Origin of the sequence: Paenibacillus sp. NPDC093718, assembly GCF_050279985.1 — a bacterium.
GTDB lineage: Bacteria > Bacillota > Bacilli > Paenibacillales > Paenibacillaceae > Paenibacillus_AQ.
Genome location: NZ_JBNNUS010000002.1, coordinates 675314 through 790656 on the forward strand (window position 1 = coordinate 675314; position 115343 = coordinate 790656).

Below are 115343 nucleotides of genomic sequence, written 5' to 3' on the forward strand. Positions count from 1 at the left end.
TCTGAATTGGATCGAATCTTCCGCCGTGCAAGAGCTGCATGACCTGCTTCTGCCGCACTTGCCGTCCCTCTCGCTGGATGAAACATCTAGAATTCGAGAAAACTACACACCGTTGATGAAGTTGTGGCATGAGCACTACTTCTCGGAAGTGGAGCCTGACCTGTATCAGCTCTTGGAAGAAGATGCCGAAGAGAAGCGAATGCTCCTTCCGAAAATGGACGACGAAAATTTAATCGAATACGCTTCTAGCGGCGTTATACTCGACGACGTGCCTCAGGAGAACGTAATCCTATTCCCGGGCACACATTTCCGGCCGATCAATACCTATTGCTTCTATGAGAACGTACTCCTGCTGCAGTATCCGATCGATATCCCGGAAGAAGAGGAAGATGAGCCGCCCGTCGTTCTCCTCCGCATGACCGAGGCTCTAGCGGACCCGGAACGCCTGCGTCTCCTGCGATATATTGCCGATGAGCCGAAGGCGGTGTCCGAAATGGCGTCCGATTTGGGTCAGCCTTATGAGGAATTGATGCACCATTTGATGATTTTAAGGGCAGCCGGCTTGCTGCGCTCCCATCTGAAATCCGAGAATAACGAAAGATTCAGCCTGCGGCCGGATGGGGCTGCCGAACTTCAGATGTTCCTGGAGTCATACATTCGACTTTCATAGTAAGAAGGAGTGAACCATGAGTAAAACATCGCAGCATATTATCTTCGACATGGATGACACATTAATACATTGCAACAAATATTTCGATCTGATCCTTGGCGATTACTTCGAGTGGATGACCGAATGGTTTCAACATGTTGGCTTGACTACCGAAGAAGTCCGAGCCAAGCAGATGGAGATCGACGTAGCCGGCATAGATAAGCTGGGATTTGCAAGTGCGAACTTCCCGCAGTCCCTTATCGATACGTATCATTATTTCGGCCGCGTTCATGGAAGAGAAGGCTCGCTCAAGGAAGAAGAGCTTCTCTACGAATTAGGACTCAGTGTATATGAGCAGGAAATCGAAGCCTACCCCGGCATGGTTGAGACGCTCGAGAAGCTTCAGGAGGATGGTCATTGCCTCCACCTCTACACAGGAGGCGAGACCCGGATTCAGAAGCGGAAAATCGAACAGATGAAGCTGGCCAATTACTTCAAAGACCGAATCTACATTCGCCAGCATAAAAATATTGCGGCGTTGGAAGAAATCCTCACGATGGGGACATTCTCCCGCTCCGATACGTGGATGATCGGCAACTCGCTTCGCACCGATGTCGTTCCGGCGCTGACGGCCGGCATCAACAGCATTTATATCAAACAACAACGCGAATGGCAATATAACCTGGTCGAACTGAAGCAAGAGCCGCATAACGTGTTATATACCGTATCGGCGCTGACCGAAGTGCCCGAGGTCATTGAAGAGCATTTGGATTAAATAAAATAAACCGAACCGATCAAGGATGGTATCCCTGATGGGCTCGGTTTTTTTATTTAACTGTGCCGTTTCACGATTTCACGGCTTCACTCGAGTCCTCTGCCTGAACAGCAAGCTTTCCGGTCCCTTCAGCAGCTAGGACTATTCTGCCTTTAAACGTGCTGCCGTCCTGGTTTTTAAAGGATAATACCTGGGTCTTGCCTTGCAGCAGCAAGGATTTCAGCATCGCATGCGAAACCTGTTTACCGGCAAATTCCTTCCAGATGACATAACTGCAGCCGGTTTTGAAATTGGCACAACCATAGCCTTTTCGCCCTTCAATAATATGCCCTTCACATCCGGGTCTAGGGCATCGGCCTAATGAAGAACGTACGGACGATGTTTCGTTTGAAGTAGAGGCATCTGATTTCGGAGTCCGCTTAACCGCTCGTTCTTCCTTGTCGCGCGAGGTTGCGGCAGCTTTTCCCGTGCTTCGCTTCCCTCTGCCTTTGGACTTGTCCTCATCTCCGCCGAAAAGCGACGAAGGCGCGGGACGCTGCGAGGATACCTTATTGATGATCGAAATGGTAAACTTCTGCACGTTTTGCATGAACACGTCGGCGGAAGCCTCGCCCTTGGATATTTGGTGAAGACGCCGTTCCCATTGACCCGTCATCTCAGGCGAAGCAAGTAATTCTACGCCTGCATGACGGATCAGCTCCACCGCCGTCCTTCCTTTTTGGGTAACCGTGATTCTTTTGCCCTGCATCGTAATGTATCCGACCTTCTTCAAGCGTTCAATGGTCGCTGCACGGGTAGCCGGCGTTCCCAGCCCGCTGTCTTTCATCGCATCCCGAAGCGCTTCATCCTCGATGGATTTCCCGGCACTTTCCATCGCCTTCAGCAGCGTTCCTTCCGTATAACTCTTAGGCGGCTGCGTTGCCTTTTCTTTCACTTCGGATTTCTTGCAGTGCACCGGCTTATCGGGGGACAGATCAAAGGAACGATCGTTCCATTCCTGGGTCTCCTCTTCCTCGTCCTCTTTTCCCTTCTTGGAAGACTTGGCTTTCTTCTGCTCTTTATCCTGGGCAATTAGCACCTTCCAGCCAAGTGACAGCAGTTCCTTAATTCCCGTCTTGAACGTTTCGCCCTCAACCTCGGTAAGCACTGTATGCTGCTTGTACATGGCCGGCGGGTAAAAATGCGAGAGAAACCGGATGATAACCAGATCGTAAATATGCTGTTCTTCCTTGCTGAGCGTACCCGGACGCTTTAACGTCGGCAAGATGGCATGGTGATCCTCAACCCGCTGCGGATTGCATACCGCTTTATTATTAATGTGCACCCGGCTAGGATCCGCTCCTTCCGCCATCGATGCATAAGAGGTCGATTTCAGCATGTGAAGTGCCTTGTGCATGCCTTCGATGTTCTGTTCATTCACGTAATTGGAGTTGGTACGCGGATATGAAATCACCTTGTGACGCTCATACAACGCTTGCGCAAGATCCAGCGTTTTTTTTGCAGAGTATCCGTATTTGGCATTGGCTTCACGCTGAAGCAGGGTCAAATCATACAATTTAAACGGATATTCTTTCGTTTCTTTGACTTCATATTTGGTGATGAGGCCATTCTTCCCCTGAACCTTGGCTGCGATCGTCTCTGCTTTCTCTTGCGAGGTCAGCCGCTCTCCCTGCCATGTTCCGGTATACTCCAGCTGCTCTTGCTTGAACAAGGCCTTCACGTCGTAGAACGTTTGCGATTCAAAAGCTTCAATTTCCTTTTGGCGGTCATAGATCAGAGCCAGAACCGGCGTCTGGACCCGCCCAACCGACAGTAAAGTCTGATGACGGGTCGTAAAGGCACGCGAAGCATTCATACCGATCAACCAATCGGCTTCACTGCGTGCGCGCGCAGCTTGCGTTAAATTCTCGAATTCAACGCCGTCCTTGAGCTCCGCAAACCCCCGGGCGATGCTTTCCGCCGTTAAATCCGAAATCCATAGTCTTTTTACAGGCTGTTTCAATTTTAATTGTTGTTGGATAAGAGCGAAAATATATTGTCCTTCTCGTCCCGCATCACATGCGTTTACGATATGGCTGCAGCGCTTGGCGACCTCTCCAATGACCTTCAGCTGATCCTTGGTTTTCGGATTCGGGATGATTTTGAATTGCTCCGGAATGATGGGCAGGTCCCGTAAATTCCAGCGTTTGTACTTCGGATCATATGCATCCGGCTCCGCCAGCCCAACCAGATGTCCGATAGCCCAAGTTATGATGTATTGCTCACCTTCAAGATATGTACGGTTATTCTTGGCTCGCGGCTCGATGACCGCAGCGATGTTCCGCCCCATATCCGGCTTTTCGGCAATGACCAACGTTTTCAAATGACATTCTCCTCCCCGATGAGTAACCATGGCGGTGGCTAACTCCAAAAAGGACTTCGCTCTCGCGAAGTCCTTTTAACTACTATTCATATGATAGCATATTTAGGAGAAGGATTAAACCAGTACGGTCGCACCCATCAAATATTTGTCTACCTCGCGCGCCACCTCGCGGCCTTCGTTGATGGCCCATACCACGAGGCTTTGTCCGCGACGCATGTCTCCGGCGGCAAATACTTTATCCACATTGGTCGTATATTTGCCATACGGTGCTTTCACATTGGAACGGCGATCCGTTTCAAGTCCAAGCTGCTCGACCAGCGTATGCTCCGGTCCGTCAAAACCGATGGCAATGAACGCCATTTGAGCAGGAAATACTTTCTCCGTGCCCGGAATCGGTTGATACACTTTACGGCCGGTTTCGTCTACAATACGCTCGATTTGAACGGTATGAAGCTCCTTCAGATTACCCTCTTCATCCCCGACAAATTTCGTCGTCATAATGGAGAATTCGCGTGGATCGCTGCCAAACAGCGCTTTGGCTTCCTCGTGTGCATAATCGAGCGTGTACACGTTCGGGAACTGCGGCCAAGGGTTCGCAATCGGATCACGCTGCAGCGGAGCCTGTTTATGTGTGCCGAACTGGGTAACGCTGCTGCAGCCGTGACGAAGCGCTGTTGCGACGCAGTCAGAGCCGGTGTCGCCGCCGCCGATGACAATAACGTCCTTGTCTTTTGCCGATAAGTAGTTGCCGTCCTCGAGACCCGAATCCAGCAGGCTCTTGATGGTTCCGTTCAGATAGTCCATCGCATAATGAATGCCCTTGAGGTCACTTCCCTCAATATTGAATTCACGCGGTTTCGTTGCACCGCCGCACAGTACGACGGCATCGTAGTCTTCCATTAGCTGCTTGGCGGGAATGTCTTTGCCGATCTCGGTGTTGACAACGAATTCGACGCCTTCAGCTGCGAGCAGATCTACACGGCGCTGAACAACACCCTTGTCCAGCTTCATGGATGGGATCCCGTAAGTCAACAATCCGCCGATACGGTCGGCACGTTCATAGACGGTTACGGAATGGCCTGCTTTGTTCAGTTGAGCAGCCGCAGCCAGCCCTGCCGGACCAGAACCGACAACGGCTACGCGCCGTCCCGTACGCTTCGTCGGCGGCTCGGGAACGACCCAGCCTTCTTCAAAGCCCTTGTCGATGATCGCTTGCTCGATGGATTTAATCGTAACCGGCTCCCCAATCAAACCGACGGTGCAGGAACCCTCACAAGGAGCAGGACATACGCGTCCGGTAAACTCAGGGAAGTTGTTTGTTTTGTGGAGACGCTCCAAGGCTTCTCTCCACAAGCCCCGGTATACAAGATTGTTCCATTCCGGAATCAGATTATGAATCGGGCAGCCCGAAGTGCCGCCGAGCATATCGATTCCTGTATGACAGTATGGCGTACCGCAGTCCATGCAGCGTGCTCCCTGGGTCTGGAGCTCTTCTTCTTCTAAATGTTTATGAAACTCTTCCCAGTCTTTAACTCGTTCGGCCGGGCTCCGATCTGCCGGAAGCTGGCGCTGATATTCCATAAATCCTGTTGGTGTAGACATACTGCTTTACCCCCATCCGTTCTATCCATGCTGGTTACCATGTACAATTTATCATATCATAAATCATCCGACATCGATCTTCAGATGACCCAAGAAACAGGTTTCAGTCTGATTTATTTTTTCTATTTATGCTAAAAAATTTTTTATCAGAACATGAATCCCCATGATTAGCGGCTATTTAAGCAGCGATGTGTATAAACATTAAAAATATAGTAGCATTTCGCTTTTCTCCTGTTAAATGGACTATATGCATGATCATTTGTATTATCCTACTAACAAAACGTTGTCAACATGGATGGATTGGAGTATGTCTATCCCTTCAAAGCTCGTCATCAAGCTCTTTTATTTTCGTTCAAATGTAACAAACCGGTAGGCATACGGATTCTTTTCATCCGTTATGCCGGGAACTTCTTCGATAATTTTCCATTCGTCCCAGTTCACTTCGGGGAAGAATGTATCCCCTTCAAAAGTTTCATCAATAAACGTGCAGTACAGCCGATCCGCTTTCGGAAGCATCAATTCATAGATCTGGGATCCGCCGATCACCATCAGCTCTGCGTTCTCCGCGTAGGGAAGAGCTTCTTCTATATCATGGATCACGATGCCCTGATCGTCCGTCAGCGTGAAATTCTCGTCTCTCGTCAGCACGATGTTCTTTCGGTGAGGCAGCGGTTTACTGCCAAAGGACTCCCAGGTCTTGCGCCCCATCAGAATCGTTTTGTGCAGGGTCGTCTCCTTGAAGAAGGCCATATCCCGTGGCAATCGCCACGGCATGGTGCCGTTCAGCCCGATTACCTGGTCCTCGCCCATTGCCCATATCATCGATATCATTACAACGTCACTCCTTCCTTGTACGAATGGATTTCACCGAATATCTGCCACCACTTTTTCATTTACACAGCTACGGTCGCTTTGATGGTTGGATGATACTGGTAACCCTCGAATTCAAAATCTTCGAATGTGTAATCAAAGATGCTCTCCGGCTTGCGCTTGATGACCAGCTTCGGCAGCGCATAAGGCTCGCGTTCAAGCTGCGTTCTGACCTGTTCCATATGATTGGAATAGATATGGACATCGCCACCCGACCAGATGAATTCACCCGGCTCCAGGTCGCACTGCTGGGCAACCATATGGGTTAACAGCGCATAACTCGCGATGTTGAACGGCAGTCCGAGGAAACTGTCCACAGAACGCATGGTAAGCATACAGGAGAGCTTCCCGCCCGCCACGTAGAATTGGAATACAAAATGGCATGGAGGCAGTTTCATGTTATCGATCTCTGCCACGTTCCAGGCACTGACAATATGACGCCGGGAGTCGGGATTATTTTTAATCGAATTGATGACGTTGGCAATCTGGTCGATATGGCGTCCATCCGGCGTTTCCCACGCTCGCCACTGCGAGCCGTAGACCGGTCCCAAATCGCCGTTCTCATCCGCCCATTCGTCCCATATCCGCACGCCGTTTTCTTTAAGATACCGGATGTTCGTTTCCCCGCTTAAGAACCACAGAAGCTCATGTATCACCGATTTTAAGTGAATCCGCTTGGTTGTCATCAGAGGGAAGCCTTTAGAAAGGTCGAAACGCAGCTGCCTTCCAAATACGGATAACGTTCCCGTCCCCGTGCGATCCCCTTTCTCTACTCCATGATCAAGAATGTCTTGCAGCAGCTCCAAGTATTGTTTCATGTATAGTCACCTCACTAGAATCTCATATCAACAGTCTACCATGTTCGTCGAATGATTGGGATGCTTAAAATAACCCTGCCGAAAGAGGCCGGATATCACTTGGCGTATCCACATAAAAAAACAGGAGGCAGAAACCGCCTGCGCGTTCTCTGCCTCCTGGCCGAATATATAATGACTCGAAAAACGAACGTCGTTTGGATTAACGGGCAATGATGTGGATCGGATGACCCATAACCAATTCCGCAGCTTCCATTACGATTTCGCCAAGCGTCGGATGCGCATGGATGGTCAAGGCTACATCTTCAAGCGTAGCGCCCATCTCAATAGCAAGACCGAGCTCTGCAATCAGGTTGGAAGCTTCCAGACCTACGATTTGCGCTCCGAGAATAAGTCCTGTTCCTTCTTCAGCCACGATCTTCACGAAGCCTTCCGGATGGTTCAAGGATACGGAACGTCCGTTACCTGCGTAAGGGAATTTGCCTGCTTTCACTTTATGGCCTTTTTCCTTCGCTTGTGCTTCGGTATAACCTACGCTGGAGCATTCTGGATCCGTAAACACAACGGCTGGAATACATTTGTAATCCACGACGGACGGCATTCCGGAAATGGCCTCAGCAGCCACTTTACCTTCATAGGAAGCTTTGTGTGCAAGCGCCAGACCGGACACGATATCCCCGATCGCGAAGATATGAGGAATGCTTGTGCGTCCTTGATGGTCGACTTTCACGAATCCGCGCTCATCCATATCGAGGCCGATCAGATCAAGGCCAAGCTCTCCGTCCGTGTTCGGACGACGGCCAACTGTAACCAGCAGGTAATCTGCTGTTACTTCTTTAGTTTCGCCATTCACGGAGTATTTCACGGTAACTTCTTTATCATTTTGCTCAGCACTTTCAGCTTTAGCGCCTGTGATAATTTCGATACCGGTTTTCTTCATGTTTTTCGTAACGAGGCTTGTCATGTCTTTGTCGAAGCCAGCCAAAACGCTGTCCAGACCTTCGATGATCGTTACTTTCGAACCGAATTTGGAGTACATTTGACCAAGCTCGGCACCGATGTAGCCGCCACCGATGACGATCATGCTCTTCGGTACTTCAGGCAGGTTCAATGCTTCGGTAGAAGACAGGATGCGTCCGCCAAACGGGAATGGCTTCAGTTCGATTGGACGGGAACCTGTTGCAATGATGCAGTTCTTGAAGCGGTAACGCGGAGATTCATGATCATTGAATACACGCGCTTCGTTTTCGTTGATGAACATGCACTCGCCGTTGAAAACTTCCACTTTGTTGCCTTTCAGCAAACCGGCAACACCGCCAGTCATTTTTTTGACAACGCCGTTTTTGAATTCCTGTGTTTTCGCGAAATCAACCGTTACGTTCTCCACGGAAATACCGAATGCATCGGCATGCTTAGCGGATTCGAACTGATGAGCTGCAGCGATCAGAGCCTTGGAAGGAATACAACCACGGTTCAAGCAAACACCGCCGAGTTCCGATTTATCAACGATCAGAACCTTTTGACCCAGTTGGGCGGCACGAATCGCCGCCACATAACCACCAGGACCAGCACCAATGACTAGAGTATCAATATCTAAAGAAGCATCTCCAACTACCATTAGTTACACCTCCATAACAAGCAGCTCAGGGTTAGCGAGCAGTTGTTTAATATAGTTCATAAAGTTTTGAGCCGTTGCGCCGTCGATGATACGGTGGTCAAAGCTCAAGGACAATGCCATAACAGGTGCTGCTACAATCTCGCCGTTCTTCACAACCGCTTTTTCGCTGATGCGGCCGGTACCGAGAATAGCAACCTCTGGGAAGTTAATGATTGGCGTAAAGAACATACCGCCTGCGGATCCGATGTTCGTGATGGAAATCGTGCTGCCCTTCATTTCGTTAGGAGACAGTTTGCCTTCACGGCCGCGAGCAGCCAGATCACGGATGCTGTCAGCGATCATCCAGATGCTCTTACGATCCGCATCTTTGATAACCGGTACGATCAGACCGTTGTCTGTATCCGTAGCGATACCGATGTTGTAGTATTTTTTGTACACAATTTCGTTCGCTTCTTCGTCGATCATCGCATTCAAAGCCGGGAATTGACGGCTAGCCGCAACGAGTGCTTTAACGATGAATGGCAGATACGTAACTTTCGTGCCTTTTTTCTCCGCGATCGGTTTCATGCGGGTACGGAACGCTACCAGCTCGGTTACGTCCACTTCGTCCATGATCGTAACGTGGGGAGCTGTGTAAGCCGATTTAACCATGGCGTTCGAGATCGCTTTACGGATACCTTTGAATGGTACGCGCTCTTCTTCTGCACGAGTGTCCACCGCTGCGGATGCTGCTGCAGGAGCTGCTTTCGCTTCGGAAGCTGCTTCTTGCGCCGGAGCTGCGGCTTGGCCTCCACCGTTTTTGAAGGCTTCAACATCGTCGCGAGTCACTTTACCGTTGTTGCCGGAGCCCTGCACCTGTGCAATGTCTACGCCTTGCTCGCGAGCGAATTTACGCACGCTTGGCGTAGCCAGAACTTCACGGTTAGGCGCTGCTGGTGCAGCTGCTCCACCGTTTCCGCCTTGTTTAGCATCAGCCGGTGCATCTTGAGCCGGGGAAGAAGTTGTATCCGCGCTGCCTTTAGCTGCATCAGCTTCTTGCGCAGACTGCTCTTCAGCAGGAGCTTCTTGCTCAGGAATGTCGCCTTCAGCATCGATGACAGCTACCACTTCACCGACACGGCATACTTGACCATCCTTGGCAAAAACTTCTTGAACCGTACCGTTCACGGGACAAGGAACTTCTACGACCGCCTTGTCGTTCTGTACTTCCATGATGATGTCGTCGTCTGTTACTTTGTCGCCCGGCTTGATATGCATTTTGATGATTTCACCTTCATGCAGACCTTCACCCAGCTCTGGAAAACGATATTCAAATTTTGCCAACTGAAAAACCTCCCTAGAAATTGCTGCTATTAGAAATTCAATACTTTATTTACGGCATCCACGATACGTGCCGGAGTAGGCAACCAAGTGTCCTCGATTTGCGCGAATGGATACACGGTATCCGGCGGAGTCACGCGAAGCACTGGAGCTTCCAGGTGCAGAATCGCTTTCTCGTTGATTTGAGCGATAACTTCTGCGGCTACGCCTGCAGATTTTTGCGCTTCTTGAACCACGATGGCACGGTTGGTTTTCTTAACCGAAGCAAGCACGGTATCGATGTCGATTGGAGAGATCGTGCGCAAGTCGATGATTTCCGCTTTGATTCCGTTCTTCTCAAGTTCGTCCGCCGCTTTCGTTGCGGTATGAACCATCAAACCGTAAGCGATAATCGTAACGTCGGTGCCTTCGCGAACCACGTTAGCTTTACCAAGCTCAACGGTGTAATCACCTTCAGGAACTTCAGCGCGGAACGCATGATACAGGTTCAAGTGCTCCATGAAGAACACAGGGTCATTGTCGCGAATCGCTGCGATCATGAGTCCTTTTGCATCATAAGGATTGGAAGGTACTACAACTTTAATACCCGGGGTTTGCGTGATCAAACCTTCGAGTGCATCGGTGTGCAGCTCAGCCGCTTTAACACCACCGCCGAATGGCGTACGGAATACGATCGGGGAGTTGTAACGTCCACCGGAACGGTAACGCATACGCGCTGCTTGAACGACGATTTGGTCGAGCGCCTCAAAGATAAATCCAACGAATTGAATTTCAGCGATCGGACGGAAGCCTTGAATACCGAGACCCACTGCCAAACCGCCGATAGCGGACTCAGCCAGCGGCGTATCGAATACGCGCTCTTCCCCGAATTCTTTTTGAAGGCCTTCCGTTACCCGGAAAACACCGCCGACATTACCTACGTCTTCACCGAAGATGACAACGTTAGGGTCACGGCTCAATTCAACGCGCATGGCGTCGCGAATCGCTTCTTTCATGTTCATTTGTGCCATTGCTTCATTTCCTCCTTAAGAAATACAGTTCACTAAAAATTCCAGTGTATATATCGATGTCAAAACGTTCAAAAACCGACCTGATGCAGCCATGACAAAACCAGATGATTATCCAGGATCAACCTTTGACAATCATCGGCCCGTCATTTTATTGGAAATCAGCTTTCTGCTCTTCCAGATGCTTCGGCGTTTGCTCGAACATGCTGTCGATCAAACCAGGTACCGTCATTTTTTCCGTTTGTTCTGCTTTTTTAATTTGCTCGTTGACTTTCGCTTTCGCTTCTTCTTTCACGCGAGCTGTATCTTCCTCTGTCCAGAGGCCTTTTGCTTCCAGGTACTTCGCAAGACGTGCGATCGGATCCTTCTCGTTCCACTCGCCCTCTTCTTCCTTCGTACGATATTTCGAAGCATCGTCAGACAGGGAATGCGGACGGAAACGGTATGTCACAGCTTCGATAAGCGTTGCGCCTTCGCCATTGCGGCCGCGTTCTGCAGCATCACGAACAGCCTTGATCACAGCGAGGACGTCCATGCCGTCAACCTTAACACCCTTGATACCAGCCGCTACAGCTTTATGTGCGATAGACAATGCTGCAGTCTGCTTGGAGAATGGAGTTGTGATGGCATAGCCGTTGTTTTGCACGAAGAAGATAACTGGCAGTTTGTACACGCCTGCATAGTTCAAGCCTTCGTAGAAGTCGCCTTCGGAAGAGCCGCCGTCACCGGTATACGTAATAACCACTTGTTTTTGCTTCTTCAATTTGTAACCCATAGCGATACCCATAGCATGCAAGATTTGCGCGCCAATGATGATCTGAGGCATCAATACGTTAACACCCTCCGGAATTTGTCCGCCATGCTGATGTCCGCGGGAATAGAGGAATGCTTGATAAAGCGGAAGTCCATGCCATACGATTTGCGGCATATCACGGTAGCCCGGGCAGACAAAGTCGTCTTTCTCAAGCGCGAATTCGCTACCTACCATCGTTGCTTCTTGACCGGATACAGGAGCATAGAAACCGAGACGTCCTTGGCGGCCGAGATTTACGGCACGGTCGTCCCAAGTACGGGTAAATACCATACGGTACATAATTTCTTTCAGTTGATCGTCTGACAATTCAGGCAGAAGATCTTTGTTTACGATTTTGCCATCCGGGGAAAGTACAGATAGAGTATCGACTTCCTCGGTATATACTTCATAAGGAACCTTGGTCATTTTTTTCACCTCAATAAATATTTGAATATCAAGTTCCGCTGTTATAGAATTATTATACACCTGTTTTACTCCATTCGTCAAAGAAATACGGGATATAATTTCACATTTCTTAACGTTTGTATGTATAACAGTTTATGAATAATACTATAACAGTATGACAAACATCATAGAACAGCAGCCAACTTCAACATGTCAGGGTAATTTTAACTTATTGTTTACCGCATTTCAAAAACTAACCCGAAAAAGGTGACGAATGATGACGAATGAACGTTTATTGAAGCGAACCATCGTAAAAGAAGTGATTGAAAGCCAGTTTCTGCAGGAGAATCGAACGCTGCGCATCTACCTTCCCCCCGGATACAATGAAATTCTCAGCTATCCCGTCGTTTACTGTCAGGATGGAGAGGAATTCTTCAATTTTGGTCGCATCGCGACTTGGGCCAACCAGCTCATTCTCGAAGAAGGCGTGGAGCCGTTCATTATTGTAGGCGTGGAAGTGAACACCAAGGTTCGCACCGAGGAGTACGCGCCATTTGGCAACCGGTTCGACGCTTATCTATCCTGCTTCGCCGAAGAGATTATTCCCTTCGTCGAACAAAAATATCCTGTGCGCAAAGAGCCTGCCGAAAGAGTACTCGCCGGCGACTCCCTTGGCGGAAGCGTCTCCGTACATCTGGCCCTGCGTTACCCGCATCTCTTCACCCGAATCATCAGCTTGTCCGGCGCCTTCTATGAGAAGTCCCAGAATATGATCAGAGAAGAAAAGGATTTGTCCTGGCTCGACATCTATATGATTGTAGGCTTGCAAGAAGACAACTATGCAACCGATACAGGTGTCTATAACTTCGTTGAATTAAATCGTTCAACAAAGGCGTTGCTGGAAGAACGGGGTGCCACAATATCCTATCTTGAAAAAGACGGCCGTCACCTTTGGGGCTTCTGGCAAAAAGAGCTCCCTGCTGCTCTTATGTACTTCCTGGATTAATCGATTGATTGGCAAAATCCGTTGGCTAATATAAATGACCTGTTACAGCAAAATTCATTGCCTGTCCCACTGGGGACTTCACGTGTTACGCTTTAAAGCAGTTGGCAAAAAAGAATACCTTTGAAGCAACAGTAAGCGCAAGCTATGCGCTCTTTGTTGCTTCACTTTAAAAAAAGATGAACAACCGCGCATTTTTTATGGAATGTGCATTGTTCATCTTTTATGTTCAGCAGCCCGTTCTTCTTGGTATCGCTTTCAATTATTCTCGTCAAAAAAGCGGTTGACTCACCGCTTGTTCGAATCGATTATAGCTTTTCTTTCATGATTTTGTCCAGTAAGATGTCACACCCCGCATCAATAAGCCGGTACACTTCATCAAAATTTCCAGTGAAGTACGGGTCCGGCACCTCACGCAGCTTTTCATCAGGCAGCAAATCCATAAACTTTAGAATCGCGGCCTGATCGCCTCCCGCTAGCTTGCGCAAATTCGCCACATTCGAATCATCCATGCCGATGACGTAATCGAACTTGACGAGGTCCTGGCTTACCACTTTGCGAGCGACCATTCCTTCGTAGCTGATTTGCCAGCTGTCCAGCAGCTTTCGGGTTCCTTCATGGGGAACGCTTCCGATATGCCAATCTCCTGTGCCCGCAGAATCCACGCTAATCTTTTCCTGCAGTCCACGCTGTTCAATTTTATGTCGCAGCACCGCTTCCGCCATCGGCGAGCGGCAGATATTGCCCAAACATACAAACAAGACGGATACCATAATCCTCTCTCCTTCACGCTATAATTCATCGTCATTTCACGAGAAATTTCTAATTCATGAATGACGTTACCTATCATCCATTAACCTGAACTGACTTTTTTTCCATTGGCTGCTGCAGGATGGCCCTCGTGCAGCGACCTTCTGGGCAGCCTCCATTTATAAAGCACGGACAGCATCCGGAATACGATCACCACAACAAACAGGGTAAGCAGTTCCCATGTCTTGGTGGCCACGCCAAAGCCGATGGCGACCCCAGCTATCATGGCCCACACCGCATAGATCTCATCACGGAGCACCAGCGGTTTCCGGCCTGCCAATAAATCGCGGACCATTCCTCCGCCGCTTCCGGTAAGCACAGCAGCTACAATCACCGCGCTCATGGGGTGATTCATTTGCGTAGCGTATAGAGCCCCTTGAATCGCAAAGGCAGATAGTCCGATCGCATCAAACAGCGCCTCCGTTTTCTTCCAGTGCTGAATCAAACCAAGCGGCAGCACAAATGCCACAAATACTGAAATCATCGCAAGCATGATTAAATCGCCCTGTCCCCACAAGGTGGTAACCGGCACGCCGATCAGTACGTTTCTTATAATCCCCCCGCCGAAGGCCGTGACTAAACCTAATACCACAACCCCCAGAATATCGTATTCCTCTTCCATAGCTACAAAAGCTCCGGACATGGCAAACGCAATGGTGCCAATGATACTGAATACGTCAAACACATGCATGTCCAAAATTCAGTTCCCCCGCTCCCCCGTCAATTTACATACTACATTGTAGCCATGCCTATTAAAATTGTGCAAGCATGAAAACTGCTCTATACTAGAATACAATGACAATTCTCTCGAAAAAGGAGGAATTATAATGAAACATACTCGCGTCCTGATCTTTACAGGTGGGGAGTTGTCACCACGATTCCTGGATGAGGTTCAAAACGGGGACTTCATTATAGGGGCTGATCGCGGAGCCCTCTACCTGATTGAACATGGGATCAAACCGGACCTGTCCGTTGGAGATTTCGACTCCATTCCGCCAGAACAGATGGATCGAGTACGCTCCATGAGCGGCAAGGTGATTGACTGTGATCCGATCGATAAAAATTTAACCGACACCGAGCTTGCCTTTGAGCTGGCACTGGAGCATTCCCCCGAATCCATCATGATTCTCGGAGCAACAGGGACGCGCCTTGATCACACGCTGGCTAATATCCATATGCTGATTCGCGGACTCCAACATCATATTCCGTGTTCTATATTAGATGAGAACAACTTTATTACCCTGACAGGCTCCAGCTGCATTGTCGAGAACAAAGGGTTTACATATGTCTCCCTGCTGCCGCTGACTACGGAAGTTACCGGGATTAATCTCGAAGGATTCGAGTACCCGCTCCAAGATGCCACATTGCGATTGGGGCAGTCTCTCGGAGTCAGCAATAAGCTGGCTGAGGACAAAGGGACGGTCCGGATCGAAGGCGGTCTGCTCCTTATTATTCAGAGTAAGGACCGCTAATCATTACTATTTTGTCATCTTTGATACAGTAATGTTAACAATCAAATCCATCGTTAAAAACCCTTGTGTATCAAGGGTTTTTTCTCGTTTCCGACTCATCGTTTGCACCCATTTCTTAATATTTTGTAACTTTTAATCATATTTTAATAATCCGCTTTCATTTCATGCGGCCCAAGGGTTTGCGCCGATTAACCAAAATATAGTCGGTTTCAAATCTGATATACTCGGTTCATCGCAAAAAACAAAACTGCTTGGAGGTAATAACAACATGAATCGACAGCATTGGATTAAGAAGGCCGTAGTAATCAGCTTGAGCGCAACTTTGGGTGTAGGAGCAGTTCTTACTGTTGCACCACCGGCTCCTGTAGAAGCCGCATCGGTAAGCACAGGAACTCGAGTCGTTAACTTCGGTAAACAATATATGGGAACACCTTATAAATTCGGAGCATCTACATCCACTACAAGAGTATTTGATTGCTCTTCCTTTATGAAGCATATCTTCAAAAAATACGGCGTGAATCTGCCTCGTACATCTGCTGCCCAATCCAAAGTGGGTAAAGCGGTATCGAAATCGAACCTGAGAGCCGGCGATTTGGTATTCTTCTCGAGCGGAAGCCGTGCAAATGGCCGAAACGTGACTCACGTTGCCGTTTATATGGGTAACAACAAAATTTTGCACACTTACGGCAAGCCTGGCGTAACAATCTCCAGCCTGTCTGGCAACTGGAGCAAAACTTACCTGAAAGCTCGTCGCGTACTGTAGTTTAATTACTCCATTGTTACTATGGAATTATATCAAAGACCGTCTTCCTCTCACGGAAGGCGGTCTTTTTTGCTTGCAGTATTGATTTCTTCCTGCGATAGCAGTTTATATCCGGTTCCCCGAATCGTTCGCAGCAGCTTTTGTTTGCGCCCTCGATCGATTTTCTCTCTCAGATGAAGAATATAAACATCTACCACATTGGTGCCTGTATGAAAATCGTAATCCCACACCTGTTTTAATATATCCTCACGCGTGCATACCTGCCCCTGCCTTCTAGCCAAAAACAACAGCAGATCATATTCGCGATGAGTCAGCTCGATCGCTTCTTCTGCTCGGGATACATTCCGGCTCAGGGGATCGATCACCAGATCTCCGATTCGGATGACTTCCTCCTGTTCCATGCGACCAGTCTGAAATAGTTTCAGTAAATTGGCAATCCGCGCCAACAGCTCCCTTGTATCTCTGTCATTAGGAATGTAGTCATGGGCACCTGCCTCCAATGCCTGAATGGCTTCATCAGAACCGTCATTTCCGATGACGATGATCGGGATCTGTTCACTTTTGCCCGTCAATCGCTCCACGAGATTGAATTCGCTCATACCCGGCAATCTGCTGTCGATAAGCAGCAGGGCTGCGCCTGAGCGCTGCAAAACGGCGACCACTTCTGAATAATTCATGGCATGTTTAACCCTATAGCCCGCTTGTTCCAAAATCTCCATAACGGTCTGGACCCGATCTTGATTGTCTGCCGCGATCAGTATTACTTTCTCCACGGGTTCCCCCCCGCTTTCAACACTTAATAATGTAAGTATGGCTGTTTCATCCTGCTTTCACTCCAAAAGATGCTGCGGATCACATACGTTTTCCGTAGAATTACATCTTATCTCCGAAGCGGCGCTATTTTTATAATGGGATAAAGGATTAGGAAAGGGGGATATCTTCACCGATTCGCATGTTCAATCGGAAAGGAAAGTATGGTGTGAACACACTTTGGAGGAGGAAAATAACATGCGCAACAAACTCGTGGTATGGCCTCTTGTCATGGCTATGCTGATTTCTATCGTATGCACGGCTGCAGGGCCGCCCGCACCGGTTTCAGCCGCAGGCGAAATCAACCTCTCGCTTGGCAAAGCTGTAACAGCAAGTGGTCAATCCCAAACCTATGGACCGGCTAACGTTAACGATGGCAATTCGGGTTCGTACTGGGAAAGCACCAACCATGCGTTCCCGCAGTGGATTCAAGTCGATCTCGGTGCTGACACCAGCATCAACCGGATCGTCCTAAAACTTCCTGCCACCTGGGAGTCACGGACACAAACGCTAACCGTGCAGGGCAGCTCGAACGGTTCGACATTCTCCAATTTGGTGGACTCGGCCGACTATGAATTTAACCCCTCTACAACAGGAAACTCGGTGACCATCAGTTTTGACGAAACAAGCACGCGATATGTTCGCCTGACCGTAACCAGCAATACGACGTGGCCGGCTGCGCAGCTGTCTGAGTTCGAGATCTATGGACCGTCAGTCTCCCCGCCAACGCCTCCGACGGGTAACAACATTGCGAGCGGCAAACCGATTACCGCCTCCTCGAGCACGTTCACGTATGCAGCAACCCATGCTAACGACAACGACATCCAAACCTACTGGGAAGGCGGAAGCAATCCAAGCACCCTGACGCTCGACTTGGGAACTGACCACGATATCACCACCATCGTACTGAAGCTGAATCCGTCTCCGGCGTGGAGTTCGCGCACCCAAACCTTACAAGTGCTCGGGCATGACCAGAGCACAATGAATTTCAGTAATTTGGTATCGGCGCATTCTTATGCGTTCAATCCCGCGTCCGGCAACTTTGTGACGATTCCCGTAACGGCAACCGTTAAACGTCTACAATTGAACATAACGTCCAATTCCGGCGCACCGGCCGGGCAGATTGCGGAATTCGAAGTGTACGGCAGAGCCGCCCAGAATCCGGACCTGACCATTACGGATATGTCTTGGACTCCTTCTTCTCCGATAGAAAACGATGACTTTACAATGAGCGCTACAGTCAAAAACATTGGGGACTTGGAAGCTGGGGCTACGACGGTCAATTTTTACCTGAATGGCGCTAAAGCAGGCTCCTCCCCGGTAGGTCCGCTTGCAGCAGGAGCATCCACCTCGGTAACAGTACAAGCCGGAACCAAAGCCGCTGGATCCTATTCCGTCAGTGCGAAGGTCGATGAGGATAATGAAATCGTGGAACAGAATAACGAAAACAACAGCTATTCGCATACATCCCCTCTGGTTATTGGTAGCGTTGCAAGCTCTGATTTGATAGGAACCGTACAATGGTCACCAGCCACTCCTGTCGCAGGGAATGCGGTAGCCTTTACCGTTAATCTTAAAAACCAGGGCAACAAAGCCACGGCAAGCGGATCCCACGCAATTTCCGTCGCTCTGAAAAATCCGGCCGGTTCAACGATTCAGTCCTTCACCGGAAGTTATGATGGCGCGCTTGCTGCAGGTTCCTCCGCCGCCGTCCATATTCCGGGCACATGGACAGCAGCCAACGGCAGCTACACATTAACAACAACCGTGGCACCCGACTCAAACGAAGTCCCCCTCAAACGGGAGAACAACGTCAGCCAGGCCAATCTCACGGTATATTCCGCACGCGGCGCCAGCATGCCATATACCCGATACGATACGGATGATGCAATACGCGGCGGCGGGGCTCAACTGAAGACGGCACCGACATTCGATCAAGCGCTCACAGCATCTGAAGCATCCGGCCAACGTTATGTCGCGCTTCCTTCCAACGGGTCCAATCTGGAGTGGACGGTTCGACCAGGTGAGGGCGGTGCAGGCGTAACTATGCGCTATACGATGCCGGACTCATCAAACGGCATGGGATTAACCGGCTCGCTCGACGTTTATGTGAATGGTGCGAAGAAAAAAACCGTTCCATTAACTTCCTACTACAGCTGGCAATATTTCTCCAGCGATCATCCTGCAGATGAGCCTGGGGGAGGACGCCCTCTCTTCCGGTTCGATGAAGTACACTGGAAGATGGATACGCCGCTCCAGCCGGGAGACAAAATCCGGATTCAAAAGTCTAATGCCGATAACCTGGAATATGGCGTGGATTTTATCGAAATCGAACCGGTACCCGCGGCTATCGCCCGTCCGGCTAACTCGGTATCCGTAACGGATTTCGGTGCAGCGCCGAACGATGGCCAAGATGACCTATCAGCGTTTGAAGCTGCTGTGCAGGCTGCCGCTTCAAACGGCAAAACCTTATACATTCCTGAAGGGACATTCCATCTGGGGAGCATGTGGAAGATCGGTTCGGTTGGGAATATGATTGATGACATCAAGATCATGGGCGCTGGCATCTGGCATACAAATATTCAATTTACTAACCCGAATGCCGCTTCTGGCGGGATTTCGCTTCGGATCACAGGCCAGCTTGATTTCAGTCATATCTACCTCAACTCAAATCTGCGGTCTCGTTATAATCAAAACGCAGTCTACAAGGGATTTATGGATAACTTCGGCACCAACTCCAAAATCCACAATGTGTGGGTTGAACATTTTGAGTGTGGATTTTGGGTAGGCGATTATGCGCACACCCCAGCCATTATCGCGGAGGGGCTGATCATTGAAAACAGCCGGATCCGCAATAATCTTGCGGACGGTGTTAATTTTGCTCAAGGAACCAGCCATTCAACCGTACGTAACAGCAGCATTCGAAATAACGGAGACGATGGCCTCGCCGTATGGACGAGTAACGTGAATGGCGCACCTGCGGGCGTGAACAACAACTTCTCCTATAACACTATCGAAAATAATTGGCGTGCGGCAGCTATCGCATTCTTTGGGGGAAGCGGTCATAAGGCTACTCACAACCTGATTGTTGACACCGTAGGCGGTTCCGGTATTCGAATGAATACCGTGTTCCCGGGTTACCATTTCCAGAACAATACCGGCATTCTGTTCTCCGATACAACGATCATTGGGAGTGGAACCAGTAAAGACCTGTACGATGGGGAGCGCGGCGCCATCGATCTGGAAGCATCAAATGATGCGATCCGCAATGTCACGTTTACCAACATCGATATCCTGAACACACAACGCAGTGCCGTTCAGCTTGGTTATGGCGGCGGTTTTCAGAACATCGTTTTTAACAACATCCATATTGACGGTACGGGGCTTGACGGGATTACATCCTCAAGATTCTCGAATCCTCATCCAGGTGCGGCGATTTACACGTATACGGGCAATGGGTCGGCAACATTTAACAATCTGACAACGCAAAATATCGCTCATCCTGATCTGTTTTTCATTCAGAACGGTTTTCAATTGATTGTGCAATAATCCGGCTTAAACATCAAAAGGAGGGGTCTTGTGCGACTCCTCCTTTTGATGTTGACGGATCTATGGATAAGTAATTGTTGCAGATTAACCGCCAACGTATTGATTATACAGCGACCTGGCCTTGGCAATATCCGATGTGCCATGCACCAGGGTTCTGCCGTCCCGGAATATTACCAAACGATGTGGATTCACCTGATAGATGATCATATACGGCGTTACGGTTGCCTTTCCTTGATGAAGCCTGTTCAATCGCTCGGCCATTTCGTCCAATTGAAGCTGCAGGGGTCTGGCTGGCCTGATCTGTACCGTATCTCTACCGCACAACACTTCGCTTTTATCCGCGTGTTCAGCCGTCAAGTAAGGATATTTTGGATGCTCCCCGCATGTGGGGCAGTCCGATTTTTTCGCTCGGTCTACGCCAAACTCCACCCGTTCATTACGCCATAAGTCGAAGGACAGCATCTTTTTTCTTAGAACATGTCGATGCCCCGATAAAAGCTTCATCGCTTCCATCGTTTGATGGGCTGCGACCATCTGTACCGCTTGCGGAAGAATTCCGTTAATGTCGCAGGTGTCACCGCCCAAGGGAATCGTCCCCAGCAGACAGTTCAAGCATGGCGTCTCTCCCGGCAAGAATGTGTAACTCATGCCTGAGCTTCCGACGCAGCCTCCGTAAATCCACGGGATTCCATGCTTAAATCCGATGTCGTTCAGGATCAGCCGGGTTCCGAAATTATCGGTAGCATCCATCATCAAGTCAACACCTTGACAGAGTACCGCCAGTTCCGGCGCACGTACATCCATAACGATACCATCCACGATACCGTCTGAATTAATTGCAGATAAGCGCTTAGCCGCTGCTACGGCCTTCGGCAATCGATCGATCGCGTCCTGTTCGGTAAACAGCTGCTGACGCTGCAGATTGCTCCATTCCACGTAATCCCGATCCACGATGGTTACATGCCCGACACCTGCGCGAACCAAAGTTTCCGCTACGGCGCTTCCCAGCGCCCCGGCACCAAGAACGAGCACATGGCTCTCCCGGAGGCGAAGCTGACCTTCTTTTCCAAATGGGGTAAACCGCTCTTGCCTAGAATATCGATCCTCTCGTTCCATATGAACTGTTACACCGCTGTCCGGGGACTCCGAAGCTGCCATGAAGAGAGGCTGCGTACGATTTACTTCCTCCCTGTTATCGTTTAAACGAGACATGAATTTTCCTCCGATCAATATCTGCAAATCTTCTAAATAAGAGAAGACTTCACGAAGTTTTAAGATGACGACCCATGATTAGAAATACCCATCCCCCGAAGAGGATGGGCTGTTTACTTTTTTCAGCCTAAAACAACCTTGTATTCAGCGCCTTCCCCAGTACATCGCGATGACGCAAAATCCAGGCCGCACTCCGCGCCCTCCAGGCCAATCCCCATAGTGGGCCTTCCGTTTCCGGCGTGACCTGCAACTCGATCGCTTCCTCTGCCGTTTCCCGAACGACCACCTCAACGATGATATCAAACAGGTCCGTTCGAAAGGACGGATCGACGCCATAGGCGTCAACCATTAAACGGAGCTGCCTTGCACGGGCATTTGCATCCGGCAAACCGACTCTTTCCGCAACATCATCATCGTGCAGCTGCGGAAAGAGCCAGCACACACGGGCTAATTCGACGAGCGGATGTACAGGTCCGGCGTATTCCCAGTCAATTAATGCAATTGGCATCCCGTCTCGGGTAACCATATTCCAAGGTGCAATATCACCATGGCTGTATACAAGTCCGCTGTCACCCATCTCACGCAGGAACCACGGCTTCCAGACACTCCCGGGCTCTGGTTTAAATGTAGCCGAAGCGTCATGAAGCTGACGCAATAATTGTCCTACTTCGATGATGCCTTCGTCGCTCCAAGGACCGGGATGAACAAATTCGCCTTCAATATAACTTAACATCTCTTGGCCTTTCTCATTACATCCTGAACCTATAATATCCGGAATTGACGTAAACCCTGTCTGCTTCAGATGCCTCAGCAAAGAGTGAATAGCCGGCGTCCAAGGTCCGGATGGGCGGTACACAATCTGGCCCTGCCGTACAACCAACTTCTCAGGAGAGAGCAAGACTTCTTCTCCCCGACTTGAGTTATTATCCGAATTCATTAAGAAACGACTCCCCTTCAGAAGGGAATTACACGGGTTCATGGGGCTATGGATGCGAATCCCCTTCGTATAATAATGCCCCGATGGATAAGTCCATGTCTTCCATCAACATCTCCTCCGTTCATTTCAGGTTGTTTCTAGCATATCACAAATAAACCATAAACCGTACAGTCCACCGTGCCGGATAAACCAAAGGAGGACAGGCAGCAATCTGCCCATCCTCCTTATGGAATACTAATGCATTCATTCTAATCAAGGTTTTCATATATCCTGGCTGAGGGCAGGATTGGCATTCTGATATGAAATCAGGAATTCTGGTTGGACCAATCTTCGACGTTCCAGATCTTGGTCACCCAATCCTCGTAAAACTCAGGTTCGTGGGAAACCAGCAGAATTGTGCCTTTATATTCTTTCAAAGCACGTCTTAGTTCCTCCTTAGCCACAACGTCAAGGTGGTTCGTCGGTTCGTCAAACAGAATCCAGTTGCTTTCGCGCATCAGAAGTTTACACAGACGGACCTTGGCTTGCTCTCCGCCGCTAAGTGCCTTCATTGGACGGGTAATATGCTCGTTTTTGAGCCCGCAGCGAGCAAGGGCTGCACGAACCTCGTGCTGGTTCAAATGGGAAAATTCGTTCCAAACATCATCAATCGGCGTAATATTCCCTGGACGTACTTCCTGCTCAAAATAAGCAGGCACCAGGAAATCCCCTTGATAGGTCTTCCCCGAGAGCGCTGGAATTTTGCCAAGTATAGTCTTCAGCAGCGTTGATTTACCTACGCCATTACAGCCTACAATGGCAATTTTCTCTCCTCGCTCGATCAGGATATTCATTTTGGGGAGCAATGGCCGATCGTATCCGATCTCAAAGTCGATTCCCTCGAATACCGTTTTACCGCTGGCACGGGATTCCTTGAAGTTAAACACAGGTTTGGCCGCTTCCTCCGGGCGGTCAATCCGCTCCATACGATCCAGCTGTTTCTCCCGGCTCTTCGCTCGCCCAGAGGTGGAATAACGGGCCTTGTTCCGCTGAATGAAGTCTTCCTGTTTCTTGATGAACTCCTGCTGCTTCTCGTAAGCATCAATATGCTGGTTTTTATTGATATCAGCCATTTCCAGGAACTTCTCGTAGTTCGCTGTATAGCGAGTTAATTTCGCAAACTCCAGATGATAGATCACATCCACCACCTGGTTCATAAATTCCGTATCATGGGATATCAAAATGAAAGCATATGGGTACTGCTTCAAATATTGAGTGAGCCAATCAATATGCTCAACATCCAGATAGTTGGTAGGCTCGTCCAGCAACAGTACATTCGGCTTCTCCAGAAGAAGCTTCGCAAGCAATACTTTGGTACGCTGTCCCCCGCTTAACGTCGCAACATCACGATCCAGGCCAATGACGGATAACCCAAGACCATTCGCCATCTCCTCAACCTTTACGTCCAGCATGTAGAAATCCCCGATATCCAGCTGCTCCTGAATTTCACCCATTTGTTCGAGCAACAGCTCCAACTCTTCAGGAGAAGCATCACTCATCTTATTGGTGATCTCCATCATTTCTTTTTCCAGCTCGAGTAGAGGCAGGAAGGCATCCTTTAACACATCGCGAACCGTTTTGCCAGGTGTCAGCTTGGTGTGCTGGTCCAGGTATCCGTACCGGATCTTCGGTGTCCACTCCACCTTGCCGCTGTCTTTTAACAGCTGCCCGGTCAAAATATTCATTAGTGTTGATTTGCCTACGCCGTTTGCTCCAACCAAACCAACATGTTCGCCTGCCAACAAACGAAAGGATACATTCTTAAATAGAGTACGTTCCCCGAAATTATGTGATACGTTCTCTACAGTCAATAAACTCATGGCTATAGTAACTCCTGTCTGTATAAAATGAACTTATTTCATGTTAATTTAGCGAAATATACACAGTCAAGAGTTTATTGTATCACATCATGGAGCCCGGCAGAAACCATAACTTTCAGGGATTAGAGGACACCGGGATTCGAACAGCTTTTCTCTTGATATCCCGCTGCCGCTGCATCCTTGGCACTCGGGAACACTTCTTCCACGCGATAGTTGAATTGACAGACATCACGGTAATAATATTTGAGTCCCCTGCTATCCACCCCTCCGAAATAAACAGGAGCTTTAACAAGTCTGCCGCCTCCAAGGGCATAGTTATTATAATACTGATCGCCCATGGGAATGCCTTGAATAAACGCCATCATACCGATGTCATCCATGGTATTCACCCACTCTTCCTGGGATATCAACGGAAGCGCGAACGTATAGGATACTCCGTTTCGGAGTGCCACTTGGTTGTGCCGCTGTATGTAATAAGCAAGTTGATCTTGAACGCTATTTACAATCGTGATCCGTCTGACTTGTTCAAACCTATCCTTATCTTTCAGCAAAGCTATACCCGTCCTGCCACTCAGATCATCCCGATAGCCGGAGTGCCAGCTGGAGGAGCCTCCACCTGATTCATATACCTGAACGAAGGAATCCAATGTAAACTGGATGCTATTTCCGCTGCCATCATTCCAGGAATAAGGGATTTTTGGGGTCCATCTGTGCTCCATGAGCTCCTCCCCATGCGCGTTGGTGAAGGTTTGTGAAACATACATATAAAACCCGTCATAATCCAGAACAACGATAGCAGGAATATACCACCACAGAGCAGACTGCGCAGCCGGATCATCCGCGATACCCATGTTAATGTACAGCGTCCGGGAAAAGGACTCCAGCGCTCGTTCTTTGTCCGCACGCATAAATTTTATAGAATCATATGCCGACTCTTTGTCCTGGGTCTCATTATCATTCAGCATCATCCCGCCGTCTTGTACGGCTGTACGCAGAGCAGCCGAGTATTTCATTTCTACGTACCGGACATCCTCTAAACTCTCGGCACGCATGCCCAGGATAATAAACATGGGGAAAAACACGGCGGTAAATACGATGGCAAGATCAGTAATCTTCATTCAGTACCAAGCCTCCGTATGGGAATGCGATTGCTGTTTTTCCACCAGAATTTGATCCGGTCAACGCATCGAACATGATCAATCCGGGGGTTCGATTCAGAGTACTGACACTTACCTGAAAGTGATCTCCGGCCGTTAGACGGTATCGGCGTCTGTCATCCTGTTTATCGACATCCGATTCCGGGAATAGATAGCCCATAACATCTTCCTGATAATAAGCATCATATATGACGGAATAGCGGTTCAAGAATGTTCCAGGATCTGAAGGATCGGCATACTCCGGGTGGTACTTCTTGTGATGATGTTCCATTTCTACATTGTAAATGTTCCCGGTGGCTGCCAGCTCTTGCAGGAAGTCATTGTACATGATCGGAGTAATATACCCCTTCGTACGAACACTGTCCACGAATTTGGTAACGGATTGATAAACAACGAGTCGTGACAGATCATCCTGTCTTCTGGCCATCTCGCCTGCGGGAACCAAGTACAGCAGAAGAAGGGCCAGAAAGGCAGCAAACCATTTCGAAACCGAGTTTGACATTGTTGTTACCTCACTTTTACAAACTGGATGCTCTCCACATCTCCATCGATCCTCCGAACGTACTCCGCATCATAACGTGCTTCCATATCTATGATCGAAAGATCCAGTTCCTCCGGATTACTGCCTGATCGGAACAGCACGCCATCCACATACATATTAAAGCCGCCAGCTTGAACCTCTCGCAGTGTGAATAATACTTCGCTTCCCTTATAAATGAGCTTCCTGTTCTCGTTCGTCATCTCTACGGTGATCACACCCGCATGCTGCTCCTGAGTCATTCTGCCTACGGCTGATATACCGCCATCCACCATCGACTGAATATGGAAGGCATACAGGGCTGCGCCAAGAAATAATGCCACCGCAGCTGCCAATTCAAGTGCGCTTATCGTTTGTCCCCGCAAGGCAAGTCACCTTTCCATTCATAACTATTGATCGAATTTAATGCCTCTGATTACGTTGGAATCATCCTTAACGATGGTCGCCTTAAATTTCCCGCTTGGATTGACGTACTCTGGGCTTTTCTCATCCATGACGAGTTCGATATTCCCTTGCCTTGAATCCGGATTGAGAATCGAACCGTCCTTCTCCAACACATTGCCGTACCATTGCCCTGCTTTATTTTTCCCTGTTGCTATGAAAACTCCAAATTGATCCTTGTCCTTGTATTTGCGCAGTGCGTTTGTCACCTGAGAGCCGCTGATGGTTGTTCCGTCATACACGGTAAATGCTGCCTGGGACAACTCTGTCTGAATATCTGAAAAATTGTTTTGAGCGGTTTTGGTTGCCTCCTGCGCCGAAATAAACAAAATAACAACAATGGTAATCAGCGCAATGGTCAGAAATATGCCGGCTGCAACCTTTAAAGCGGATGATGCATTATTCATTGAAATCTCCCTCATTCTTTCAATTATTTTTTGATCCTGTTGATCATGATTCCAGTTAACCAATCCTCGTATCGTTATAATCGTTGAATTTGCTCATAATACGTTTCCATCTGGGAGAAACTCATGCCGATTAGCGGGATGACAAGATACATAAAGATCAGCGCATACATCGGAGTAAAACCGATCATTCGCCCCCATGCGGCCTTCGTATCGATCATCGCTTCGTACTCCTGCTTGCGACGCTCGAAACTGAATATCATTTCTCCATCGAGGTCATCAAAAACATCCTTGATCGGTACTTTATCTACCGCAAGCAGCAGCTTGTCCACCAGCCGCTGAAATTCAGGAAACCAGACGTCTTCCTTCAGCTCCAGCAATGCCAACTGTGCGCCATGTTCGTAATGAAGCAAGCTTTTTTGAATGGGAATCTTAAAAATAACTGCAAACCGATTTAGCCATTCTAAGATGGCCTCAACCGAGATACGCTCCATTCCCCGCAGGATGGATATGACCGTCTGAAACTGATAAATTTCATGCCGCATTTCCATATTGCGTACTTTCCGGTGAAAATGCAGCAGCCATAATGGCGCCGCATAAGCAGCCACACCTGCCAGAAAGGATAGCAGCAGCTCCCACCATTTCAAATACTCGCTATCATAGCGCTGCAGTTTGGTCATAATTCGATCGGTTGTGATCTCAACTTGTTCCTTGGTCAATGGAGTAGGATCTGTCGCACTAATCATCTGCTTGACCTGATCATCGGTTACATCCGGCGACATATGCAATTGTTCCATTAGCAGCCGATCGCGTTCAACCGTTTCCTCTGCCTGCCGACGCTCGATCTCATTCATCTGGCCGAACAGGGATTGGTTCAGAAAAACGGGGGCATACAGCAGTTGATGTTTAGCCTGCACATGTAGACCTATAGCTAGCGATAGCGACAGGAAGAAAGCCAGGAAGAAGAACGTCACCCTTCTGATATAGAGCCATTCGAACTTGATTCTTGCGTTGCTTTCCTTTAGTAACCGTACCTGCCTGTCATATTTCACCGTACCGGGTGTCGGAGCCATCACCTTCACAAGCCAGCGCATAAGAGGTAATCGGTACATTCTTTCTTCCAAGGTCATCTTCTGAACCTCTGCGCGGTAATCTGTTTCCCGATTTTGCTGGAGCTTCTGAAGCAAGATGTAAGAGATTAGAATGATGACATATATCGATACCTTGGTCATAAACCCGAGCTTGCTCATATAAAACTCATCCATCGACGGAAAACTGCTTCTGGCCCAGCGTTCAATTGGTTTGGTAAAAAAGACCGGAGCCAACGCAATCACATTCAAACCCTTCATTAAATAATCCAGCTTATCTCTGCGCAATATTTCCAATTGGATCTCCTTGGTCAACCCGCTTAGGCCATGCAGATAGATAGAGCCTTGTTTTCTCGCATGATCACCAAACTCCATGACGAGATGTGAAATACCCGCAAACGCTTTAAGATATCGGTTCGGCGCTACCTCATAATACCTCTCCAGCTCGTCATCAGGATCGTTGGATACCAAGGCATTATAGATCCGATGAGCATGCATAGAGATTTCATGCCCTGAAGTCTCCGCCCCCTCGTACAAAGCTTCCTCTACCATTCCATGCTGCTGATAGTGATGGCGGACGGAGGAGAACAATTCAACCGATTGAATAAGTATTTTTCGTTCCAGTCGGTTAATGAACATCTCAACAAGCATATTGTTAATAACCGCTGCTGCAAGAATAACAATCACAATAAACCCCAGGTCCGGATGACTCCATATAAGGAGCATGGCGGTTAACCCGATCGTACCGGTAATCGCGAAGGCTAGTCTCACTGTTTCAAACCGGAGTGATATTTCGTCATAGGGATGCATGATCGCGATCCGCTGTCTGATCCGTTTAAGATAGGCTTTGATTACAGGAAGCTTCATTCCATACCTATAGGCCAATTGAAACCATTGCCGGAACATCCCGCGCAATGATCTTATCTCGCCCGCATCCACCTTTACGACAGCTACCTCACGATACCCTCGTCTTCTGTTTATCCACGACACGATACCGAATGTGATGGAAAACAGCGCCAAAGATATAATTAAAATCAGTATTAATACATCTTTAGAGGACACTTTGTTCCCCCCAACCCGAAGCCAGAAACACTCTGAATTCTTCGGCATCTTCCGGATGCATATGCTCCGTCATTTCGCGAACACTGTTTTCGGATAACCTGGCGGCAGCGATATAGCTACCGTCCCGGTATTCAATCACATTACGAGATACGAAATAACTTACTTCGTTCAATCTCCGCATATGTTCTGCACTTAACTGAAAATATTCCTCCATACTGTTCTGCCAGCGCTTTTCTGAAGTTCCCTCGAATGGTGGCAGGGATCCCTTCTCAACCGGGATGCACTCTGTAATACGCTCTATGTAACGGTTACCGTAAGCGTCTCTTCTTAGATGAATGTCAAAGTTGATCACACTGACCACCTGCTGCTCCGCAATATGCTCTTGCCTGAAAACGCCGCTCTTGAGCAAGGAGTTGCGCAAGGATTGTACAAGGTCTTTGAATGTCTTGGCATGATGGGTAAACACGGTAAACAAACTTGCCACTTGGGACATCTGTATCATCCATGACGCTACCTCGTCACTGGCAACCTCACCAAGAATATTAACGGTACCGTCCGTCTTCTTCTGCAGATCCAGACCGGCCTGCCCACTAATATGCTCGGTTTCCCTGAAGCTGAGAATATTCCTGCGGCTATAGATTTTCCTTAAATGCAGCTCAAAGGCCATCTCTTGAACCCGAAGGGTATAAGACGCATAAATATGACCAACCATCGCCATGAGCAGCGTTGTTTTTCCGGAACCCTGCGCACCGGTGATTGCCGTAATCCGGCTGCCTTTCATTAAATACCTCAACAAACCGATCACCAATTCCGAGCCGTTTCCCGTAATTAACTGATCAAGCGAAGCCTTGGGCAGATCAAACTTGCGGACAAAGAACGCCCAGGACTCGGCAAATGGGGGCCGGACCACAACAACCCTGGAGCCATCTTTCATCTCATTCACTTTATAACCGCTGGCTTCTGAAAGCTGCCCGGGATGATTGTATTTGTATATGTTTTGACATACCCTCTTCAATTCCAGCATCGAACCAAACGATAAAAAAGCTAGATGCAGCGACACCCCTCGATAAAAAATCCAGACACTCTCACAGCCTGTTGCTGGCGATTCGGTATTTGAAAAGCCAGCCCCCAAAAACTCATCCTGGGAGTGAAAGATATCCTGTCCGCTGTCACGGTTGACAGGAATGCCGCTAACCCCGCCACTGATCCCGTCGATCCGTTGATCCCTGATTTCATCCACGACGGAAAAGCCTTTGTACTGCTGATAAATGCGCTGAACGACGATATCAAGCTTCTCCGGAAACAGGAGCGGTCGCTGCTCTGACTCATAAATATAAGCAATATCCTCTGCGGTTACCGCATACACACTGCCCTCTCCATAACCGGGAATCACGCGCGGCCCTGCAAGATCATACGTCTCAAGAAGTACGGATAAAGCATTCTCCCCATGCCTCTGCTTATACAGGTATAATAGGATCTCGAATTGATCCTGGGCTGTTAACTCGGTCAGGTTTTCGAACGGAATGGCCGCATGAATGTTGGACTCGTTCAAACCCAGATCTCTGACCAGCAGCTGCTTTAAAAAATCCTTTACATATGCTTTATCCAGCACGTCTCCGGATACGCAGCCCTTGAGGGCACTTCTCAATTCACTTCGCTTGTTCAGCCTTCGGCGATACTCCTCTTCGTGCAGCCCTAAATCAGACAACTGGCTGTGCGTCAGCTGATGGAGGCTTTCTTTAACAAAAGAAGTCATAGCTTCAAGAGAATAGGGGTCCGATCCCCGCGAAATAGCAGCCGCCGGTTTTCGGGTATCCAAATAACGCAGATATACAAACAGTAGAACAAACAAAATAATGACGATGATCCATATCGTATTGAAGGAATTACCCAAGAGCATGCTGGCCTCCCGCTTTCGAGACGCCGGAAGGAAGACCAAGATGTTCAGCCGCGGCATCCGCCAAATTACGAACTGCATCATACAGTGAGCTCATGCGTTTCAGGTCAGCGCCTCCCCGACTTCGCTGCATATAGGGCATAACGGAGCGCATATTCCATGCATCCGTCATGCCTGAACAATATGGAACACCAAGCACCGTCGTCTTGATGCCAAAGCGGCGTTTGATATTTTGCAGTGTACAATGGCTCTCCCGGTCATATTTACCGACGATATACAAGCTTGCCTTGTCCTTCAGTTCAGGGAGCAGCCCCTGCTGTTCAAGCTTATTCTCCAGTACATGCAAATTTTGATTCAAACCAACCACGATCAAGTCGGCAGCTTGAAGTATCGCGCGATCTACCGCTCCCGGAATTCCATTACCTGCATCGGCCACCGTGACGTCGTAACTTCGCTTGGAGGACCCCATAACTCCGATCATAAGTTCCGCCTGTTTCCTGTCCTCCACACTGCTTGCGGTCCGTATATCATCGGCGGACATCGGTTTCGGTCCACATAAAAGATCTAGCCGATCAGACAGGAGCGGCAAAGTATAATTGCGTACATTCTCCGGGTTCAGCCTCCCGCTTGTACGAAGTCTTTCCATGGCATCCATTCCGGTATCTTGAAATGCCGTCATATAATCAAACAATTCCTGCTTAAAGGAAAAAGCCTGTTCCACTCGCTCCCCTGCATGTCCACCATGGGTGAGCAGCACTTTGACCTGATATTCCAACGCCAATACGATAGGTAAACTCGAGGCCAACATCGTACTGCCGCTACCGCTCTTCAAGGGACTCCATACAGCAATCAGACTCATGCATGCCTCCTTCCTGCTTGCCGAAGTGCCCGGCGAATATGCCGCTGCTCCATTTCCGTTAGCAGGCGGAGAAGTTCGGTAAGCGATCGCTTATACTGTCTGGATAATGGCTTGATACCCAGTCTTCCTGCATGTTCATTTTTTATTTTCAAGGCGAAGAACAATTCATCCCATGGCATTTTCACGGGAGGCCCCAGCCACTGAATCCGGCTGTCTTCCAGATAGCCCTCTATGTAGGACTCATCCATCAAATCTTCAATGACCTGAACATATACCCGATGGAAAGGAGGGAGCGGATCATCTGTTCTTGCGGCTCTTAATTCATCAAGCAAAGCCGTACTCTTGCGCAGTCCGGTTACCTCAAACCCGCTAACCCAAACATGGGCATCTGCTGTATCCCACTGCATCTTGTCCAGGAATTCCGACTTCTCCACGTCCATGACGATATAGTCGTACTTCTTCTCGTCTGTTTCTTCCAGATAGTCCATGAGCGACGTATAGTTCTCAAATCCGGTTGCTACGTCGAATCCGGCAAACTCCATAACCGGCAACTTCGGGTGCATCACGCCTATGCAATGTTTGTACTTCGCATCCATCGCACCATCCACGAGCAGTACCCTGTTGTCTCCATTGGCTAATATTTTGCACATATATAGGAGCATGTCGCTCTTATCACAGATGCCTGTAAATATCCACGTCTTCACTTTGATTACACTCCTTCAAATGCTCATCTGTTCTTCGGGCTTAGCTTTGTCTTTATTAAGGACTCGAGAATATCAACTCCGCTTCTTGTGATTCCTTATCACTGCCCGCCTCGGCTTCTGGCGGACCGGATGACCCCAATATCTGCTCCGCTTCTGAATCCCGCTCTTCACGGAGCGGAGTCTCTGTATTTGCCTCGTCGTCAGGACGGATGTCAGCAGTATTCTGTTTCGTATCCGTTGAGGATTTCGCTTGGGAGCTTAAATTGGACGCAGGACTCCAGGAGTCTGGACTTCTAGCCCCACTAGCGAAGATGGAGTTGTGGTGCATGTCGGATACCTGAGCCTGCTGATTCGGCTGAAGCTTGCTTAAATCCTCTTCCAGCGTGTTTCGCAGCGTAACCTCGAAGTGCTTCTCGGCTTTCTTCACAATATTCGGGTTGCTTGCAATCAGCTTCGTTACTTCAGCATTCGGAGGATAATTAGGTATTGCTCTCTCTTGCAGCTCCGGCTCTACATAGGTGAGTGCATAGAGCGTGGCATTATGCAGATAAGCATCCACCAAAGCGCTGGAAAGCAATAAAATCTCCTGTTCGCTTAACGTTGTCCAGAACGCCGGATGTTGAAGCCTGTCGATCTTCTTCTTGGATAAAATGATGTAATCCTGTCCGCTTGGAAACTGGACCCTTACATCGATCACGTCCCCTTGGCGTAAATTGCTTGGCAGATATACGGACTTCATCTCCCGATGACGAAGATCGGACGGTGTCGGCTCTTCTTCAAAGAGCATCGAGCGGGTAATCGGTGTTCCCTGCAGCAGCTCGATCTTGGCCCCCTTCCCGGCAATCTCTTCCTTGACCGAGAACAGATTGCCGGAAGAACCGTCATCAGGCAAACGCACTTCCTTAATATCCTTCGCATCGATGAAATGACCAGGCGGAATATCTTTTAACGGGACCCATGCAACCTTCATTGAATTGAGCTGCTGAAGCTGCGTCTCTTCTAGCTCCGTGATTCGCTGCTCGTATTTAGTACGCTCTATACTCTGCTGCTCTTTATAGCCGTGCACATAATACATCATTGCGCCGGCACATACGGCACCCGTTACGGCTGCGCCGGCTAGGCCAGCAAATATCAGTTTGCGGCTACGCCTCCTGATAATCGGCATTGCTTCATCTCCTTCAGTTCATATGCAGTTAATTCTTTAGAAACCTGAATCTTCGCTTTCTTTCTGCCGGCGGCAGGTAGTCCTGAAATAACTGTGCAAATGCCTCCCGGCTGCTGTCCGGTAATTCAAACGGGTCCAATTGCAGGGGCAAAGAATGAACTCTATTCGTTCCTAGCGTTCTTCTCATCGCTTGAATCGTTTCTTCTCCAGCAAGAGGCAGCGCGTAGATCCTGGCCGGCTGAGGATGTCTTGACAGCATCCGGGCCAGCGTCACCACATCATGCTGTCGCCACTCCGCTCCTGATCCGATAACGATAGGGAGATCGGCCCGAAGAAACTCCTCAAGCCGTTCGCTGTCCCGGTATGCTCCCAAATCCAACACCACCGCATCGTAACTGCCCCCGAGCAGAGAAATAACTTCCGTTCTGGCTGTTTGCCGCCAAAAGTGAATCCCGTTGATTTCGAACTTTCGGATAGACCCCAGCTTCCCGCCCTCGGCAATTTCCTGAATCCGGGTAAAGGCGGTGGATTTTGCGCTCATTTCTACGATCGCTACCTTCCCGTACCTTGAAGCCAAGTAATGCCCGAATGCGATACAGCTATGTGTTGTTCCTACACCGGATGATGCTCCCAATACGGCTGCCACAAGCGTCCCGGCTAGCGTGTTGGACTGAGCACTTGATATATTCGCAGTGATCGACTGATGCCGACTGAGCGCTGAACGAACTTCTGACGCGGATTGATATCGATGCTCCGGAGCATATTGCAGCAGCTTTCGAATAACGGGCACAAGCTCTCTTGGTAAATCGCCACGGATATGTCGCTCCACGCCCGTTATCCATTCACTGAATTTACCGCCCGTTGAGAGATAAAGCAGAAGCGCTCCAAGCCCATACAGGTCCGATCTCGCATCGCTTTGCCTTCCTCCGTACTGCTCCGGCGCTGCAAATCCAACCGTGCCTAGCTTGACGGTATCCTCGCCACTCTCCTGTTTATAGCTTCTGGCGATTCCAAAATCGATGAGTCGAACCTCCAGCTGATCGGTCAGCATAATGTTCGATGGCTTTAAATCCCGGAATATAACCTGAGGTTCGTGATTATGGAGATACTCCAGAACATCCAGCAGTTGCTCCGTCAGCTCCATGATGAAGTCCGGATTCACATTCCCCCGATATCCCCGGAAGTACTTCTCCAATGTCATGCCCTGAATATAATCCATAACTACATAGGTGTAGCCGGTAGCCTGAGCATGAAAAAAATCGACAATGCGCGGCAGCCGCGGGTGACTGAGTTTTATCAGAAGCTGTGCCTCGTCCTGAACGGTGCGCTGCATACCGGGTTCAGACAAACTCTCCTTCACTGCCCATCTCTTCCCGGGCAGCTTCAGATCCTCGGCCAGATATACACAGCTCATGCCCCCTTCACCGATCACGCGGTCAATCACGTAACGCTCCCCCAACACTTCCCCATGTACCAATCTGCAAGGCTGATTCATGTCAACGCCCTCTCCCCTGACTTACAAGCACAACAAAAAAAGGAAAGCACTCCGCCACATCACTGAATCGTGATGAATAGCGGGATGCTTTCCCTTTTGTTCTCGTTGGTTAATTTTGGAATCATTATAGAACAAGTTACATTGACTTGTAAAGACTTTTTTAATACTTAATCATATATAGCGTAATCTCGTCCCGATTGTGGAACAGCTGCTTCGCTCCCTGAATCTGCATTCTGGACTCTTCAAACACCGACATGATCTCTTTCACCAGCGCCATCGGTTTCTTAGTCAGCAGCTTAACCGTAATGACAGCAGTGCCGCCCGTCTGAAGACTGTGCAGCAGCCCGGTCACCATTCTGGCCATTTGTTTAGGACTCCAGCTCATGTCACACACCAACAGGTCAAACTCAGAATCTCTAAACGATACGTCCGCTGCATTCTTGTGAATCACGCGGAGGTTTTTGTGACCATCGAGTGATGGATGCATTTTCGCCGGATCAATGGCCGTAACTTGCAGGCCGCGCTCCAATAAAAAGGAAGTCCAACCGCCAGGCGCTGCTCCGATATCGACAGCCTTTCGGAAGGAATCAAACGGAATTCCAAACTGCTTCTCCGCCTCAAGGAGCTTGAATTTGGCTCTTGAGATTTGTCCTTCTTCCCGTTGAAAGCGGACTGCGCCTCCGTTCCAATCCGACAGGTTGTTCTCCGGCCGCGACACGCCCACATACCAGACGCTGTCAGCAGCGAATAGTGAAATGATCCACTCCGGTGCCTGTGCCGTGTATTCAAGTTCTAGCGCAGCCAAGCGATGCTGTAATTCATCCCGAAGGGCCGCGGGGTTTTCCTTCCACGAGCTGTTCTCCGTCTTTCGGATCTGGATGGATACACGGCTGCGGCCGATCTCCTCCCGCTTCATGACATGCTCAACGACAGCATGCAATGCAGCGTCAGCGGTATCGGCTGTCACCTCCAGATGTACCGGAAACAAATGCCGCAGAAAAATAGGCGGGGAAGACGTAATCAGCCGCTGCGCCTCATCTTCGGAGCTGCCGACTGTCGCCAAAAACACCACGCCCGGCAACATCATCGTGCTCTTTATACTGCCAAACATCCGACGCAGCTCTTCTTGCGCGTAAGGAGCAAATCCATGGTTTGCCGTACATACCCACTTGCTGTGATAATCCCGGTGACTTCGATTCTGTTCCTCATGCTCTTGCATAACATTTAATTCATCCAAACGGATTAACCTCCAGAAATAACTTTGATCCAGGGACGTCCGCCATCCCATTCCAGCTGAGCGTCGATATCATAAGTTTGTTTGATAAGTTCATGGTTTAATACTTCTTCTGTTGTTCCCGCACCCGTTAAGCGGCCGTCTTTCATGAGCGCCACATGAGTAAATAAAGGGACAATCTCCTCGATATGATGCGTGACATACACAACCGTAATTTCGCGTTGCCTCAGCTTGTCAATCTCCTGCAGCATCTTCTCCCGTTCATACAAATCCAGGCCCGCACACGGTTCATCCATGATCAGAATCTTCGGATCGGCCATGAGGGAGCGTGCCAACATCACCTTCTTACGTTCACCCTGTGACAACATCCCGAGAGGCTGCTCCGCCAGATGGCCGAAATTCATTTCGTTCAACAGGGTATGGGCCAGGTTCCTGGCCTCTTCCGGTATGTCCTGATAGAAGCGCAGAAAGGCGTAAGCCCCTGTTGCCACAACCTCCCAGACCGGGTCGCTCAGCGTCAATTTCTCCAATAACGACTGGCTAATATAGCCGATCGATTTGCGGACCTCGCGAACGTCGCATTGTCCGTAAACATGGCCAAGAACCTCTACACGCCCGCTGGAAGGAAACATATATCCTGTCATCATTTCCAGCAGCGTCGTTTTGCCTGATCCGTTCCTGCCCAAGATGGCCCAGTTCTGACCCGGCTTCATCTCGATACTAACATCATCCAGAATCTGACGGCTCCCTCTGACGAGCGACAAATGCTGTAGCGAAATCATGGCTGCACACTCCTCACAAAACTCACGATATCCTGCACGGAACCCATCCGGTACAGCACCTCCGGTGCCGGGAGGGGGCTCGACTGAATAGCCAGCAATGCAGGAACGCTGCGGATTTGATACCGTTCCACAATGTCCGGAAGAAAGTTCACATCGGCTTCGAGCAGCTGTACATCCGGCACCACATGTTCTACAATGTTGATCATCTTACGCGCTGCGGCACATGTGCCGCAGAATGGCGTATGTAAAAATACGATGACAGGATCCGCTTTCGCATCCCGTTTCGTCAGACGCTCGTGCCATTCAAGCCTCTCCGTCAATTCACGCTGCGTTATCTCAATCATCTTGAACCCTGGGCGACTTCCCGCAGAACGGATTCCGGCATCGGTCCATTGTGAACCCGGACGCCTTCCGGCATATGCTCATAGAGCAGCTCATACATTTTTCTTCTGCCTGATGGGCTTGAGGTATGCAGATATATTTCTCTGGCCTGCAGATTTTCAGCGATCATGGCTGCAACCACGTCTCCGCCGTTCATTTGGCCATGTCCCAATTCAAAGTCAAGGGACAGAACATCCACTTCACATTCACGGAGCATCAGCAAACACTCTTCCCCGTTTCGTGCCAGCGCAAATCCTTTCGGATTGGGGCGCCAGTCGTCTAAATACAGATGAATCATATTACTCTCTCCCTTAATCAGGACCAGGACAGCACCTTGGCGATGTCTTCCCGATGCGTGCCGTCAGCCCCTTTTTCACTTTCCAGGACAAATGCCTTACCTGCAAGTTCCGGTGCCAGAATCAGGCGTTTCAGAGCTTCTGTTCCTATCATACCTTGTCCGATGCGGGCGTGGCGATCTTTTCTTGAGCCGGCCCCATATTTCGAATCGTTCAAATGAACGGCAACGGTAGATTCCCAATAGGCCAGCGATTTGCCCCTGGCGAGGAGCTCATCCGTATTTGAAATATCCCAACCTCCGGCGGCAAACAAGTGGCAGGTATCCAGGCAAAAGCCTATTTTCTCTGGATAATCAGCAAGCTGTCTGACCTTCACGCTCTCTTCAAGCGTCATCCCCATAGATCCATGATCCCCCGCCTGATTCTCGATCAGCAGCTTAGCCCTTCCCGTCCAGGAAGACAACACATCATTCATGCAGCGGATAATATTCTGATACCCTTCAAGGATATCCTGGCTCTTGAGATGCCCAAAATGAACCACGATACCCAGCGATCCGCAAGCCTCGGCAATCATGAGATCATTTTTAAGGGAATCTACGGTCAACTGGTAAAACTCTTCGCCCCGGGTTAAGCCAACCGCCATATTCGTCGGATATGGGGTGTGCGCGATCGAAACGAGTCCTTGTTCCTGACAAAACTTGGAGCAGGCGGCGGCATTGCGGACGTCCGGCATCTTTAAGTGAAGACTGCGCGGATTTTTCGGGAAATACTGATAGGCTAGTGAACCGATCCCGGCTGCATGCTGGGCTGCTGCGAGAAATCCGCCCCGTGTGCTGACATGGCTCCCAATTCGGACTTTAGACTTCATGTTGACAGTTCGGACAAAAGAACACTTTGCGCGAGGTATGCTCCATCTTCACGATCGGCGTACCGCAGCGAACACAAGGCTCTCCTTCGCGATCGTACACCTTGCACTCGTCGTTGTAAGCCCCCGTCAGGGTATCCCCTTCCTGAAACGGCATTTCCATATATCCGCCGCCATCAGTCGCCTCGCGCATCACTTTAACGGTACTCTCGTATAACTGCTCTAAAGACTGCTCCGATAGATCCTGGATTTTGGACAGCGGGTGAATGCGGGCATCAAAGGCGATCTCATCCGCATAACAGTTGCCGATCCCGGCGACAACCTGCTGATTGACCAGCGTGGTTTTTAAAGCACCCCGTCGTTTTCCAATCCGTTCGACGAAGCGCGCTTTGGTCATTCGCCGATCCAGTAGTTCAGGACCAAGCTCTTTAAGCGCATTTTCCGTCTCTCTGGCTGTCAGGAAATGCAAGTAACCCAGACGCAGACCGATAAAATACAGCACCTGTTCACCAAAGGTGATCTCGACCTGGGTCGACCTTGATGGACGCTCCTCATCTTTATGCCCTAAATACAAAATGCCGCCCAGCATGAGGTGAAGCAGCAGTCTGCCTCCGTTATGCAAATGGAATATGAGGTGCTTGCCTCTACGTTCCACAAAAATGACCTTGCTTCCCTTTAACACGGAAGTAAACTCGTCAACGGTCACATTCAGTGATTTTTCACGGTTCACGACGACATTCGTGATCGGCACATTCAAAATGCTCTGCGATAACAATCTTCGGTAATTTTCCATTTCCGGCAGTTCCGGCATCATTCATCTTCCCTTTCGTCAATCACAAAAGTTTATATGTACACTCTCGCTCATTATGAACACAGCAGCTCTTTCACTTCGCTCAAATTCCGGCAGATAAAATCCGGTGTGACTCCCGTGGCTTCCATATGTGCCTCCATATTGAGATCGGTCGTGATTCCGGTCATAACGAGCACCGTCTTACAGCCGGCATGCGCGCCAGCCGCGATATCCGTACGTATATTATCTCCGATTACATAAGTGTCCTCCGGAGCCAAACCAAGGCGATCCGAAGCAAATTTCATTAAAATCGAGGACGGCTTTCCGATGACCGTCGGTTTCACTCCGGAAGCGGCTTCGATCGCAGCGCCCAGCGAACCTGCACCGGGCATCAAGCCGGTATCCGATGGAAGCTGCAAGTCCGGATTGGTCAATATCGACACGGCTCCCTCCTGAATCCAGCGAACGGCACGGGTTAACTTCTCGTAATGGAACGAGCGGTCGATTCCTTGAATGACATATTCAGGGGACTGCTCCACGATGTTCAGTCCTGCGGACAAGAGCGCTTCACGGAGCCCCTCTTCGCCAAGCATCGCCACTCTGGCACCCGGCGACTCCTCAGCGATATATTTAGCAGCAGCCAGGGAGGAGGTGCATACTTCCTCCGGTAAGGCGGGTATTCCCATCTCCATCAGATGCGCCGCCACTTGCTCCGGTGTTCGTGATGAATTATTTGTTACATACAGGAACGGAATCTGCAATTCCTTCAGCCGCTCGATGAGAAGGTCTGCTCCCTCAATCCGATAACGGCCATGATACAGCGTTCCATCCAGGTCAATCAGCAATCCTTTTGGTTTCGGTTTTTCCATGAATTGATAGCACCTTCTTTATTTCTTTCCTTCACGCCATAAATGATTCATTGATTAAAGTATTAGCATTCTCGGCATCGCCGTGATCGTTATTCATCGTCATATATCAAAATAAATATGTATAACCATGGTTCATACTCTGTACAGAAGTTTGCTTACGCAGAAACCCCGGTTAGTATTATTGTAAAGAAGGCTACTTCAGGTTGCAAGGTTCGTGGACAGCTCTTCTGTCCAGCGGCTAAATAGTCGAAAGAGATCGAAGACTGTCCAAGTGTTAGTGATTATAAACCGCTTTGTCATTTCCTGCGCTTTCCCGGAAAATAATTCACTCAATCACTCGATATTTCCCTGTAAATAACAGCTGTGTCAGCTCATGATTTGCGCTGGATGGGGTACAAGCCAAAATCCTCTGCCAAGCGCGTATTCTCAAAAATCTCCTGCGCTTCCTTGAGCAGCGGCTGCAAATGCTCTATATCCTTATATCGGGAGCTGAAATGGGTCAGGAATAACAATCTTGCTTCAGCCCGTTTCGCTGCTTCCGCCGCCTGTTTAGCCGTACTATGATAGTACTCGTGCGCGAGTTCGGACAGATCCTCCATGAAAGTGGCTTCATGAACCAAAAGATCGGCGCCTTTGGCCAGAGTCTCTACCCCAGGGCATGGCCTTGTATCCCCGAGAATCGTGACCACTCTCCCTTTTTTCGGTGTCAGGAGCACATCTGAGGCATGAATCCATCGTCCGTCGCCGAGTTCCACGCTTTCCCCTCTTTTCAGCTTGCCATAAAGCGGACCTGGCTTCAGTCCATAATCCGCCAACCGCTTCAGGTCCAGACTGCCGGGAAGATCCTTCTCCACGATACGGTAGCCGTAGCTCTCGGCCCTGTGATCCAGCTTAGCCGATTCCACGAGGAAGTTATTGTCCTCAAACAACACGCCTCCGGTATGCTCAATGACCTCCATCGTATAGGGTACGCGCGATTGGCTGATGCTCAGCGTCGTTTCAATGAAGGGCTTTATACCTGGGGGACCATATATCGTCAGGGGTGAAGTTACCCCTTGGGCACCTCGGCTGGACAGCAAGCCTGGCAAACCGAACACATGATCACCATGCATATGGGTAATAAATACCTTTTCAAGCTTGGACAGCTTAAGCGGGGATTTCAATATTTGATGCTGCGTGCCTTCTCCACAATCAAACAGCCACAGACTTCTTCGTTCTTCCAGCAAACGCAGTGCAATCGAGGTCACGTTACGCTGCAGCGTAGGAACCCCCGCATTAGTTCCTAGAAAATAGAGTTCCATCCCTCTTCTCCCCTTTCGGTTGTAAACCGGAGAAATCCCCCGAAACATTCGGAGGATTTCAAACCGGCTGTACCGGTATTCAAATGTTAAGCTTTATCCACGTTAAAATAATGAGCCTCCGGGTGGCTGAACACCATGGCGGATACCGACGCCTCCGGTTCCATCATGAAACCTTCGGTAAGATGAACGCCGATATCCTCTGGCTGCATCAATTTAAATAACGGTTCCTGATCCTCCAGGTCCGGACAGGCCGGATATCCGAAGGATACGCGAATGCCTTGGTATCTCGCACCCAAGCGCTGTTTCATTGTCATGTCTGCCGGATCAGGGTATCCCCATGTATCCCGCATCATATGGTGAATCCGCTCCGCCAGCCCTTCTGCTGTTTCCAGCGCAACCGATTGAAGCGCATGGGAGCGCAAATAATCACCCTTGTCCTTCCATTCTCCGGACAATTTTCCGACACCGTGACCGGCTGTAACGACAAGGAATCCAACGTAATCCATAACCCCGCTGTCTACGGATTTCAGGAAATCCGCCAAGCACAGGTACGGCTCAACCTGCTGCCTTGGAAAAGTAAAAGTATGCAATACTTTTGTTGTATCGTTCGGATCGTATATGAGAATATCATTTCCTCTAGACTGTGCCGGGAAGAAACGGTACATCGCATGCGCCTGTATGATCCCCGATTGAACGGCCTCTTCCAGAATACCATCAACGGTTTCCTTAAGCGATACCGCCTTGGGATCCTTGGCTTTAAGCAGCTGTTCCACTGAACCTTTCAGACCTAAATGATGTCCTAACAGCATCTGCATGTTGATATATGGCAGAATATGCGAAATCGGATAATTTCGGAGCACATGCCGCTCCATATCCGGTGGTAAATATACAGGAGCATCGGTCGAAATTTTGGAGCGCAGCCCTTCTGACAGCTTCGGCATTACTTTAACCACTTGCGGAGCCGCAGCATCGGCTTCCTGCTCTGCCTTGATCTCTTCCGCGATTCTCGTCCGCTGAACCGGATCGCTCAGCTGGTTGGCCAACGCAAGACCATCCATTGCGTCCTTCGCGTAAAGCACCATGCCGTCATACTCGGGACGAATGCGGGTCTTCGTGAATTTCCGTGTAAGAGCCGCCCCGCCTACCATGATCGGAACGCTAATGCCCGCGTTCTTCAAATCCTGGGCGGTGGATACCATCTGTTGGGCTGACTTCACGAGCAAACCGGACAAGCCGATCGCATCGGGCTGCTCGCGGCGGTATGCCTCGATAATTTGCTCCGGTGGTACTTTTATACCCAAATTAATGATTTGATAACCATTGTTGGATAAGATGATCTCCACCAGGTTTTTACCGATATCATGCACGTCCCCCTTCACGGTGGCAAGCATGATTTTCCCTTTGACCGACGACTCGTTTTTCTCCATAAAGGATTCGAGATACGCCACGGAGGCTTTCATCACTTCGGCGCTTTGCAGCACCTCCGCGACAATCAGTTCGTTGTTGTTGAACAAACGTCCAACCTCGGTCATCCCGGCCATCAGAGGTCCATTAATGATCTCCAGCGCGCCGTATTTGGTTAATGCTTCATCTAAATCCGGAATGAGGCCTTCCTTGGAACCTTCCACCACATAGGATGCAAGTCGCTCCTCAAGCGTCAGATTGGATACCTTAACCTTCTTCTCTACCTTCTTATCCCGGAATGCCGCGACAAAAGCCGCCAGCGTCTCATCATTGGTTCTGTAAATCAGATCCTCGGCTAGACGACGCTCTTCTTCAGGGATCGAGGCATAACGCTCCAGCTTCTCCGTATTCACGATTGCGTAATCCAATCCGGCCTTCGTACATTCGTACAGATACACGGAGTTCAGGACTTCACGACCCGCTTCCGGCAATCCAAAGGAAACGTTGCTGATACCGAGAATGGTATGCACTTTTGGCATGGCTTCTTTTATCATGCGGATGCCTTCAATCGTTTCCTTGGCTGATCCGATATACTGCTCGTCCCCCGTACCTACCGGGAATACAAGCGTGTCGAAAATAATGTCCTCTGGCGAAACGCCATATTTGTTCACCAACAGATCATAAGAACGCTGGGCCACCTTGAGCTTGTCATCGCGATGGATTGCCTGACCGGTCTCATCAATAGTTCCAACGACAACCGCGGCACCGTATTTATGCACCAACGGGATCACATGCTCAAATTTCTCTTCACCGTCTTCAAGGTTAATGGAGTTAATAATCGCTTTCCCTTGCGAATATTGCAGGGCCAAGTCAATTACTGCCGGATCCGTCGTATCGATCATAAGCGGCACTTTAACCTTTTTAACTACGAGCTCCAGGAACTTAATCATATCTTCCGATTCTTCACGATCCGGATCCTGTACGCACACATCAATGACATGCGCGCCATTCTTGACCTGTGCACGGGCGATCTCGGAGGCTTCCTCGTATTTACCTTCTACGATTAAACGCTTAAACTTTCTGGAACCCAGAACGTTCGTTCTCTCCCCTACCATGTACGGTCGATTTTCCTGCTCGATATATACCGGCTCGATACCGGATAATGCCGGCAAATGTCCACCATCCAGCGGTCGTGGGGAGAAGCCATCCATCGTTTGTTTTAATGCGCGAATATGGTCGGGTGTTGTCCCACAGCATCCGCCGGCAATGTTAAGCCAGCCTTTTTCAGCAAAAGCCCCCATCTTTTGAGCCAACGATTCAGGAGATTCATGGTACTGCCCGTTCTCGTCCGGGAGACCCGCGTTAGGATAACAGCTGATCGCGCTTCTCGACATTTCGGATAAGGATCGAATATGGTCACGCATGAATTCCGGGCCCGTTGCGCAGTTTAGGCCAATGGATACGGGACTCAGATGTTCCAATGAAATGTAGAAAGCTTCAATATTTTGTCCGGCCAGCGTCGTGCCCATCGGCTCGATCGTTCCGGATATCATGATTGGGAGCGTGACACCCGTTTTATCAAACGCTTGGCGGATCCCAATGCTCCCGGCTTTCACGTTTAATGTATCCTGCGATGTTTCGAGCAGAAGCGCATCAACGCCGCCTTCAATCAAGGCAACGGCTTGCTCCTCGTAGCTCTCAATCAATTCGGCAAAGGTCACACCGCCGGTAACCGAAAGCGTCTTCGTTGTCGGCCCCATCGCTCCGACCACATAACGCGGGCTGTCCGGCGTGGAATAATTTTCAACCGCTGCGCGGGCCAAGTGAGCCGCTTTCAGGTTAATTTCTCGGGCAAGTTCAGGTATATCGTATTCAGCAAGCACAACCGAGGTTGCGCCAAACGTATTGGTTTCAATCAGGTCGGCACCTGCTTCAAGATATTGTTCATGTATTTTCTGAATGACATCCGGCCGATGAATGACCAGCATTTCATTACAGCCATCAAGGTCCGGACCGCCAAAATCTTCTGCCGAGAGGTCCTCCTGCTGGATCATTGTGCCCATGGCACCATCAAGAATTAATATTCGTTCTTTAAGCACTTCTTGTAAGCTAGGCTTGTTCAACTCATAAACCTCCCCCGAAAACGTTAAATCTTAGTGTATCAGAATATTTTTCAATAGAAAAGCCGAAATATTGCGCAGCAATGGGTACAAATCAACATTTGCAGATGACAAATGCTGTGAGGGGGGCTATAATACATATTAATCCAACGGGAGAAAGAGGGTTAAAGCTATGGCAGAGATTGTGATTCGCAACACGAACGAACGCATTACTGGGGAAGAGAATGTTCGGGAATTCCTGAATAACCAAGAGGTTGTTTACGAGCACTGGAATATGGAAAAACTCCCGGCAGCGCTTCAAGAAAATTTCAAGCTGAGTGATGACGATAAGAAGCGCATTTTGGACATCTTTGATGAAGAAATTCGTGACTTGGCTGCAAGACGCGGCTACAAAATCTGGGACGTCATCACACTTTCCGAGTCCACGCCTAATATAGAGGACCTGCTGAAAAAATTCGAAGAGGTTCACACCCACTCGGAAGACGAAATCCGTGCGATTGTCGGCGGAAAAGGAATCTTCATTATTAAGGGCTCCGACGATGTCGGTTACTTTAATGTAGAGCTTGAGCCGGGCGATGTCATTTCCGTACCGGAAAACACGCCTCACTTCTTCACATTGATGGAGAACAAGCAAATCATCGCCGTTCGTCTTTTCATTGAGGAGAACGGCTGGGTAGCCACACCGGTAGAAGATCCTCAATTCCAATAAGCCTGAGGGCTCATTGAAGCTGAATGAATAGGAAAATGAAATAAGGCAGCGCATCAATCCGCTTGCGGATCATGCGCTGCCTTATTCATTAGCGATGCTTTACTCCGTTACCTTCAGTTCCTTCAACGGCATGGAATGTTGTCCTCTCGCCGTGACATGTGAAACAATCCGATAGGTTCCGGCCTCATCAAAGGTTTTCTCCATTTTGTATACCCCGCCTTGATCATGCTTAACCGGGACCTTCGCCTGAACGCCGCCGCCTTCCAGCGTGACTTCAAATTCCACATCGTTCGCATCTTCCACCGGACTGCCGGCTTGCGTCACCTTCGCTTCGATCAATACCTTCTCGCCAGCCTTAATGCTCTCCGGCGTCAAAGACAGCTCGACAATGATGGGTTCCGCCATCACATCATCACTGGGTTCTGCCTTGGTGTCATTACATGCGGCAAGCGCAACCGCCATCAGCACCATAGCCGCAATTAGGGCCATCTTTTTTCGGGTCATGCTCTACACCTCTTTTACAATATAGGGCTATGTATGGTTCATTCACGTAATGGTCTTTTCCAAACCTCGTTAAGTTACTATTCCATTATATCGCATTATTCTGTTACTTCTATCTCATGCAGCTTACAATTGTGTGACGTTTATCATAGCCAACGGCGAGATTGAAATTCGATCGTATAACCAACAAAAAACAGCCGATAACCGCAGAATTCTGCAGTTATGGCTGTTCCTATGTACAATTGCGTGCCAAGTATACGGGGGTAAGCTCTTTAATGCGTGGTTTATAAGGATGCTACGATGGCATGCAGCTCCGATAAATGTTTGATCTCAAACTTCGGTTGAATGGAAGGATCGTGAGGTCGGTTTACCCGATTGATCCAAACCGTATGCAGTCCAGCCGCATTTCCGCCTTTAATGTCTGTGGTCAGCTTATCTCCCACCATCACGGCCTGATCCGCCTCGACATCTAACAAGTCGAGTGCATGCTGGAAGATGGAAACATCCGGCTTTCCTCTGCCAAAATCACCAGAGATGATGATATGATCAAAATAAGGAACCAGTTCGGGGACACCGTCCAGCTTCTCCTGCTGCAGATCCGGGCTTCCGTTTGTAAGAAGGAGCAGCTTTACATTCCCCTGCAATTCCTTCAAAACTTCAAACGTTTCTTCATATACGTATGGTCTTGTTCTGCGTTCAGCAGCAAATTGTGCAGCCAACGTCTCGGCCAATGTTTCACTATCAACGCCCAGGCGCTGAAGTCCTCGCTTCCATGATTCCTTGCGGTATACAGGTGCCAGCTCCTGCAGCTTTCTGAATTCAGGCTGCGATCCAGCCGTAAAGTTAGCCCACAAGCCTTCAAAAGGGTTAATTCCGATCATTTTGGTAAAAGCAAAGGTATCATACGATTCATATAACGCTCTCGCTTCTTCCCGTACTGCGGCCAACAGTGCTTTGGCATCAACGCCGGTCTCGTCCGCTCCGGCCTGGCAAGTCACTTCAAACGCTTCTTCCACACTACGTTCATCCCACAACAACGTATCGTCCAAATCAAACAAAACCGCAGCTATCGGCATGTCTCTCCCACTCCTCATATTCACTGTGATTTATTCTATGGTTAATTATGCTCCACTGGAATTTGATGAGTCTTTGCGAACTCTTCCAATCTTTCGCCCATCGCTTTCGTATCATAAAGATTCATCATGCGCGAGAATACCCAGTTGCCTGCTTTCCCCTTGCCTTGGATCACGACGGAGCCCGAAGCCAATTTAATTTTCTCGATATCCGATACAGCCAAACGACGTTCCCGATTGAACTTCATCGTGGAAACGGAAGAACGCTCAATCTTCAAGTAAGGCTTGCGTAAGAAAATCATAAGCGCCAACAGAATATACAAGCTAACACCAACCCAATTCAACACGTCATTGCTTCCACCGGCTGCCTGTGACGTCGTCGTTCCGAGAAGCGCATACAAACCAGCCAACGCAACAAGCACTAACGGAAGTACATACTTACGTCCTTTAAACACGTCATGCTTATCATTAACGGCAGAGCCTTGGTACGAGGTCAGCCCCTGCTTCTTACGCTGCTTGTTGAGCTGTGACATATTTTTGTTGACTTTTCTTTCCCATGATCGTGACATATGGTTCCCCCTGGACTCAATTTCAAAATATTACCAATTCATATAAACTTGGGGTAACCGTATTCGATTCCCACGAATAATCGGCACCCCAAGTATTATAATTCTATCCTTCTATCTGGTCTCGAATCCACAGTTGTAGATCCAGGTGCCAGTTAATCGGCTAATGCTTTAATCGCGGGCCGCCTTTTTGTTCATTTTCATCAACCCATTCGATCGATTCCAGCTGTTGTCTAAAGTTACTGCGAATATTGTTAAGGTATATTTCCCGAAGCTCAGCCCGTTCTTTGAGCTCTTCCGCGGTCAATCCCTCACTCTTCTGTTTTCTTGCTAGTACATTGATGCGTTCAACCAAAGTATCGATGTCCATGACTTCTCCTCCAATTCCGATATCATGTATAACTTAAACATGTGAAAAAGAGCTTGTCAAGGCAACAGCACCCTTGCAAACTCTTATTAAGAACAAATATGAACATATGCTCCCTATAAATGGGTTCCTCATTGTTAAGAAATCAATACTCGTCTATTATAAACACGCTTATACTGCGTGAAATCACATCGTCAGGCAATACTACAAATATGAAGCGGGAAGTAGGGACATATATAAGGAAAGAGTTTCTGTTAGTGTCATCGCATTACCAGACTGGTAAAGACAACACCTCTCCGGCCTGTATATCCGGACCTTTCAATCCGTTCATTCTTCGGATGCTATCCAGATATACTCGTGTATCCATATCTGCCGGTTTATGAAGGGAAGCAATCCGCCACAAACTATCACCATATTGAACAATAACCTGCTTCTCCCCTGCCGGCTTGTCCATCCCCCCGGCAAAAACAGAGTATGCTCCTGTCCAAAATGAAGCTACGATCAACAGGATGAATAAAAGCTTTATAAAAGGAATGGATTCGATTCTGGACTTTAATTGATGGATCCAAGTCTCCGGGGACTTCATCGTTTGCACTGGAACGTTCTCATAAATGCTGCGGTATGTACTGTATTTCAACATGGAATCATCATCTCCCAAACAAGTGTTCTCTTATGGATTTATATTAACACGAACACTTGTTTGATTCAATACCCAAAAGAACATTTGTTCCATTTTTATTTAGAACTTATGTTTGTACGAACGGAAGTTCTATGTTATAATTTTCCCAAACGTTACTAAATGGGGTTGATACGGCATGTCGAAAATATCCAGCCGCCAGCTGGCGATCTTAGAGTTTATCCGCAACGAAGTTCGTAGCAAGGGTTACCCGCCTTCTGTCCGGGAAATCGGAGAGGCTGTCGGACTAGCTTCCAGTTCAACGGTCCATGGACATCTTGACCGTTTGGAGAAGAAAGGCCTAATTCGCCGTGACCCTACGAAACCAAGAGCAATCGAGCTGCTTGGCCAAGAAGAGTCCGATAGCGCGAACCTGTTTACCCACACCATTGCCAGAGTGCCTGTTGTCGGTAAAGTCACTGCAGGTGTTCCTATTACAGCCATGGAGAACATTGAGGATTATTTCCCGCTCCCGCAGCATTACGTAGGAGACGATAAGGTGTTCATGTTGTCGGTTGTCGGTGACAGTATGATCGAAGCTGGCATTCACAGCGGCGACTATGTCATTGTGCGCCAGCAGCAAACTGCAGACAATGGCGACATTGTAGTAGCGATGACAGAGGAAGACGAAGCAACTGTAAAGACCTTCTATAAGGAGAAGGATCATGTACGATTGCAGCCGGAGAATCCTACCTACGAGCCACTGCGCTTGAACCATGTTACGATTCTCGGTAAAGTAATCGGACTCTTCCGGGACGTCCACTAATCTCATATATCTATGAATAAGAGGTTACCTCCCTTAATTGGATGGTAACCTCTTGCTTTTTCTATATAGATCACGAAACTTGATCATAGCTAGTTTGTCTGCTTCATAATGCCTTGTTTAAGATCCAGCCGATACATCCGTATAGGTTTATAATCCGGCGAGCCTTCCCCACCCGGCCCCTCCGTGGACTGCAGAACAAGCTTATTGTCTTTCACCATGGGTGCAGTGCCTGGTCTGTAATAGGAAGTATAGGACACCGTTAATTCATCTTGAAACCTGAGCTGCACAGCCTTGCCCGTATCATGCTCCACGGCGAATGCGTAGATTTGTATGGCATGACAGTCCTGATATTGCGGTGCAAGTATAAATACATCCGCATCCTGAAACGGCAATCGAACCATATGGACCGCTGCTGAAGTTGGCTGAATAAAAGTAAGATCATCCAGCGTGGTTACTTCATCCGTAACTTCATTGTAGCTATACCGTACGATGTAGTTCCCGGTAAACGATTGGTCCGTTTCGATACCGAAGCAGCTAGGAGCTCCCAGTGTCGTGATTTTTTCCTTTTCGACAGCAACCACACTCAACCTTCCCTCATCTGTAAAGCCTTGTGCCCGAATCGTCCCCTCCTTATGTGATGGTACATCCCCAGCTCTCTGTTGTTCCTCACCGCCAAAAGGCAGCTGAATGGCAATTAACACAATCAGAAGCAGCAGCCCGCCTATAAAGCCAACTTGTAGGTACTTTCGGCGCTTAACCATGCCGTCGCCACGGATCACGGACATCTGGACTTTTTTTTTCATTTCAGCCGTAAATTTATCATTTGGAAAAGGCCCCTTTGAAACCCGGGAATACCAGTCTGGTTTATCCTCACTCATCGCTATTCTCCTTCAACAGGTTCTGTACTTTCTTCCTTGCCCGATACAGTCTGGATTTAACGGTACCCGCCGCTAGGTTAAGGAACTCCGCAATCTGAAGTATTGACATCTCATAATAAAGATCCAGGATTAGCACCTCCCTGAACTTCCTGGGTAAAGTCATAATCATTGTCCATATTTCATCCGTGTACTCCCCGTCCAGATATTCCATTTCCGCGGACCGACTTGACGCGTCTGTGTGCAGGCTGTCCTTAAGGGTCACTTTCCGAAAGAAAAAAGCCTGTTTGTAACGAAACGCGGTATGTCTTGTGATCGTGAGCAGCCACGTTTTTAACGACGCCTGACCGCGAAATGTATGTATGCCAAAATAAGCTTTAATAAACACCTCCTGAGCAATATCGTCAGCCAGTGCTTGCTGTTTGGTCAGAAAATAAGCGTAATTCCATATATCATTACCGTACAAGTTCATGATTTTATCCAGTGTCTGTGTATCCATCACCGTCATCTGCTTCAAGTATTCCAGCTCCAACCGATTCACCTCATCTAATTAGAGTCATGGAAGTGAGAAAAGGTTCCCTTCTTCCGACAAAACAAAAAAAGAATCTTCCCTTATATAGAGGGCGATTCTGTAGTCGTTGCATTCTATGAACGAATATCCATAACCATAAGTCAAAAATGATTACCATTAATATTAAATTAGCGGCGCCTCATCCCAGTCCTGTTTAAATTGGGAACCAAATCTTCGGACGGATTCCTTGTCGGCCTTTAACTGAAAATCCTGTTCCGATCCGTAAAAACGCAACTGATAGATTCCTTCTCTTTCCATTGGCTCCCAGCTCAGTTGGTATAAATGTTTTTCAAATGACATAAACAAGCCATCTAATTTAAAACCATTTAAATACTCCATGGGAAAGTTAGCAGTTACCGTAATAAAATTCCGTATTGTCAAATTCGTCCACCCAAAATTCAAATCATAAATGATTCGGCTAGCCTCATAAAACTTAAAATTGATCTGGCATCCTTCATCCTCACCAGGAATACGAGATATAAAGGTGAACTCTACCCGAGTCCCTTTCTCTTCATGGTCGTTTAGAATCGCCATTTGCTAATCTCCCTTGTTTCATCCACTAAATTCATCCTGCCCCACTACTTTATATGATTTCAACTAAATCTCACAAGCCCTGTTTAAAGCAGCTATCCATTCTTAAATGGGGGCATTTCGGGGGTGAAACAAGAATAGCTATCATTCCACATCATCTGCCCCAAAAAACAAAAACCCCTCACGCCTTACGGCGCAAGGGATTCCTCTATTAATACATGGTAATGTACTGATCGCGTTCCCATTGGTGAACTTGCGTACGGTACATATCCCATTCGATCTCTTTCAGCTCATAGAAGTGAGCCAGCGCATGATCACCGAGTGCATCGGAGATGACTTCGCTGCGGATCAACTCGTTGAGAGCTTCTTTCAGGTTTGCCGGCAAGCTAGGGATGCCTTCCTCAATGCGCTCTTCTTCCGTCATCACATAGATGTTACGGTCAATCGGAGCCGGGAGCGACAGCTCGCGCTTAACGCCGTCCAAGCCTGCTTTCAGCATGACAGCCAGAGCCAGATACGGGTTAGCCGCCGGATCCGGGTTACGCACTTCGATCCGCGTGCTGAGGCCACGGGATGCAGGGATACGAATCATCGGGCTGCGGTTACTTGCAGACCATGCTACGTAGCAAGGTGCTTCGTAACCAGGCACGAGACGCTTGTACGAGTTAACCGTTGGGTTCGTGATCGCGGCAAACGCGCGTGCATGCTTAAGAATACCCGCCATGTAGTTCCGAGCCGTTACGCTCAAGCCGAGCTCATCACTCTCGTCGACAAACGCGTTCTCTCCGCCTTTGAAGAGCGATTGGTTACAGTGCATGCCGGAGCCGTTCACACCGAATAGCGGTTTCGGCATAAATGTTGCGATCAGTCCATGCTGACGAGCGATCGTCTTAACTACCAATTTAAACGTTTGAATCTGGTCAGCCGCTTTAACCGCATCCGCATATTTGAAGTCGATTTCGTGCTGGCCGGGTGCAACCTCATGGTGAGATGCTTCGATTTCGAAACCCATCTCTTCCAGCGTCAGCACGATATCGCGGCGGCAGTTCTCCCCAAGATCCGTAGGCGCGAGGTCAAAGTATCCGCCTTGGTCATTGAGCTCCATGGTCGGGTTGCCTTTTTCATCGGTTTTGAACAGGAAGAATTCAGGCTCCGGACCGACATTCATGGAAGTGAAGCCCATCTCTTCGGCTTCTTTCAGCGCTCTCTTCAGAATGCCGCGCGGATCTCCTGCAAACTGAGTGCCGTCAGGCATGTAGACATCACAGATTAGACGTGCAACGCGATCCTCGGATACCCAAGGGAAAATCATGAAGGTATCCAGGTCCGGGTACAGGTACATATCGGATTCTTCGATCCGTACATAACCTTCGATGGACGAACCGTCGAACATCATTTTATTATCAAGCGCTTTAGGCAGCTGGCTTACTGGAATTTCAACGTTTTTAATCGTTCCAAGCAAATCTGTAAATTGCAAGCGGATAAATCGAACATTTTCTTCTTTGGCAATGCGTAGAATGTCCTCTCTGGTATAACTCACTTTATCCTCTCCTTTTTAAATAAAAACTAGAATGAATGAAGAATTACAGCATGGCAATCCTTATTTATTAAAAAACCGGGATAATTCCCCTTGAATCAATGAAACCTGACCCGGTCTTTTAGCGGTAATCAATTCCTGCTTCAGCAAACGTCGCAACTGGGACTCAGACATCTCACGGCGTCTGTTCTCGGTATCAGGAGTAATGACGGTAGCCTCTTCTGACTCCTTCGTGACAGGGTTCATTACTTGTTTAATGCCGGCGATATTAACACCTTTTTCAATCAAAGCCTTAATCTCTAGCAGTCGCTCCACATCATTGAAGGAAAACAGGCGTTGGTTGCCCGACGTACGGGCTGGGACAATTAAGTTATGCTGCTCATAATAGCGAATTTGTCTGGCAGATAGATCCGTAAGCTTCATAACAATGCCTATCGGAAATAACGCCATATTCCTCCGAATCTCATCACCCATATCTCATCAACCTTCCAAGTGGTCTATTCTGATCCTATTGTACATTTCCTGATCAACCACGTCAACCGCATGTAAGGATAACTCACAACAATTTACGATCTTTCATGCTTTGGAGGGCCATAAGCACACCATATTTAACATGAGAGTAGGTTAAGCCGCCTTGCATATAACCGATATAAGGTGATCGGATCGGCGCATCCGCAGATAATTCGAGGCTTCCTCCCTGAATAAACGTACCTGCCGCCATGATTACGGGATGTTCATACCCAGGCATATCCCAAGGTTCAGGTATCACATGACTATCGACCGCCGCAGCCCGCTGAATCCCTTGAACAAAAGCGATCAGATGATCCGTTCCGGTAAACGATACAGCCTGGATCAAATCGGTTCGCTCATCCTGCCAGCCCGGCTTGGTTGTGAATCCCACCGCCTCAAACATCGCGGCAGCATAAATGCTGCCCTTGACCGCTTGTCCAACCGTGGATGGTGCCAGGAATAACCCCTGATAGATACCTCTGGTCGTTCCCAGCATAGCCCCCACTTCTCGTCCGATGCCGGGAGCAGTCAGCCGATAGGCCGCCTGATCCACATAGGCTGCTTTACCGCATATGTAGCCGCCGGTTTCAGCAATGCCGCCGCCAGGGTTTTTGATAAGCGAACCTGCCATCAGGTCAACGCCGACCTCCGTCGGTTCCAAACGCTCCGTAAACTCACCGTAGCAGTTATCAACGAAAATGATCAAATCCTGGCGTATAGACCTGATCCTACTGACCATGTCACCAATCTGCGATACCGTGAACGAAGAACGCCAATCGTACCCACGGGAACGCTGGATACCGATCACCTTAGTTGAAGGCGTGATGGCCCTCTCTACCCGCTCCCAATCAATCTCCCCTTGTTCTGTTAGCGCAACCTCCTGATAACCGATTCCGAAATCTCGAAGGGACCCGGTGCCGTCCCCGGGTTCGCCAATCACTTTATGGAGGGTGTCATAGGGTCGCCCCGAAATATACAGCAGCTCATCCCCAGGCCTTAACACACCAAACAGTGCTGTTGAGATCGTATGGGTACCGGAAGCAAAATGCGGCCTTACCAGGGCAGATTCAGCTCCAAATACGTCCGCATAGACTTCATCCAGCACTTCACGGCCGCGATCATTGTATGCATACCCGGTGGAAGCCGCAAAATGAAAATCACTCACCTGAAACTTCTGGAAAGCATCGATCACCTTCCACTGATTAAAATCAACAATAGCGTCAATCTCCCGTATACGCTGACCGATTTTTGACTCAATCTCACTGCTCAATTCAAGTATATCTTGCGAAAATCTTGCCATGACTAACTGCTCTCTCCTCTTATACACATGATGTCTCACATCTTAACATATATTTTTGTTGCATAGAACTCATCAACGTCGAGCCGCCCTGAACACGCAATATAAGCCCCTGTACAGGGGCTTATATTGCATTTCCTACCTATGCCTAAGATCCATTCTGAACGTAATCATGAAGCAAATAACCCATTTTCTCATAATCCGCTTTATTGATCCGAACCTCATAGAGGATATCATTCTCTTCAAAAGACTGCTCCAGCACGTCACCGACACGGTATACAACCGAATTCAGATCCCCGCGGTCAGCCGGAATCCGGAACGTCACATTCCCTCCGGACAGCTGGTCCTGAATCGCTTCGCGTACCGTTTCCAAATCCTGATCCTCATACGCGCTGATCTTTAATTGTCCATCCCCCGTCGGCAGCATTTCCAGCTGGCCCGGCTCACATGCATCCTTTTTGTTAAACAGAACGATCTGCGGTTTATCCGCCGCCCCCAGATCCTGAAGGATGGATTGAACGACAGCCATCTGTTCGTCCCGCATAGGCGAAGAAGCATCGACCACATGAAGAATCAGATCGGCTTCGTTGGCTTCTTCCAGCGTCGCACGGAACGCCGCTACCAGATCATGAGGAAGGTTCTGTATAAATCCTACGGTATCCGTAAGGACGACTTCTTTGCCGCTCGGTAGCTCCAGCACGCGCGAAGTGGGATCCAGCGTAGCAAACAATTGATTTTCGATATATACGTCTGCTGCCGTTAACCGGTTCAACAATGTCGACTTGCCGGCATTGGTATAACCGACCAGAGCAACCTGCACGGCCCCGCTCTTCTTCCGGCGCTCCCGATGGAGCGTCCGGTGCCGGGTGACTTCATCCAGCTGCCGCTTTAGGTCGCTGATTCTGTCCCGAATATGCCTGCGGTCGGTTTCGAGCTTGCTCTCCCCCGGTCCGCGTGTCCCGATCCCTGCTCCGAGCCTGGACAGATTCTTACCATGTCCCGACAACCGCGGGAGCAAATAAGTGAGCTGCGCTAACTCCACCTGGATAATCCCCTCACGGGTCTTCGCCCGCTGAGCGAAAATATCCAGTATCAATTGAGTACGGTCGATAATTTTTACATCGAGTGATTCTTCCAAATTCCGAACTTGCGCACCGGATAATTCCTGATCAAATATGGCCGTTGTTGCACCCAAGCCATCAATTGCCATGCGCAGCTCTTCGACCTTTCCCTTGCCGATAAACCACTTGGAATCCGGAACTTCGCGATTCTGCGTAATGACATCCAGCACCTCCACACCAGCAGTTTCAGCAAGCTGAACCAACTCCTGCAGCGAGTGTTCCGGGTTTATTCCCGAGCGTTTGACCGCATCCGTTACCAAACTGACCAAAACGGCTTTATCTTCGATCTCTGTCCGGGTATCATGCGTTATATTTGTCATATAGCCAACTCCTTCTAACATTACGTCTCCTAATTTAACTAACCGCTGCTGCCCGCAATAAACATTATGATCCAAAGAAAGCAGCGTTACCCCTTCATTATGTTCGAAGACAAGCTTAAAATCATTGTATTTTTCCGTTTAACTTAAAGTCCTCCGGCCGCAGGGTCATAAGCTCCAGCTTGCCGGGATTACCGGTCACGTACTGATTCAGCAGCCGAACCGATTGATTCCTTATCGATTTCTCGATGACATTCCTTACATAACGCGCATTACTAAAGGCGTGCAGTCCATGATCCTTCTCCATCTGCAGGTGTTCCTTGAGCTTGCTCAGCGACTGCGGCATCAAGATATAATCCCTCTCCTTCGCCATCAGCTCCGAAATCTGTATCAATTGATCCAGATTGTAATCCGGGAAGTCCATCTGGATCGGAAAACGGGAATACAGGCCGGGATTCGAGTCCATAAAAAAATCAATCTCATCGCTGTAGCCTGCCAGAATAAGAATGAACTGGTTTTTATGATCCTCCATCGCCTTGACCAGCGTATCGATCGCTTCTTTGCCAAAATCCTTCTCGCCACCGCGCGCCAAACTGTAAGCCTCGTCGATGAACAGGATCCCTCCAAGCGCTTTTTTAACCAGCTCTCTGGTTTTTTGTGCCGTGTGACCGATATATTCACCTACGAGATCCGCCCGTTCCACTTCGACCAAATGACCCTTATTAAGCACGCCCATCTTCTGAAACAGCTTTGCCACGATACGGGCGACTGTTGTTTTCCCTGTTCCGGGATTTCCTTTAAAAATCATATGGTACACATGACCGCCGCTTAATAAGCCTGCTTCCGAACGCATCTGGGCCACTTGAAGCAAAGCATAGATTTCAAATACCAGGTCTTTGATTTGTTCAAGACCTACCAGTTGATCCAGCTCTTTCTGTATTTCCTGGAATAGACTGTGCTGGGAAACAGGGTTTGGCGAAGGGGCCGGTTCGCGTTCCGGAACCGCACTGCTGATGAGTGGAGGTTCCGCGCTGCGGAGCACGACATTAATCTGCCTGGATGGCCGTCCTTCAGATCGGCCGTTAGCGGCCGTTACACGCCCGTTCATTGCTCCTCACCTCTTTATCCAAAGGGCTGACTATCTATTCCAATGTATTCTATTTACAGCCTGCTTATTAGAAGTTTCGTCCTCATAGGACACCCATGGCGATTAACAGCCGATCGGCCGTCCATTTCGTATAAGCCAGCACTTCCCTAGACTTATGTTTGGCCATCGGCAAAACGGTAGATTCCGTCAGCGATATAGAAGGACGATCATAACCAAGGGTTGTCGCAACCTCCATCGCCCTGGTCCCGTGATAGTCATGGGTTACTATAATGGCGGTCTTCCACCCATGCTCCTCCATTATTACTTGGCTGAAGAGCAAATTCTCGTAAGTGCTCGTAGCTTCGTTCTCCAGGAAGATTTGTTCCTCGGGTACACCCGCGTCGACCAAGAAATTTCTCATTCCTTCGGCTTCGGTAAATGGATACCCGGGCTTATCAAGGCCTCCTGAAACGATGAATGTATCAAAACGGCCTGCATGGTATTCAACCAGTGCATGCTCAAGCCGTTCGCGAAGCCCAGGACTTGGCTGATCTCCCCACATGGAAGCGCCCAAGATGATGCCGACATCCGCCTTCTCCGACGGACGGCTGACGGCGCTTTCGATCTTCCAATATGCATATCCTGACCATAGCACTCCAAGAACAACGAGAGAGAGCAGGGTAATCATCCCTCTCCGATACCATGCTCTCTTCTTAGTGCCTGCTTGTGGCAGACGCTTATGTATTTCCTGACGCATTATTTCTTCCTCCTGAACTCTCCGTTATGAAATAACTGGTCGCGATGCTTCAGAGACATCATAAAGTAAGGGAATTCATGCGCGTCGATGGCCCGAAGCAGATTCCGCGCGGTCACCTTGGCAAGCCTGTAATCATCCCGGGTAATGTCATTCCGCCCTAAGGCATCCTCAAGCTCATCTTCATCCAGCAAGAACACTTCACCATTCTTGACGACAACAACGTCCAAATACAGATCATCAAACCAAGGGACACCCTGATCCGTTACCCCTTGTTTCTTGCAAATATCGATGTACCATTGAACAATATTTCGTTTGTCATCAAACATGGCTGTCACGATGAAATGGCTGTCCTTCGGATAATACTGCAGCCATGAATAACCTTTGTCCGCGATTCGGTAAGTATGACGGCCATACGTCTTCCACAACGGTTCTTTCAGGCCATATATGGTATATAACGTGAGATACCCTGTAAATTGCTCACATTCCACATACCGGGAAGTGAAGTGCCGGCGGGTGATACGGCGCCAATTCGCCCGATCTCCGAATTTACGTTTCATGGAACTTTTCCTCCCCATTCGTATTCCCAGCTTACCACATTTGGGTTTCACACTCAAAACAAAGAAGCCTCCGCAATCATGCGGAGGCTTTCAAATTCATTATGGGCTGTCCTGGGACTCGTCAGATCCGTCAACCGGATCGGACGGCTCCACAATGGTTCCCGGTACCGTAGGAATATTGCCCGAATCGGTGTCGGTTCCTCCAGTGCCTGTGTCGCCATTGTTAGATCCATCTCCTGAGCCATCCGATCCATCGCCAGGAATTTGACCATCTTGGCCATTCCCGGCTCCGTTCCCATTGTCAGGTGGGTTCGTTCCATTACCATTCCCGTTCCCATTGCCTGGGCCTTCACCATTCCCATTGCCTGGCTCGCCATTCCCGTTGCCATTCCCGTTGCCATTTCCGTTCCCGTTACCATTCTCATTTCCAGGAGGGAACTCGTTGCCTGCTCCGTTGTCACCTTCATCGACCGGAGGCGGTTCCTGAATGTCCCCCGGATCGGGTTCCAGATCTTCAGGCGGCAATTCCTCGGAAACAGCCACGATTTGCAAAATGTTCGAAGGTTCCGACTCGTCGCCGGTTGATGGATCGAAGGCTGTCACGTAATAATCGTAAGTCAATCCTTCCATCGCACTCATATCCTCTATGGCGGTTCCTCCCAAGGAATCGAGAATGCGGGCGTATTCCGATTCCGACGTTTCCTTACGGTACACGCGGTATTGAATGTTGCCTTGAACCGGATTCCAGCTCAGTGATACAGTCTGAGTCTCCCCATTATATGAACCCGTCAAACCGCTGACTGGGGTTAAGGACGGTTCTTCTTCGACAGGCGGCTGTACCGGCTCGGTATTCGGGAAGCTCTTCGCTTCATAGCCCTGAACCGCCTTCTCCATCACTTTGCCCCATAAGGAAGCCGAGATCGAACTGCTTCGTTTCAGCAGATGCTGCCGGTCAGGGTTATCATAACCCATCCATACAGCTGCCGTTAACTCCGGCGTATATCCGACAAACCATACGTCGCGGTTTGAGCTGACGCCCTTATAACCGCTCTGCGTGGTTCCGGTCTTACCGGCTACCGGACGGCTGATTCGAGCATTTCTACCCGTTCCATCCTCTACGACGCGCTTCATCATGTCTGTCATTTGCGAAGCCGTCGATTCGCTCATTACGCGTTTCCCTTTGCTGCCTTTATTCTCAAACACAACCTTGCCTTTGTTATCTTTAATCTGTTTGATCGCAAAAGCCTCTTTAAATTCTCCGCCATTGGCAAAGGCGCTGAAAGCTTGTGCCATCTCGAATGTGTTCGTTCCGGTATCCATGCCGCCGAGGGCCAGGGATAAGTTCGCATCGCCTTCGGTCATCTTGATGCCGAGACTCTGAGCAAACTCGAATCCGGCTTTTACGCCGATTTGGTTCAACAGCCATACGGCCGGAATGTTCTCGGAACGCTGAATCGCTTCCGGCATGCCAATCGTCTCCGAATATCCGTGCAGGTTATTTGGGCAATAATTGGCGCCAAAACATTGCTTTTTATTACTCAATCTGGAGTCCTTCGTAAACTTCCCAGATTCAAGCGCCGGTGCATACGATACAATCGGCTTCAAGGCGGATCCCGGCTGACGACGGCTGTCGGTAGCCCGGCTGAACCCGCCGCGCGTATATTCCCGTCCACCGGACATCGCGACGATACCACCGGTTTCCTGGTTTATGATGACCATAGAACCTTCAACCGGCACGTCATCCGGACTTTCTTCAAAGTTTGCCGGATTCTTGAACTCTTCTTCCATTGCCGTCTGGGCATTCACGTCCATCGTGGTGTAAATCTGATAACCGCCAATGTTAACATCGTCCTCGGTGAGGCCCCACTTCTCTTCTGCCTCTTCCATGACATAATCGATAAACGCTGTATATTTCTGCTGTCTTTCAGGCGGTGTATAAGCATAGTCCACTTTCTTGGCTTCCGCTGCCTCTTCGGCCGTGATATACCCCTGCTGTTCCATCAGAGTCAATACGACAGCGCGACGCTCCTTGGAAAGGTCGGGATTCTTTAGCGGATTATAGCGGGACGGCCCTTTCGGCATCGCCGCAAGCGTCGCCATTTCCCATAGCTTCAAATCATTCAGATCCGACTTGCCGAAATAACGCTCGGATGCGGCTTTAATGCCGTAATAAGGTCCCCCGAAGTTAATCCGGTTTAAATACATCTCGATAATTTCCTGTTTGGTGTGTTGACGCTCAAGCGCCAGCGCGATCGACATTTCCGTCGCCTTCCGGAAGAAGGTTTTATCCCTGGTCAGGAATATATTCTTCGCCAGCTGCTGCGTGATCGTACTTCCGCCTTCGACCATGGAACGGGCCATGATATCCTTCACGGCTGCACGGCCGATCGACCACATGTCCACGCCGTTGTGCTCCATGAACCGTTTATCTTCAGTTGCAATGAATGCTTGTATCAATTTCTCTGGAATATCCTCATACTTCACAGGATCGCTCTTCTGGAGGGATAGTTCGCCCATCAGCGTGCCGTTGCGATCATATACCTTGGAAGTACCGTAAGCGGTCAATTTATCCTGATTCTGTTCCAGCAGCTTTTCACCGCTGATCAGGATGAACAAATAACCTGCAAGCGCACAGAAGATCGCAATGACGGCCGTGAAAAACAACGCCCATGCTATTCGCTTTCCCTTGCCCTTTTTCTTCTTCGCATTCGGTTTCGTGGTTTTGGATGTCTTCGAGTTGTCTTTGTTTTTATTCAACCGTGACATCTGATTATCTTTTCCAGCCATTTGTCCCCCTCCTTACTCCCTTGCGGGATCAAGCCTTCTGACTTTGAGTCATGCCTCGGAAAGAAAAGAACAACCTTCTCAGGTTGCTCTCTGCACTCCTTATAAGCTAAACGAATTATAAACCAAAAAGTTTCAAATTAATCAGTTGACGGTATGATTCTGCTCTTTATAAAACCATTCTAAAATCTATTGATCGCTGCTGTTATCCTGCATCAGGGACACGTTACGCTGCGGCATGAACGTGGAGATAGCATGCTTGTACACCATTTGCTGACGGCCGTCGCTGTCAATCACGATGGTAAAGTTGTCAAAAGCTTTGATCGTTCCACGGATCTGAAAGCCGTTTGTAAGGTATACCGTGGCCGGAATGTTCTCTTTGCGCAGTTGGTTCAAGAACGTGTCTTGGATGTTAATGGACTTGTTCATTAGCCGTACCCCCAATGGTTCATTTAGATTGTTTTGAAAATATATTCAAGATTTCAGTGAAACTTTCCTGCTATTATAGCACGGATTTTTTGATAGTTTGCAGAAAAATTTCCCGAGTCGGTGACGTCTACCCACTCGATGTCCTTCATGTGGCGAAACCAAGATAGCTGCCGCTTAGCGAATCGGCGTGTATCGCGCTTGAGCAGCACAACGGCCTCCTCGTAGCTGAATTCTCCGCTAAGGTACGAAACGATTTCCTTGTAACCCAGCCCTTGCATGGATACAAGTCCCGGAGCGAACCCTTTGTCCATGAGCGCCGCCACCTCATCAACAAGTCCCTGGCTCAGCATAAGATCAATTCGCTCTTCAATACGGTTATATAGCATTTGCCTGTCCATTGTCAAACCGACCAAGCATAAGTCATAGGGAGATTGCTTGGTTTGAGGCGCCAGCTGGGCCGAAAGTGGTACGCCGGTCATATGGTATACTTCCAAAGCACGAACGACACGACGTAGGTCATTAGGGTGAAGCCGCTCGGCCGTTTCAGGGTCAACCTCTGCCAATTTTTGATGAAGGGCCTCGGCTCCGTGTTCAATGGCATAGCGGAACTGCTCTTCCCGAAAAACTTCATCCGCTCCGGTCTCGCTAAACTGATAGCCGTAGCACACCGACTCCACGTAAAGGCCGGTTCCGCCAACAATGAACGGAAGTTTTCCCCGCTGCGTGATCTCCGTAATGAGCCTTTGGCTCTGCTCTTGAAATTCGGCTACCGAATAGGGGTGATCGGGCTCGTGAATGTCAATGAGATGGTGGGGGATGCCTTCCATTTCTTCGGCGGAAATTTTGGCTGTTCCGATATCCATTCCCCGGTATACCTGCATCGAATCGCCGGAGATAATCTCACATTCGAATTCCTTCGCAATTTCAATGCTCATTTTGGTTTTACCTACAGCTGTCGGTCCTATAAGAACAAGCAGCTTCGGTTTGGTTTCAACTGTCAATGGAAATCACTCCGTACGTTATTTTCGATTTTCCCCGTTCAGGCAATGTAAAGCCAAGCCGTTCAAACTCTCCGCTGGATCGCGCTTCCTTCATGACAACGGTTTTGCGCGCGACCCTGACCGCTTCTCTCACACTTTCCATTTCCAGCGGCTCCCCGTTTGCATAATGTCTCAGAGGATGGATGGAAGCCGATTCGGCGATCGGTTCACGGAACATCGGATCAAAATAAACAATGTCTACGCTCCGGTCCGGCAGCGACTTCAAATAATCCAGGTGATGACTGTGCCTGACCTCGATTCGTCTCATCGCCTGATCACTGGCCTCCAGATGGCTTTCATAGGTCCGAAGCCCTTCTTTCAGCAGCGCATACAAGGGAAGTGAGCTTTCCAGAGCAGTGATCCGACTGTTCGCGCCGCCCTTGCCCGAAAATACCAGGGAGTCGGCTCCAAGCCCCGCCGTACAATCCAGTACAGAATCCCCTTCCTCCATTCCGGAAGCCTCCAGCATGGGATCGGGTTTTCCGCTCAGTACGCGTTTCAATCGGACAAACCCCATACTCGGATGAAATTCCATGACCGAGCCGTCCGGTCCGATTAGACGTACATGTCCGTTCAGTACAACCAACACGTCGTCATCTCCGAACCTGCGTGCTAATTTTCGCAATGAATGACCGCCGCGCTGGACATAACGGCAGCCGGTTTCCCGGGCTAAACGTTTCGCGCGCTCCACAATGTCCGGCGCTTCCGCTTCTCCAGTTGTTATAATCATGAAGGTCCTCCTTGCTGTTACATAACGCGCTTAAACATTTTCTCCAAATCATATGCCGAGAACGAAACCACGATCGGTCGTCCATGCGGACATGTGTATGGCTGCCGGCAGGCGCCCAAACGCTGAATCAACGTCATCGCCTCCTGCTCCGTCAGCTTCTGATTGGCTTTGATGGAAGCCTTGCAGGAACACATGATCGACGAAGTTTCTCTCAGCTTGGCGATATCGATATTGCGTTCGCTCAGCACCCATTCAGCCATCTCTTCGATAATAGCCTTCTCGTCGCCCTTGGGGAACCAGAACGGATGGGAACGTACCAGGAAGGTATGACCGCCAAAAAACTCCATATACACGCCAACCTTCTCAAACCAGTGCAGCCGTTCCTTCACCTTCTCCGATTCCGAGGGCGTAAATTCCAGCGTAATCGGCAGCAGCAGCTCCTGGGATGCGTCTGCCGGGTTGCCAAACTGTTCGTAGTAATATTCGTAGTTAATCCGCTCATGCGCGGCATGCTGATCAATCAGGTACAGCCCGGTATCATTCTGCGCTATGAGATAAGTACCGTGATGCTGGCCGATAAGCGTAAGCTCCGGAAATGGCGGAATCTCAGGAGCCGGTCCTGAGGCTGCCTGCAGCCACTCCTTCGTTACGGCAGGAATTCCGCCATTCCCCCTGGTCTCATTGCGGTAATCACTGCGGTAAGAAGAAGCTGCTGCCGTTTCCCGCATTTGCGAGGTGGCAGATGTACCTGCTGTTCCAGCCCCATAAGCGTGCTTGAAATCCGGCTCAGACTGGGTGAAGACCTGCCCCTCCGGCCATGTCGACGCAGGCGGTGCCTTGAGAGGCATGTTTCCGCCAGTTGAAGGCTCGCCGCTTCCAGAGATCGCGATATCCCGTTCATTCCCCCTGCCGGTCGCCGAGGCATGGCTTTGCGCAGGAGAAAATTGCAGCTGTTCCTGGATATAGGCGTTGTCGCTTTTGCCAATATTTTGTTTGGCCGGACGCGGAATAAGGATTTCCTGCTGCAGCACCTTGCGAATCTCTTCCTCCACCATAGCGAACAGCTCCTGCTCTTTACTGAACCGCACTTCCAACTTGGATGGATGCACATTCACATCAATCAACGAGGGGTGCATGGATAACTGAATGACAACGAGTGGAAACCGGTTGATTGGCAGCAGCGTATGATAACCTCTCAAAATCGCCTGCATCAAACCGTAGTTCCGAATATACCTCCCATTAATGATAAGCGACATGCCGTTACGGTTTGCCCGGGTATAATCCGGGCGGCTGATATATCCGCTTAGCGTGTAGTCCATATTCTCCGCTTCAAACGGCAGCATCGCTTTGGCCGATTGGGTACCGTATATGGCCGCAATGACCTGAAGGGCATCGCCGTTGCCCAGCGTCTGCAGCAGCGAGTTTCCATTGTGCCTGAGCGTAAAGGCAATATCCGGCCGGGAAAGGGCCAGACGATACATATAATCGGATATGTGCCCCAGCTCGGTTTGGATCGTTTTCATATATTTCAGCCTTGCCGGCGTATTGAAGAACAATTCCTTCACGAGAAAATCCGTTCCTCGGGGTGCAGCCGTTTCTTCGTTCACGCGCAGATGACCGCCTTCAATTTCGATCACCCGTCCGCGGCCATTCTGAGCATTGGATGTAACCAGACGCACCTTGGATACGGCCGCAATGGATGGCAGGGCTTCGCCCCTGAACCCAAGGCTGGTGATTTGAAACAGATCGCGGCCTTCAGCGATTTTGCTGGTCGCATGGCGGTAAAAAGCCGTCTCGCAATCCTCCGGATCAATGCCGGCGCCGTTATCCGTTACGCGAATGCTGTCCAGTCCGCCTTCTTCGACCGTTACGTCAATCTTGGTGCTCCCGGCATCAATGGCGTTCTCGACTAGCTCCTTCACAACGGAGGCAGGCCGCTCCACCACCTCACCGGCAGCAATCTGGTTTGCAATATGCTCGTCCAAAATCCGAATAATCCCCATCGTTCCTACCTCCGTTTCATTTCATCCCCATGCTAAGATCACATATCCTTTGCTTGATGCTTCAGGTCATTTAGGAACTGCATGGCCTGAAGCGGCGTCATATTCATCACGTCCGCGCCTTTAACGGCATCTATGAGGCTCTTGACGGCAGGATCTTGAAGAGCTTCCTGAGCCATGGAATGCTGATCCTTTCCAGGCTTAACACTAGGTTCAGGCACTTCCTCCTCGCCAAAAATGGAGAGCTGCACCACGCCGCCCTTCTGGCCGGCGCCGCTCAAGCTTTCGGTATACGACATCATATTTTCACGAACCTCATGTACAGCTCCAGGTCCGTTTCTTCTCTCATCGGAAGGAGCTGCGGCTGCTGGCTGCTCGCGCTGCATCACAATCCCTTGCTCCGATGCCACCGCGGCCAGCGAGGCCATCTCCAGGCCCTGCAGCAGCCCATAGGCTCGGTCAATAATACTGCCGGGTAAACCTGCCAATCTCGCACAGTAAATGCCGTAGCTGCTATCAGCCGCGCCAGGGATCAGCTTGCGGAGGAAATGCACTTTGTCTCCGCTTTCCTGAACCGCCATGGAATAATTTTTGAGACCGCCAAGGCTTTCCTGAAGATGGGCGAGCTCATGGAAATGCGTTGATACCAATGCCTTACAGCCGATATGGTCATGCACATACTCAATCACGGCTTGCGCGATCGCCATGCCTTCACTCGTTGATGTACCGCGTCCCAGCTCGTCAATGATAATCAGGCTGCGGGGCGTTGCTTTTTCCGTCATGACTTGAATATCCGCCATTTCCACCATGAAGGTGCTCTGGCCGCCGATCAGATCGTCTGCCGCTCCGATGCGGGTAAAGATACGGTCCACCAGCGGGATAACCGCACGCTCTGCCGGAACAAAGCAGCCCATCTGGGCCAAAATCGATAACAAGGCAACCTGGCGCATGTACGTGCTTTTTCCAGCCATATTCGGACCGGTAATAAGCAGGATCGAGGAGCCTTCCTTGCGTAAATCCGTCCCGTTCGCGATAAACGATGAATCCTTCATGACGGCTTCAACGACAGGATGACGACCGCCTTCAACGATATAATCATAGCCTTCGCTCAGCTCCGGCTTCACGAACCGGTATTCCGCGCTGACCGCGGCCAACGATTGATAGACGTCAATCTCGGCAATGCGCTCAGCGAGCTTTTGGAGACGGCTCACTTGGGTATTCAGCTTGTCCCTGAGCTCGGTAAAGAGAGCGTACTCCAGATCCACCATCTTCTCCTGGGCCTCGAGGATCAGGCCTTCCTTCTCCTTGAGCTCGGGCGTGACATAACGCTCCGCGTTCGCCAGCGTCTGCTTGCGTTCGTACCGGCCTTCCGGCAGGGACGCCAGATTGGACTTCGTCACCTCGATATAATAGCCGAACACCTTGTTGTAGCCGATCTTCAGCGACTTGATTCCCGTAGCCGCACGTTCCTTGGCTTCCAGCTCCGCGATCCAGCGTTTGCCGCTGGTGCTCGCTTCACGAAACTCATCCAGCCGCTCGTGATAGCCCGGTTTAATGATGCCTCCGTCACGCACGGATACCGGCGGTTCATCAACAATCGCATTCTCGATCAGTTCACACAGATCGTCGCAAATATCCGTATCCGCAGCCACCCGGCGCAGCGTCTCGGAAGCAGACTGGGCACACAGCTCTTTCAGGGAAGGAATTTGTCTTAATGACAGCTTGAGCGCGTTCAAATCCCGTCCGTTCGCGCTGCCGAACGCAATCCGGCCGACCAACCGCTCCAGATCGTATATCTCTTTAAGCGCCATCCGCAAATCTTCACGCAGTATGTACTGGTTATACAAATGCTCAACAGCCTCCAGCCGCTCTTCAATCCGGCTGCGGGACAGCAGCGGTTTATCGATTCTCCGCCGCAGGAGTCTGGCTCCCATCGAGGTTTCCGTGCGATCCAGAAGCCACAGGAGCGAACCTTTCTTCGAACGCTCACGAACCGTCTCAACCAGTTCCAGGTTGCGTCTGGTGAACGGATCCAGCACCATGTATTGGCCCGGTTCATAGGAAGCAATCTGCGTCAGCTGCCCTAGCGACCGCTTCTGCGTCTCGCTTAAATACGAGATCAGCACGGATATACAGGCTCTTCGCTCCTCTTCCAGGCGGGCCCAAGCCGGTTCACCGAACTGGGTGCGAACCAAGGCATCCTCCCTACGATCCCATGCCGTATAAACGATGTTGCGGCTGCCTGGAAGCGCCTGAGATGAAATGATATCAAGAAGCGCCGCGTCCCCAATAATCTCGGAAGGCTCATAGAGGCCGATCTCATCCCGCAGCCATTCCTCCGAAGATGGTACTGACGTCACATAAAGCTCCCCGGTTGACAGATCGCATGCCGATAAAGACATCAAGCCGCCCGCTTCCGTAACACACACCATGTAATTGTTCGATTTGTCGTGCACAACCTTGCCGTCCATGATGGTCCCCGGCGTGACGACCCGAACGATTTCACGCCGCACCATGCCTTTGGTGACTGAAGCATCCTCCATCTGTTCGCAGATGGCGACTTTGTACCCCTTCTCAATCAACCGCTGAATATAACCCTCCGCGGAATGATAAGGGACTCCGCACATCGGTATTTTCTCTGCACCGCCGCCCTCGCGGCCGGTCAGCGTAATTTCCAATTCCTTCGATGCGAGGATCGCATCATCAAAAAACATTTCGTAAAAATCGCCTAAGCGGAAAAAAAGAAACGCATCGCGCGCTTGTTCTTTAACCTTCAAATATTGTTCAATCATCGGCGTATATTTAGCCATGACGTACCTCCATTACCTTCTAGCTTGACCTCCATTATAACAGAAATTGACCGCAAGGCATTACGGCTTGAGCGGAATATTCCACAGCGGCCTGATATCTCTGCTCTCATCCCAGGCCCGCCCCGCTTCCATGTGAGCAAGCGCCCTTTCGATTTCACGAGCAAAGTCCGAATATTCCGGCAGTGCTGATAAATCCCTGTGCCAGCCTGCGATACATTCTTTAAGCACGGACTTGTCACCTTCGTAATAGGCGCGGTGGTAACGCTCCGTATTGAATGGCCTCGCCAGCAAACGGTCGCTGTATCGAGCTGCCAGGTAGGCAACATACAGTGACACCTTCGCGACAAGCGGCGAAACGAGAAAGCTGGGAAGCGTACGGTATTCAAACCCGCCATACGGCTGCCTCCGAAAATCCCCCAGGAAACCATAACGTGGTCTGCGAAGACGCCCCTTGGGGTCTTCGAGCAGCGCCAGCGGCAGAGCCAGATAATTATCCAGCGTCTGAAGAAGGGACAGGGAGAGCGGTACTCCGCTGAAGTGAATATGACCGCCTAGCGGAAAATCACCATAAGGCAGCGCTCCTGCCCTCCATGTCAGTGAGTGATCGGTAATCAGGCTCTGGGCTTGACGCAGAGCTTTTTGCATTTCAATCATTAACGCCTTCGGATTCGCTCTCGGTAACGGCCTGAGCTCGGCAATGGGGTAAATGACCTCCCCCCGAAAACGAACAGCGTCACTGCCGACCGACCCGCCGCGCTCCATAAATTCGGATGCAAACACAATCTCCCCGTTATCCTTCATCAGCACAAACTCGGGATCCATTCCCATGAGCAATGGCGGAGTCAAAGGGGACTCACTGTCTTTGTTCATTGTGTGATTACCTGCCGCCCGTTGGCCTTTGGCACTCATGACCGTTTTATTCCGGCCCGCTTTCATTCGGATGTCCTCGACTACATATCTTCGCCCGGGCCGGGTATTAATGATAACCTCTCCTTCATCCACACCCAGCGTATACAACGACCGCAGGGCAGCTTTCTCCAATCTCCGATGCAGACCATCCTCATACCTCCCGTTCTCGGGGTCAGGCTCAAACATTACTTCACTGCCGCCGAGCTGATAGGAGCGAATCGAGACTGCAGACAGCTGCTCAACATGGACGGCGTACCTAGCCGTGTAATGCTTTTCCTCAACCGAGCTCAAGCCCAGGAGGGACGGTATCCCGGATCTGGACAGACGTGCTTGCGCGAGGAGCACAGCAGCTCCCTTCAACGGTACATATTCTTTTACAGCAGCTGGTTTTACTTTAAATTGAGCCATCTCCTAGTCCCCCTGTAAAAAAAATAAAAAAGAGGGCATCCGCCCTCCGCAAAGCTGCCCTCACTGCATATGCTAAGATTAGAATCATTCCTACAGGAGGGTTATCTTACAGTTCATCCTCCAGACCTTCGTAATCAAGGTCTTCGTAATCATCGACTTCATCTCCCAGGACGTAATCGAATTCTTTGTCCTCGTAATCGCCATGATGATGGCTGCATACTTTGACGACGACCTTGGTTTCGGCAATCAGCTCCACCGCGTACTCTCTCTCTACCCGCAGAATGACACTCGTGCCATTCGAGGATACGCTGGCCTCAACGCAGCTCGGCTCCTGTGTCGCTTCAGCCGACACTTCAACCGTGGATGCACGATGCTTCGGATCCAGATAGGAAAGAGGCACGCGTTCTACATACGATACCGTTTCTTTCGCCACATCGGTCTGTGAATTTTTGTCATAGGAATACCAGATGTTAACATCGTAAGTACCAATAACTTCAATTCCGTCTCCGGCGGCAACCGCCTCGTATTGATGGTTTATAATCCAAGCCCCCAAAATACTGGTCGGATTATTAGGCGGAGTCACGGTATGTGTTACGGTAGAGAATTTACGACCCTTGCCGCAGATCGCCTTCGTGATGATTTCTCTACATTGGTGTTTATGACTCAATGACATCTTCGAACCTCCTCCATACAATCATTCCATACATGTGTATGCAAGACATGGGCGAATGTTGAATGAAGTGGTCCAAATAAATTCATATGATGCTAAAAATATCAGATTTTTTTTTGCAAATCCCAGAGCTATACGGCCGAATCCGCGCGCTTCTGCGGTTTTTTCGCCGTGGGCGCCTTATACTTCTTTGAAATATTTAAATAGTATTCCAGCTCATGGCATAGCTGCAGGATCGCGGACCGGACCTCGAATTCTTCGCGGGTCGTTGGCAGTTCCATCTCCTTGAACCTGTCCTCCAGCTCAATCAGCAGTCCTTCGGACTTGCCCGTATATCCTTCGGCAACAACATCCTTGCTTAATTGATCGAATATTTCCGCCGTAAGCACACCGTGAGGAAGCCGCTCATACACCTGGGATATTTGATGCATCATGCTCTGGATATTCTCCATCTGTTCCTTCCGCATATAAAAATAGATGTTCCAGGAGCCGTCCGGATGAATCATCTGGTTCTCCGATGCCCGCTTCGCTTCCTCAATTCCTTTCTCAATCTGCCGGTTGGCCTCAATCAGTTCTTTACCGTCCCATATATGTTCAGGATCCCGAAGCGTAAGCGAGAAGTGACGGAAAATGACGGAGAAGAGCCCGTCCACCTTCTGGCGGATCTCCATCATCGCTCCCTCGCTGTTCGGCATATAAACCAGGTTCACAAGCATGGCCGATCCAAGACCGATAATCAACAGTTCAATTTGGGTGAGCAAAATGTCCACCCCGATCTCTTCCCCCTGGAACACCCGAAACACCACGACCGAGCTGGTTACGATGCCTTCCTTGAAGTTCGCCTTCGAAATCGCGGGAAATGCAAGCAATATGTATAGAGCCAATACCCAATAATGAAATCCGAGAAAATAAAATAGAATACACGCCAGCACCAGACCCAGCAATGAAGCGAACAATCTGGACGATATGGAGATCACACTCCGTTTTCGCGTGACGTCAACGCCAAGTATAGCAAGAAGACCGGCGGACGTAGCCCCCGGTATGTTCAAGGCATCTGTAATTAAGATGGCAAGCAGACTTGCCGCAGCCGTTTTGATGACACGAAATCCCATGTGATGAAGAGCCTCCAGGCGAGTTGATGATGGCTATATATGTTTCCTTTGATGTGACCACATATATAAGGTATCTTCATCCTAGCTTATTTTTATGCCATAAACAACCATGCCTGGGGGCAATAGACCAAGCCCATTAACGATGAGTCAGCAATTTCCTTTCTATATATACCACCATTTGATACATGGCTGTAGCCACAACGGCGATTATGAGCAGACTCGACAGCACAAGCGTGAAATTAAATACCTGAAACCCGTACATAATCAAGTAACCGAGACCCGATTTGGCGACCAGAAATTCGCCGACGATGACACCGACCCACGCCATACCCACATTGACCTTGAGCGTTGATACGATCGCCGGATACGAAGCTGGCAAAATAACCCGCTGAAACACCTGGCGCTTGGTTCCGCCGAACGTCCGGACGACCTTGATCAGATTGGAATCCACCTCATGAAAACTGTTGTACACAACAAGCGTGGTCACGATGACCGTGATGGATAACGTAGTGACGACAATAGCGGTAAACCCCGCACCAAACATCACGATAAATATGGGACCCAGCGCTACTTTCGGCATACTGTTGAACACAACCATATAAGGGTCCAGTACTTTGTTGAGAAACGGTGACCACCAGATCAAAACGGCCAGCAGCGTGCCTACCAGCGTGCCGAGCAGAAATCCGACAACCGTCTCCCCTACCGTGATCCCCAAGTGCCCCCATAACTCGCCGCTGATCATATTCCCCCATATGTTGGCAAAGATTTTGGTGGGATAGCTGAAGAGCAACACGTCAATCCATTTGAATCTGCCCGCCGCTTCCCACCAGATAAAGAACAACAGCAGCAAGCTAAGCTGAACGGTCAGCACGCGTGTGCGTATGCTTTTCTTTTGCCTCATGTGTTTTACATAAATATCCTGGAGCCAGCCCTTCGAAGAAGAAGCAGAAGGCTCATTCCTTGATGTCATAGGCTTCACTCCTTCCCGATCGTTTGCATTTCGCCCCAGATCTCATGAAACAATTCGTTGAACCCTGGCTCCTTACGAGCATAAAAAGGCTGTACCCGACGTATGTTCTCAGGAATATTGAACATCCGGTGAACCCTCCCCGGGTTGCGGTTCAGGAGGATGACCCGATCGCTCATCGCAATGGCTTCGGACAAATCATGGGTCACCAGGATGGCGGTCTTCCCGCGCTCCTTCAAGGTATCTACGATCAGATCCTCAAGCTGGAGCTTCGTCTGATAATCCAGTGCAGAGAAAGGTTCATCTAACAGCAGCAGACCCGGGTCCGTCGCCAAGGTCCTTACGAGTGCAACCCGCTGTCTCATTCCGCCTGACAGCTGGGCGGGATAGAGGTTGCCGCTGTCCCCAAGGCCCATCTCCTTGAGCAAACTCTGTACGATACCGCGACTTTCCGGATTCAACCGCTCCGTCAGTTCCAAGCCGATCAAGGCGTTATCCATAATGGTGCGCCAAGGAAATAAATAGTCCTGCTGCAGCATGTATCCGACCACCGGCGACGGCCCGTTTACCGGTTTACCGTTCACATAGGCGGCTCCTTTGGATGGCTGCAGCAAGCCGGCAATGACAGACAAAATCGTTGTCTTGCCGCAGCCGCTAGGCCCAACCAGGCTGATGAACTCTCCCGCTTCCACCTTCAATTGAATCCCTTCCACAGCCAGAGAGGCTTCCCGATCCGTGACATATACGTGAGCGATATCGTTCAATTCAACTACCGGTACCATTGGTGCTCTCTCCCTTCGTTCTATGGATTAGGCGTACTTCATCATTTGGCTTGTTTCGCTTTCTCGGCAAAGCTGTTGTTGACGATCGTGTCAGGCGCTACCCGTTCTTGCAGTTCTCCTGCCTGCTCCATCACGTCCAGCAGATTGTTCCATTCCGCCTCGTCCACGATCGGATCGGTGGCATAACTGCCTTGCTCCTTGTAACGTTTAACGGAGGACACTACGATGTCGCGGTCGCTATCCTTAAAATAAGGCATGATCGCAGCCGCAATATCTTCCGGGCTGCTGGCATCCACCCATTGCTGTGCCTTGTAAAGGGCATTCGTAAACTTCTGCACCGTTGCATCGTTTTTGTCGATAAAGCTCTGTTTCGTCATGAATACGGTATATGGCAGTCTTCCGCTTTCAACGCCAAAGGAAGCAACCACCTTGCCTCGGCCTTCTTTTTCAAAGATGGAGGCCTGCGGCTCAAAGAGCTGAACAAATTCACCGGTGCCGGAAGCATAAGCGGAGGCGATATTCGCAAAATCGATATTCTGAATCAGTTCCAGGTCCGCATGCGGATCGATTCCTTTTTTATTCAGGGTAAACTCGCCTGCCATCTGCGGCATTCCGCCTTTGCGCTGACCGAGGAATACTTTACCCTTCAGGTTGTTCCAGTCAAAAGCGCCTGATCCATCCCTGGCCATTAAAAATGTCCCGTCTGTCTGCGTCACCTGTCCGAAGTTAATGACCGGATCTTCAGAGCCCTGTTGATACACGTAAATCGAAGTTTCCGAACCGACAAGTGCCACATCGATGGCTCCCGACAGCAGGGCCGTCATCGTTTTGTCTCCGCCAGGGGTCGTCTGCAGCTCGACATCAAGCCCCTCTTCCTTAAAAAATCCTTTCTCCAATGCGACATACTGCGGCGCGTAGAAGATCGAGCGCGTCACTTCGCCGATCTTGACCTTCGCAGCCGATCCGCCGCCACCGCACCCGGCAAGCGCCACTCCGCAAACAAGCAGCATGGTTAACGCCCGCCCCCACCATTTTTGACGCTTCATCGTAACCCTCCATTCCCATTGACCCTTTGTTTCTTTTCAGCATATGCATGTGCCTGCCCAAAGGTTAAACGCCTGATAGAGTATGCCGGCGGATGTGTTGATTGGCATTATACGCATTTGGAAGGAAATAACATATCCCTGATCCAAGATTACTCGGAACCACGAATCATAACATAAACGTCTATTAACGCATCTTCACAGAAGACAGACCGTGTTTAGAGGAATTTTTTCTAGAGAGAAAAGGATGGAAGCCCTCGAAGGTGATACTGTCTTAAAACAAAAAAAACGCAGCCACTTGGGCTGCGTTTATTATGTGGATCAAAGTTTGTAAATCTCTTTATACTTCTCTTCGAGATAATCGGCCAAATAGTCCGGATTCAATTCTTCTCCGGTGACGCGTACGATGATCTCGGACGGCTTCTCGCTCTTTCCGTACTTGTAAACCTTGTCCGTCAGCCATTCCTTGATCGGAGCCAGGCTCCCCTCTTCGATGAGCTGGTCGAGGTTCGGCATTTCTTTGCGCATCGTGTAAAGGAACTGAGCCGCATACATATTGCCGAGGGAATACGAAGCGAAATATCCGAAATCGCCACCGGACCAGTGAACGTCCTGCAGAACGCCCATTCCGTCATTAGGCGGCATAATGCCGAGGTATTCTTTATACTTCGCGTTCCAAGTCTCCGGCAGATCCTTCACGGCCAAACCTTCGTTAAAAAGTTTCTTCTCGATCTCATATCGAATGATGATATGCAGGTTATAAGTAAGCTCATCCGCTTCAATTCGAATAAGAGAATTCTCTACCTTGTTTGCGGCCAAATAGAAATCCTCGATATCCACGTCCTTCAATTGTTCAGGGAAATGCTGCTGCAGATCCGCAAAATACCGGCGCCAGAACGGACGGCTGCGACCAATCATATTTTCCCACAGACGGGACTGAGATTCATGGATGCCCATCGAGGTACCGCCGGAGAGCGGCGTACCTGCAAGCTCCTTATCGATATTTTGCTCATAAAGGGCATGCCCCCCCTCGTGCAAAGAGCTGAATACCGCACTTAGCACATCATCTGGAAGATACATGGTCGTGATGCGCACGTCTCCAGGGTTCAAGCCTGTCGCAAATGGATGCACGCTTTCGTCCAAACGTCCCGCTTCAAAGTCGTAGCCCATCTGCTCCAGCAGGAACAAGCTGAATTTCTCCTGCTGCTCTTTCGGGAACAGCTGTTTCAAGAAGTCCGTTTTCGGCTTGTAGGGCGATTCCTGGATCGCATGAACCAGCGGTACCAGACGCGCTTTCAGGCGGTCGAAGATGGCATCCACCTTTTCCACCGTTAAATCCGGCTCATACATATCAAGGAGTGTATCGTATCTGGTGTTTTTCACGCCCCAATAATCAATAAACTCTTGCTTGAATGCAACGATCTTCGTTAAGTATGGCTCGAAACCTTCAAAATCGCTGTTCTTCTTCGATTCCTCCCACTTCGTCTCCGATTGTGCGGCGAGAATGGAATACTCCTGGAAGCGTTCAGGCGGGATGGATTTGCTCTGATCGTACACCTTCCGCACTTCCGCAATCATGCGGCGTTTGCGATCATCCAGCTGCTCTGCCTGTTTAGGCTCCGCAAAAAATGATAATAGCTGTCCCATCTCTTCCGATATTTGCAGTTTAAATGCCTCTGTAGATAAAACCCCGATCGTTTCCGAACGGATTTCGGTTCCCTTGCGTGGAGCACCCGTCCGTAAATCCCAATGAAGTAGGCCAATAGCTTCGTAATAACTCATAATTTTGCGAACCAATCGATCAAATTGTTCCCATTGTGGTAAATGTTGTACTGCCATTCGGGCACACCTTCTTTTTTTATTAGGATTTTTCTTTACTCTATTGATGATACTTTTTACAAGGTATATAATCAACTTCCAGAAAGAATAAATAACAAACTACATATAAAGGAGTGTCAGGAGGCCGTGAATATTCAACTCACCCGGCAAGCCGAGCTGAAGCTTAAGGACAAGCTCGGGGACAAGCCGGGCTCAATCAGGCTGATCTATGACACGGAGGGATGCGGATGTGCCGTCAACGGCGTCCCAGGCCTGCGTATTGTAGATGAGCCGACGCCGGATGACCTTACTGTCGAAACGGAAAGCCCGGTAACGTTCATCGTGAACCGCAAGCAAGCTGTTTTCTTTGAAGAGAAGATGAAACTCGATGCCGATCCGGCTGCCTACGCCTTTCGTCTGGACAGCAGCGGACAGCATTATGGCACCAATATCCAGGTAGTGGATACCAGAGCGTGAGCAACAGCATTCTAAATGAAGAATAGATACAAAAGGAGAGAAAAAATCGATGGAAAAACACCTTAACAGCATACTGGAACACAATCGCAGCTTTGTAGAGAATAAAGAATACGAATCCTATCTGACAGGGCGTTTTCCTGAGAAGAAACTCGTGATTATTACCTGCATGGATACGCGCTTGGTCGAACTGCTCCCTAAAGCGATGAATTTCAAAAATGGCGACGTCAAAATCATTAAAAACGCCGGCGCGATCATTTCACAGCCCTTCGGAAGTGTTATGCGAAGCGTCATGGTTGCACTGTACGAGCTGCACGCCGAAGAAGTCATCGTTGTGGGTCACTACGAATGCGGCATGGCTTCACTGAACGCTGAGGATATGATCCAGCATATGAGAGACCGCGGCATATCCGATGAAGTGTTATCCACGCTGGAAAACTCCGGCATCCGCTTATCCAAATGGCTTCGCGGTTTCGATAATGTTACGGATGGCGTAAAAAATACGGTGAGCCTGATCAAAAACCACCCGCTTCTTCCTCCAAACGTACCCGTTCATGGCATGGTCATCGACCCTAACACCGGCGCGCTTGATCTGGTCGTTGAAGGATACGAGAACGAATAAATCAATCAAAGTCAAATGGAAGCACAAACGCGTACGCGTTTGTGCTTTTTTAGTCACAATTTTGCCAAAAGCAGAGAGAAAGCCCCCTCCCCCAGTTGTCAAACCATACAGTTTCAGTGTACACTTTTTATCAACCGGACCGATAGGCGAATTATCATTCCTGTCTTGGCGTCCACGATATGCGTTTCAAAGGGAGTTATGTCCATGAATACGTTGTCATACGGCTTGTTAGGGTTACTAGCAAGAAGAGAATCATCAGGATACGATTTGATGCTTCGCATACAGCCTTTTTGGCAAGCCAAACACAGTCAAATCTATCCACTGCTGTCCAGCATGGAGGAGAAACAGCTGTTGTCCTCGCACTGGGTCCAGCAAAGTGATAAACCGGACAAGAAAATCTATGCAATTACAGAAAAAGGCATGCAGAAGCTGCGTGAATGGATGTACCAACCGATCGCGCCTGCAGTCACCAAGGATGAACTTTCTCTTCGAACCTTTTGCCTGTGGCTAACGGAGATCGGCATCGCCGTCGATATTTTCGAGGACCGCAGAATCGGGTATCTGGAGAAAAAACGTTATTATGAGCAGATTTTAGAGGGAATTCCGGAGGATACCCGCGAGATTGGAAGCAAGGCTTTCAGCAATTACGTACTCGCTACCAAAGGGCTGATGATGGCTGAAACCGAGCTGAAGTGGTGTGATTGGGTACTGGAATTACTGAGACGGCAGCAGCATACAACAGCCTCAAAACATGGTCGCACAAATTTTGAAACCTTATCGTGACTCGCCCGTATTACTCTTTATACTCTAAATTTACTGGGAGGTTCGACAGAACACGATGAAAAAAGTATTGACGATTCTTGTAGCGATTACACTATTCTTTGTAGCGCTGACACCTGATTCCGTAGATGCAAGAAGAGGCGGAGGCGGTTTCAAATCCGGAACCAAGTCATACAACAGCACTCCGAAAAAGAATGATACCAATAATGTGCAGCAAACAAACAACCGCTCCAATACAGGGGCAGCCGCTAACACGAAAAAACCAGGATTTTTTAGCGGCGGCAGCTTGATGAAAGGACTTATGATCGGCGGTCTGGCTGGTTTGCTCTTCGGCAGCATGTTCGCCGGCATGGGCTTCATGGGCGAAATCATGGGATTGCTCATTAACCTGATCGCAATCTGGGCTTTGATTATGATCGTTATGGCTGTTGTACGCGCCGTGAAGAATCGTCGTAAACAAAACGAACCTCGCGACAACAACAATCACAATAATCGGTACTAATCCATGGTTCTGAGCATGGATGAAATCGTCAATGCGGTCTGCCTTCATCAGGCGGAACGCAGAGGCGTCAAACCAACGGATGTATCGCTTGAGCTTAGCTGGGACGAAGATACCGGATATACGGCCGAAGTATGGGTCAACGGAAGAACGCAATATTTGATTGAGGCTAACCTCATCGAAGCTATTCTCCGTTACCTGCACTCCGAGTACAATATTCGCGCATACAGCGAGCAGGTAAGACTTGAGCTGGAAGACGAAATTATCGCAATCGTTCAGCAATAATACCATGAATCGATAAAGCAGCCGCTTCGCTACTATGCGAAGCGGCTGCTTTTTTGATTACCTAAGATAAGTTCGTACATATGATATCCCCTACTCGCGTACAGCCGAGGCACCAAATGCACGATCATCAACGAGCTCATAGTACGATTGGCTTATAATTTAATGCCTTTTCAACGATTTCCTCAGGTGTCAGATCTTTTTCCGGCCAAAAAATCATATTGCTAATATCGGGGTGGGGAACATTCCGCTGCAGCAATTCGATCCATTCCCCCACCTCTTCCTCGCTGCCTTCCCCATTATACAGACTTGTCACCAGATCAACGATTTGCGCTTTCGTTAATTCGTTCATGTACGGCTCCTTTCTTGTCATCGATCCAGCGCCGAATAAATTCCTTCTCAGGCTTATTCAACCGCTCCCCCCTCGGTATCAACTGCCTTTATGTTTTTGTCCGGCTAAACCGTAAAAGAAAAGCTCCAGCAAGGTTTCCATGCTGCCGTTGACATGTTCTTGGTTCCCCGAATCCCAGCGTCGCCCCAGCTCATTCATGAACATCGAGAAGTACAGCATCGTAACCTCTTCGGTTTGATCCTTATGAATATAACCTTCTTGTTTCCCCATCGCGACAAACTTCATAAAAAAATCTTTCACCTTCTCCTCGCTGTACTGCTGGATGGTCAGACTTATGCCGCGCTCCTCGGAGGTTTGGAAATTCCGAAACTCTTCCGATAAAAAGGTCAGATTTTTAGCCTCCAACAGCATGATTTCTTGGGTCTTTTCGGCAAATGAACGCCCGGAATCCAGAATGCGCTCATACACTGCCAACTGCTTGTCCGTCCAATCCATGATCATATCTATATATAGCTGATCTTTGGTTCCAAAATAGTTATATATCGTTGCAGGTGACACGCCTGCCTGTTGGGCGATTTCGTTAACGCTAACCTTTTGGTAACCGTGCCTTGAAAAAAGCTGGAAAGCGACAGCGTAGATTTGTTCCATTTTTTTATGCTTTCTGCGTTCATACCCGTTCATGTGTTCTCCACCTCAAATGAAGTATAAACCAAGTTTTAGAGTGATTCAATGTTTTCACTACAAAACAATTGACATTCACCTACTCAAAGTTATAATCTTTTTGTAGCACAACACTTTATTCACTACATAATTATAAATTAAAGTACGGAGAAATGAGGGCGGTATGACATGAAAGCAATAAGGATTCCTTCGATTCTGCATGAGGTTTTCGGTGAACAGCAATCCGTTGGCACGATTCTTGTCATCTTGGCGTTAGGCGGATGTCTGACCATAACGGTAAGCCTTGTTTTTCCGGATATCCTGCATTCTTTGCCTTTATGGCGAGGTATCCTTGCTTTATTGCTTATTTTCGATATTTTCTGCGGCTGTATCGCCAACTTCACCCGCTCGACCAGTAATTTCTATGCAGCCCGTAAAAAACAACGGATTGTGTTCATCGCGATTCACGTTCATATTCTCCTGGTAGCCGTATTGCTGGATACCGACATGGTGTATGCGATGGGAATATGGGCATATACCATCGCTGGAGCTGTGATCGTGAATGCGCTGATCGGGAAATCATCGCAGCGTTTTATAGGAGGCTTGCTCCTGTCGGTCGGCATAGGAGGTACGTTCTTGCTGTCCAACATCCAGCCCTACATGTTATTGGCCGGAACCCTGTTTATGCTGAAAGTATTGTTCAGCTTTGCTGTCGATCATTATGGGGGAGCAGAACAACGGGCATGAATTCTGCCCCACACTCTATCAAGGGCCGTTTCCATTCTTTTAATCTATATCGGGTGTCATTGACCTGTGCTCCGAGATTGTCGATAATAGTAGAATAAGTTCACTATCTTCGATTGGAGCTATGTAATGAAATATCATAATCTGGAAGAATGCATTATGGATCTGGAGAAACATGGGCATTTGGTTCGTATACATGAAGAGGTTGATCCTCATTTGGAAATGGCAGCCATACATATGAAGGTCTATGCCGCAGGCGGCCCGGCGCTGCTGTTTGAAAATGTAAAAGGTTCAAAGTTCCGCGCGGTCTCCAACCTGTTCGGGACGATCGAGCGCAGTAAATTCATTTTTCGGGATACCTTTGAATCCACGCAAGACGTAATTGCGCTGCGCAACGATCCGATGAAGGCGCTCAAAAATCCGTTCAAATATATCGGAACAGGATTAGCAGCTAAAACCGCGTTACCTATCAAAAAAACGGGGAATCTGCCACCTGGGTTTCAGGAAATCCAAATTTCTGATATGCCGCTAATTAAACATTGGAAGGACGATGGCGGTGCTTTTGTCACGCTGCCTCAAGTCTATTCGGAAGATCCGGAGAAGCCGGGCGTCATGAATTCCAATCTGGGCATGTACCGGGTGCAGCTTACTGGCAACGAATATGAAATGAACAAGGAAGTCGGCATCCATTACCAGATCCACCGGGGCATCGGCATCCATCAAGCGAAGGCTAATAAATTGGGGCAGCCGCTTAAAGTAAGCTGTTTCATCGGGGGCCCCCCTGCCCATACGATATCAGCGGTTATGCCGCTGCCGGAAGGCATGAGCGAGCTAACCTTTGCCGGCTTGCTGTCCGGACGCCATTTCCGGTACAGCTATGTTGACGGCTACTGTATTAGCCACGATGCGGATTTCGTCATTACAGGGGAAATCCATCCCGGCGAAACCAAGCCCGAGGGACCTTTTGGCGATCATCTGGGCTATTACAGCCTGGTCCATCCGTTTCCCGTCATGCGAGTGCACAAGGTTTACGCCAAACAGCAGGCCATCTATCCATTTACGGTCGTCGGAAGACCGCCGCAGGAAGATACGTCCTTCGGCGAACTGATTCATGAGCTGACCGGCGGTGCCATCCGGCAAGAAATCCCGGGTGTCAAAGAGGTGCATGCGGTGGACGCTGCAGGGGTACACCCCTTGCTCTTTGCCATCGGCAGCGAACGATATACCCCTTATCAACAAGTAAAACAGCCGGCTGAGCTTCTCACCATCTCCAACCGGATACTGGGCACGGGCCAATTAAGCTTGGCCAAGTATTTGTTCATCGCGGCTGAAGAGAAAGAGCCTTTAAGTACACATCGCATCGAGGACTTCTTGACCTATATGTTGGAACGCATCGATTTGCAGCGGGACATCCATTTTCAGACCAATACCACGATCGATACACTCGATTATTCCGGGACCGGCCTCAACACCGGCAGCAAGGTCGTATTCGCGGCGGTCGGGGATAAAAAAAGGGATTTGTGCCATGAGGTGCCTGGAGCCCTGAAGGATCTGCCCGGATACTCGCCAGCAAAATGGATCATGCCCGGCATTGTCGCAATCCAGGGAGCCCCTTTTACGAGTTATGCCGAAGTAAAGCAGGAAATGGAGAGCCTAAGCGATGCAATCCGCGAGCGAGGTTCGCTCCCGTCTTGTCCGATGATCATTCTGTGCGATGACAGTGAATTCATGAGTGCGACAGTGAATAATTTCCTGTGGGCAACCTTTACGCGCAGCAATCCTTCCCATGACATTCACGGTGTGAACAGCCGCTATGAACACAAGCATTGGGGCTGTGATACGGTCATTATCGATGCCCGTACGAAACCGCATCAGGCCCCGCCATTAATACCGGATGAAGAGGTCGAACGCAGCATCAAGCGTTTATTTGCGGACGGAGGCAGTTTAAGTCGTATTCCGATACGATAAGAGCGCCGGGAGATCCTAAAGCGGACTACTAAGATTAAAATGTATGCAATATAAACGGGCTGGTCCTTTTAAGGCCAGCCCGTTGTTATATAATATTTTATTTTCTACCTGGGAGGAAGAACATGTTTCCGATACTAGAGACCAAACGATTAAGGCTGCGGGAGATCCAGCATCTGGATGCCGGGGCTATCTACAGCTGCTTCTCGAATGATGAGGTCACTCGATATTACGGACAAGACACACTGACCACCCTCGAGCAGGCTCTCCAATTCGTTGAGCTCTTCGCTAACAACTACAAGGAGAAACGCGGGATTCGATGGGGCATCGAAAGGAAAGATGCCCAGGGTCTCATCGGCACGATTGGGTATAACGTATGGTCCCCGCGGCATACGAGGGCCGAGATCGGATATGAATTACATCCTGAATTCTGGGGGCAAGGTTATGCAAGCGAAGCCGCCGCTGCCGTTATCGCATATGGTTTTCAAGAGCTTGGTCTGACACGCATCGGTGCCGTTGTTTTTATCGAGAACCAGGCTTCCCACGCCCTCCTGACCAAACTCGGTTTTGAAGCGGAAGGTGTTCTTCGCCAATATATTTATCAAAATGGCGCAGCACACGATACGCGGGTGTACTCATTATTGAAGAACCAGCTCCATTTGCGTTAGAGGTTGAGCATAAACCGCCGAAGTTTTATTCACCCGGGGATTCCTTCGCATCCAGAAACGGTTTGTTCACAAAATAATACATAAAACCCATCAGCAGCACGCCGCCAATCAAATTGCCAATCGTTACCGGAATCAGGTTATGCAGTACGCCTTCCAATGAAATCGTGCCGGGATGATTCAGCACGAGCGCAATGGCAAAGGTGCACATATTGGCAACGCTGTGCTCGTATCCGGAAATGAAGAAACAGAATACAAACAGCATCATGGCAAACATTTTGGCCCCGTCGCCCTTCAATGACATGGGGATAAAAAAGGCAAGGCACACGAGCCAGTTACACAGAATAGCCCTGAAAAACAGCTGCACCGTCGGGGTGGTCATTTTGTGCTCAACCACATCAAGCAAAAAACCGTTCACGGATGAATCCATGAAAAGTCCGGTCAAGAATATCAGGAGCGCAAACGTGCACGCCCCCAAAATATTCCCCGCGTAGCTGAAGACCCACAGCTTGACGACCTCCAGCCACCTTAATTTCTTGCGCAGAGCGGCATACGTGTAGTAGAACGTGTTCCCCGTAAACAAATCCCCTCCCCCATACGCGATTAGAATGATCGCCGCGCCAAACGTAATGGCGGCCATCGGGTAAGTCAGAGGGGAATGCTCCAAATAAAAGAAGTTGCCTGTCTTAAACGCAACAATGACGCCGAAGCCGATAAACATGCTGGCGAGCATGGAGCGGGCGATGTAACGGAGATGGCTTTGTTTGAAAATTTTGTGTTTTTTGAGAGCGAGCTGCTCCACCTTGAGTAATGATTCGGTTTCCATAATTCCTCCTGAAAAAATCGGTTCTATATAGATTACACGATTTTTCCAATAATTCATATCACCTCATGCATCATTACCCCATTCTCCCCGATGAAACATACATGGTGGGCAGAACTCGATCCGGACCGGGTATCAATTCTGATATTTCATCTTCATAGAATCGTAACCCAATACCGCTTCGCTTCCACTATTATGGGAAGATAAGTTTGACATACTTGTTTGATGCACATTGCATATGGTAATTAGTTGTTACAAAGGAGAGGATACAACATGAACTTGAAACATCCAGCAAAAAAAGCAATCGTCGCCTTGACCATGGCAGGCGTCTTTGGCGTAAGTGCAATCGGCGTAAATCATGCTGTTTTTCCGCTTCAGCAAGCAGAAGCCGCCACGGCGGCAAATGCCGGCGATTATGCTGCGAAGCAAGCGCTCAAGACGCTCAACAGCTTTTATAAACCCGCTTTAAAGGGACAATTCCCTGGAGCCGTCAGCGGTTTAACGATTGGCAAAAATACGAAGCAGGACGTGTACAAAGCCATTGGCGAGCCTTCCGTGCCTGGCAAGCATGCCGACGCCTTCGATGTATACGGGGCTAACATGGGGAATCCAGGCTACGCCTTTTCCTATAAACTGAACAAAATCCGCGAGATTCGTTATTTTGGCACGAACGTGGAACGGCAGACCAACATTGGCGGCATCACCATGAAAATGCTGAAGCAGAACTGGTTTGCACCGGATGCCACAACCACTTTCAAAACCGGGAAAATTAAACAAACCAAGCTCACTTACAACCGGGGAGATTACAAATTGGAGTTCATCTTTAACAGCAGCACAGAACTGGACCATATTAATCTGCTTAAAAAATAACCGTGATTGGAACTCTTACTATCCCAATAGCATGTCCAGGAAACATCAGAAAGGCCCGGTCTCTTAGAGAGCCGGGCTTTTCGGATTCATGAGAGATTTTCACAGCAAACACTGAAACAACATATCATCCAGCCACTCCTGGCTGTATTCCATCCGCTTAAATCCGGCAGCCAGCATATCCACTTGTTCCCTTAACACATGAGACTCATCGATCCCTTCCCGATAGCGGCTCAAAAAATGAAGAAATACATCCACCATACGCAAGCGCATGAGAACCGGAATCGCGCCAATCTCCTCGTCGCTCAGCCGTACGCCTTTGGCAAAACCTTCGCAAAACTGCCTTATGGCCTCCCTCTCGTCCGCCATTCCCATAAATCCCGATATGACGACCGCAGGCTCCATCGCTCTTACATCCTGTGTACAAAATTCAAAATCAAGCAAAGCGCTCACCGTGTGCGGGTGCTCTGCGTCTACCAGCAGGTTCGAAAAGTTCAGGTCGCCATGAACCAGCTGCTGCGGCAGATTTTTTAGAGATTCAAGGCTGCTGCATATATCGATGTATGCTTCTTTTAGCAAATGGAGTTCCTCTCCTTGATCCTTGAATGCCGGTGGCGGCTGCTTGCAAAAATCAAGAATGAACGCCTCGTTGCATACAGGATAAGACTGAAGCAGCTCGTAATACGGCGGGTACACCGGCTTCATTCCGATTGAACAAACCGCCAGGGCATTCACCAGCTCCCCCGTCTTCTCCCCGAAGGAATACACTGCTTGAATGCTGCCTTCTTCCGGACGCACTCCCTCAATGTAGGCAAATAGGCAGGCGTAACGCTCACTCCCGTCCTGAACCTGAACCATCTTATTGCCAGACATGGATGGAATTGGAGTCGGAATCTTAAAGCTCAGCGGCACCCGCTGCAGCAAGTCCAGTACCGCAAACTCGAATTCGATTCTTGCCCTGTCTCGATGCGTATTGTAAATGCGCATGACCGAACGGCGTTGTTCATTATGAATAAAATGGGTCGTATTGTTCCAGCCCGTTGGACCTTTAACCAGTTCACCGTTCCACTCTGGCCAGTACGCTTGCAGAAGATGCTGAATCATGATTTAACCTCTCTTACCTTTTAAATCTAAAGTTATATCGAATGGATCGTCATGTCTGTGCAACTTCTTCCGTTTTCGCCACAATGACCTTTACGCCAAGCTCCTGAATTCGGTCCATAACCCCCTGATCCGCCTTCTGATCGGTAATTAACACATCCAGATCTTCGACGGCGCCGGCTCTGGCAAAGCCATCCTGTCCGAGGATCCGATGCGTTGCCATGCCAATTCTGCGGCGGGATACGGCAGAGACCGCGCGTCCAAAAGCGGCAACTTCAGGAGTTGCCACGAATATTCCCTCATCGGAAATACCACCTCCGCTAACGAAACTGATATCAAATTTAAATTGACGAATAAATTCGTTAGCCAGCACGTCCGTGATATTTCCGGAAGGCTTCACCCGTCCGCCAATTAAATAAGTGTCAATCCATTCACGCTCGCGCAGGGCATCCGCTACACGCATGCAGTTGGTCACGATCGTTAAGGGCATCTGTTCCGGAAGATGCTTCAGCAGCAAGTAGGTAAGCGAACTGCTGCCAATGAATAACGTATCTTTTTCTCGGACGTATGAAACGGCTAAATGAGCAATGGCGTGCCCTTCCGGAGAGCCTTCACCATACCGCTGTTCCGGAGCCAAGGGCGGCTGCCTGACTTTCATGGAGGGGATGGCGCCTCCGTGCGTTTTCTGGAGTAAGCCTTGCTCCTCCATGATTGTCAGATCCCGACGAATCGAATCAATCGATATTTCAAATCGCTCGGCCAAGTCCTTGGCAATCACCCGTTTATCTTGATGCAGCAAAGCAAGAATTTTCTGACGACGTTCCTCGGCAAACATTCCTGATTGATCTTGCACCATACGCTTATCCTCCTGTTTATTCATTTAATTTCCACTTTCCACCTCAATTATATTCATTTATGTTCTGTTTTTCAAGTGAAATCCTTCAATTTTATTCATTTATATTCATTTTTGCACGTGTGATATTCGGACCACTCTTCATTATCATAATATAATCGATTTCATACTCTAATTTCTCTGCCTCACCACACGGAAACCGCAATTGCCCGTCGAGCTGTCGGGCGTATTCCCGCTGCGTGCCGCGACTCGATAACGGTTGCAATAGGATCTGTGGCACAGGTACGAACCGCCGCGCATTGACCTTCTACCAGTAGACTCACCAAAGAACGGATTGATAGTCGAGGTCACCTGATGATATGACGGGCTGAACCAATCGCTGCACCATTCCCATACGTTGCCGGACATGTTATACAGTCCGTAACCATTCGGTTTATAGGCATCCACCGGCGCGGTTCCGATATACCCGTCGCTGGCGTTATTTTTGACCGGAAATTTGCCCTGCCATATGTTGCATCGATGTTCCCCGTCCTGCTTCAACAGATCGCCCCACGGATAAGTCCTGCCCTCCAAACCGCCGCGAGCCGCATACTCCCATTCCGCTTCGGTGGGAAGCCTCACGCCTGCCCAACGGCAGTATGCCATGGCATCGTTCCAGGATATATGTACAACCGGATGATCCATCCGGTCTTCGATGCTCGAATCCGCTCCCTCGGGTGTTGCCCAATATGCACCTTCGACCACCAGCCACCAGGGCACCTCTTGCGGAACTTGTGCAACTCTTGCCTTGGTCTCCTCCGAAGCCAGCAGTTCAAATACAAACGACCATCCGAAATGCTCCGCTTCCGTGACATAACCGGTTGCTTCCACGAAGCGTTGAAACTGTTCATTCGTAACGGCATACGGTGAGATTTCAAATCCGGAAACGGTTACGCTGCGAGCCGGCCCCTCGCCGTCACGCGGAAAGCCTTCTTGCGAATTCGTGCCCATCGTGAACGTCCCTTCAGGCAGCATGATCATGTCGGTGTGGAGATTAGGAAAAGGCTGTTCATGATACTCATCTTCTCTAATATTCCCAAGCTGCTCCTTCTGATCGGTTTTCACTAACTGCACGTTCGCTCTGGACCCGACGCAGCAAGAATGTTGTTCTCCCATCCTAAGTTCCTCCTATGATTGATACAGAGAACAGGACAACCACTATCGGAGCGGTTATCCTGCTTCACATTAACTATTAATATTATACGAATTCCTGCGGATGGCGACGCATCAATTCCGGAACCGCTTCACCTCGGCCCGTGTTCTTCAAACGCTCGATATACCGGGGCAGATGACCTTTGGCATGGTAAGGTCCCCCCTCCTTCATGACCGTCCACAATGGATCCACGTCAAACGGCATCGTTGACATCATATGATCGTGCCACTCATTCAGCAGGTAAACGGCTTCCCTGCAAAGATCCGGCCTTTGAGAGGCCTGATTGTGCTGTTCATGAACGTCCTCGGTAATATGGAACAGCATTTCTTTGTCGAACAGATGATAGCCGTCATGATACGTTCGAATGTAGAGCCATTCTCCAAATCGCACGCTTCGCTGACAGACATGGGCGCATTGAGAAACCACCAGATACTCCCTGCCGCTGCCTTTTCCACTTCGCAAACTCTCCGCATAACTGATGCCATCCCAGCTTCGTGCCGGTGCAACGTTCAAATATTCCGCCATCGTTGGCAAAAGATCCAGATGATAGTGGAGCTCGCGATCCGTTATCCCCTTCATAATGCCGGGCCCCCGAATGATCATCGGAATGCGGCAAGTGCCCTGATCGGCTGTGCCATGTTCGCCATAAATCCCAAGCTCCCCCATGTTCTCGCCGTGGTCCGCGGTAATGATGACGATCAGATCATCCATCACTCCCTTGTTCTCCAACAATTCAAAGATGGCGCCGATGTGCTCGTCCATATGGCGAATGCCGCAATCATAGCCATCCACCATGGTCCGCAAATCCTCCATCGTCCTGATCTCGCCGGGATGACGCGGAAAATCGGGGGATACTTCACTATTATACATGTTAATTTCGTTTACCCCATGCGGGCCGACCTTCTTCTGATGCTCCTGAAGCACCTCTTCAGTAATCCAATCGGGAAGAGGTTCATGCTCGAACGGATTTCCCAGCGACTGGGGTGCCCGATACGGTGTATGCGGATCCCAGAAGTTCACATAGAGCATCCAGTTATCTTCATCGGCGTTACGATCCAGCCAATCCAGCACGACCGGAGATACTTCTTCTGCCGACTCCAAGCCGCCCTTACCTGTATTATACATTTCATTGAAACCCGCATAGAAGGTCCAGGCGGAATGGCGTTCTCCGAACGGACTGATCAACGCGGTTTTCATGCCGGCACGGCGGAAAATTGAGGGAAAGCTCTCCGAAGCCAGCTTGTCGCGGAAGTCCCGGGTGATACCTTCATGGCGCACATCGGCAGCCGTGCCTCCATGACCGACGACACCGTTATGAATGCCGAACTTACCTGTCATTAATGCGGTTCTTGAAGGAAAACATGGAGCATCCGAGGTATAGTAATTGTCAAAACGTACGCCCTCCGCCGCAATTCGGTCAATATTCGGCGACGTATTCCGATGATAACCATAACAGCCTAAATGATCCGGCCTGGTCGAATCCAAATCCAGCAATAATACTCTCATATCCTCATCGATTCCTTCCTCATCTGAATTCACTTGATATCTCTCAAGACCCCACATGTTAGCGTTTACAATTTTTCTGCATTTGTTTGAAATTATAGGCCGCGATCCCTGCAGAGTCGATGTACATTTCGTCACTATGTTGTACGATTCCACTCCGATTTGAAATAACAAGATCACATAATCGAATCAATGAGTACTCAAATGAAGCATTATTGTGCTAGGCTATAGGTATAAAATCACTGCGGGGTGTTGTCCTATGATCCAATTGATGAGCGTGAATTTTGATGATTACATACCAAATTGGCGAACCCAGCTGGAAACGATTGAGTACAATGTCCTTGTTGTGGTTAGAGAAGGCAAGGTGAGATACGAAATCAACGGGGAAGACATCATTGCCGAGAAAGAAGATGTACTCTATATCCCTCAGTCGACGAGACGAAGCGGAGGCAACTGGAAGGACACTGCACATCAGAAGCATACCATTCTCTTTACATTGGATCGTCAAGGACCCACAGGAATTCCATTTCTGGATGCGGGTCGATTCATGAAATTCAATCTCTCTCATATCCAATATATCTACCGGCGCTGTGAGCGCCTGTATGAGGAAATGCGGGGAGGCAAAAGCTACCGCGCCATGATCTGTCAGGGCATCATGCAGGAGCTGATGGGCATGCTGGCCCGTGAACTCGAGAAGACCGAGCTGCCACCAAGCAAACGAAACTATGCGGATACCATAAAATCGTATCTGTTGGAGCACTACCGCGAACCGATCGAAATCGATAAACTCGCAAAGTTAATCCATCGTTCCCCGAATTATGCCACCGCCCTCTTCAAGGAGGTGTACGGTCATTCACCGATTCGGTATATGCACCAACTGCGCGTGCTGGAAGCGTGCAACCTGCTGCTACATTCGGACATGACGATCGCTCATATCGCCCACTATTTGGGTTATTATGACACATCCTATTTTTATCGGATGTTTAAAAAACACACCGGCCTGTCGCCCTCCGACTATGTACAGCAAGACGATCGGTCCGATATATCCATGCTGTTCACTTAATCTCTGGTTGTCATACCGTTGTTTACGGCTTCTGCCCCGCAAACTGAATGACATGGGACAAGCCCTGATGCCCCTGGCCCTCATGACGAACGACCTCTCCCATAAAAAAGTGGACAATTCGCCAATCCGCAAAAGTTTCGAGGAAATCCCCAGGGGTGTATAAAAACTGTTGATCCTGCGGCCCCCCGCTGCGATAAGGAATCTGGTACGGTGAATATACCTCAGTGAGGAAATATCCTCCCGGCTTCACCGCTGTCTTCACGCCTTCTAAAGTCCTCGTTCTCAATGCCTTGGGAAAATGTCCAAACACGCAAATAATCTCATCCCATTGATCCTGCTTCCACTGCGCATCGTGCAGATCTACAAGCTCGGTACGAATCTCAACACCGCTTGCTTCCGCAAGTCGATTGGCTTTGATAAGGCCGGATTCCGCGTAATCCCATACGGTTACGTTCATGCCCTCCCGGGCCAGGAACACCGCATTCCGTCCTTCTCCCTCCGCGATAGCCAGTGCGTCGCCTGTTAAGGCTAATTTCTTATGCATGTCGGCTATAAATACATTCGGGTCCGTTCCAAATACGTAATCATCCCCCTGAAACCTTTCATTCCATGGATTCATCGTTTCAGCACCTCTTTCTTCATAATCAACGTCATTCTGTACACACTTAAGCTCATCCCATCTTACCATTCCTGGGACATCGATGTTAGCGTGATTCCCCATTTGAACGCCAGTATGAGAAAATGAGGTGCCCCGCTTTATCGACTGCGCTTTACCATCCCTCCCAAAAAGCCCCGAATGGTTCGGGGAATTAGCCTCTTTCGTGTTAAACTTCACTGGGCTCGGTCAAGAATAACCATAGTGCTTTCAGGAGCCCGTCATCATAGAATGTCCAGCCAAATTTTAATAGCCGTTGCCAGGATCAAAACGGCCAGAATGATCTGCAGGATCTTTGTGTTCATCTTCTTGCCCGCGGCCGCTCCCAGTGGAGAAGCGATCAAGCTGGCAACAACCATAATAAGGGCCGGGATATAATCCACTTGTCCCGTCGTCAGCTTCCCTACCGTAGAACCGATGGATGAGATGAAGGTGATTGCGAGCGAGGACGCAATGGTCATGCGCGTCGGTATTTTCAATACAACCAGCATGATCGGAACGAGCAGGAACGCGCCGGCCGCCCCAACGATGCCGGCTCCGATTCCGACCACAAGAGCCAGCGAAGCGGCCAGCCATTTATTGAACTTGACCTGATCCAGCGGGATATCGTCCACCCCTTTGTTCGGAATGAACATCATAATGGCCGCAGTCAGCGCCAATATGCCGTAGATGAGATTGATGCCGCCTTCGCTCATCATCTTGGAGCCGAAACCGCCGATGAAGCTGCCCAGCAGTATGGCCGAACCCATATAGATAATGAGCGTTTTGTTCAAATATCCGCCCTTGCGGTATGCCCACACGCCGCCGATCGTGGCGAAGAATACCTGTACGGCGCTTATGCCCGATACTTCATGTGCGGTGAAAGCCGCAAGGCCGAATAATGGCGGGATATACAGCAACATCGGGTATTTGATGATCGAGCCGCCAATGCCCACCATCCCTGATATATAAGAGCCAATGAACCCGATTAAAAATATCGTAATGATGAAGGATATGCTTAGTTCCATCGTGCTGCCCCCTTATTTCTCTTTAGAAAAGGGAACCTGTCTGGTTCCCTTGATCTCTTTTTATCTTGTTTCATCCGTTTATATCCATGGCCGATCTTGTTAGCGACCCTTGCAATGAGCGCTTTACCATTCTCATATTTCTACCTCTTAACATGAGATCGTCAAGATTAACGTACCGCGCAGCGGTTCGGCCCGATCTCCATCTCTTGCTGCTGCTCCGTATCCGGATTCATTTTCCCCATGTTCGTTTGACGGATTTCCTGATAGCTGTTAGGCTGCGGCGGCAGATTCTGCGTGACTAACGTCCGGAATTCTGCTTCGTCGGCGATGTTGAGTCCATGGTTTTCCCGGTAAAGCTCTCCCAGTTTCTTCGCGACCGTTCCGTCCTCGTTCAGTTCGTCCATGATCATGAAATGCGCCGGAAGCACGGTCAGATCATCCGATAGATGGGTGTAGCGGGCATAGAGCGTTTCCCGCAAGTCGCCAACCCAATCCTCCGCCAGCCCCGCCAGATCCGGACGGCCGATGGAATCGATAAACAAAATATCGCCTGTCAGCAGATACTGATCATCAATCACAAACGAAGTGGACCCGATGGTATGGCCCGGAGAATGGAGCGCTTCTATACGAATTGTGCTGCCGCCGATCGCCACTTTGCCTCCGTTCTTGAGCGGTTCGTACTTAAACACCACCTCGCCGGCATCCTTTGGCGGAAGCCAATATACGGCTCCTGTCTGCTTAGCAATCATTCGTCCGCCGGAAATATGGTCCGCATGGAGATGGGTATCAAACACATGCTTGATTTTTGCATTCAGGCTTTTTGCGAATTCTAGATATACCTCCGTCATGCGGGTTGCGTCAAACAATGCCGCTTCGCCGTTCGATACCGCCATATAAGACAAGCAGCCTTTCCCTATACGAACAAACTGATAAAGCGTGCCTCCATCTGCCAAAGTGCCGATCTTCAGGGGAACAAGGTGTTCACTCCAGGCCTTCATACCGCCTTTCAAATACGCCACATGCCGACCATGCTCGGCCAGCATCTCAGCCACCATCACCGACGAGCCTTCCTTGGCGCATACGACCAGTACTTCTTGATCCTTCGGGATTCGATCCAAAATTTCTTCCACGCCGTCAATCAAATCATAGTAGGGGATATTCAAATGCTGAATTCCTTCGCCTTCAATCTTCCAATCCACGTAATCCGCAGGGTTCCGCACGTCCAATATGAACAGGCTCTCTTTGCGAATCGCCTTCATGGCCACTTCTTGCGCTTGCATTTCCCTTACTGTCATGTTGCCTTCCTCCTTATAATTTCAAATAGATCTGAATAGTTAATTCCTTCCGGCTGCCTATTAAAAGCGCTCAGTATGTTTTTTCAACAGCCATCTTAATCTGTGCGATCATTCAAGCCCACAGTTTCTCCACACCAGCCGCTCATGCCCGGTACGACGTTTATAATGCTTGCATAGCCGTTAGCTGAAAGCTTTTGCGCAGCCAGGTCACTCCGTATTCCGGTACGGCAGATGACATAGATTTCATCCTCTTTGTTCAGTTCAACCATACGTTCATCCAAATCACCTAGCGGAATCGATACGGCATTGCGAATATGCCTGAAAGCAAACTCCGCCGCTTCCCTCACATCCAGGACGACGATTGATGCTCCGGACGCAAGTTTCTCCTCCAGCTGATCATTAGACGCTACATGCGGATAAGTTCGTTCTGCGGTTTCTTCCCCTGATGATTTGCGAAGGTAGTGCTTTAGCACATCCCCCTCTACAATCGTTCCGAGATATTGATGCCCCGTGCTTTCCGCCCATGCCTGGATGTCGGCCTTGGAACCTTTGTCGGTTGCCTCTACCTCCAGTACATGTCCGGCTTCAAGATCCTTCATCGCTTTTTTCGTGCGAACGAAGGGCATCGGGCAAGCCAGCCCCTTAGCATCCAGCCTCATATTCGAATCAATTGCTGCCATATCACATCGAACCTCCATTGTTTTGTTTTCGCGCACACATACCACCAGGGGTATGCTTCAGTTCGAAAAAAAGGGGGTGCCTAACACACCCATTCTTTTTCAAATAGACACCGTTACTCTGTTTTGCCCTCCCATGCGAGCATACCGCCCGTCATATTGACGACTTGATAGCCTTGACCTTCCAAATATTCTGCTGCACGGCCGCTGCGCCCCCCGGAACGGCATACCAAGACATACTCTTTCGACCGATCAAGATCCTGCTTGCGGAATTCAATCAAACCTAAAGGAATGTTGACGGCGCCCGGAATTTTACCTTCCGCGACTTCCTCCGCTTCTCGAACATCAATGATATTCATGTCAGCTCCGTCACTCAGCATCTGCTCTACTTCTTTTGGAGAAATCTCTCTCATGTTAATCAGCACTCCTTTTACCTTTTTAAGTTTAAGACCAGCCATTCATGCCGCCCTTCACGTTAGTCACCATCTCAAAGCCTAATTTCTTTAAAGTGTTGCTCGCTTTGTTGCTTCGCATGCCACTTTGGCAGATCAATACCACTTCCATGTGTTTGGAGAGCGAATCACTGCTCGACAAGAGCCGGTCAAGCGGAATATTCCGGAAACCTCGAATGTGATTCCCCTTGAACTCTCCCGGCGTCCGGACATCGATGAACTGTTTGTTTGCGTTGCTGTCTTTAAGCTCTTGCTTCAGCTGTGCCGCGGTAATCTGCCTGACTCCCTTGACCGGGAGAATTCTCCAAACGACAAACAGAATAATAAGTGCAATGAACGATACATTGAGAATATCCATCTTTATTCCCTCTCTTTAACAGCAACCGTCGCCGCTGTTTTCCTTAAATGAACAAGTTAACATTGCCTTCCTGAGCATCGCCCAAATACGCCCCAACCCCCGCATACTCAATGCCGTCAAGCAGTTCTTCTTGCTGCAGCCCAAGCAGATCCATCGTCATGGTGCATGCAACAAGCTTGATGTCCTGCTCCTGCGCCATCACGATCAATTGCGGCAGCGGAACGGCGTTGTGTTTCTTGATCACATCCTTGATCATTTTCGGACCCATCCCGGCAAAATTCATTTTGGAAAGACCCATGTTATCGGATCCGCGCGGCATCATTTTCCCAAACATCTTCTCGATGAAACTTTTCTTCTTGGGCAGCATGACATCCTCGTCCTTACGCAGTGCGTTCAGTCCCCAGAAGGTATGAAATATCGTCACCTCATGGTCATAAGCGGCAGCGCCGTTCGCGATGATATAGGCGGCCATTGCTTTGTCATAATCGCCGCTGAATAATACGATCGTTGTTTTTTTTGTTTCCGTCACGTTGTGATTTCCCCCTGTAAAAATTGATTTATAAATCTCAATGAATGCTAATGCATACCCCCATGGGTATATTTTCAACCAAAAAAAATTAGCCCTTTCTAATCCAAAATTTCAATACGCCCCCATCCTCTGCCTGCTCCAGCATCTCGTTGCCCGTCGACTTGGCCCATGCCGTCAAATCGCTCTTAGAGCCTTGATCCGTTGCATGAATCTCAAGCACCTGGCCTTGTTGCATCTCATCCATCTGTTTCTTCGTTTTCACGATCGGCATGGGACATGCCAAGCCTTTAACATCCAATACTTTATCCGGGTTCATAATAATTCCTCCTTTAAATGATGATTATATATTCCGTAATATACCAATGGGGGTATTAAAAACGATATCGTAAGACATGTCAATCCTAATTGAACTTCCTAATGGTATTGCAATTGAGGGAACGATGTCCTCACGTTATCTGCTTTTCACTAGCAAATTGACCGCTTCAACCACAAGCTTCTCCGTGTCCTGTCCGGTCTCTTCAGCTTTCTGTACGCATTCCACAAGGTTGGAGCTGACGACAACGCCGATCGTCCGATCTATCGCCGTCCGCGTTGCCGAGAGCTGGGTAATCACTTCCTTGCAATCCTTGTTCTCTTCCATCATTTTCAGAATGCCGCGCAGCTGACCTTCGATGCGTTTCACCCGATTTTTCATCTGATCATTGTATTCCATCTCGATCCCCTCCTGTCTCTGCACTTTTTAGGTTGCATGATTAAAAGCATACGAGCTTGCATGTCCTCAATATATACCCCCATAGGTATATTGTCAAATGGATAAATCTAACTTCACGCTTATCAGGACATGTCTGATAATTGTCACACTTTTCCCTGCTGCCATATGTTATGATACCCCATAGGGTATAAAGCAATCATTTATAATATACACCAAATCAGGGAGGAATATTCGATGGGCAAAAAAATCGTCATTGTTGGCGGTGTAGCAGGTGGAGCCTCGGCAGCTGCCAGACTGCGGAGATTGGATGAGAGCTCTGCCATTGTGTTAGTGGAACGCGGGGAATATATTTCGTTTGCCAACTGCGGTCTGCCTTACTATATAGGTGAAACGATAATCGATCGCAATAAACTTATGGTACAGACCGTACCGGGTCTTAGCCGCCGCTACGAGCTGGATATTCGCAATCTTAGCGAAGTTACGTCCATTCTGCGTGATGAAAAAATGGTTACGATTAAAAACCTTGCTACCGGCGAAACCTACACCGAGAGTTATGATTATCTGATCCTGTCACCCGGAGCAAAGCCGGTTACGCCGGATATTCGCGGTCTGTCGGAATCCCGCAACGTATTCACTTTACGCAACATCCCCGATACGGACAAGATCAAGCGGTACGTGGATGAAGCCCAGCCGAAGGAAGCCGTTATTATCGGGGGCGGGTTTATCGGGCTGGAGATGGCCGAGAATCTGGCGGACCGCGGCATTCAGGTGACTGTCATCGAAATGGCGAACCAAGTGATGGCTCCGCTCGACTACGAAATGGCCGCGATCGTCCAATCGCATCTTAAGGAAAAAGGAGTCCGTTTGATTCTTGAGGACGGCGTACAAGCGTTTCATGACGGCGGCCATCAGATTGAGCTTTCCAGCGGCAAACGAATATCAACCGAGATGACCTTGCTTTCGATAGGCGTTCGGCCCGAGAGTGTGCTGGCGTCAGACGCCGGACTTCCCGTCAATGATCGCGGCGGGATTCAAGTTAACGAATTTATGCAGACCACCGACCCTAGCATTTATGCGATCGGCGATGCAATCGAAGTGAAGGATTTCGTCCTCCAGAGCCAGGCCTTTATTCCGCTCGCTGGGCCTGCCAACCGGCAGGGGCGACTGGTTGCAGATCACATCTATGGTAAAACCATTCGTTACAAAGGCACGCTCGGTTCGTCAATCGCCAAGGTATTTGATCTAACGGTTGCTGCGACAGGCGTTAACGAAAAGCGCCTCAAGCAGATGAACATCCCTTATCAAGCCCTCCATATTCACCCCTCGTCTCATGCCGGATACTACCCGGGGGCGTATCCCATTTCCTTGAAGCTGTTATTCCATCCGGAAACAGGTCAAATCTATGGGGCGCAAGCGGTTGGAGCAGATGGCGTGGATAAGCGGATCGATGTCATTGCTACTGCGATCAAGGGGAATCTGAGCGTTTGGGACTTGACGGAACTGGAGCTCTCCTACGCGCCTCCTTATTCCTCCGCCAAAGACCCGGTAAACTATGCCGGATATGTTGCCGCCAACATCCTGGATGGCTTGGTTGAAACGGTGCAGTGGCATGAAATCGACGATCTGGTCGGAAACGGTGCAACCTTGATCGACGTTCGCGAACCTAAGGAAAGGGAAGCGGGTTATATCCCAGGTTCCATCAACATTCCGCTTAACGATCTGCGCAGCCGACTGAAGGAACTGCCGGAGAATGAGATGCTGTACGTGACTTGCCAGGTTGGGCTGCGCGGATACTTGGCGGCCCGTATTTTGGCCGAGCATGGTTTCCGTGTTAAGAATCTCGACGGCGGCTGGAAAACATACGCAGCGGTTTACAAGCCATCATAATCGCTACTAGCTAAATCTGTCTGGAAGCGATGGAGATGCTGCTTGCAATAAAAAACAACATGCAAAAAGCCCCGGAATTCCGGGGCTTTTCCTTCTTTATATGAAATAGATAATGGCTTAAATCAGCTTGTGCGCATACCATTTCTTGCCGCGGAAGCGCCATAGGAAAATCGCTCCCCGCACTCCCCATTCACAGTTCATGGCCAGCCATACGCCAAGAATGCTCCAGCCCAGAACGATCCCCATAATATAACCGAGAATCACCCGGAACAGCCACATGGTCAGCATCGAAGTGATTGAGGTAAAACGTGAGTCGCCTGCCGCACGCAGCGCCGAAGGCAGAATAAAGCTTATCGACCATAGCGGAACCTGTACAAGGGTGTTAATCAGCAGCACCACAAACAGATCGTTCACGATTTCCGGAGGCGGGTTGAACAGCCCAACCAACGGCCGGTAGAGCGGCATCAAAATCAAACCCATTAAGGCGAGCGAGATTGCGCCAAGCCACAAAAAAGATTTGATGAACTTCCGGGCATCCGCTATATTTCCACGGCCAATGCATTGACCGACGACGGTCACAATCGTTAAGGACAACGCGCTGGCTGGAATTTGGAAAACGGCCGCAAGTGAGGACCCGATCGCGTTCGTTGCAATGGCGTAAGTGCCTAGGCTGACGATAAACACTTGGGTCAATAGCTTTCCCCCGTTAAAAAACATCTGCTCGGCTGCGAACGGAAGCCCGATAAACATAATTTTGCGCAGCATCGATATCGGAAAATGAAACAGATCCCGCAGGCGGATATGCAGTGTGGCATCCACTCTGAACAGATAGTAGAGCGCGCAGGCCGCACCGGCAAAGCGGGCGATGTTAATCGCCAGCGTCATGCCCATAACGCCCATATTCAGCAGGGTGATGAAAACGATGTTGAGCAGAACATAGAGCAGGTTCATGATCAGCGACAACGCCAGTGAAGCCCGAGTCTTGCCGATCCCTCTCAGCGCGCCGCAAACGGCCTGCACGATGGCAATTCCGATGAAGGAAGTACTGCTTCCGATCAGATACACTCGCGCACTCTCCAGCACCTCGGGTGACGCTGAGCCGAACAGCAGATTCAGCACCGGCTGGTGAAGCCCAATGATCAGCAGCGCGATCGCTAAAGCGATCATGGCCACCGATGTAACGGTGGCCGCAGAAGCCCGGGATACCATCATCGCGTTGCCGCTTCCCTTATACTGCGCCACGACGACGGTGCCCCCGGTTGCCACCGCCACGAACACATTGATGAGGAAGATGTTCAGGGAGTCCACCATGTTCACGGCGCTGACCGCCGATACGCCCGACGAACTGATCATGGCCGTATTGACCAGGTTCAAACCGATGATGAATGCCTGGTCGATCAATATCGGGAAAAATAAAGCAAAAATCTGCCGGTAGTCCATCGACTCCCCGGTTAAATGATGTTGAAGCAAACCGTTCATTTGGGTTCGTAATCGAACCAACATCTGTCATCACATTCTTTTCGTTGTAATATAAAAGAAAAAACTCTTCAAACGAAGAGCTTCAGGCTTACGGTATTTAGAAATGGCTGCCGCCACCGTCGCTTGGGAGAGCTCACTCCCTCGCCAAGGGGACAATACGGATTAATTCATTTGATCCCGGATAAACCCCGTCTTTGATTGGAGGATATCACCAGCCCCGAGTTATGTCAACGAATGCAAGCCACAGGAAATGACCGTAAACCGCTGATAAACGGAGCAACTTGCGAGTCTACAGGTTGTAACCCTTATATAGAAGCAGGTTAAGGTTCGCAAGTTATTCGCGCCTTTAGAAAGTGGCTAAATACTCCCTTTCTCCCCATCCCGCCATACCTCCACACTAACGTTTTCCTCCAGCCAGCCCTTCATACTCGCTAATTCAAACACTTGTTCAATATGGAACACTCCGCACGCCAGGTTCCCACTGTACACAGCATCCGCAACCATCGCCGCTACCCTAGCCGTTAATTTGGACTGGTCTCGCCCGACCAGCAAGCATTCAACCGTACTGTTTTGGCCATTGCGCTTACCCTGGGCTTCAACTTTTAAAGCAACATCATCGGATCCCATTTGTATATTTATAAAAGCTTGCACGGCGCCGTTCCGTATCCATTTCACTTTAAGCAGATGATGCAAACCGGATGCACGGAATCCGGCCAGTATGGAAGTTAGAGGGGAAGAATCAAAACCCAACCGGGTCGAAACGGTGAGGACTTCCAAGGTGTGGGGCAATGTCGATTGATCCGAGAACGGAAATCGATACACGGGTTTACGTCCTATTTTTCCGCCAAAAAGAACCGACCTTCCCTCCGAGAAACTTGCAACCGTCCTAAGGCGATGATTTTCCATCACCTGAAAGGTGGACAGGAGATTGTCCACAGTCCACTCTACGGCAGCCTTGCCGTGCCGATCCCCTAAACCCAGCATAATCGAGATATCAACCGACTCTGTTACATCCAGACCTTTGCTCGCCCAGCTTGCCATTAGATTGGTTAACCCTGGGGCCAGACCTACACTCAGAATGGTTGTCGACCCGGATTCCTCTGCTGCCCCCTTCCACTTCAACACTTGATTTAAAAATTCGCCTTTTGCCGATATATCCACATAGTTGGTCCCGCTCCGGATGCAAGCCCCGACCCAGGCATCGTCCGCCTGATCCAGACACATGACCACGAGTTTGATCTGTTCCCACTCACTCTCCATGACCGACTGCTCCATATCCAATCGCATAGGGAGCACCTTCCCGCCTGTCTCCCGACTGAAACGTTCGGCTCGCTCCAAACTTCTTCCAGCAGCGTATACAAGTCCGGGATATTTCTCCCCTAACTCCTCGCATAAGACCCTTCCTACATGCCCATATCCGCCTACAACCACAATTCGTTCCTTCATGATGCTTCCTCTCCATCTCTAAAAAATTATATATACGTGACGAGCCAGCTCAAACTCGATATTCCTCAGTATAATTACCTTGGAAAGAAGACTAACCCTTGACTGCAAACCACCCTTCGATCAGAAAAGCGCCGAAATACCGGGTGACGTCCGTAAAACGGCCTCCTCTAACAATCCCCTCATCACGTTATCCGTGACTGGATAGGAACTGTTCCCCATGGACTGCGAGAAACGCTTCCGGGCGATCGTCTCCACGTAACGGCTGGCATGCGCATGATTCCAGTCCAGTGATGCAAGCCCTGATTTCACTTTTCCCATGAGGTAAACCTCCCTTTTTCCATCATGATGCAAATATGCAGATCTCTTTCATTCCTTCTGCATACATGACATAATAAGAATCATTCTCAATTATACGGATGGAGAACGATAACCCTATCCCAGAAATGTGGGGTTTTCCTTAGACCGACGAAAAAGGTGACTCATTATGGACACGCAGCTTAACAGCTTTTTAAATAAAATAACGACACTTGGCGGGGCTTTATCTAATTCCCAGGCCTACCGGAACGAACTCATCAAGCAATTGCGCTCTTGGATTCCTTTTGAATCGGCTTGCTTTACGACGGTAGATCCACGTACCTTGCTCTCGACCGGTGCCATCACGGATGAAAACATTGAGACCATCCATGATCGCCTGTTCGAGTACGAATATCTGTACAGCGATTACAATCACTATCATGAGCTGGCGAACTCCATGGAGAAGGTGGCGACGCTAAGCAGAGCTACGAACGGGGCTTTGAGCAAAAGCCCTCGTTATCGGAACGTCCTGCAGCCGGCAGGCTTTCATGACGAGATGCGTGCCGCATTGGTAGCAGAGGGCATGTGCTGGGGATTTCTGACGATATTCCGTCAGGTGGGCCAGCCCATTTTTAACGAGGAGGAACGGCAGCTGCTCACTTCCCTGGCACCATTCATGGCGGCCACACTGCGTGATCGAAGTCTTCCGCGATCCACTGTTGATGGAATAGATCACATGCCTGAGCCTGGTTTATTGGTGCTGTCCGAAACGCTCGATATTCTTACGTATAATGCTGCTGCACGGCAGTGGATGTCATTGCTCCAGGATGCAGAGGGTTTGGATGGCATTTCACTCCCCCGCCCGCTGCGGGCAGTCTGCTTCCGAGCTTTGTCCGAGAGCGCCCAAGGTACGGCCTATTCGACGGGTGCTCATACTCGCGTCCGGCTAAGTGATGGCTCCTTTGCCAGCATACGGGCAAGCCTTCTGCAGGGTCCGGATTCTCTTGCCAAGCTTGCGGTAACGCTTGAGCCTGCCAATACAACGGATATGCTGCCGCTCATCTCCGATGCGTTAGGATTAACCGAGCGCGAGAACGAAGTGATCAGCGGAATTCTGCGAGGATTATCCACCAAGGAGCTTGCTCAATCCCTGTTTATCTCCCCCTACACAATTCAGGATCATCTCAAGTCCATATTTCTCAAAACCGGCGTCAACAGCCGAAGGGAATTAATATGGCAGCTTCACTCAAAATATAGCCTGAGTCCTTGAGGATCGGGTCCGTAATTTTCCTAGACACCGTTCCCCTCTAACCCGTCCCTTTCTCCAATTATGCTGGTAGCTAAGAACCGCACTCCCCCCTCCCTTGGTCACTACTCCATACCAACTCTATCGATTTGCATAGGATATCCAATGATAGATTTAAGGAGGTCTGGTAGAATGACAATCCCTATGGAGTTTGATGCCATTTTCAGTCTGGGTCACAACTGTCAGGTTGCCGCCCAGCTAAGAAGAAACAAGCTGCGCCATGCAGCGGGTCCGTGGGACTGGTTCAACTTCGCTTCAACACCCGAGTTTTGTAAAGTCATTAAACATCAATTCAGCGACTTCATGCTCCGGGATAACCTGGACATATATGGTAAATCCGTGAACTGTTACTATGTGCGCGACAAACGATCTTCCTGTTTATCCTTCCATGATTTCAAGAACAACCCGGAGGAGCGGCCGTTATATGACTACCCTGCTTTTCGTGAACGGCTGGATCGAAGAATCGAACGCTTTAACCGCTGCTTGAATTCTGAACAGAAAACTCTGCTCGTGCGGATCATCGCGCATACAAAGGATGCCGAGACGATTGATCAAGTAATACGCGAAGCCTATCCCAACCCGAATGTAAGCCTGTTATTTATTATGCTCAGCAGCAGTCCCCAAATTGTAAACCTTCCTTCGTTCTCGGATCGGGTTCTCATCAAGCAAATACCGAAAGGACCCACATGGGAAGGAGATTCGGAGGCTTGGAAGACCATTCTTAGAGAATTTCCGCTCAGTTCAGGGGAATAAGTGTTTGACAAAACCAAAATTTACCTGTATATTAACAAAAAGTGAATCGGAACTCTTACGAAGGAAGCACCCGTAAGTCTGGCGTTGAATACGCCTTTCTAACGGGTGCTTTTTGTCGTGGGTCCGGTCATTCTGTCATGATGCGAATACCTCTAGTGATGAATTGTTATTTAAGGAGCGATGTTTATGTTTAGAAGGTTACTCACCTCATCCCTTGTTGTGGCACTTTTACTCTCATTAATCCCCATGCCTTTCGTGAATGCAGCCGCGATCGAGTTCACCGATACGGTTCAAGCCCAATTGAATGCCACAGCGGACCGGGCTGGCGGAACCGTACGTACCAAACTCATCAAACAGTACGATGATTTCAAATCCGAACGAAACCAGGTACTTGATTTGGACGATCGAATCTCTTCCCTTCGCTATGCCAATGAAGCCAAAGCTTCGGAAACCCGCAAAAAAATCAGCGAAATCGATAAGGACAAAATCCGCAAGCTGGAGGATCAGCTGCAAGCAGCCAAAACCAAGTACCAGCCGCTGTTTAATACCTATTCCGCGCTTAATAAACAAATCGCCGCAGCCAAAAAACTCAAGGACAAAACGCTCTCCAAGATGCTGCAATCACAGGCCAGTGGCATGAAGATCCTGGTATCCTTGGGACGTGATGATATTCGAAATAAGCAGGCGGCGCTTACGGCGGCCAAAAAGGAGAAAACTTCCAAAGCGGCTAAAGTACGTGCCATCCTGTCCGAGATTGATTCGTACAAAAGCAAGATTAAAGGCGATAAAAGCGCAATCTCCACGCCGAATAAACTGATGGCAACCGAATGGAAGAATTTCAAAACCGCAGTAAAGTCCAATGGATCGGCCAGAACCAGCGATATCCTTTCCAGACTGCTGACGCTCTCCGGTCAGATTCTGACGAAAAAGAAAAGCATTTACAGTCACGAACAAAAAATCGAGTCGATCATAACACGTGCAAATGCCCAATTAAAATAACCATTTCAAGAATCCCACAATACAAAAATAACTTCTGCCGAGGGCAGAAGTTATGGTTCGATATGCAACAAATCAACACAATAGTAAACTCAACTTGAAGCTGTGTGTAACGGGTATTGGAATCCAGCCAGCCTGGATTGATCCAGCAATGGATAGTCATATAACATGCCTTCATAAATAACCTCGAACGCCGGATGCTGAAAGAAATCGTTCGGGGTTACTGCGGAGGATGGTCGATCCCATAGCTGGATTCTGCTTTGCTTCATTGCTTCCGCAACGAATTGCGAACAGAAGTAGGATCGTTCCCTCGTAATATCGAGTCTCATCAACACGCCGAACATCCCGATGAGATTGTAGCCGTAAGCATTCTCTTCATCCTTGTAATGCTGAATCACGCGTCTGGCCGCCTCATATTGCTGCCGGGTGACCTCGAGACGGAGCAGAGCGCAGCGCGTGCCGGGAAAGTGACGGAAGGTTCCTTCGTATACATCCTCTTCGACAAATCCCCCGACCCAGGGATTGTTGGCGCATTTCCGGCCGAAGCTGAACACTTCATTCAAGTTCTCGTCCAGCACCAGCGAAGCATGATTATAGGGTGCTGCCGTAATTCGTTTAATCAGTTTGGTAAACATCGTACCCGTATCAGTCAGTAGAACATATATATTTTTGTTATCGGACATTTGGCTTCCCCCACATACATGGATTACATATTTCATTGGATCCGGATTTCGTCAAATCCTTCGTTACCTTCATTGTAGTAGAGGCAAGCCGTTTCGATAACCGACTATAGGTGTGAATAGGACCTGGACCTAAGTCGAGTTCTCACCTGACCTGGCGACGTGATACCCATAACTATACCCCATATAAGCGACGATAGGAAGATGGCGTCATGCCTTCATGCTCCATAAATCGCTTGTTAAAATAACTGACGCTCGGATAACCCGCTTCCACTGCAATTTGTCCGATGGTTTTTTCTTTATGGTCGAGCAGCCACTGCTTTGCCATCTGAAGGCGGCACCGCGTTACAAAATCCATCGGGGTCATCTCCATGACATTGCGGAATAATTTACAGAAATAGTAAGTGGTAACGCCGAGTCTGGCCGCCCACTCCTCCAAAATAAACGGTTGTGCCGCTTCCTGCTGCATGATCGGCAGCAGTTCAAGAATCCGGTTGGCCGAATTGTTCGATTTATTGTCCGATAATGCGGATGCCTGCTCCACGAATACCGCTAATAAGGAATATGTTAGCGTGGATAGCTGCGCAGGCTTGAGCATCCGGTGAGTCTCCGCCTCACATAACAGCGCTTCGTGCGCTTCCTCAAAGGCTGACGGCTGCCGAATGCTCCACAGCTGGCTTTTATGAAAGCCACGTTCGATGAAATAGTTCTGCAGACCGCTGCCATAAAAGTGGAACCATCGTACATCCCACGGATCGTCCTCGCTGGTGTAATAACGCTGAGCCTGCATGGGAAAATACAGCACGGCTTCACCTGGGCCAAGCGTATGGACTACGTTTTCGATTTCAACATACCCTTTACCTGAAGCCACATAATGAATATTGAAATTGTTCAGAGAGCCGGCTGCCCGCGTTACGGTATGGTCCGGTTCATCCCGGTATATCCCTACCGACTCAGGCAGGCAGAAGAATGGCATTTGCGGAAGGGTCAGCAGATGACTTTGTCGTTTCATCGTAATACTCCTCGAATGACAATATTGTTGTATTATACTACAAAATAATATTATATCAATTTTATTTCTTGTCTTTTATAATCGCAATATAATCTTAATAAGTTGTATAGGAGCTGATGAACATGACTCAAAAACTTCGTTGGGGAATCCTTGGCTGCGCCAGCATTGCCAAACGCTCGGTCATACCTGGTTTACAGCAATCCCGTCTCAATGAAGTCGTTGCCATTGCCAGCCGCGATCAGGAAAAAGCAGCGCAAACGGCAGAGGAACTGAATATACCGACTGCATACGGCAGTTACGAGTCCTTGCTCGAGGATTCTTCCATAGATGCTATCTATATTCCGCTCCCTAACCATCTACATAAAGAATGGAGCATCCGTGCGACGGAAGCCGGTAAACACATTCTATGCGAAAAACCGCTTGCGCTGACGGAAGCAGAAGCAGCTGAAATGGCAGAAGCAGCAGCTAAGGCCGGGGTAGTGCTGGCCGAAGCCTTTATGTATCGCTATCACCCGCGGTATGACTTGATGAAGGAAATGATCAACGCCGGTGCCATCGGGGACATTCGGGGCATACGCAGCGCGTTTACCTTCAACAGCTCCGCCAATCACGGGAATGTCCGTTTCCGCAAGGATTGGGGCGGCGGCTCGATTTATGATGTCGGCTGTTATCCGATCAACGCCGCGCGCATCCTGCTGGATAAAGAGCCGGAAGCTGTTACCGTTCAAGCTTTCTTCTCCCCTGAGCATGATCATGTCGACATGATGGCATCCGGATTAATCGAATTTGGAGGGAATGTAGCGCTGACATTTGATTGCGGAATGTGGGCGGCGTATCGCAACCCTCTTGAAATCGTGGGTACGGATGGCCTGATTGAAGTTCCTTACGCCTACAGCCTGCCTGAGGACGGAGCGAACTTCTTCTTAACGACCGGCGAAGGACGTAAAGAAATCGAGGTCCCTCGTGCAAACGCATACAGTGAACAAGGCGACCATATGGCCGAAGCTATTTTGAACAACAAGCCTCTCCGCTACTCTGCAGAGGATGCCATTCGCAACATGAAAGTCATCGACGCCTGTCTGCAATCTGCCCATGAACGGAAGCGAATTGTGTTGTAATTACACCCAAGGAGGATATGAATATGAAATATATATCAATCAAGGGATTAAACAAACCCGTCTCTGCGCTAATGAAAGGAACGGACTACTTTTATCATGATTCGTATGAGAAAGCAGCCGCGAATATGGATGCATACCTGGCTATCGGCGGCAATTCCGTTGATACCGCCCACATCTACTGTGGAGGTCAAAGCGAAGAAGTGATCGGCAGATACATGCAGGAAAGAGGTAACCGGGATCAGATCGTCATACTGACCAAGGGTGCCCATCATGACCAGAATGGCCCGCGCGTAAATAAAAAAGACATCAAGAGCGACATCACAACGAGCTTTGAAAGACTGCAGACGAATTTCATCGATCTGTACGCTCTTCACCGTGACGACCCTGAGGTTCCTGCAGGTGAAGTTATTGAGGCTTTGAATGAATACATTGCCGATGGCAGCGTTGGCGCCATTGGGGTATCCAACTGGACATGGGAGCGCATCCGGGATGCCAATGCCTATGCCGAAGCGAATGGACTAGTCGGTTTCTCCTTCAGCAGCCCGAATCTTAGTCTGGCCAAGCCAAACGAGCCGTTCTGGAAAGGCTGCGTCTCAGCCGATGCAGAGACGATTGCGTGGCATGAAGCCGAGCAGTTTCCGCTGCTCTCCTGGTCTTCCCAAGCGCGAGGATTCTTCACCGGCCGGTTCACACCGGAAATTCGGGACAATGCAGATCTTGTGCGGGTATTTTATAGCGATGCGAACTGGGAGCGGTTAGAGCGTGCCAAACAGCTGGCCGCTTCGAAGAATGTGACAGCCATACAGATTGCGCTCGCTTACGTGCTGAACCAGCCCTTCCCAACCTGTGCGCTGATCGGTGCGCAGTCTGCGGAAGAATTAAAATCCTGTGATGAGGGTTCAACCATCCAGCTGACAAGGGAAGAATTAGACTGGTTAGACCTAACGATCGATCAGCTGTCTTCAATCTAAATGTTAAAAAGCGCCTTGTGCCAGGATATTTCCATCCTGCTCAAGGCGCTTTTTATAGGCTAATGACCTGTCTGATATTCTACACGGGCGCGAAGACATCTCCCTGGCGGTAGAATAGCGCTGACAAGCTGTCCTTCCTTACTCCCGTAAACTCCGAAGATATGCTTCGTATTCAACCGTAAACTCGAGCGCTTCCTTAAAATCCGGTGACTTGAGCGAAAGGGCCGCGACGACATCCTCTTTTCCTCTCTCATGCAAGGCTATGATCCGAGGCTGCCTTGGGATGCGAAACTGTGTATGATCGTGATATACAACGGTGACGATGGTTCCGAGCGGCTCCTTCACCGGCGAATAAACCGTGCTCCACATCCAGCGCTGTTGGTCTGTCCCTTCCTGACTCCCCCATTCTCTTGAGATGTCGAAGTTACCCGGGAAATTAGGTTCAGGACGTATTCCCATTTCCTTTAATTGTTTATGAATCGGCAAGAATAACAGGTTCAAAAACGTCCCATACGCCGCATCTCCAGCCTCGTTGTATGCCCTCAGCAGTTTTTCCTGATTTACGGTAAGTACTTTTTGCCAGTTCCCTTCGATGTGTCCGAAAATGTAGCTTCCGATGGCTTCGATCGGGTTATCCTGTTGTTCTTCCAAAAACTCCTGCAGCGGCTTCATTGATTTCATGTTTAACCCCTTCCATTTCATGGATTTTGGATGTACCTCTCCAGCATACAACATTCATGCAAATTGTAAGGTTTGCTGGATATCCGGTCCATATTAAGGGTAAACCTTCTCTAATGCTTTAATCTCATACGGATATGTAGGCCGCCGATACACGGATCCGGTCCGGCTGTTAAACATGATCTGTTACTAGAACTAAAACATACACCGTGGTTTAGTTATCCGGGGGATCAACTTACTCTAAACCCCTGTAACATGCCGGCAATCACATCCATCGTTTTCTCGATGCCCTTATCCGTTTCCGGCATTTGAGCAACCCACAGCGAGCATTCGTTTAAAGCGCCGGACAAGGCATGCGTCATAGCATCAACTGGAACGGTCTTCATCATCCCCTGATTCTGCATGAAGGCTAGCTGTTCCCTCAGGTGACTCATCGAATTCTGCTCGTCCATCTCGCGCCAAGACTCCCAACCTACGACACTCGGACCGTCAATGAGCATAATGCGCTTATTCTGCGGTTCTACCACGGTCGCAATAAAAGCCCGACAGCCATACAGAAGCTGCTCCCAAGGATCCTCGGAGCTATCCGCTTCCGCCTCCACGCGCTGTCCAATTTCCGTCTGCACTAATTCAAGCACGGCAAGAAACAGCCCTTGTTTATTCTTAAAATGATGATACAGCGCCCCGCGGGTAACTTTAGCTTCGTCGGCAATCTCCTCTAGTGCCGCATTGGCATAGCCTTTTTCCGTGAAATGTGTTCTGGCTACCTTCAGCAGCAGCTGTATGGTTTCGTTAGCTTCGCTTTTGGTTCTTCTCATAATTCGCGTTTCTCTCTCCTAGGCATCATTCGGATGCTATTCTCATAGACGTTAGAAGCTTCAATACTTCCTGATCTCCGCTCCTGGCCATGGATCTTAGCGAATGCTGAAGTATCCAAGGACCGTAGGCTCCAGACGATTCCAGATGTTCAATTAGCCAGGGAAGGACGGTTTCCCGGTAATCTTTGCTTAGATCATGAAGATGATTCGCAACCGATTTGCGGACATAGCCAGAGGTATCCTGCAGAAGGGGCTCTAGCAGCGCCAAATTGTGGGCGGGATCTCCCTTGATCACTGGAATTCGCTTTGCCCACGGCAGACGTGGCCGGGTACCTTCACTAACCAGGCGACGGACATGGGGACTATCATCCGAAAGCCAGTCCTTCAAAATTTCAAGACACAGATCTTCATAATGGAGCAGAAAAGGCCTAATCGCGTACTCCGATGTGTGCCGTTTGGTAATTTCATATAACGCGTTCATCGATATTTCAAAGTGATCAAGCCCAAATCGTTCCACAAAACATGCAATCGGCATGAGAAAATACCCGTTCGTGAACATTCCTTTCTCTGTTTTATTCTCTGGTCCGATGATGCCGAGTAAAATCTCCAAACTATCCGGATAACCAAAGGGCAGGGCCTGCTGCAATTCTTCTGCAATAACGGCTACCCTTCCTTTCAATTCAAGCGTCGCTGTCTTGCGGCTTACGGCTTCAATGAAAACCTCCGAGTGAAACTCCGGAGCAAGCGGCTTAATTCGATCTGATAAAAGAATCGCCAGCTCTCTTCCGAAGTAGTCCTTTAATGCGGTGAATGTACTCATTTACCGGGTTGGTCATCATCCGTGGACCACACATCTTCATTATACAGCTCCATAAATGCTTGTGAAGGCGGAATGACTTTAATCATATCGATCAGCACCCCATTCGGGTCACTGGTAATAAAATGCCTCTGCCCAAATTCCTCATCCCGTATATCCAAATGAAGCGGCAGCTTTTCGTGGATGATCAGCCTTTGATACTCGGCATCCACATCCTCCACCTCAAAATTAAGAATCAATCCCTGCACTGGTTTCTGAAAGGAAGACGGTACCGTGGGATGATCTTTGGACAAGAGGGCCATTTCATAAGAGCCTTGTCCCTGGTCTCCATTCTTCAGGCTTACATACCAATCCGCTTCAAAAACAATCTCAAATCCAAACAACCGTGTGTAAAACTCTGTGCTTTCGGCAATCTTCTCTGTCATGATAACGGGATAAAATCCTTGCAGCTTCATCTGGAAAACATCTCCTTCTATAAATGGGATGAATCCAATTTAACATACAAACAGAATGTATGTAAATAGTTATATCTGAAATTGGTCTTATACCCTCAACTCCTTTCCAACAAAAAAACCTGCAGACAAAATCTGCAGGTTTTTACTTAAACGATACTCACTACCACAGCAAGCTCACCGCGAGCAGGTCAAACAACGCCAGTGGCAGAATCACGTTGCTGTAATATGGATTGTATGGGTATGGTGGGTACGGTGAGTATGGTGGTCTCGGTCTTGGAAAGGGGCCTGGATAAAAGCCTCTATCCCCTTGTTCGATTTGAATATACACATTTTTGGCATCCAGGTTAATGATGACACCCTCAAAGACCTCATCGTCCAAGGTTTGCACTCTAACTTTGCGGTTCACGGCTTTCTTGAGCGCTGCGTGAGCATGTTCCTTATGCTTTTTCATGGAATGAGCCATTTGGTGATCGCATTGAAACAGCATTTGCGGTTGAGTTGAATAATTGTTCATGATGTCCTCCTTCGTTCTCTTCTATTCGCATTGTATGCAAATGTCCCGTCAAGGGTGTTGGCCTATCTGAAATCCGTTTAATGCATCGTGGATACGGGTATAGTACAACCAGATGAAGGAGGGTTAAACACCATGGACAATCGAAATATACAGACAAAGCCCGGCAGCTTTTTTATTGAAAACAATGGAAAAACGGTAGCCAAAATCTCCTACTCGACTCAAGGAAACGGAGTGATTAGTATCGATCATACCTATATCTCACCCAGCCTGCGAGGGCAAGGAATCGCCGACGAACTCGTGCGAAAAGTAATAGGATACGCCCGGGAAAAAGATTTGAAAATCATCCCCGCTTGCTCCTATGCCGGGCATTACTTTGACAAAAACGTCGACGAGCGTGACCTTCTGCACAAATAAAAAACGAGGATAAAAACATCATTAGCCATCGGATGTACCGTAAGGTTAAAATCGCCAGCCATAAGGATGCTCCTCTTATCGGTTGGCTTTTACGCGCCTTGATGTCCAAGTTCAAATGTAACACTGGTATTAACTATTGCGATAGAGTGATCCTATCCTCTATGATCAAAGGGTACAGCTTAAGTTAGGGAGGCATCTATATTATCATGAGGCAAACAGCGGAACATTGGGTCTGGGAACAAATGTTTGATAAATTGCCTATGGGGGCGGTCCTGATTTCTGCGGTTGACGAGCCTGTGGCGAAGGTTAATGATCGTTTTTGCGAACTTACCGAATCCAAACGTTCAGACCTGCTTCGGCTCAAACCTTCCGAAATCCAAGTTTTATCCAATCTATCGATTCAACAAATATTGCAATCATTGACATATGAACAAACGTCCACGCTCAAGAGAGACTCTTATTTTATCCGCCATAACGGAAATGTTGTCCATGTCTCTGTCTCTATTTCCCTGCTGAAACATCCCTCCCCTGGAGAAGCCCCATGGATATTATGCTGTATAGAGCCCGGGACCGTACAGGAGAAGTCGTCTTTGCCGCCGACCATTAAGAATGATCAGCTGCTTGCACTCATTTCCAAGAGCGGACAAGATCTTATATCCATCAGCAATGCTGATGGCATCATCGAATACATCTCACCTTCTGTGACGGAAATACTCGGATACACCCAAGAAGAAATGACGGGCCAATGCCGGATCGATTACTATCACCAGGTGGATTCCGAGCAAATGAAAGAACCGGGCAAACTATTTTCAGAGGAAGATAGTTTCGTTCGACGTATTCGCCATAAGGACGGGCATTATTTATGGTTTGAAACGTCATTTCAGTTAATTCGGGGAGCTCACGGCGAGATTAACAAGGTTCTGGCCATTGGACGAAATATTACCAAACGCAAAACGGATGAGGATACACTGGCCCATGCGCAGCGGATTGCCAAGATTGGTTCCTGGCGTTGGGACTTGATCACGCATACGCTCACCTACAGCGATGAAATGAGGCGAATTTACGGATATCAGATCAGTGCCACTGAGCCAAACCATAACACGCTGCTGTCATTGGTCGTTCCGGAGGACCGTGAGCGGCTCGAGGCAACCTTGAGCAGAGCCATTCTAGAGAAAGCGGATGATATCATCTATCGGATCCAGCTTCAGGACGGTCAAGTCCGAACCATTCGAGCTCAATGGGAAGTCTCCGTTACGAATGAAGGCAGACCCATGGAAATGGTCGGCATGGCGCAGGACATCACCGAGCAGGTGCTGATTGAACAGCAGTCGCTGGAGAATGAAAACAAGTATAAACTCATAACCGAAAATTCCCTTGACTTCATATCGAGCAGCACCATAGGCTGTTCAACGTTTCTTTATTGTTCACCATCCTGTTATTCTCTGCTTGGATATCGTCCAGATGAAATGGTTGGTACCAGTATATTCGATTACGTATACGCTGAGGATATCATACCGCTTCAGGACTATTTCAAGCATTGCCTGAACGGCAAATTGCTCACACCGATCACCTTCCGTTATATACATAAGGATGGCAGGCACATCTGGTTTGAAGTCAATTGCAAGTACATCAGCACGCAGGACGGCCAAAAGAACGAGATCATTTCGATTGCCCGCGACATTTCCGAACGAAAGCTGATGGAATTTAAGTTAAAGGAAAGCGAGCAGCGGTACCGTTCTCTATTTGAATATAATCCGTCGGCCGTATACTCGATGAATTTGGATGGCGACTACTTAACGGCCAACCAGAATCTGCAGGACCTGACAGGATATACACTGGACGAGCTGATTGGGATGTATTTCGGACCGATTGTAGCGGAAAAAGACATGGCTCGCACGTTGTTTCATTTTAACCAGGCAACAGAAGGCATACCTCAGAGCTATGATCTAACGATTATTCATAAGGATGGACATCCCATCGACATTAATACGATTAACATCCCGATTTTCGTGGATGACGAAGTGGTCGGCGTCTATGGCATTACCCGGGATATCACCGAGCGCATACGAACCATGGAAGAGATCAAGAAGCTGAGCCGGGAGCTCACCCTTTTGCTGAATACGGTATCCGAAGGCATTATCGGGCTGGACATTCACGGACACGTCGCATTTATTAATCCGGCAGGCGCAGCGATGCTGGATTATGAACCGGCCACCACCATCGGAAGACCCTGCGACCAGATCATCAAAGAAATTCGCCATGACGGTACTTTTTATCGGGGGGATGATTCTCCGCTTGTTCGGGCCGTCAAACAAGGCGTACCACTGTCCAGAGCCGAAATTGTGCTTTGGCGAGGCGACGGAACCAGCTTTCTGGCAGATTATCAGGTCAATCCCATCTGGGACCAAGGCGAGCGCAAAGGCGCCGTTATGGTATTCCGCGATATCACCGACGAGAAAGAAATCATCCGGGCGAAGGAGAATGCCGAGCGGGCAGATCAAGCGAAAACGGAGTTTCTGACCATGATGAGTCACGAACTCCGCACGCCGATGAACGGCATCATCGGCATGATTGAGCTATTACGAACGACCGAGCTTGACGAGGATCAGCTGAATTATACCGATATTTTGATGGAGAGCAGCAGCTCGCTGCTGCACATCCTGAACGAGATTCTCGATTTCAGCAAAATCGAGACCGGCAATATGACACTCATTCAGGAACCGATCGATTTACGGTCCTTGCTTGAGGTCGTCGTTGATTTATTCTCGGCCA

General features: G+C 49.2%; 113 protein-coding genes (2 of these 113 running past the window's edge). 26 read left to right on the plus strand and 87 right to left on the minus strand.

What is annotated here, in order from left to right; translation table 11 throughout:
• A protein-coding gene (locus ACQKPA_RS08820; RefSeq protein ID WP_427491335.1) for an ArsR/SmtB family transcription factor crosses the window boundary here: on the plus strand, positions 1–670 show its 3' portion. Its footprint begins 248 nt before the window's first position; only the last 670 of its 918 coding nucleotides appear in the window; its start codon lies off the left edge, out of view; it ends in the stop codon at positions 668–670.
• 16 nt (positions 671–686) lie between these two features.
• On the plus strand, positions 687–1424 hold the full coding sequence (locus ACQKPA_RS08825; RefSeq protein WP_427491337.1) for an HAD family hydrolase: 738 nt from the start codon (positions 687–689) through the stop codon (positions 1422–1424).
• Between the two features lie 70 nt (positions 1425–1494).
• Here ACQKPA_RS08825 and ACQKPA_RS08830 read toward each other — a convergent pair whose 3' ends face one another.
• From ACQKPA_RS08830 to pdhA, 8 genes are all read right to left on the minus strand, one after another.
• Positions 1495–3786: a DNA topoisomerase 3 gene (locus tag ACQKPA_RS08830; RefSeq protein ID WP_427491339.1), complete on the minus strand. Its 2292-nt coding sequence runs from the start codon at positions 3784–3786 to the stop codon at positions 1495–1497.
• A gap of 114 nt (positions 3787–3900) precedes the next feature.
• On the minus strand, positions 3901–5388 hold the full coding sequence (locus ACQKPA_RS08835; RefSeq protein ID WP_427491341.1) for a glutamate synthase subunit beta: 1488 nt from the start codon (positions 5386–5388) through the stop codon (positions 3901–3903).
• A 342-nt stretch (positions 5389–5730) separates the two neighbouring features.
• Positions 5731–6219, minus strand: coding sequence for a dihydrofolate reductase (locus ACQKPA_RS08840; protein WP_427491343.1), 489 nt, complete (start codon positions 6217–6219; stop codon positions 5731–5733).
• A 62-nt stretch (positions 6220–6281) separates the two neighbouring features.
• Positions 6282–7076 (minus strand): thymidylate synthase, encoded by a 795-nt coding sequence (thyA, locus tag ACQKPA_RS08845; protein ID WP_427491345.1) that lies wholly within the window; start codon positions 7074–7076, stop codon positions 6282–6284.
• 199 nt (positions 7077–7275) lie between these two features.
• Complete coding sequence (lpdA, locus tag ACQKPA_RS08850) at positions 7276–8691, minus strand: dihydrolipoyl dehydrogenase (RefSeq protein ID WP_009589200.1); 1416 nt, start codon at positions 8689–8691, stop codon at positions 7276–7278.
• Positions 8692–8694: 3 nt separating this feature from the next.
• A complete protein-coding gene (locus tag ACQKPA_RS08855) occupies positions 8695–10014 on the minus strand; it encodes a dihydrolipoamide acetyltransferase family protein (RefSeq protein WP_427491348.1) in 1320 nt (439 codons plus the stop codon).
• 29 nt (positions 10015–10043) lie between these two features.
• Positions 10044–11021, minus strand: a complete 978-nt coding sequence (locus ACQKPA_RS08860) for an alpha-ketoacid dehydrogenase subunit beta (protein ID WP_009589183.1) — start codon at positions 11019–11021, stop codon at positions 10044–10046.
• A 148-nt stretch (positions 11022–11169) separates the two neighbouring features.
• Positions 11170–12237 (minus strand): pyruvate dehydrogenase (acetyl-transferring) E1 component subunit alpha, encoded by a 1068-nt coding sequence (gene pdhA, locus ACQKPA_RS08865; RefSeq protein ID WP_113056870.1) that lies wholly within the window; start codon positions 12235–12237, stop codon positions 11170–11172.
• A gap of 256 nt (positions 12238–12493) precedes the next feature.
• Between pdhA and ACQKPA_RS08870 the strand changes: the two genes are divergently transcribed.
• Positions 12494–13222: an alpha/beta hydrolase gene (locus ACQKPA_RS08870; protein WP_071218202.1), complete on the plus strand. Its 729-nt coding sequence runs from the start codon at positions 12494–12496 to the stop codon at positions 13220–13222.
• Between the two features lie 305 nt (positions 13223–13527).
• Here ACQKPA_RS08870 and ACQKPA_RS08875 read toward each other — a convergent pair whose 3' ends face one another.
• Together ACQKPA_RS08875 and ACQKPA_RS08880 are read right to left on the minus strand one after the other, a co-directional pair.
• Positions 13528–13992 carry a low molecular weight protein-tyrosine-phosphatase gene (locus ACQKPA_RS08875; protein WP_427491350.1) on the minus strand — a complete coding sequence of 155 codons (465 nt, stop codon included), beginning with the start codon at positions 13990–13992 and terminating at the stop codon, positions 13528–13530.
• An 80-nt stretch (positions 13993–14072) separates the two neighbouring features.
• Entirely contained in the window at positions 14073–14720 is a 648-nt protein-coding gene (locus ACQKPA_RS08880; RefSeq protein WP_427491724.1) for a trimeric intracellular cation channel family protein, read from the minus strand.
• A gap of 136 nt (positions 14721–14856) precedes the next feature.
• On the opposite strand from ACQKPA_RS08880, the gene ACQKPA_RS08885 reads away from it, so the two are divergent.
• Positions 14857–15501: a thiamine diphosphokinase gene (locus ACQKPA_RS08885; RefSeq protein WP_427491352.1), complete on the plus strand. Its 645-nt coding sequence runs from the start codon at positions 14857–14859 to the stop codon at positions 15499–15501.
• Positions 15502–15769: 268 nt separating this feature from the next.
• Complete coding sequence (locus ACQKPA_RS08890; protein ID WP_071218205.1) at positions 15770–16264, plus strand: C40 family peptidase; 495 nt, start codon at positions 15770–15772, stop codon at positions 16262–16264.
• Positions 16265–16314: 50 nt separating this feature from the next.
• Here the strand turns inward: ACQKPA_RS08890 and ACQKPA_RS08895 are convergent, their stop codons facing one another.
• Positions 16315–17037: a response regulator transcription factor gene (locus tag ACQKPA_RS08895; protein ID WP_427491355.1), complete on the minus strand. Its 723-nt coding sequence runs from the start codon at positions 17035–17037 to the stop codon at positions 16315–16317.
• Positions 17038–17272: 235 nt separating this feature from the next.
• Between ACQKPA_RS08895 and ACQKPA_RS08900 the strand changes: the two genes are divergently transcribed.
• Positions 17273–20623 carry a CARDB domain-containing protein gene (locus ACQKPA_RS08900; RefSeq protein WP_427491357.1) on the plus strand — a complete coding sequence of 1117 codons (3351 nt, stop codon included), beginning with the start codon at positions 17273–17275 and terminating at the stop codon, positions 20621–20623.
• Positions 20624–20707: 84 nt separating this feature from the next.
• On the opposite strand, the gene ACQKPA_RS08905 is transcribed toward ACQKPA_RS08900, so the two are convergent.
• From ACQKPA_RS08905 to metH, 22 genes are all read right to left on the minus strand, one after another.
• Positions 20708–21781 (minus strand): ThiF family adenylyltransferase, encoded by a 1074-nt coding sequence (locus ACQKPA_RS08905; RefSeq protein ID WP_427491726.1) that lies wholly within the window; start codon positions 21779–21781, stop codon positions 20708–20710.
• 181 nt (positions 21782–21962) lie between these two features.
• On the minus strand, positions 21963–22772 hold the full coding sequence (locus tag ACQKPA_RS08910) for an aminoglycoside phosphotransferase family protein (protein ID WP_427491359.1): 810 nt from the start codon (positions 22770–22772) through the stop codon (positions 21963–21965).
• A 305-nt stretch (positions 22773–23077) separates the two neighbouring features.
• Positions 23078–24631, minus strand: coding sequence for an ABC-F family ATP-binding cassette domain-containing protein (locus ACQKPA_RS08915; protein ID WP_216531097.1), 1554 nt, complete (start codon positions 24629–24631; stop codon positions 23078–23080).
• A 122-nt stretch (positions 24632–24753) separates the two neighbouring features.
• Positions 24754–25749, minus strand: coding sequence for a hypothetical protein (locus tag ACQKPA_RS08920; protein WP_427491362.1), 996 nt, complete (start codon positions 25747–25749; stop codon positions 24754–24756).
• Complete coding sequence (locus ACQKPA_RS08925) at positions 25736–26290, minus strand: hypothetical protein (protein ID WP_427491364.1); 555 nt, start codon at positions 26288–26290, stop codon at positions 25736–25738. The genes ACQKPA_RS08920 and ACQKPA_RS08925 overlap by 14 nt, the downstream gene beginning before the upstream one ends.
• Positions 26291–26295: 5 nt before the next feature.
• Positions 26296–26691, minus strand: a complete 396-nt coding sequence (locus tag ACQKPA_RS08930; protein WP_427491366.1) for a hypothetical protein — start codon at positions 26689–26691, stop codon at positions 26296–26298.
• Positions 26692–26715: 24 nt separating this feature from the next.
• Positions 26716–27174: an ABC transporter permease gene (locus tag ACQKPA_RS08935; protein ID WP_071218212.1), complete on the minus strand. Its 459-nt coding sequence runs from the start codon at positions 27172–27174 to the stop codon at positions 26716–26718.
• A gap of 74 nt (positions 27175–27248) precedes the next feature.
• A complete protein-coding gene (locus ACQKPA_RS08940) occupies positions 27249–29321 on the minus strand; it encodes a hypothetical protein (protein ID WP_427491368.1) in 2073 nt (690 codons plus the stop codon).
• Positions 29311–31221 (minus strand): ATPase, T2SS/T4P/T4SS family, encoded by a 1911-nt coding sequence (locus ACQKPA_RS08945; protein ID WP_427491370.1) that lies wholly within the window; start codon positions 31219–31221, stop codon positions 29311–29313. The genes ACQKPA_RS08940 and ACQKPA_RS08945 overlap by 11 nt, the downstream gene beginning before the upstream one ends.
• Entirely contained in the window at positions 31208–32077 is an 870-nt protein-coding gene (locus ACQKPA_RS08950) for a hypothetical protein (RefSeq protein WP_427491372.1), read from the minus strand. Before ACQKPA_RS08950 ends, ACQKPA_RS08945 begins: the two co-directional genes overlap by 14 nt.
• Positions 32074–32781, minus strand: coding sequence for a hypothetical protein (locus ACQKPA_RS08955; RefSeq protein ID WP_216531091.1), 708 nt, complete (start codon positions 32779–32781; stop codon positions 32074–32076). Before ACQKPA_RS08955 ends, ACQKPA_RS08950 begins: the two co-directional genes overlap by 4 nt.
• Before the next feature lie 55 nt (positions 32782–32836).
• Entirely contained in the window at positions 32837–33946 is a 1110-nt protein-coding gene (locus ACQKPA_RS08960; RefSeq protein WP_427491375.1) for an SAF domain-containing protein, read from the minus strand.
• Positions 33947–33974: 28 nt separating this feature from the next.
• The gene (locus ACQKPA_RS08965; protein WP_427491377.1) at positions 33975–35441 is read right to left on the minus strand and encodes a serine/threonine protein kinase; all 1467 of its coding nucleotides are present in this window, start codon (positions 35439–35441) and stop codon (positions 33975–33977) included.
• A gap of 160 nt (positions 35442–35601) precedes the next feature.
• Complete coding sequence (locus tag ACQKPA_RS08970) at positions 35602–36678, minus strand: SAM-dependent methyltransferase (protein ID WP_427491379.1); 1077 nt, start codon at positions 36676–36678, stop codon at positions 35602–35604.
• Positions 36679–36683: 5 nt separating this feature from the next.
• The gene (locus tag ACQKPA_RS08975) at positions 36684–37457 is read right to left on the minus strand and encodes an ABC transporter ATP-binding protein (RefSeq protein WP_427491381.1); all 774 of its coding nucleotides are present in this window, start codon (positions 37455–37457) and stop codon (positions 36684–36686) included.
• Complete coding sequence (locus tag ACQKPA_RS08980; protein ID WP_427491383.1) at positions 37454–37801, minus strand: thioredoxin family protein; 348 nt, start codon at positions 37799–37801, stop codon at positions 37454–37456. The genes ACQKPA_RS08975 and ACQKPA_RS08980 overlap by 4 nt, the downstream gene beginning before the upstream one ends.
• Positions 37798–38136 carry a cyclic-phosphate processing receiver domain-containing protein gene (locus ACQKPA_RS08985; protein WP_427491385.1) on the minus strand — a complete coding sequence of 113 codons (339 nt, stop codon included), beginning with the start codon at positions 38134–38136 and terminating at the stop codon, positions 37798–37800. The genes ACQKPA_RS08980 and ACQKPA_RS08985 overlap by 4 nt, the downstream gene beginning before the upstream one ends.
• Positions 38137–38153: 17 nt before the next feature.
• Positions 38154–39002 (minus strand): deoxyribonuclease IV, encoded by an 849-nt coding sequence (locus tag ACQKPA_RS08990; RefSeq protein WP_427491387.1) that lies wholly within the window; start codon positions 39000–39002, stop codon positions 38154–38156.
• Entirely contained in the window at positions 38992–39810 is an 819-nt protein-coding gene (gene mutM, locus ACQKPA_RS08995; RefSeq protein WP_427491728.1) for a DNA-formamidopyrimidine glycosylase, read from the minus strand. The genes ACQKPA_RS08990 and mutM overlap by 11 nt, the downstream gene beginning before the upstream one ends.
• A 53-nt stretch (positions 39811–39863) precedes the next feature.
• On the minus strand, positions 39864–40658 hold the full coding sequence (locus ACQKPA_RS09000; protein WP_427491389.1) for a TIGR01457 family HAD-type hydrolase: 795 nt from the start codon (positions 40656–40658) through the stop codon (positions 39864–39866).
• 371 nt (positions 40659–41029) lie between these two features.
• On the minus strand, positions 41030–41959 hold the full coding sequence (gene rnz / locus ACQKPA_RS09005) for a ribonuclease Z (protein WP_427491391.1): 930 nt from the start codon (positions 41957–41959) through the stop codon (positions 41030–41032).
• An 86-nt stretch (positions 41960–42045) separates the two neighbouring features.
• Entirely contained in the window at positions 42046–45486 is a 3441-nt protein-coding gene (gene metH / locus ACQKPA_RS09010; protein WP_427491393.1) for a methionine synthase, read from the minus strand.
• Between the two features lie 169 nt (positions 45487–45655).
• Here metH and ACQKPA_RS09015 point away from each other — a divergent pair, with 169 nt between their 5' ends.
• A complete protein-coding gene (locus ACQKPA_RS09015; protein WP_071218227.1) occupies positions 45656–46192 on the plus strand; it encodes a cupin domain-containing protein in 537 nt (178 codons plus the stop codon).
• 99 nt (positions 46193–46291) lie between these two features.
• Here ACQKPA_RS09015 and ACQKPA_RS09020 read toward each other — a convergent pair whose 3' ends face one another.
• The 5 genes from ACQKPA_RS09020 to ACQKPA_RS09040 form a co-directional block, all read right to left on the minus strand.
• Positions 46292–46696, minus strand: a complete 405-nt coding sequence (locus ACQKPA_RS09020) for a FixH family protein (RefSeq protein WP_427491395.1) — start codon at positions 46694–46696, stop codon at positions 46292–46294.
• A 281-nt stretch (positions 46697–46977) separates the two neighbouring features.
• Complete coding sequence (locus tag ACQKPA_RS09025) at positions 46978–47769, minus strand: HAD family hydrolase (RefSeq protein WP_427491397.1); 792 nt, start codon at positions 47767–47769, stop codon at positions 46978–46980.
• Between the two features lie 41 nt (positions 47770–47810).
• Complete coding sequence (locus ACQKPA_RS09030; RefSeq protein WP_427491399.1) at positions 47811–48335, minus strand: hypothetical protein; 525 nt, start codon at positions 48333–48335, stop codon at positions 47811–47813.
• 160 nt (positions 48336–48495) lie between these two features.
• Positions 48496–48702 carry a DUF896 domain-containing protein gene (locus ACQKPA_RS09035; protein WP_194542056.1) on the minus strand — a complete coding sequence of 69 codons (207 nt, stop codon included), beginning with the start codon at positions 48700–48702 and terminating at the stop codon, positions 48496–48498.
• A gap of 265 nt (positions 48703–48967) precedes the next feature.
• Positions 48968–49339, minus strand: a complete 372-nt coding sequence (locus tag ACQKPA_RS09040) for a LysM peptidoglycan-binding domain-containing protein (protein ID WP_427491401.1) — start codon at positions 49337–49339, stop codon at positions 48968–48970.
• Between the two features lie 175 nt (positions 49340–49514).
• Here ACQKPA_RS09040 and lexA point away from each other — a divergent pair, with 175 nt between their 5' ends.
• Positions 49515–50141, plus strand: a complete 627-nt coding sequence (lexA, locus tag ACQKPA_RS09045) for a transcriptional repressor LexA (protein WP_006209658.1) — start codon at positions 49515–49517, stop codon at positions 50139–50141.
• Between the two features lie 89 nt (positions 50142–50230).
• Here lexA and ACQKPA_RS09050 read toward each other — a convergent pair whose 3' ends face one another.
• The 23 genes from ACQKPA_RS09050 to ACQKPA_RS09160 all read right to left on the minus strand — a co-directional run bounded on the left by ACQKPA_RS09050 (position 50231) and on the right by ACQKPA_RS09160 (position 76824).
• Positions 50231–51019 (minus strand): hypothetical protein, encoded by a 789-nt coding sequence (locus ACQKPA_RS09050; RefSeq protein WP_427491403.1) that lies wholly within the window; start codon positions 51017–51019, stop codon positions 50231–50233.
• On the minus strand, positions 51012–51548 hold the full coding sequence (locus ACQKPA_RS09055; protein ID WP_427491405.1) for an RNA polymerase sigma factor: 537 nt from the start codon (positions 51546–51548) through the stop codon (positions 51012–51014). Before ACQKPA_RS09055 ends, ACQKPA_RS09050 begins: the two co-directional genes overlap by 8 nt.
• Before the next feature lie 162 nt (positions 51549–51710).
• Positions 51711–52121, minus strand: coding sequence for a hypothetical protein (locus ACQKPA_RS09060; RefSeq protein ID WP_427491407.1), 411 nt, complete (start codon positions 52119–52121; stop codon positions 51711–51713).
• Positions 52122–52329: 208 nt separating this feature from the next.
• On the minus strand, positions 52330–53658 hold the full coding sequence (gene glnA, locus ACQKPA_RS09065) for a type I glutamate--ammonia ligase (RefSeq protein ID WP_427491409.1): 1329 nt from the start codon (positions 53656–53658) through the stop codon (positions 52330–52332).
• Between the two features lie 60 nt (positions 53659–53718).
• Positions 53719–54129: a MerR family transcriptional regulator gene (locus ACQKPA_RS09070; protein ID WP_006209652.1), complete on the minus strand. Its 411-nt coding sequence runs from the start codon at positions 54127–54129 to the stop codon at positions 53719–53721.
• A gap of 82 nt (positions 54130–54211) precedes the next feature.
• Entirely contained in the window at positions 54212–55465 is a 1254-nt protein-coding gene (locus ACQKPA_RS09075) for an aminotransferase class I/II-fold pyridoxal phosphate-dependent enzyme (RefSeq protein WP_427491411.1), read from the minus strand.
• A 145-nt stretch (positions 55466–55610) separates the two neighbouring features.
• Positions 55611–56903, minus strand: a complete 1293-nt coding sequence (gene hflX, locus ACQKPA_RS09080) for a GTPase HflX (RefSeq protein WP_427491413.1) — start codon at positions 56901–56903, stop codon at positions 55611–55613.
• Positions 56904–57024: 121 nt separating this feature from the next.
• Complete coding sequence (locus ACQKPA_RS09085; RefSeq protein WP_194542049.1) at positions 57025–58008, minus strand: AAA family ATPase; 984 nt, start codon at positions 58006–58008, stop codon at positions 57025–57027.
• 82 nt (positions 58009–58090) lie between these two features.
• Entirely contained in the window at positions 58091–58744 is a 654-nt protein-coding gene (locus ACQKPA_RS09090) for a YdcF family protein (RefSeq protein ID WP_427491415.1), read from the minus strand.
• Entirely contained in the window at positions 58744–59301 is a 558-nt protein-coding gene (locus ACQKPA_RS09095; protein ID WP_071218240.1) for a DUF402 domain-containing protein, read from the minus strand. Before ACQKPA_RS09095 ends, ACQKPA_RS09090 begins: the two co-directional genes overlap by 1 nt.
• A gap of 99 nt (positions 59302–59400) precedes the next feature.
• The gene (locus tag ACQKPA_RS09100) at positions 59401–62088 is read right to left on the minus strand and encodes a PBP1A family penicillin-binding protein (RefSeq protein ID WP_427491417.1); all 2688 of its coding nucleotides are present in this window, start codon (positions 62086–62088) and stop codon (positions 59401–59403) included.
• Between the two features lie 186 nt (positions 62089–62274).
• Positions 62275–62514 (minus strand): RNA chaperone Hfq, encoded by a 240-nt coding sequence (gene hfq / locus ACQKPA_RS09105; RefSeq protein WP_071218242.1) that lies wholly within the window; start codon positions 62512–62514, stop codon positions 62275–62277.
• 53 nt (positions 62515–62567) lie between these two features.
• Entirely contained in the window at positions 62568–63515 is a 948-nt protein-coding gene (miaA, locus tag ACQKPA_RS09110; RefSeq protein ID WP_427491420.1) for a tRNA (adenosine(37)-N6)-dimethylallyltransferase MiaA, read from the minus strand.
• On the minus strand, positions 63505–64284 hold the full coding sequence (locus tag ACQKPA_RS09115; protein ID WP_427491422.1) for a class I SAM-dependent methyltransferase: 780 nt from the start codon (positions 64282–64284) through the stop codon (positions 63505–63507). Before ACQKPA_RS09115 ends, miaA begins: the two co-directional genes overlap by 11 nt.
• Positions 64285–64301: 17 nt before the next feature.
• Positions 64302–66287, minus strand: a complete 1986-nt coding sequence (gene mutL, locus ACQKPA_RS09120; RefSeq protein WP_427491423.1) for a DNA mismatch repair endonuclease MutL — start codon at positions 66285–66287, stop codon at positions 64302–64304.
• A 38-nt stretch (positions 66288–66325) separates the two neighbouring features.
• Positions 66326–69094, minus strand: a complete 2769-nt coding sequence (gene mutS / locus ACQKPA_RS09125) for a DNA mismatch repair protein MutS (protein ID WP_427491425.1) — start codon at positions 69092–69094, stop codon at positions 66326–66328.
• A 60-nt stretch (positions 69095–69154) separates the two neighbouring features.
• Positions 69155–70411, minus strand: a complete 1257-nt coding sequence (locus tag ACQKPA_RS09130) for a putative amidoligase domain-containing protein (protein WP_427491427.1) — start codon at positions 70409–70411, stop codon at positions 69155–69157.
• A gap of 106 nt (positions 70412–70517) precedes the next feature.
• Entirely contained in the window at positions 70518–71084 is a 567-nt protein-coding gene (locus tag ACQKPA_RS09135) for an outer spore coat protein CotE (RefSeq protein ID WP_071218248.1), read from the minus strand.
• A 128-nt stretch (positions 71085–71212) separates the two neighbouring features.
• Positions 71213–72193, minus strand: a complete 981-nt coding sequence (locus ACQKPA_RS09140; RefSeq protein WP_427491429.1) for an aromatic acid exporter family protein — start codon at positions 72191–72193, stop codon at positions 71213–71215.
• Positions 72194–72329: 136 nt separating this feature from the next.
• Positions 72330–73163, minus strand: a complete 834-nt coding sequence (locus ACQKPA_RS09145) for an ABC transporter permease (protein ID WP_427491431.1) — start codon at positions 73161–73163, stop codon at positions 72330–72332.
• A 5-nt stretch (positions 73164–73168) separates the two neighbouring features.
• The gene (locus tag ACQKPA_RS09150; protein WP_427491433.1) at positions 73169–73942 is read right to left on the minus strand and encodes an ABC transporter ATP-binding protein; all 774 of its coding nucleotides are present in this window, start codon (positions 73940–73942) and stop codon (positions 73169–73171) included.
• 41 nt (positions 73943–73983) lie between these two features.
• Positions 73984–74988: an ABC transporter substrate-binding protein gene (locus ACQKPA_RS09155; protein ID WP_427491435.1), complete on the minus strand. Its 1005-nt coding sequence runs from the start codon at positions 74986–74988 to the stop codon at positions 73984–73986.
• A 318-nt stretch (positions 74989–75306) separates the two neighbouring features.
• Complete coding sequence (locus ACQKPA_RS09160) at positions 75307–76824, minus strand: carboxypeptidase M32 (protein ID WP_427491437.1); 1518 nt, start codon at positions 76822–76824, stop codon at positions 75307–75309.
• A gap of 126 nt (positions 76825–76950) precedes the next feature.
• On the opposite strand from ACQKPA_RS09160, the gene ACQKPA_RS09165 reads away from it, so the two are divergent.
• The 5 genes from ACQKPA_RS09165 (at position 76951) to ACQKPA_RS09185 (ending at position 79463) form a co-directional block, all read left to right on the plus strand.
• A complete protein-coding gene (locus tag ACQKPA_RS09165) occupies positions 76951–77280 on the plus strand; it encodes an iron-sulfur cluster biosynthesis family protein (protein WP_427491439.1) in 330 nt (109 codons plus the stop codon).
• 49 nt (positions 77281–77329) lie between these two features.
• On the plus strand, positions 77330–77899 hold the full coding sequence (locus tag ACQKPA_RS09170; RefSeq protein ID WP_427491441.1) for a beta-class carbonic anhydrase: 570 nt from the start codon (positions 77330–77332) through the stop codon (positions 77897–77899).
• A 204-nt stretch (positions 77900–78103) separates the two neighbouring features.
• Positions 78104–78682 (plus strand): PadR family transcriptional regulator, encoded by a 579-nt coding sequence (locus ACQKPA_RS09175; protein WP_100536436.1) that lies wholly within the window; start codon positions 78104–78106, stop codon positions 78680–78682.
• Between the two features lie 55 nt (positions 78683–78737).
• Positions 78738–79181 carry a membrane protein gene (locus ACQKPA_RS09180; protein WP_009591349.1) on the plus strand — a complete coding sequence of 148 codons (444 nt, stop codon included), beginning with the start codon at positions 78738–78740 and terminating at the stop codon, positions 79179–79181.
• 3 nt (positions 79182–79184) lie between these two features.
• The gene (locus tag ACQKPA_RS09185; protein WP_009591356.1) at positions 79185–79463 is read left to right on the plus strand and encodes a YxcD family protein; all 279 of its coding nucleotides are present in this window, start codon (positions 79185–79187) and stop codon (positions 79461–79463) included.
• A gap of 136 nt (positions 79464–79599) precedes the next feature.
• Here ACQKPA_RS09185 and ACQKPA_RS09190 read toward each other — a convergent pair whose 3' ends face one another.
• Positions 79600–79812, minus strand: a complete 213-nt coding sequence (locus ACQKPA_RS09190) for a bacteriocin immunity protein (protein ID WP_427491444.1) — start codon at positions 79810–79812, stop codon at positions 79600–79602.
• 78 nt (positions 79813–79890) lie between these two features.
• Positions 79891–80493 (minus strand): TetR/AcrR family transcriptional regulator, encoded by a 603-nt coding sequence (locus ACQKPA_RS09195; protein WP_427491446.1) that lies wholly within the window; start codon positions 80491–80493, stop codon positions 79891–79893.
• 168 nt (positions 80494–80661) lie between these two features.
• On the opposite strand from ACQKPA_RS09195, the gene ACQKPA_RS09200 reads away from it, so the two are divergent.
• The 3 genes from ACQKPA_RS09200 to ACQKPA_RS09210 all read left to right on the plus strand — a co-directional run bounded on the left by ACQKPA_RS09200 (position 80662) and on the right by ACQKPA_RS09210 (position 83849).
• Complete coding sequence (locus tag ACQKPA_RS09200; RefSeq protein WP_427491448.1) at positions 80662–81219, plus strand: hypothetical protein; 558 nt, start codon at positions 80662–80664, stop codon at positions 81217–81219.
• A 126-nt stretch (positions 81220–81345) separates the two neighbouring features.
• Positions 81346–83184 carry a UbiD family decarboxylase gene (locus ACQKPA_RS09205; protein ID WP_427491450.1) on the plus strand — a complete coding sequence of 613 codons (1839 nt, stop codon included), beginning with the start codon at positions 81346–81348 and terminating at the stop codon, positions 83182–83184.
• 122 nt (positions 83185–83306) lie between these two features.
• Positions 83307–83849: a GNAT family N-acetyltransferase gene (locus ACQKPA_RS09210; protein ID WP_427491452.1), complete on the plus strand. Its 543-nt coding sequence runs from the start codon at positions 83307–83309 to the stop codon at positions 83847–83849.
• 25 nt (positions 83850–83874) lie between these two features.
• Here the strand turns inward: ACQKPA_RS09210 and ACQKPA_RS09215 are convergent, their stop codons facing one another.
• On the minus strand, positions 83875–84672 hold the full coding sequence (locus ACQKPA_RS09215) for a formate/nitrite transporter family protein (RefSeq protein WP_216531057.1): 798 nt from the start codon (positions 84670–84672) through the stop codon (positions 83875–83877).
• A gap of 270 nt (positions 84673–84942) precedes the next feature.
• Between ACQKPA_RS09215 and ACQKPA_RS09220 the strand changes: the two genes are divergently transcribed.
• A complete protein-coding gene (locus ACQKPA_RS09220; RefSeq protein ID WP_427491454.1) occupies positions 84943–85539 on the plus strand; it encodes a YjgB family protein in 597 nt (198 codons plus the stop codon).
• A 99-nt stretch (positions 85540–85638) separates the two neighbouring features.
• On the opposite strand, the gene ACQKPA_RS09225 is transcribed toward ACQKPA_RS09220, so the two are convergent.
• From ACQKPA_RS09225 to ACQKPA_RS09240, 4 genes are all read right to left on the minus strand, one after another.
• Positions 85639–86640 (minus strand): phosphotransferase, encoded by a 1002-nt coding sequence (locus tag ACQKPA_RS09225; RefSeq protein WP_427491456.1) that lies wholly within the window; start codon positions 86638–86640, stop codon positions 85639–85641.
• A 49-nt stretch (positions 86641–86689) separates the two neighbouring features.
• The gene (locus ACQKPA_RS09230) at positions 86690–87472 is read right to left on the minus strand and encodes a DeoR/GlpR family DNA-binding transcription regulator (protein ID WP_427491730.1); all 783 of its coding nucleotides are present in this window, start codon (positions 87470–87472) and stop codon (positions 86690–86692) included.
• 189 nt (positions 87473–87661) lie between these two features.
• Positions 87662–88645 carry a formylglycine-generating enzyme family protein gene (locus ACQKPA_RS09235; protein ID WP_427491458.1) on the minus strand — a complete coding sequence of 328 codons (984 nt, stop codon included), beginning with the start codon at positions 88643–88645 and terminating at the stop codon, positions 87662–87664.
• An 82-nt stretch (positions 88646–88727) separates the two neighbouring features.
• Positions 88728–90188 carry a sulfatase family protein gene (locus tag ACQKPA_RS09240; protein ID WP_427491732.1) on the minus strand — a complete coding sequence of 487 codons (1461 nt, stop codon included), beginning with the start codon at positions 90186–90188 and terminating at the stop codon, positions 88728–88730.
• 256 nt (positions 90189–90444) lie between these two features.
• Between ACQKPA_RS09240 and ACQKPA_RS09245 the strand changes: the two genes are divergently transcribed.
• Positions 90445–91248: a helix-turn-helix domain-containing protein gene (locus ACQKPA_RS09245; protein WP_427491460.1), complete on the plus strand. Its 804-nt coding sequence runs from the start codon at positions 90445–90447 to the stop codon at positions 91246–91248.
• Positions 91249–91270: 22 nt separating this feature from the next.
• On the opposite strand, the gene ACQKPA_RS09250 is transcribed toward ACQKPA_RS09245, so the two are convergent.
• The 9 genes from ACQKPA_RS09250 to ACQKPA_RS09290 form a co-directional block, all read right to left on the minus strand.
• The gene (locus tag ACQKPA_RS09250) at positions 91271–91867 is read right to left on the minus strand and encodes a class I SAM-dependent methyltransferase (protein ID WP_427491462.1); all 597 of its coding nucleotides are present in this window, start codon (positions 91865–91867) and stop codon (positions 91271–91273) included.
• A gap of 260 nt (positions 91868–92127) precedes the next feature.
• On the minus strand, positions 92128–92910 hold the full coding sequence (locus ACQKPA_RS09255; protein WP_427491464.1) for a sulfite exporter TauE/SafE family protein: 783 nt from the start codon (positions 92908–92910) through the stop codon (positions 92128–92130).
• 167 nt (positions 92911–93077) lie between these two features.
• A complete protein-coding gene (locus ACQKPA_RS09260) occupies positions 93078–94205 on the minus strand; it encodes an MBL fold metallo-hydrolase (protein WP_427491466.1) in 1128 nt (375 codons plus the stop codon).
• 95 nt (positions 94206–94300) lie between these two features.
• A complete protein-coding gene (locus tag ACQKPA_RS09265; protein ID WP_427491468.1) occupies positions 94301–94885 on the minus strand; it encodes a sulfurtransferase TusA family protein in 585 nt (194 codons plus the stop codon).
• 113 nt (positions 94886–94998) lie between these two features.
• On the minus strand, positions 94999–95295 hold the full coding sequence (locus tag ACQKPA_RS09270) for a rhodanese-like domain-containing protein (protein ID WP_427491470.1): 297 nt from the start codon (positions 95293–95295) through the stop codon (positions 94999–95001).
• Between the two features lie 31 nt (positions 95296–95326).
• A complete protein-coding gene (locus ACQKPA_RS09275; RefSeq protein ID WP_427491472.1) occupies positions 95327–95692 on the minus strand; it encodes a rhodanese-like domain-containing protein in 366 nt (121 codons plus the stop codon).
• 43 nt (positions 95693–95735) lie between these two features.
• A complete protein-coding gene (locus tag ACQKPA_RS09280) occupies positions 95736–96221 on the minus strand; it encodes a DsrE/DsrF/DrsH-like family protein (RefSeq protein ID WP_427491474.1) in 486 nt (161 codons plus the stop codon).
• Between the two features lie 88 nt (positions 96222–96309).
• Positions 96310–96537: a sulfurtransferase TusA family protein gene (locus ACQKPA_RS09285; protein WP_427491476.1), complete on the minus strand. Its 228-nt coding sequence runs from the start codon at positions 96535–96537 to the stop codon at positions 96310–96312.
• A gap of 135 nt (positions 96538–96672) precedes the next feature.
• Positions 96673–96933, minus strand: a complete 261-nt coding sequence (locus tag ACQKPA_RS09290; RefSeq protein WP_427491478.1) for a metal-sensitive transcriptional regulator — start codon at positions 96931–96933, stop codon at positions 96673–96675.
• Between the two features lie 234 nt (positions 96934–97167).
• Here ACQKPA_RS09290 and ACQKPA_RS09295 point away from each other — a divergent pair, with 234 nt between their 5' ends.
• Positions 97168–98820 carry a CoA-disulfide reductase gene (locus ACQKPA_RS09295; RefSeq protein ID WP_427491480.1) on the plus strand — a complete coding sequence of 551 codons (1653 nt, stop codon included), beginning with the start codon at positions 97168–97170 and terminating at the stop codon, positions 98818–98820.
• Positions 98821–98937: 117 nt separating this feature from the next.
• Here the strand turns inward: ACQKPA_RS09295 and ACQKPA_RS09300 are convergent, their stop codons facing one another.
• The 3 genes from ACQKPA_RS09300 to ACQKPA_RS09310 all read right to left on the minus strand — a co-directional run bounded on the left by ACQKPA_RS09300 (position 98938) and on the right by ACQKPA_RS09310 (position 102063).
• Positions 98938–100323, minus strand: coding sequence for an MATE family efflux transporter (locus tag ACQKPA_RS09300; protein ID WP_427491482.1), 1386 nt, complete (start codon positions 100321–100323; stop codon positions 98938–98940).
• A gap of 333 nt (positions 100324–100656) precedes the next feature.
• A complete protein-coding gene (locus tag ACQKPA_RS09305; protein WP_427491484.1) occupies positions 100657–101745 on the minus strand; it encodes a saccharopine dehydrogenase family protein in 1089 nt (362 codons plus the stop codon).
• A gap of 120 nt (positions 101746–101865) precedes the next feature.
• Complete coding sequence (locus tag ACQKPA_RS09310) at positions 101866–102063, minus strand: hypothetical protein (RefSeq protein ID WP_427491486.1); 198 nt, start codon at positions 102061–102063, stop codon at positions 101866–101868.
• Positions 102064–102229: 166 nt separating this feature from the next.
• Between ACQKPA_RS09310 and ACQKPA_RS09315 the strand changes: the two genes are divergently transcribed.
• From ACQKPA_RS09315 to ACQKPA_RS09325, 3 genes are all read left to right on the plus strand, one after another.
• A complete protein-coding gene (locus tag ACQKPA_RS09315) occupies positions 102230–103309 on the plus strand; it encodes a LuxR C-terminal-related transcriptional regulator (RefSeq protein ID WP_427491488.1) in 1080 nt (359 codons plus the stop codon).
• Positions 103310–103477: 168 nt separating this feature from the next.
• Complete coding sequence (locus ACQKPA_RS09320; protein WP_427491490.1) at positions 103478–104098, plus strand: DUF1796 family putative cysteine peptidase; 621 nt, start codon at positions 103478–103480, stop codon at positions 104096–104098.
• 186 nt (positions 104099–104284) lie between these two features.
• Positions 104285–105097 (plus strand): hypothetical protein, encoded by an 813-nt coding sequence (locus ACQKPA_RS09325; RefSeq protein WP_427491492.1) that lies wholly within the window; start codon positions 104285–104287, stop codon positions 105095–105097.
• Between the two features lie 89 nt (positions 105098–105186).
• Here ACQKPA_RS09325 and ACQKPA_RS09330 read toward each other — a convergent pair whose 3' ends face one another.
• Both ACQKPA_RS09330 and ACQKPA_RS09335 read right to left on the minus strand, forming a co-directional pair.
• Positions 105187–105777, minus strand: coding sequence for a hypothetical protein (locus ACQKPA_RS09330; protein WP_427491494.1), 591 nt, complete (start codon positions 105775–105777; stop codon positions 105187–105189).
• A 172-nt stretch (positions 105778–105949) separates the two neighbouring features.
• Positions 105950–106786: an AraC family transcriptional regulator gene (locus ACQKPA_RS09335; protein ID WP_427491496.1), complete on the minus strand. Its 837-nt coding sequence runs from the start codon at positions 106784–106786 to the stop codon at positions 105950–105952.
• A gap of 122 nt (positions 106787–106908) precedes the next feature.
• Here ACQKPA_RS09335 and ACQKPA_RS09340 point away from each other — a divergent pair, with 122 nt between their 5' ends.
• Both ACQKPA_RS09340 and ACQKPA_RS09345 read left to right on the plus strand, forming a co-directional pair.
• Positions 106909–107904 carry a Gfo/Idh/MocA family protein gene (locus ACQKPA_RS09340; protein ID WP_427491498.1) on the plus strand — a complete coding sequence of 332 codons (996 nt, stop codon included), beginning with the start codon at positions 106909–106911 and terminating at the stop codon, positions 107902–107904.
• 23 nt (positions 107905–107927) lie between these two features.
• Positions 107928–108875, plus strand: a complete 948-nt coding sequence (locus ACQKPA_RS09345) for an aldo/keto reductase (RefSeq protein ID WP_427491500.1) — start codon at positions 107928–107930, stop codon at positions 108873–108875.
• Between the two features lie 138 nt (positions 108876–109013).
• On the opposite strand, the gene ACQKPA_RS09350 is transcribed toward ACQKPA_RS09345, so the two are convergent.
• The 5 genes from ACQKPA_RS09350 to ACQKPA_RS09370 form a co-directional block, all read right to left on the minus strand.
• The gene (locus tag ACQKPA_RS09350) at positions 109014–109556 is read right to left on the minus strand and encodes a DUF6022 family protein (protein WP_427491502.1); all 543 of its coding nucleotides are present in this window, start codon (positions 109554–109556) and stop codon (positions 109014–109016) included.
• Positions 109557–109783: 227 nt separating this feature from the next.
• Positions 109784–110371, minus strand: coding sequence for a TetR/AcrR family transcriptional regulator (locus tag ACQKPA_RS09355; RefSeq protein ID WP_427491504.1), 588 nt, complete (start codon positions 110369–110371; stop codon positions 109784–109786).
• A 25-nt stretch (positions 110372–110396) separates the two neighbouring features.
• A complete protein-coding gene (locus tag ACQKPA_RS09360) occupies positions 110397–111191 on the minus strand; it encodes a DNA alkylation repair protein (protein ID WP_427491506.1) in 795 nt (264 codons plus the stop codon).
• Complete coding sequence (locus ACQKPA_RS09365) at positions 111188–111643, minus strand: VOC family protein (protein WP_427491508.1); 456 nt, start codon at positions 111641–111643, stop codon at positions 111188–111190. The genes ACQKPA_RS09360 and ACQKPA_RS09365 overlap by 4 nt, the downstream gene beginning before the upstream one ends.
• Positions 111644–111803: 160 nt before the next feature.
• Positions 111804–112157, minus strand: a complete 354-nt coding sequence (locus ACQKPA_RS09370) for a hypothetical protein (protein WP_427491510.1) — start codon at positions 112155–112157, stop codon at positions 111804–111806.
• A 132-nt stretch (positions 112158–112289) separates the two neighbouring features.
• Between ACQKPA_RS09370 and ACQKPA_RS09375 the strand changes: the two genes are divergently transcribed.
• Together ACQKPA_RS09375 and ACQKPA_RS09380 are read left to right on the plus strand one after the other, a co-directional pair.
• Positions 112290–112571: a GNAT family N-acetyltransferase gene (locus ACQKPA_RS09375; protein ID WP_427491512.1), complete on the plus strand. Its 282-nt coding sequence runs from the start codon at positions 112290–112292 to the stop codon at positions 112569–112571.
• Between the two features lie 206 nt (positions 112572–112777).
• On the plus strand, positions 112778–115343 hold the 5' portion of the coding sequence (locus ACQKPA_RS09380; protein ID WP_427491514.1) for a PAS domain S-box protein. It continues 449 nt past the right edge of the window; 2566 of the gene's 3015 nt are visible here — the first part of the coding sequence; its start codon is at positions 112778–112780; the stop codon falls past the right edge of the window.

Excerpts from the sequence above, each read along its gene's own strand:
- ACQKPA_RS09145 (WP_427491431.1), bottom strand. The coding sequence starts at position 73,163 with ATGACATCAAGGAATGAGCCTTCTGCTTCTTCTTCGAAGGGCTGGCTC.
- ACQKPA_RS08980 (WP_427491383.1), bottom strand. The coding sequence starts at position 37,801 with ATGATTGAGATAACGCAGCGTGAATTGACGGAGAGGCTTGAATGGCAC.
- ACQKPA_RS09220 (WP_427491454.1), top strand. The coding sequence starts at position 84,943 with ATGAACTTGAAACATCCAGCAAAAAAAGCAATCGTCGCCTTGACCATG.
- ACQKPA_RS09315 (WP_427491488.1), top strand. The coding sequence starts at position 102,230 with ATGGACACGCAGCTTAACAGCTTTTTAAATAAAATAACGACACTTGGC.
- ACQKPA_RS09035 (WP_194542056.1), bottom strand. The coding sequence starts at position 48,702 with ATGGACATCGATACTTTGGTTGAACGCATCAATGTACTAGCAAGAAAA.
- ACQKPA_RS09140 (WP_427491429.1), bottom strand. The coding sequence starts at position 72,193 with ATGGGATTTCGTGTCATCAAAACGGCTGCGGCAAGTCTGCTTGCCATC.
- ACQKPA_RS08965 (WP_427491377.1), bottom strand. The coding sequence starts at position 35,441 with ATGAATCAGCCTTGCAGATTGGTACATGGGGAAGTGTTGGGGGAGCGT.
- ACQKPA_RS08960 (WP_427491375.1), bottom strand. The coding sequence starts at position 33,946 with ATGCCGATTATCAGGAGGCGTAGCCGCAAACTGATATTTGCTGGCCTA.
- ACQKPA_RS09205 (WP_427491450.1), top strand. The coding sequence starts at position 81,346 with ATGAAATATCATAATCTGGAAGAATGCATTATGGATCTGGAGAAACAT.
- ACQKPA_RS08945 (WP_427491370.1), bottom strand. The coding sequence starts at position 31,221 with ATGCTCTTGGGTAATTCCTTCAATACGATATGGATCATCGTCATTATT.
- ACQKPA_RS09150 (WP_427491433.1), bottom strand. The coding sequence starts at position 73,942 with ATGGTACCGGTAGTTGAATTGAACGATATCGCTCACGTATATGTCACG.
- ACQKPA_RS09185 (WP_009591356.1), top strand. The coding sequence starts at position 79,185 with ATGGTTCTGAGCATGGATGAAATCGTCAATGCGGTCTGCCTTCATCAG.
- ACQKPA_RS09050 (WP_427491403.1), bottom strand. The coding sequence starts at position 51,019 with ATGAGTGAGGATAAACCAGACTGGTATTCCCGGGTTTCAAAGGGGCCT.
- ACQKPA_RS09320 (WP_427491490.1), top strand. The coding sequence starts at position 103,478 with ATGACAATCCCTATGGAGTTTGATGCCATTTTCAGTCTGGGTCACAAC.
- ACQKPA_RS09295 (WP_427491480.1), top strand. The coding sequence starts at position 97,168 with ATGGGCAAAAAAATCGTCATTGTTGGCGGTGTAGCAGGTGGAGCCTCG.
- ACQKPA_RS09095 (WP_071218240.1), bottom strand. The coding sequence starts at position 59,301 with ATGAAACGTAAATTCGGAGATCGGGCGAATTGGCGCCGTATCACCCGC.
- ACQKPA_RS08870 (WP_071218202.1), top strand. The coding sequence starts at position 12,494 with ATGACGAATGAACGTTTATTGAAGCGAACCATCGTAAAAGAAGTGATT.
- ACQKPA_RS08935 (WP_071218212.1), bottom strand. The coding sequence starts at position 27,174 with ATGAATAATGCATCATCCGCTTTAAAGGTTGCAGCCGGCATATTTCTG.
- ACQKPA_RS09195 (WP_427491446.1), bottom strand. The coding sequence starts at position 80,493 with ATGAACGGGTATGAACGCAGAAAGCATAAAAAAATGGAACAAATCTAC.
- ACQKPA_RS09330 (WP_427491494.1), bottom strand. The coding sequence starts at position 105,777 with ATGTCCGATAACAAAAATATATATGTTCTACTGACTGATACGGGTACG.
- ACQKPA_RS09030 (WP_427491399.1), bottom strand. The coding sequence starts at position 48,335 with ATGTCACGATCATGGGAAAGAAAAGTCAACAAAAATATGTCACAGCTC.
- ACQKPA_RS09190 (WP_427491444.1), bottom strand. The coding sequence starts at position 79,812 with ATGAACGAATTAACGAAAGCGCAAATCGTTGATCTGGTGACAAGTCTG.
- ACQKPA_RS09020 (WP_427491395.1), bottom strand. The coding sequence starts at position 46,696 with ATGACCCGAAAAAAGATGGCCCTAATTGCGGCTATGGTGCTGATGGCG.
- ACQKPA_RS09210 (WP_427491452.1), top strand. The coding sequence starts at position 83,307 with ATGTTTCCGATACTAGAGACCAAACGATTAAGGCTGCGGGAGATCCAG.
- ACQKPA_RS08950 (WP_427491372.1), bottom strand. The coding sequence starts at position 32,077 with ATGAGTCTGATTGCTGTATGGAGTCCCTTGAAGAGCGGTAGCGGCAGT.
- ACQKPA_RS09170 (WP_427491441.1), top strand. The coding sequence starts at position 77,330 with ATGGAAAAACACCTTAACAGCATACTGGAACACAATCGCAGCTTTGTA.
- ACQKPA_RS08905 (WP_427491726.1), bottom strand. The coding sequence starts at position 21,781 with ATGGCAGCTTCGGAGTCCCCGGACAGCGGTGTAACAGTTCATATGGAA.
- ACQKPA_RS09200 (WP_427491448.1), top strand. The coding sequence starts at position 80,662 with ATGAAAGCAATAAGGATTCCTTCGATTCTGCATGAGGTTTTCGGTGAA.
- ACQKPA_RS09115 (WP_427491422.1), bottom strand. The coding sequence starts at position 64,284 with ATGATTATAACAACTGGAGAAGCGGAAGCGCCGGACATTGTGGAGCGC.
- ACQKPA_RS09250 (WP_427491462.1), bottom strand. The coding sequence starts at position 91,867 with ATGAATCCATGGAATGAAAGGTTTCAGGGGGATGATTACGTATTTGGA.
- ACQKPA_RS09040 (WP_427491401.1), bottom strand. The coding sequence starts at position 49,339 with ATGTTGAAATACAGTACATACCGCAGCATTTATGAGAACGTTCCAGTG.
- ACQKPA_RS09260 (WP_427491466.1), bottom strand. The coding sequence starts at position 94,205 with ATGACAGTAAGGGAAATGCAAGCGCAAGAAGTGGCCATGAAGGCGATT.
- ACQKPA_RS09230 (WP_427491730.1), bottom strand. The coding sequence starts at position 87,472 with ATGTTTGCCGAGGAACGTCGTCAGAAAATTCTTGCTTTGCTGCATCAA.
- ACQKPA_RS09365 (WP_427491508.1), bottom strand. The coding sequence starts at position 111,643 with ATGAAGCTGCAAGGATTTTATCCCGTTATCATGACAGAGAAGATTGCC.
- ACQKPA_RS09085 (WP_194542049.1), bottom strand. The coding sequence starts at position 58,008 with ATGAACGGGCGTGTAACGGCCGCTAACGGCCGATCTGAAGGACGGCCA.
- mutS (WP_427491425.1), bottom strand. The coding sequence starts at position 69,094 with ATGGCTAAATATACGCCGATGATTGAACAATATTTGAAGGTTAAAGAA.
- ACQKPA_RS08840 (WP_427491343.1), bottom strand. The coding sequence starts at position 6,219 with ATGATATCGATGATATGGGCAATGGGCGAGGACCAGGTAATCGGGCTG.
- ACQKPA_RS09375 (WP_427491512.1), top strand. The coding sequence starts at position 112,290 with ATGGACAATCGAAATATACAGACAAAGCCCGGCAGCTTTTTTATTGAA.
- hflX (WP_427491413.1), bottom strand. The coding sequence starts at position 56,903 with ATGACAAATATAACGCATGATACCCGGACAGAGATCGAAGATAAAGCC.
- ACQKPA_RS08860 (WP_009589183.1), bottom strand. The coding sequence starts at position 11,021 with ATGGCACAAATGAACATGAAAGAAGCGATTCGCGACGCCATGCGCGTT.
- ACQKPA_RS08825 (WP_427491337.1), top strand. The coding sequence starts at position 687 with ATGAGTAAAACATCGCAGCATATTATCTTCGACATGGATGACACATTA.
- ACQKPA_RS08975 (WP_427491381.1), bottom strand. The coding sequence starts at position 37,457 with ATGATTTCGCTACAGCATTTGTCGCTCGTCAGAGGGAGCCGTCAGATT.
- ACQKPA_RS09025 (WP_427491397.1), bottom strand. The coding sequence starts at position 47,769 with ATGCCGATAGCTGCGGTTTTGTTTGATTTGGACGATACGTTGTTGTGG.
- ACQKPA_RS09160 (WP_427491437.1), bottom strand. The coding sequence starts at position 76,824 with ATGGCAGTACAACATTTACCACAATGGGAACAATTTGATCGATTGGTT.
- ACQKPA_RS09360 (WP_427491506.1), bottom strand. The coding sequence starts at position 111,191 with ATGAGTACATTCACCGCATTAAAGGACTACTTCGGAAGAGAGCTGGCG.
- ACQKPA_RS09070 (WP_006209652.1), bottom strand. The coding sequence starts at position 54,129 with ATGGGTGATGAGATTCGGAGGAATATGGCGTTATTTCCGATAGGCATT.
- ACQKPA_RS09265 (WP_427491468.1), bottom strand. The coding sequence starts at position 94,885 with ATGGCAGCAATTGATTCGAATATGAGGCTGGATGCTAAGGGGCTGGCT.
- lpdA (WP_009589200.1), bottom strand. The coding sequence starts at position 8,691 with ATGGTAGTTGGAGATGCTTCTTTAGATATTGATACTCTAGTCATTGGT.
- ACQKPA_RS08915 (WP_216531097.1), bottom strand. The coding sequence starts at position 24,631 with ATGAGTTTATTGACTGTAGAGAACGTATCACATAATTTCGGGGAACGT.
- ACQKPA_RS09290 (WP_427491478.1), bottom strand. The coding sequence starts at position 96,933 with ATGGAATACAATGATCAGATGAAAAATCGGGTGAAACGCATCGAAGGT.
- ACQKPA_RS08990 (WP_427491387.1), bottom strand. The coding sequence starts at position 39,002 with ATGAAGTCTAAAGTCCGAATTGGGAGCCATGTCAGCACACGGGGCGGA.
- ACQKPA_RS09350 (WP_427491502.1), bottom strand. The coding sequence starts at position 109,556 with ATGAAATCAATGAAGCCGCTGCAGGAGTTTTTGGAAGAACAACAGGAT.
- hfq (WP_071218242.1), bottom strand. The coding sequence starts at position 62,514 with ATGAACAAGTCCATTAACATCCAAGACACGTTCTTGAACCAACTGCGC.
- ACQKPA_RS09000 (WP_427491389.1), bottom strand. The coding sequence starts at position 40,658 with ATGGAAAAACCGAAACCAAAAGGATTGCTGATTGACCTGGATGGAACG.
- ACQKPA_RS09135 (WP_071218248.1), bottom strand. The coding sequence starts at position 71,084 with ATGTCATTGAGTCATAAACACCAATGTAGAGAAATCATCACGAAGGCG.
- ACQKPA_RS09300 (WP_427491482.1), bottom strand. The coding sequence starts at position 100,323 with ATGTTGGTTCGATTACGAACCCAAATGAACGGTTTGCTTCAACATCAT.
- ACQKPA_RS09235 (WP_427491458.1), bottom strand. The coding sequence starts at position 88,645 with ATGGGAGAACAACATTCTTGCTGCGTCGGGTCCAGAGCGAACGTGCAG.
- ACQKPA_RS09100 (WP_427491417.1), bottom strand. The coding sequence starts at position 62,088 with ATGGCTGGAAAAGATAATCAGATGTCACGGTTGAATAAAAACAAAGAC.
- lexA (WP_006209658.1), top strand. The coding sequence starts at position 49,515 with ATGTCGAAAATATCCAGCCGCCAGCTGGCGATCTTAGAGTTTATCCGC.
- thyA (WP_427491345.1), bottom strand. The coding sequence starts at position 7,076 with ATGAAACAATACTTGGAGCTGCTGCAAGACATTCTTGATCATGGAGTA.
- ACQKPA_RS09240 (WP_427491732.1), bottom strand. The coding sequence starts at position 90,188 with ATGAGAGTATTATTGCTGGATTTGGATTCGACCAGGCCGGATCATTTA.
- ACQKPA_RS09345 (WP_427491500.1), top strand. The coding sequence starts at position 107,928 with ATGAAATATATATCAATCAAGGGATTAAACAAACCCGTCTCTGCGCTA.
- ACQKPA_RS09130 (WP_427491427.1), bottom strand. The coding sequence starts at position 70,411 with ATGGCTCAATTTAAAGTAAAACCAGCTGCTGTAAAAGAATATGTACCG.
- ACQKPA_RS09225 (WP_427491456.1), bottom strand. The coding sequence starts at position 86,640 with ATGATTCAGCATCTTCTGCAAGCGTACTGGCCAGAGTGGAACGGTGAA.
- ACQKPA_RS09305 (WP_427491484.1), bottom strand. The coding sequence starts at position 101,745 with ATGAAGGAACGAATTGTGGTTGTAGGCGGATATGGGCATGTAGGAAGG.
- ACQKPA_RS09155 (WP_427491435.1), bottom strand. The coding sequence starts at position 74,988 with ATGAAGCGTCAAAAATGGTGGGGGCGGGCGTTAACCATGCTGCTTGTT.
- ACQKPA_RS09335 (WP_427491496.1), bottom strand. The coding sequence starts at position 106,786 with ATGAAACGACAAAGTCATCTGCTGACCCTTCCGCAAATGCCATTCTTC.
- ACQKPA_RS08900 (WP_427491357.1), top strand. The coding sequence starts at position 17,273 with ATGCGCAACAAACTCGTGGTATGGCCTCTTGTCATGGCTATGCTGATT.
- ACQKPA_RS09015 (WP_071218227.1), top strand. The coding sequence starts at position 45,656 with ATGGCAGAGATTGTGATTCGCAACACGAACGAACGCATTACTGGGGAA.
- ACQKPA_RS09180 (WP_009591349.1), top strand. The coding sequence starts at position 78,738 with ATGAAAAAAGTATTGACGATTCTTGTAGCGATTACACTATTCTTTGTA.
- ACQKPA_RS09310 (WP_427491486.1), bottom strand. The coding sequence starts at position 102,063 with ATGGGAAAAGTGAAATCAGGGCTTGCATCACTGGACTGGAATCATGCG.
- ACQKPA_RS08875 (WP_427491350.1), bottom strand. The coding sequence starts at position 13,992 with ATGGTATCCGTCTTGTTTGTATGTTTGGGCAATATCTGCCGCTCGCCG.
- mutM (WP_427491728.1), bottom strand. The coding sequence starts at position 39,810 with ATGCCGGAACTGCCGGAAATGGAAAATTACCGAAGATTGTTATCGCAG.
- ACQKPA_RS09090 (WP_427491415.1), bottom strand. The coding sequence starts at position 58,744 with ATGCGTCAGGAAATACATAAGCGTCTGCCACAAGCAGGCACTAAGAAG.
- ACQKPA_RS08920 (WP_427491362.1), bottom strand. The coding sequence starts at position 25,749 with ATGAAGATTACTGATCTTGCCATCGTATTTACCGCCGTGTTTTTCCCC.
- ACQKPA_RS09370 (WP_427491510.1), bottom strand. The coding sequence starts at position 112,157 with ATGAACAATTATTCAACTCAACCGCAAATGCTGTTTCAATGCGATCAC.
- ACQKPA_RS09325 (WP_427491492.1), top strand. The coding sequence starts at position 104,285 with ATGTTTAGAAGGTTACTCACCTCATCCCTTGTTGTGGCACTTTTACTC.
- ACQKPA_RS08890 (WP_071218205.1), top strand. The coding sequence starts at position 15,770 with ATGAATCGACAGCATTGGATTAAGAAGGCCGTAGTAATCAGCTTGAGC.
- ACQKPA_RS09255 (WP_427491464.1), bottom strand. The coding sequence starts at position 92,910 with ATGGAACTAAGCATATCCTTCATCATTACGATATTTTTAATCGGGTTC.
- mutL (WP_427491423.1), bottom strand. The coding sequence starts at position 66,287 with ATGGGGATTATTCGGATTTTGGACGAGCATATTGCAAACCAGATTGCT.
- ACQKPA_RS09340 (WP_427491498.1), top strand. The coding sequence starts at position 106,909 with ATGACTCAAAAACTTCGTTGGGGAATCCTTGGCTGCGCCAGCATTGCC.
- ACQKPA_RS09245 (WP_427491460.1), top strand. The coding sequence starts at position 90,445 with ATGATCCAATTGATGAGCGTGAATTTTGATGATTACATACCAAATTGG.
- ACQKPA_RS09275 (WP_427491472.1), bottom strand. The coding sequence starts at position 95,692 with ATGGATATTCTCAATGTATCGTTCATTGCACTTATTATTCTGTTTGTC.
- ACQKPA_RS09175 (WP_100536436.1), top strand. The coding sequence starts at position 78,104 with ATGAATACGTTGTCATACGGCTTGTTAGGGTTACTAGCAAGAAGAGAA.
- ACQKPA_RS09355 (WP_427491504.1), bottom strand. The coding sequence starts at position 110,371 with ATGAGAAGAACCAAAAGCGAAGCTAACGAAACCATACAGCTGCTGCTG.
- ACQKPA_RS09215 (WP_216531057.1), bottom strand. The coding sequence starts at position 84,672 with ATGGAAACCGAATCATTACTCAAGGTGGAGCAGCTCGCTCTCAAAAAA.
- ACQKPA_RS08985 (WP_427491385.1), bottom strand. The coding sequence starts at position 38,136 with ATGATTCATCTGTATTTAGACGACTGGCGCCCCAATCCGAAAGGATTT.
- ACQKPA_RS08885 (WP_427491352.1), top strand. The coding sequence starts at position 14,857 with ATGAAACATACTCGCGTCCTGATCTTTACAGGTGGGGAGTTGTCACCA.
- ACQKPA_RS09060 (WP_427491407.1), bottom strand. The coding sequence starts at position 52,121 with ATGGCGATTCTAAACGACCATGAAGAGAAAGGGACTCGGGTAGAGTTC.
- ACQKPA_RS09285 (WP_427491476.1), bottom strand. The coding sequence starts at position 96,537 with ATGAACCCGGATAAAGTATTGGATGTTAAAGGCTTGGCATGTCCCATG.
- ACQKPA_RS08880 (WP_427491724.1), bottom strand. The coding sequence starts at position 14,720 with ATGCATGTGTTTGACGTATTCAGTATCATTGGCACCATTGCGTTTGCC.
- ACQKPA_RS08835 (WP_427491341.1), bottom strand. The coding sequence starts at position 5,388 with ATGTCTACACCAACAGGATTTATGGAATATCAGCGCCAGCTTCCGGCA.
- ACQKPA_RS09075 (WP_427491411.1), bottom strand. The coding sequence starts at position 55,465 with ATGGCAAGATTTTCGCAAGATATACTTGAATTGAGCAGTGAGATTGAG.
- pdhA (WP_113056870.1), bottom strand. The coding sequence starts at position 12,237 with ATGACCAAGGTTCCTTATGAAGTATATACCGAGGAAGTCGATACTCTA.
- ACQKPA_RS08925 (WP_427491364.1), bottom strand. The coding sequence starts at position 26,290 with ATGTCAAACTCGGTTTCGAAATGGTTTGCTGCCTTTCTGGCCCTTCTT.
- ACQKPA_RS09270 (WP_427491470.1), bottom strand. The coding sequence starts at position 95,295 with ATGAGAGAGATTTCTCCAAAAGAAGTAGAGCAGATGCTGAGTGACGGA.
- ACQKPA_RS08910 (WP_427491359.1), bottom strand. The coding sequence starts at position 22,772 with ATGAATTCGGATAATAACTCAAGTCGGGGAGAAGAAGTCTTGCTCTCT.
- rnz (WP_427491391.1), bottom strand. The coding sequence starts at position 41,959 with ATGGAACTCTATTTTCTAGGAACTAATGCGGGGGTTCCTACGCTGCAG.